Raw genomic sequence first — 113,087 nt, 5'->3', positions numbered from 1 at the left:
TGCCGGTCTGTCCGGTGGGGATGGAGTTCATGCTGCCGATGGCCTGGTTCAGGCCGTCGAGCGTCGCCTGCTGGCCGGTGGTGAGCGCCATGCCGGTGTCGCCTTTGGCCGGCTGCTTGGCGACCGTGTCGAAGTCCTGGCTGTAATTCCCCATGACCAGCTGCATGGCGTAATTCTTCGGATCCTTGTCCGACTGGCCCTTGTCGCGGCTCACGCGCACGGTGTAGTCGCCCTTGTCGACCGTCAGGTTGCCGGCCTGCAACTGCTTGAAGGCCTTGTAGTCGTCGCCGGCCTTCGGGTCGCTGTCGGCCACCACGCGGCCGAGCTTGTTCATCAGCTGGACGCGCAGGCCGTCGTCGCCGACCTGCCCCATGGTCATCTCGCCCTTCTGGGTGACCTTGAACTTGTAGAAATCGACCTTGTCGTTCGCCGCCAGGGTGCTGGCGACGTTCAGGCGGGTGGTGTTCTTCGCAAGCACGCCGATGTCGGTGGCGCCGCTTGTGGTGGTCAGCGCCGACTTCTTGACCGTCTTGGAATATTCCTTGACGTCGCCGACAGCCTGATTGCTCTGCGACTTCTTGATGGCCTCCACCGCGTTGTTGATCGACGCGTTGAGGCTGGAGACCATAGAGTTGACGCCTGAGAGAGCATCATCCGCCATGATTCGTCATCCTTCTTCCGATCCGACCATCGCGCCCGTCCCAACCCGGACGTCGGCGAGGAACTGCCAACAAGAGTGCGGCCGGCTGAGCCGCCACCCGGACACGTCTGCCCAAAGGGAGTATACGACAACAGCCGGCCGAACATAGGCAGGATTCGTGATTTTTTTGGTCGAAAGCTGGGATGCGGCCCCTGCACGCCACCGTTGGCGGCCCGATCCGCATCAGGATCGCGGCTTTTCTCCTTTTGCCGTATGCGGCTCGGCCAGGGCGGCGGCGGCAGTACCGATCAGCTTGGCCGGCGGCAGGGCCGACTCGGAGCCTGCCGGGACGGCGGCTTCGTCGGCGAGATGGCAGTGGGGCGGCTGGGTGGGACCGGTGACGACATCGAAATCGAACATGACAACCTCTCTCGGCTGGTGATGAAGCCGCCCGGGTCGCCCGTGTTCGGATTTTTCAGTATGTGCAGCCCATCGAGGGCCGGGGATCACAAACACGAAAGCCGCCGCGGATCGGTCCGGGCGGCTTCGGGAGTGAGCGACAGATGCGCGTTCCTAGGCCGCCGAACGAAACCAGCGGCCAAAATATCGGGAGCGTCCGCAGGACGCGATGGCGAGCATCTGTTGCATGACAGCGACCTTAGCGCGCGGCCGCCGGCTTGCCAAGAGTCATTTGGGCAGAAAACGCCTTCGCGGCTAGAGTGCGATCGGTTCAAGCGGAATCGCTTGAAGCGTGAATCGCACGGAAAATCAAAAGCTTAGAGTGTGTCCGGTGCTTCAATAAGCATCGGACACACTCTAGCTCGCCTTGCGCTCTCCCACCGTGTCGGCGACATAGGCGTCGCGCTGGCCCAGCGGCCGGGCCGGACGGCCGTCGCGGTCGGTGGTGTCGCGGGCGGTCTGGTGCTCGATCTCCGCGTTCAGTTCCGCCCCCAGCAGCACGACGTAGGAGGTCAGGTTGAACCACAGCAGCAGGACCACGACGGCGCCGACCGACCCGTAGGTCTCGTTGTAGCTGCCGAAATTCGACACATAGACGGAGAAGCCGAGCGAGCCCAGCAGCCAGACGACGGTCGCCATGCCTGAGCCCCAGGTGACCCAGCGCCATTGCGGCTCCCGCCGGTCGGGGGCGTAGCGATAGAAGACGGCCAGCGCCAGCATGATGGTCACCGCCAGGATCGGCCAGCGCGCAAGGCTGGCGATCCAGCCGATGGGCGTGTCCTGGAGCCCGATGATGGCGATGGCGGCCGGGACGGCGATGATCAGCGCCATGGCGAGGATGACGAACAGCAGCCCGGCCACCGTCAGCCCCATCGACAGCACCGCCAGCATGACGAAGCCGCGCGTCTCCTTCTCGCCATAGGCGATGTTCAGCGCGGACACCAGCGAATTGGTCCCGCGCGAGGCGCTCCACAGCGTCAGCAGCAGGCCGAAGATCAGGCCGAAGCCCAGCCCCTGCGACGGGGTGGTCGCCACCTTGCGCGCCTGGTCGCTGACGATGCTGAGGGCTTCCGGCGGCAGCAGGCTGCCCAGTTGGTTCAGCTGCCCCTCGATCGTCGACGGATCGGCGACGAGGCCATAGATCGACACCAGCGCCGCGATGGCCGGGAAGATGGCGAGCAGGGCGTAATAGGCGACGCCGGCGGCCAGCATCGACACATTGTCCTTGCTCTGCTCGTCCCACACCCGCAGCAGGATGTCCTTCCAGCCCTGCTTGGGGATCTCCGACGGGCTGTCCGCCGACCGGCCCCGGCTGTCGCCGCCTTTGACGGCGTGCCCGCCACCATGCTGCGCGCCGTGCTGCCGGTTCACGCGGTTGCGGTGCTCGTAATAGTGTCGGCGGCTCAGCCCCAGCATCCCCCGCCCTCCTCAGACCACGGCTTCGCGGAGCGCACCGACGCGGTGCCGTGCCGTTTCCAGCGCGTGGAACTGGGCGCCGATGGCGACCTGGAGATGGTCGTCCGGGGCATCGCGCAGGGCGTCGCGGAACAGCGCCAGCGTGCCGTCCAGCCCGCCTTCCAGCCGGGCCAGCAGGTCGCCGCGGGCAACCGGCCCGCCGGCCCCGGCCATCACGCTGCGGGCGCTGGCCTCAGCCAGCCCATGCATCGGCGACCAGACGCGCGCGCCGTCGCCGGCGGTCTCGATCCAGCCGCCGCCCTGGCGCAGTTCGGCGTCGAGCGCCACGGCGCTGCGGTCGAGCTGGTCGGCCAGCTCCTGCAGGCGGCCGGACAGCGACGGGTCGGCGATGGTCATGTCGGCGCGGCGGAAGGCCTCGGCCCCGTCGCGGCAGGCGCCGGTCAGGTCGGTCAGCAGATGCCGGCTGCGCGGGTCGAGCTGCCGGCCGTCGGGGGCGTAATCGTCGAACTCGGTGGTGGACTCCGGCGTGCGGGCGACCGCCACGGCGAGCCAGAGGGCGCCGACGCCCATCAGCGCCACCGGGATCGGGTTGGCGCGCACGGCGCGGGCGATGCGGCCGGACAGCCCGTCGCCGCCGCCCTGGATCACGTCGCGCACCACCTGCACCACGCCGCCGGACATCTGGCCGGGCGAGAGGCGGAACTCGATCTCGTCGATCACCGAATCCATGCGGGCGCGGATCGACTGGATCTCGTGCTCGATGTCTTCCGGCCGGCGGCCCTGGGCGGCTGTCGTGTCGGGAGGAGCGTCGGACGGAATGGCGTCGTTCTGATGGGTCATGCCGGGCGTCTCCTGTGGGGCTGCCGGCTTGCAACACCACCACAGGCCGATTGTTCCGGCCCCCGCCCCCATCGGCGCCCCCATCGACGCCACTGACGGCAGAAGCCCGATGGCCAGCACCCGAGCAACATCGCCACCCGGCCACGGTGGAAAATGTCGCGGAGCCCGGAACGCCGAAGGGCCGGACGGTTTCCCGCCCGGCCCCTCCTCAGTGGCAAGCCATCCGGGGCAAGCCACCCCGGGGCGAACCGATGGCGGCGCTCAGGCCAGGGCCACCAGGGCCACGCCGCTCAGGCCGATGGCCGCACCCAGCCCGCGCAGGGCCAGCGCGCCCGTGCCGCCGCGGACGACGCCGCGCAGCGACAGGGCAGCGCCGACGCCGGCGCCATGCAGGAGTGCCGTGGCGAGCGCGAAGCCCAGGCCATAGAGCAGCGGCTGTGCCGCCTCCGGCATCTCGGCGCCATGGGCATGGCCGTGGAACAGGGCGAAGGCGGAGACCACGACCAGCGAGACCGGCAGCGACAGGCGCGACTGCGCGGCGATCAGGGCGCCCAGCGCGATCACCGACCCGGCGATCCCCAGTTCCACCGCCGGCAGTTCGATGCCGGTCATGCCCAGCAGCCCGCCGCCGATCATGGCGGTGACGAAGGCCGCCGGCAGCGCCCACAGGGCGGCCCCGCCGCGCTGCGCCGCCCACAGCCCGACCGCCACCATCGCCAGCAGATGGTCCCAGCCGCCGATCGGATGCAGGAAGCCGTGGGCGAAACCGGCATCATGGGCGCCGAAGGTGTGGGCGTCGGCGACCGCGGGCAGCACCAGCCCGGCCAGCAGGACGGCCGAGGCGAGAGGGAAACGTTTCATGGACCAGCATCCTCTGATGTCGTGTCGCGCCCATCGGGTTGTGCCGTCCCGGCTTTCCCGCCCGACGCAGGGGAAACCGGACGGTGTGGCGCGGTTGGGGCGAAGTGTAGCAGAAAGCGCCAGCCCGGCCATGGCCGAGACAGCGTTCCCACCCCGCCGGATCTACGTATTTTGACGCAGGTCAATGAGTTGCACCCCCGATCCGTCAGGATGCAATCCGTTAACGTCCCCGGGAAACTCCACTCCAGGAAACCCTAATGTCCACCGCCACGCTTCCCGGAGAAGGTTCGGTGTCCGTCCGGCTGTGGCTGGACAACGGTCCGGATGGCATGGCCATCCGCCGGGCCGAGGTCGCCGCGCGCCGCCCGCGCGCCGTCGCCGCCCTGGTCGGCCGCAAGGCGGAGGAGGCGGCGCGGCTGGCGCCCCTGCTGTTCAGCCTGTGCGGCAGCGCCCAGGGGCTGGCCGTCTCCCGCGCCTGCGAGACGGCATTGGGACTCGACGCGGGCGCCCATGACGCGGCGCGCAGCCTGCTGACCGATGCGGAGGCGCTGGACAGCCATGGCTGGCAGGCGGTGGTCGAATGGCCGGCGCGCCTGGGGGCCCCGCCGCGGCCGGCGGCCCTGCGCGAGCTTCGGAGCGCGGTGTCCGCCATCCTGCCGTCGCTCTATCCGGCCAAGGACGGGATGCGCCCCGGCGGCGGCGTCCTGCGGCCGGACAGCGCGGCCCTGCGCAACGCGCTGGACCGGATGGCCGGCTGGCTGGAGGCGGCGGTCTTCGCCGGTCCGCCGCCGCGCGATGCCGATGAGCTGGCCGGCTGGGCTGCGCGCGGCGGCACGGACGCGGCGCTGCTGGCCGCCCGGCTGCTGTCGCCAACTCTGTCCGGATGGGGGGCCTGCGGAGCGCCGCTGCTCGGCGAGCGGTCGCCCGGCTGGTTCGCGGCGGCGCTGGCCGGCGATCCGGGTTTCGCCGCCGCCCCCCGCCGCAACGGTGCCCCGGCCCTGACCGGCCCGCTGGAGCGGCAGGCGGAGAACCCGCTGGTCGTCTCGGTGACGGAATGCTTCGGCGACGGGCTGGCCCGGCTGTTCGCGGCGCGGCTCGCCGATCTGGCAGAGTTGCCGCGCCGGATGGAGACGGCCATCGCCGCTCTTCGGCCGGCCGATCCGGTTGCCGCCGCTCCCGCGAACTCCGCTCCGGGCGAAGGCTGCGGCGTGGCGGAGACGGCGCGCGGGCGGTTGGCCCACTGGCTGCGGCTGGACGGGGACGGCCGGCTGGCCGATGCCCGGATGGTGGCGCCGACCGACTGGAACTTCGCCGCCGACGGCCCGCTGGCGCGCGGCCTCGCCGGTGCGGCGGTGCGCGACCGCGACGATGCGGAGGAGCGGGTGCGGCTGCTGGTCGCGATGCTGGATCCCTGCGTCGCCTGCGGCATAGACGTACACGAATGACGAGCGCTTGCCGAAGCCCGCGGGCAAGTCGATGATGGCGGGCGTCTTGCGGATGGAAGAGTGGGAGAGCGCGTAATGTGCACGGTTTGCGGATGCGGCGAAGGCGAGACCCGGATTGACGGCAAGGCCACCGATGCCGATCATGAGCACGTCGGCCCCGATGGCAAAATCTACCGCCACCGCCACGGCGAAGCGCATCCCCATGCCCACCATCGCCATGACGACACCCACGAGCATGTCGCACCCGACGGCACGGTGTTCCGCCACAGCCACAACGGCCATGATGCCCATGATCATGACCATCATGGTCACGGGCACGATCATGATCATGACCATGGCCACGATCACAGCCATGACCATGGCCACCATCATCAAGCCGCCCACGAACACGACCACCACCACCGCCCCGACCGGCCGGACGCCATCGACGGCGGCGCCGCGCTGAACCAGCCGCGGCTGATCACCATCGAGCGCGACATCCTGGCGAAGAACGACGGGCTGGCCGCCGTCAACCGCCGCCGCTTCGCCGACCGCGGCGTGTTCGTGCTGAACCTGATGTCCAGCCCCGGTTCGGGCAAGACGACCCTGCTGACCCGCAGCCTGACCGACCTGAAGGGCCGCTTCCCCGTCGCGGTGATCGAGGGCGACCAGCAGACCAGCTTCGACGCCGACCGCATCCGCGCCACCGGCACGCCTGCGGTGCAGGTCAACACCGGCAAGGGCTGCCATCTCGACGCCTCGATGGTGGCGCAGGCCGCCGACAAGCTGGCGGCCGACGGCCAGTTCGCCGGGGACGGCGTGCTGTTCGTCGAGAATGTCGGCAATCTGGTCTGCCCCGCCGGCTTCGACCTGGGCGAGACCCACCGCGTCGTCGTGCTGTCGGTGACGGAGGGCGAGGACAAGCCGCTGAAATACCCGGACATGTTCGTCCGCGCCGACCTGCTGGTCGTCAACAAGATCGACCTGCTGCCCCATCTGACCTTCGATGTGGAGCGGATGATCGGCTACGCCCAGCGCCTGAACCCGTCGCTGGCGGTGATCCAGTTGTCGGCCACCACCGGCCAGGGGCTGGAGGACTGGTACGACTGGATCGCCGACGGGCTGGCCGAGGCCCGCGCGTCCCACGCCGCCACCGCAGCAGTCTGACCGGAGGATCGCCGCCATGTGCCTTGCCGTCCCCGCCCTGGTCACCGCCCTGCTGCCCGACGACCGCGCCACCGTCAGCCTGGGCGGCGTCACCTCCACCTGCTCGCTGGAGCTGGTGGAGGACGTCGCCGTCGGCGATTACGTGATCGTCCATGTCGGCTACGCCCTGTCCCGCCTGGATGCGGAGGAAGCCGAGCGAACGCTCGCTCTCCTGGCCGAGGTCGCCCAGGTCGGAACTGAAGCCGCCGAAGCCGCGGCCTGACGCTCCCTCCCCTTCCACACGCCCGCCGACCATCCGGACCCCCGCCATGACCGACCGCCGCCTCTTCACCCGCAAGCTCGACATCGCCCGCGGGGCGGTGGACATGACCCACGGGTCGGGCGGCAAGGCGATGGCGCAGCTGGTGCGCGAACTGTTCGCCGCCGCCTTCGCCAACCCCTGGCTCGACCAGGGCAACGATCAGGCCGCCTTCGACGTGCCGGGCGGGCGCATGGTGATGACGACCGACGGCTTCGTCGTCTCGCCGCTGTTCTTCCCCGGCGGCGACATCGGCTCGCTGGCCGTCCACGGCACGGTGAACGACGTCGCCATGGCGGGGGCGGTGCCGCTGCACCTGACCGCCGGCTTCATCATCGAAGAGGGCTTCCCGCTCGCCGACCTGAAGCGGGTGGTCGACAGCATGGCCGCCGCGGCGCGCGAGGCCGGGGTCGCCATCGTGTCGGGCGACACCAAGGTGGTGGAGCGCGGCAAGGGCGACGGTATCTTCATCACCACCACCGGCATCGGCATGGTGCCGCCCGGCGTCGCCCCGTCGGGCGACCGGGCGCGGCCCGGCGACGCGATCCTGGTCAGCGGCACCATGGGCGACCATGGCGTCGCCATCATGTCGACCCGCGACAATCTGGGCTTCGAGACGGCGATCCTGTCCGACAGCGCCGCGCTGAACGGGCTGGTCGCGGCGATGGTGGCAGCGGTGCCCGACGTGCATGTGCTGCGCGATCCCACCCGCGGCGGGTTGGCGACGACGCTCAACGAGATCGCCCACCAGTCCGGCGTCGGCATGCGGCTGCGCGAATCCGACATTCCGGTGCGGGCGCAGGTGACGGCGGCCTGCGAATTGCTGGGGCTCGACCCGCTTTACGCCGCCAACGAAGGTAAGCTGATCGCGATCTGCGCCGAAGAGGAGTGCGACCGCCTGCTCTCCGTCATGCGCGACCATCCGCTGGGACGGGATGCCGCCTGCATCGGACGTGTGGTGGAAGACCCCCATCGATTCGTTCAGATGGAGACCCGCTTCGGCGGCCGCCGGATCGTGGATTGGCTGACCGGAGAACAGCTTCCCCGTATCTGCTGATACGTACCGGCGGGCTAACCCGCTGTTTCCAAAGAAGCGGTCCCATTGGCGGGACCCCTTTCGCGCGCTGGCCGTTGCCTCTCTCGGATGGTCCTATGCTCTGACCAGAGACGATCAGCGACGAGAGATACAATGGCGTTGTCCAACATCGCTCTTTTGGGCGCTCCCCGTCTGGACCCCGGCCGGATGGCCGGGACCCGGTCGGCGATGCAGGCGATGGACCGGCTTCCCGGTTGCCCCCCTCTGCACAGGCACCGTATCAAGCGCGCCTTCGACATCGTCGGCGCGCTGGGGCTGCTTGCCGTTTTCGGACCGTTGATGCTGGTGCTGGCCTGGATGGTGGCGCGCGACGGCGGCCCGGCGGTGTTCGGCCACCGGCGCGTCGGCGCCGACGGGCGTTCCTTCACCTGCCTGAAGTTCCGCTCCATGGTGGTCAATTCCGCCGAGGTGCTGGAACGGCTGCTCGCCACCGACGAGGAGGCGCGCACCGAATGGCTGGCGACGCGCAAGCTGCGCAACGACCCGCGCATCACCCCGGTCGGCCGTTTCCTGCGCAAATCGAGCCTGGACGAGCTGCCGCAGCTGGTCAACGTGCTGCGCGGCGACATGAGCCTGGTCGGCCCCCGTCCGATCATCGACGACGAGGTGTCCTACTATCACGCCTGCTTCCCCTTCTACACCCGCTGCCGCCCCGGCCTGACCGGGCTGTGGCAGGTCAGCGGCCGCAGCGACGTCGATTACGTGCGCCGCGTCCAGCTCGACACCGCCTATGTCGTCGGCTGGAACTTCTGGGCCGACATCGGCATCATGCTGCGCACCGTGCGCGTCGTGGTGAAGGGCAGCGGCGCCTACTGAGCGCTTATCCTCAGGTCCTCAGCGCCCACACACCCTCCGAAAGCATTCATCCGTTCGCGCCGCTCGCGCGTCCCATCGGGGCGCGCGACATCGCTGTTCGTGCACCCTATGTCAGGACTCCGCCCCATCGCGCGGTTCGGCCGTTCCGCTCCCGGCATGCCCTCTTGCCGAAATCGGGTGGACTTTGAGAATGGGCGGACGACGTGCTAGGGTCGGGGCAACCGGCGAAACCCTGGTATAGTGAACGATGCGTGCAAGACCGCCGGCCGGATCGGCCAGTCAAGAGGGTCCAAGGATGGCGAAGCTGCTGGCTGCCCTGCTGCTGATGATGGTGGCGATCGGGCCCGCCTGCGCCGTGGCGCCCACCAGCCGTGCCGACACCGTCGCGGCGCTCGACCGCTACCGTACGGATTTCGCGAAAATCCGCGGCTACGGGTCGCTGTCCACCGCCGACCGCAACTACGTCCTCTTCTCCGACGCCATGCGCCGTGTCCTGACGGAGCATGTGAAGCCCTTCGACCCGCAGGTGCTGATCGACAAGGCGGAAGACGGGCTGAAGAAGAAGAAGGCGGAGAATCCGAAGGCCAGCGACCGGCTGCTGACCGAAGCGGCGCTGGACAGCATGCTGGGCTCGCTCGATCCCTATTCAAGCTTCCTCGACGCCGAGCGCTACCGCTATCTGCGCGAACAGACGCAGGGCGAGTTCGGCGGGCTGGGCATCGAAGTGACGATGGACGAGGAAAGCGGCCTGATCAAGGTCGTCTCCCCCATCGACGGCTCGCCCGCCGCCCGCGCCGGCCTGCGCAGCGGCGACCTGATCGCCCGCATCGACGACGTGGCGGTGAAGGGGCTGAACCTGCACGACGCCGTCGCCCGCATGCGCGGACCGGTCGGCAGCTCGGTCGCCCTGTCGATCCGCCGCCCGCCGGCGACCGACGCCAACACCCGCGTGTCGCTGACCCGCGCCATCGTGAAGATCCAGCCGGTGCGCTACCGGCTGGAGGGCAACGTCGCCTATGTCCGCATCGCCACCTTCAACCAGTCGACCTCCTCGTCGCTGGACGCGGCGATCGAGGACATGCGCCGCCAGTCGAAGGGCCGGCTGACCGGCGCCGTCATCGACCTGCGCAACAACCCCGGCGGCCTGCTGGAGCAGGCGGTGCAGGTGGCCGACCGCTTCCTGGAGACGGTGGACATCGTGTCCGTCCGCGGCCGGGATCCCGAGGAATCCCGCACCTACCGCGGCACCGCCGGCGACCTGATGGCCGGGCTGCCGGTGGTGGTGCTGATCAACAGCGGCTCGGCGTCCGCGTCGGAGATCGTGGCCGGCGCCCTGCAGGACCATCACCGGGCGCTGCTGTTCGGCTCGCGCTCCTACGGCAAGGGGTCGGTGCAGACGATTTCCTCGCTCAGCGCCGACACCGGCATCCGGCTGACCACCGCCCGCTACTACCGCCCGTCGGGGGCGCTGGTGGACTGCTTCGGCGTCTCGCCGAACCTGGAGGTCAAGCCGACCCACGGCAGCACCGAGGAAACCCACCCCGACCCGGCGACCTGCGACCCCAACGCCCCGGTCCCGCCGAAGCCGCAGGTGTGGATGGCGCCGGACATGTGCCCGGACGTGATGGACAAGGCCCCCAAGCCCGACGACGACCGCCCGCTGGAATGCGCCGTCTCCGCCATCCGCAACCGCCTGACCGGGACGCTGGCCGGCGGGGAGTAATCTCCCTCTCCCGCCCCGGGAGAGGGAAGGGGCCCATGCGCAGCATGGGAAGGGTGAGGGGTGATCCAAGGATCAGGATCCATGTTCGGATAGCCCCTCACCCTCCCCGCCTTCGGCGGGTCCCCTCCCTCTCCCGGGGCGGGAGAGGGCGTTTTCCTACCGCACGAACCCCGCATCCATCACCCTAGTCTCCACCGTCCAGCCGGTGCCGTGCGCCGCGATGGCTGCGATGGTGCCGGGGAGTACCCGGCGGTCGAACAGGCTCCAGTCCGCCGGCACGCCGACATCGCCGCGCAGCCGTCCGTCGATCTCCAGCAGGGCCGGCGGCGCGTCCGGCCTCACCTCCACCGCGAACTGGTCGAGCGGCATCGACAGCCCGACGCCGGCCGCCTTGATGAAGGCCTCCTTCCGCGTCCAGGCCAGCAGGAAGCCCTCGTCCCGCCGCTCCGGCCCCAGCCCATGCAGGGCGGCGCGTTCGGTTGTATGAAAGAAGCGGTCGGCGATGCCGTCGGCGCTCTCGATGGGACGAAGCCGCTCGATGTCGACGCCGATCCGCCCCTCCGCCGCCACGGCGACGGCGAGGCTGTCCTCGCTGTCGCTGAGGTTGAAGGCGGGTCCGCCGGACAGCGACGGCTTGCCGTGCGTCCCGTAATCGAACACCAGCCCCGCCGGATCGCGGCCGGTGCAGCGCCCCAGCAGCAGCCGCAGCAGCCCGCGGCGCAGGATGAAGCGCTCGGTCAGCCGCTCCATCAGGAACCGGTCGGCGCGCTCCAGCTCGTCGGCGGACAGCAGGGCGCGCATCGCCGCCTTGTATCCGGACAGCTGGGTGAGATCGGCGAACCAGACGCGAACGACTCCGGGCGTCAGGACATAGTCGCCGGCAAGCTCAGGATCCGGCATTTCGATGGTCCCGTCATGCATCGGACAGCGATCCTCCCTCACAATTTAGCGTCCTGGCTCCGGCAGGGGTTTCGGGTATCATGCGCGCCTCTCGCATCCGCCCCTGCATCCGGACCAGGATCCCATGGTTGACACCGCCCTGCTCGCCCCGCACCTGACCAACGTTCTTCGCGACGCCTTCATCCCGGAGCTGCCCAATCATTACCGCGGCAAGGTGCGTGAAAACTACGACCTTCCGGACGGGCGGCGGATCCTGATCACCACCGACCGTCTGTCGGCCTTCGACCGTGCCCTGACCGCCATCCCGTTCAAGGGGCAGGTGCTGACCCAGACCGCCCGCTTCTGGTTCGAGGCGACGAAGGACATCTGCGCCAACCACGTGCTGGAATACCCGGATCCCAACGTGGTGGTGGCGAAGCGCCTGACCATCATGCCGGTCGAGGTCGTGGTCCGCGACTATATGGCCGGCACCACCGGCACCTCGATCTGGTCGATGTACAAGCAGGGCCGGCGCGAGATGTACGGCCACATCTTCCCCGACGGGCTGCGCCAGAACCAGAAGCTGGGCACCCCGATCATCACGCCGACCACCAAGGCCTTCGACGCCGGCCATGACGAGGAGCTGACCGCGACCGAGATCGTCGAGCGCAACCTGCTGACCCGCGCCCAGTGGGACGAGGTGTCGGACAAGGCGCTGGCCCTGTTCGCCCGCGGCCAGAAGATGGCGGCCGACCGCGGCCTGATCCTGGTCGACACCAAGTACGAGTTCGGCTTCGATGCCGACGGCAACATCCTGCTGGCCGACGAGATCCACACGCCCGACAGCTCGCGCTACTGGTTCGCCGGCAGCTATCAGGAGCGGTTCGAGGCCGGGGAGAAGCCGGAGAGCTTCGACAAGGACTTCGTCCGCAACTGGGTCGTCGCCCGCTGCGATCCCTACACCCAGGACGTTCCGGAAATCCCCGCCGACGTGGTTCTGGAAGCCGCGCGCGTCTACATCGAGGCCGGCGAGACCATCACCGGCCGCCCGTTCGAGGTGCCGGCGACCGCAGTTCCGGTGCTGGACCGCATCCGCGCCAATCTGGCGCCCTACTTCACCAAGTAAAGGAGAACGGGCTCCATGCGCATCGCCATCCTCGACGACTACCAGGGGGTCGCCTGCGACCTTGCCGACTGGTCGCGGCTTCCGGCGGGAAGCAGCCTGACGGTGTTCGAAAAGCCGCTTGGCGACGAGACCGCGGCGGCGGAGGCGCTGGAGCCCTTCGACGTGCTGGTGATCATGCGGGAGCGCACGCCGTTCCCGGCCTCCCTGATCGGGCGACTGCCGAACCTCAGGCTGCTGATCACCACCGGCGCCCGCAACAACGCCATCGACCTGAAGGCCTGCGCCGCCCGCGGCATCCCGGTCTGCGGCACCCGCATGGTGGGCGCGCCGACGGCGGAACTGACCTGGGGCCTGATCCTGGCACTGGCCAAGCGCATCCCGGCCGAAGAGCGGGCGCTGCGCGAGGGCCGCTGGCAGACCGGCCTGACCGGCGATCTCGGGGCCAAGCGGCTGGGTCTGGTCGGGCTGGGCAAGCTCGGCAGCAAGGTCGCCAGGGTCGGCCAGGCCTTCGGCATGGAGGTGGTGGCCTGGAGCCCCAACCTGACCGACGAGCGCGCCGCCGAGGCCGGCGTGACCCGCGTGGAGAAGCGCGAGCTGTTCGCGACCGCCGACGTGGTCAGCGTCCATCTGGTGCTGAGCGAGCGCACCCGCGGCGTGGTCGGGGCGGACGAGATCGGCGCGATGAAGCCGACCGCCCTCTTCGTCAACACCTCGCGCGCCGGGCTGGTGGACGAGGCGGCGCTCGTTCATGCGCTCCGCCACGGCCACATCGGCGGCGCCGGAATCGACGTCTTCCCCATCGAGCCTCTGCCGAAAGACAGCCTTTGGCTTGACCTTCCCAACACCGTGCTGACGCCCCATCTCGGCTACGTGACGCGGGAGAATTACGCGGTGTTCTACCGCGACGCCCTGGAGGACATCCTGGCCTGGACGGCGGGCTCACCGGTGCGGCTTCTCTCTCCCGCCTGAACGGCAACAGGGATGGAGGGTGCGGGTGAGCCGGAACGAAGCGGTCGGAGGCGGCGGTAGAAACGGGTTCTGGGCGAAGCTGAGCCGGCACCGGCTGGGGATGCTCGTCAGCCTCTCGGTGATCGCCGGCCTGCTGTTCGGCTTCGTCGAACTGGCCGGCGAGGTGATGGAGGGCGAAACCAGCGCCTTCGACAAGCGCATCCTGCTGGCGCTCCGCGATCCGCTGAACCCCGACCAGCCCGGCGGACCCTGGTGGCTGGCGCGGGTGGCGCGCGACATCACCTCGCTCGGCAGCACCACCATCCTCGCCATCCTGACCGTCGCCACGCTGGGCTTCCTGCTGCTGCTGCACAAGCGCGCGGCGGCCCTGCTGGTGCTGGTGTCGGTCGGCGGCGGCGGAATGCTCAGCACCGTTTTGAAGATGCTGTTCGACCGCGCCCGCCCCGATCTGGTGCCGCATGGCGACGAGGTGATCTCCGCCAGCTTTCCCAGCGGCCATGCCATGCAGTCGGCTGTCGTCTACCTGACGCTGGGCGCCCTGCTGACCCAGTTCGTCGAGGGCCGCCGCACCAAGGCCTATCTGCTGACCTGGGCGATGGTGCTGACGCTCATCATCGGGTCGAGCCGCGTCTATCTCGGCGTCCATTGGCCGACCGACGTTCTGGCTGGCTGGAGCGTCGGCGCCGCCTGGGCGGCCTTCTGCTGGATGATCGCCGAGTGGCTCCAGCGCCGGGGTGCGGTGGAGCAGGACCGGCCGGAAACCACCGCCGGACGCTGATCCGGGTGCGCCGCACAAAAGGGTGACAAGCGGGTTGAATAAGCTCGCTTGCCGACCGATAGTGTCGGCCCTAACCCTTTTGGATCGGGCCTCACCATGCCCCAGGGCACCCTCGACCGTGAAACCCTCGAAGCCGTCGGCGTCCTCGCCCGCGCGGTGGAGCGCGAGCGGGTGCCCGGTGTCCTGGAATGCCGCCTGCTGGCCAACGCCCTGAAGCGGACGCTGGACAGCGGGCGGGAGAACGAGTTGACCGAGGCGTCGCGCGTGTTCCGCACGCTCGACGCCGATCTGCGCGACCGCATCGTCGCCCGCGCGCGGGTGGAGGCGCAGCAGGCCCGCGCCCAGGCGAAGACGGCGGAAACGGCAGGCACCGACGCCAGCCGCGATGTGGTGACGCAGGAGATCCCGGCCTTGCCGGCCCGGCGCGGTGCCGAACCGAAGGGACGCGCCGGCACCAATTTCCTGGCGGCCCTGAACGGCCTGCGCCCGGCCGCCACCGCCGGCAGCCGCGGCGCCGCCCGCGACCGGCTGCGCGCCGCCGTCGACTCCCAACGGCGGGTGGGCAAGCGGATGGAACCGACTCTGGATTGAGGGGCGAGCGGGCGCCGTCAGCAGGCGCCCCTACCCTTACTCCGCAGCGGCCAGGGCCGCCGCGCGCTCCGCGTTCTTGGCGCGGCGGGCCTTGCGCTTCAGCCACCACATCAGCGTGCCGGTGACGGCGAACAGCGGCGGCAGGATGCCGGACAGGAAGACCGCCCATTTCCACAGCGGCCCCAGCCCCTCGCCGGCATGCAGCGGGCGCTGCCACGCGATGACCGTCTCGCCGGCGCTGTAGCCTGCCGGGTCGCGGACCTCGGCCACCTGCGCGGTCCAGGGATCGACGAACACCGTGGCGATGGGCGCGCCATGCACCTGCCCGGCCGGTGCGAGGCCGATCCGGTACGCCTGATCCGGCCGCGCCGGCGGCGAGACGGAGCGCAGGACCGCTCCCGGCATCGCATCTTGCGCCAGGGCGACCGCGCGGTCGACATCGATGGGGGTGGCGCCCTTCACCGGCTGGACCGTCACCGCGGCGCGCAGGTCGCGGGCCGGCAGAACCGACGACACGCCGGCCCCCAGCGTCTGCGGAAAGGCGAGATAGACGCCGGAGAAGCTGACGATCAGAAAGACCAGCAGCGACCAGATGCCGACCGCGCCATGCAGGTCGCGGTTCAGGCGGATGCCGCGGGCGCCGGCCTTGACGGTGAAGGCGGCCTTCCAGCGGCCCGGCCGCGGCCACCACAGGACGAGGCCGCTGACCCCCAGCACCAGCATCGCCGCGCCCAGCCAGCCGACCAGTTCGCGGCCGCTGCGGTCGCGGATCAGCAGGTTGCCGTGCAGCATGTGGACCGTGCGCAGGAAGCCGCCGGACGCCTGCGCCGGGTTGGCGCCGCCGGTCACCGCCAGCGACACCGGATCGATGCTGAGCATGCCGACCGGTCCCCCCTGCGGCGCCGGAGCAGCTTGGGGAGCGCCCTGGGGAGCAGCTTGAGGCGTCCCCTGCGGCCGTTCCCCGCCCCGTTCGCCACCCCTGTCACCGCCCCTTTCACCGTTGCGCGCGGCGACGAGGCGCACCGTGGCCGGACGGCCCGGCTCTTCAGGCAGGACCAGGAAGCCCGGCTGCGTCCCGGCCGGTGCGGCGGCGCGGGCGGCAGCCAGGATGGCGGACACCGGCTGCATCGGACCGTCGGCCGGAGCGCCGGACACCTCCCGGGCCGGCGCGTCGCCGGTCAGGCTGCGCAGCTCCTCGTCCACCACCAGGATGGACCCGGTGATGCCGAGGACGACCAGAGGCAGGCAGAGGATCAGGCCGACCCACAGGTGGATGTTCTGAAGCGTGCGATACCACAGGCGCTGGCTGCGCGGCTTGCTGGCGTTGGCCATGGGATGGGCTCTGACGGGATTGGGCGGTTGGACGGGCTGCGGGTCAGCGGATGAAGAACTGGACCGGAACCACCAGCTCGATGCGGTCCTTCGCCATCTCCTCCGGCGGGGCCGGCAGGGGGGAGGCGCGGCGGACCATCTCCACCGTCTCCTCGTCCAGCGAACTGACACCGGAACTGCGGTCGAGCTGGACCGACAGGACGTTGCCCTCGCGGTCGATGGTGAAGCGGACCTGGGCGACGCCTTCCTGCCGGCGGGCCTGGGCGGCGCGCGGGTAGCGCTTGTGCCGTTCCAGATGGCTCAGCAGCCGGCCCTGCCAGCTCGGCACCGCCCGGCTGGGCGCGGCCGACGGCGCCGGTGCCGCCGGGGCGGGCGCCTGGGCCGGTGCAGGCGGTGCTGCCACCGGGGCGGGCTGCGCCGGCTGGGCGACCGGACGCGGCGGCTTCGGCTTCTCCGGCTTGGATTTTTCCGGTTGGGGCTTGGGCGCTTCCTTCTTCACCTCGGGCTTGGGCTTCGGCGGTTCGGGCGGCGGCTTGGGCAGCACGACCTCCGGCTCGACCACAGGCGGCGGCTCGGGCGGCGGGGGCGGTTCCTCGACGACCGGCTCGGGCTCCGGTTCGGGCGGCGGCGGTTCGATCACCGGCTCCGGCATCGGTTCCGGCAAGGGGATGTCGATGGCCGGCGTCGGTTCCGGCGGAGCCACCGGCAGCGGGGCGAGTTCCAGCAGAACGGCCGGCGGCTCCGCGTCGGACGGCATGATCGGCACATGCCAGGCGACCATCGCGACACCGGCCGCGGCATGGACGCCCAGCGCCACCATCAGGCTGCCGCCCCAGCGGAAGGCTCCCCGCCCCGGCCGGTCCTCATCGCCAGCGGACCAGTCGGCGGGACCATGGTCGAAGGCGGCACTCATGGGGCGGGCGCCGATTCCAGCCCGACGAGGCCGATCTTCAGATAGCCGGCGCCGCGCAGGCTGTTCATCACCTCGGTCAGGGCGCCGTAATCGACGGTCTTGTCGGCGCGCAGGAAGACGCGCTGCGTCTTGTCGCCGTTGGTGGCAGCGTCCAGCGCCGCACCCAGCGCTTCCTTCGTCGTCGCGGTTTCGCCCAGCGACAGCGTCTTGTCGGCCTGGATGGTCAGGAACAGCGGCTTGTCCGGCCGCGGCGTCGGCGTCGCGGTGGAGGCCGGCAGATCGACCGGCACATCCACCGTCGCCAGCGGTGCCGCGACCATGAAGATGATCAGCAGGACGAGGACGACGTCGATGAAGGGCGTGACGTTGATCTCATGGGTTTCGGTCAGATCGTCTTCGTTGCCGGAGCCGAGGCGCGCACCCATCGCCCTTACTCCGCCGCACGGGAATTGCCGTGAGCCTGCGCGGCATGGCCCTGAACACCATGGCCGGGCACCGCATGGGGGCGCGGCAGGGCATGGCGGTCGATATCACGGCTCAGCAGGCGCAGCACGGCGGCCGACGCGTCGGTCAGCTGCGCCTTGTGCCCGCCGATGGCGCGGCTGCAGGCGTTGTAGACCACCACCGCCGGGATGGCGGCGACGAGGCCGATGGCGGTCGCCAGCAGCGCCTCGGCGATGCCCGGCGCGACGACGGCAAGGTTGGTGGTCTGCGCCTTGGAGATGCCGATGAAGCTGGTCATGATGCCCCACACCGTGCCGAACAGGCCGATGAAGGGGCCGGTCGAGCCGATGGTGGCGAGGATGCCGGTACCGCGCGCCATGCGCCGGCCGGCCGCCGCCTCGATCCGCTCCAGCCGCGAGGCGGCGCGGTCCATCAGCCCGTCACGCGACGGCGCATCGGCCGACATGTGGGTTTCGGCCAGCACCGCGCGGACCAGCGCGCCGGCCGTGCCCTGGCTGAAGCCGACCCGCTCCGCCGCCTGCGACAGCGACCGTGCCTCCTCCAGCATCTCCAGCGCCGCCCGCGCCTTGCGCTTGGCCGAGGTGACTTCCGCCGTCTTGGCGATGGCGATGGTCCAGGTGACGACCGAGGCGAGCGCCAGACCGATCATCACCGCCTGCACCACCGGGCTGGCGGTGACGAACATGCCCCAGGGCGACAGGTCGTGCGGCAGCGACGCCAACGCCGCCGCCGCTTCCGGCACGCCGTGCGTCGCTCCCTGGGCCGCACCCTGAGTTACCGCCGATGCCGCTCCTTGCGCCACACCCTGAGCCACTCCCGGCACGGCGGCGGCGGGCGCGGCAGCCTCCTGCGCCTGGACGGCGCCGGCCATCAGCGCCCCGGCGCCGACAAGGACGGCGGCCAGGACAGGACGGTGGCGAAACGATGTCGGCATGGCGGTCCAACTCCCCCTCGGCGCGTGCCCAGCACGCGCACTGCAAAAAACCCGATGGCGCTCGGGAGCAACCCCCGAAACGGATACCCCACCGCGGTTATAATGCGAATGAGTCGCACTCGCACTGAAAATCGACCGCGCCCGGCGCGGATTCAGTCGTTTTTTGTGGGAATTCGACCCCGTCAGACCGCCGTTTTGTTGGCGGTGCGAACAATCGAAGATCGAGAAACGGTGGCTGCAGCCAAGTGCGAATAAGTCTCACTACCATCCTTCCGGCCGGTTGTCGCGAAGAATCTTGACGCACCGCAACCTTCCGGCACTCCCGCCGGTTGAACCGGCCATGGAACAATGCCAGGGAGACGGCCGATGACCCAGCTTTCGGTGGTGGAGGAAAAAGGCAGCTTCCGTCTGGTGGCCAGCGACGGCCGCTTCGCGGTGGTGGAGGTGCGGGCGGGACAGGTGTTCGGCATGCCGGACGACTCCGGCGGCGGGCGCGACGGTGCCGAGGACACTCCCGACGGCATGGCGTCCATCGCCCATTGGACCGGAGAGGACGAGGCCCGCGCCCTGATGCGCGACCTGTCGGAGCGCGGCGACCAGCTGGCCCGCCGGCTCCGGTGATCCGGTGGAGCCTTGGCCACGTACCGCGACGGCGAAACTGCGCGGAGCGCACACCATGGATGGCGCGGGTGGTGACATGGGCAAGGGCTCGGACGGCGGTTCGCAGGGCGTCACCTGGATCACCGGGGCCGGCAGCGGCATCGGCCGGGCGCTGGCGATCCACCTCGCCAATGCCGGAGCGCGGGTGGCGCTTTCCGCCCGCACCGTCGAGGATCTGACCGCCGCCGTCCAGATGGTGCCCGACCGGATGCGCATGTTCCCGCTCGATGTAACCGACCGCAAGGCGACCGCGGCCACCGTCGCCGCCATCGAAAGCTGGCTGGGCCCCATCGACCGGGCGGTGCTGAACGCCGGCACCCACAGCCCGATGTCGCTGGAGGATTTCTCCGCCGACACCGCCCGCCGGCTGATGGAGGTCAACTATATGGGCGTCGTCCATGGGCTGGAGGCGCTGCTGCCGCGGATGCGGGCGCGGGGAGGCGGACAGCTGGCGGTGGTGGCCTCGGTCGCCGGCTACCGCGGCCTGCCGACGGCGGCGGCCTACGGCCCGACCAAGGCGGCGCTGATCAACCTGTGCGAATCGCTGAAGCCCGACTGCGACCGCGCCGGGATCAGACTTCAGCTGGTCTGCCCCGGCTTCATCGACACGCCGCTGACCGCCCGCAACAGTTTCCACATGCCGGACCTGATGCCGGCGGAGGATGCGGCCCGCGAACTGGCCGACGGGCTGAACAGCGACGGGTTCGAGATCGCCTTTCCGCGGCGCTTCACCCGCAAGCTGAAACTGGCGCGCTGCCTGCCCTATAGGCTTTACTTCCCCCTGGTGCGCAAGGCGACGGGAACATGACGGACGACGCCAGGAGCCGGGGGCTGGACGCCTGGGCCGACTTCTTCGAACATCTGAGCCTCGACACGCTCGACCGGCTTGCCGCGCTGACGGTGCCGGAGGTCCGGTTCCGCGACCCCTTCAACGACGCCCATGGGCGGGACGCGGTGCGCGCGGTGCTGGTCCACACGCTGAACGGCTGCCGCGACCTGCGCTTCACCGTCACCCACCGGCTGTTCGCCCCCGATCTGGCGATCCTGCGCTGGCGGTTCGAGGCGACGGTGACCGGCATCGGCCGCATGGACGTCATCGGCACCAGCGAGGTGCGGCAGGCCGCCGACGGGCGGGTGGCCGAACACATCGACCATTGGGATTCCGGCGAGCATGTCTATCTGCGCCTGCCGCTGCTGGGCGCGCCGCTGCGCCTCATTCGGCAGCGGCTGGGCGCATATCCGCCGCGTTGACGGCATCGGGCCGTGCCAGCCGGCCTTCGGGCAGGAAGAACAGGCTGACCGTGCCGATCCACAGGCCCCAGCGATAGACGTTGGCACGGTTGATCAGCGCATCGCCCGGCTGCAGCCACATCCAGTCGTCGAAGCGCACGCGCCAGCGGTCGCCGCCCACCTTCAGCGCCATCTCGTAGGTCCAGTTCAGCGCGTTGCCGGCCGCCCGCCCGACCGCCGTGCCGATCACGTCGTCGGCCCGCCCCTCATAGCGGCCCTCCGCCGTCCTGGCGATGCGCCAGACCCGGCGCTCGGTCTCGCCGTCGGCATAGAGGAAGCGTTCGTCCAGCACCAGCTCCTGCCCGTCCCACCGCCCGTCGATGGTAACGGTGAAGCTGCGGCGCAGCGTGCCGAAGCGGTCCTCGAACACCCCCCAGGCATGGGTGCGCCCGGCGAAATACCGCTCGATCCGCAGCTCGGGCGTGTTGGCGGCGAAATCCTCGATCTTCATCGCAAGGGTCCCCCCGCTCACGGCTTGCGGAAACGCCAGAGCCCGACATCGATGGTCCCGGCGCGGAACCCGGCCTCGCAATAGGCGAGGTAATAGTCCCACAGCCGGCGGAACCGCCCGTCGAAGCCCAGCGCCGCCACCTGCGGCCCGGCCTCCAGGAAGCGCCGCCGCCACTCGGCGCAGGTCCGGGCATAGGACTCGCCGAAGGTCTCGACATGCTCCACCACCAGCCCGGCCCGCTCCGCCTCGGCGCGCAAGGCCGACGGGCAAGGCAGCAGGCCGCCGGGGAAGATGTGGCGCTGGATGAAGTCGCAGCGGCGGCGATATGAGGGAAAACGTGCGTCGTCGATGGTGATCGCCTGCACCACCGCCGCTCCGCCCGGCAGCAGCCGGTCGCGCAGGGTGGCGAAATAGCGCGGCCAATGCTCCTCCCCCACCGCCTCGATCATCTCGATGGAGACGATGCGGTCGAAGCTGCCGCCGGCATCCCGGTAATCCGTCAGCCGCAGATCGACCCGGTCCGCCAGCCCGGCGCCATCCACGCGGCGGCGGGCGAAGGCGAGCTGCTCCGCCGACAGGGTCAGGCCGGTGACCGAGGCGCCGAAGCGGCCGGCCAGATGCTCCGCCATGCCGCCCCAGCCGCAGCCGACCTCCAGCACCCGGTCGCCGGGCCGGAGCTGCAGCAGCTCGGCGACGCGGGCGACCTTGGCGTCCTGCGCATCCTCCAGGCTCTGGCCCTCCCGCTCGTAGAGGGCGGAGGAATAGGTCATGCCGGGGTCGAGCCACAGGCGGTAGAAGTCGTTGCCCAAATCGTAATGGAAGGCGATGTTGCGGCGGCTGCCGCGGCGGGAATTGGCATGGCTGCGGTGGAAGAGCCGGTTGGCGAGCGCCGCCGCCAGGGTGCCCTTCAGTACGTTTCTCTTCGACGCGCCGCCCAACTCCCCCTCGTTGCGGATCGCCAGTTCGATCAGCGCCGGCAGGTCGCCGGTGTGCCACAGCCCGTCGCCATAGGCCTCCGCCATGCCGATGCCGCCGCCCAGCAGCAGACGCCGCGCCGCCGTCCCGTCCAGCAGGGTCAGGTCGGCCTGCGGCCCCCGGGCGGGATCGCCGATGCACATCGTCCGCCCGTCGGGCAGGCGCAGGGTCAGCTCGCCCCGGCGGATGCGGCCGGCCATCCTCGCCAGGGCGCCGGTCCACAAATCCCCTCCGGTCAGCAGCCGCAGCCATCGGGGCTGCCGTCGGAGCGTGCTCGCGGCGATGTCGGTGGCCATGTCGGTAACAGCGTCGGTCATGGACGGAAAGCCTTCTCGGAAACGGGCAGGATGGCGCTTTTCACGACGGTGACGGGATGGGCGGGGGCCGGCGGGCGCGGACGGATCGCCAGCCCCTTGCGCCAGAGATGCAGCGCCTCCCAATGGATGCCGGCCACCACCTTGGCGGTCATCAGCGGGTGGCGGGCCCAGGCGCCCAGGATGGCGGCGTCGGTCAGTTCCACCCGCCGGGCGGTCAGCGCGGCGTGCAGCACCGGCCCCTCGGCATCGGTCTGGCGGATCGACACCGCCAGCGGCTCCCCCGCCAACCCGCCGGGCGGGCGGATGCGGAAGTGATAGGCGGTCTCCATGTCCATGAAGGGCGAGACGTAGAAGCCCTTGTCGCAGCGCTGGCGCACCAGCCCGTCCGGTCCGGCCGCCGCCGGGATCAGATAGGCGTGGCGCTGCCCGAAGGTGTTGGACACCTCGTGGATGACGGCGGCGAGCGTCCCGTCGCGGCGGTGGCAGAACCAGACGCAGAGCGGATTGAAGACGAAGCCCAGCACCCGCGGGAAGCAGAGCAGCCGGACCGGCCCTCCCCCCTCGATCCCGGCGGCGGCGAGCTGGCCCTCGGCCCAGCCCTTGAGGTCAATCCCCATACCGCCCAACCCCATCCCGCCCAACGGCCCGAAATCGCGGTCGCGGAAGCCGAGCAGTCCGAAACGATTGTGGGCGAACAGCCGCAACTCGCGGTCAAGCAGGGGAAGCTCGTCCAGATCAGCCAGCAGGCTGAACACCCGGTAGGACAGCCGGTGGCGCACCGGTTTCACCCGGTGGTGCATCACGCTGCCGACATAGAGGCCGGAGGCGAAGGGCCGCCCCTCCATCACACCGCCTCCAGCGCGGCGGCACGGGCGCCCGGCACCGGCGCCGGTCCGACATGGATGCGGCCGGACGGGTTCGGCACCGTCCAGGGCCGGGACAGGCCGCCCAGCGCCTCCGCCACCGCAAGCCCGGCCTGCGCGCCGTCCTCGTGGAAGCCGGCGCCGAAATAGGAGCCGGCGAACCAGGTCCGCCGCTGCCCTTGCAGGCTCCACAGCTGTTTCTGCGCCGCCAGCGCCTCCATCCCGAAGATCGGATGGTCGTAAAGGACGCTGCGCAGGATGCTGCCCTCGCGCGGCGGCCGCACCGGGTTCAGCGTGACGAACAGGTCGCGCTCCCGGGGCAGGAAGCCTTGCAGGCGGTTCATCCAGTAGCTGACGCACACGGCGTCCTGCCCCTGGCCGTCGTCCCGCCGCTCGGCCAGATAGTTCCAGCTCGACCACACCGCCCGGCGCTTCGGCATCAGGGAGGCGTCACTGTGCAGGATGGCAAGGTTGCGTTCATAGCCGAAGGCACCCAGCAGCCGGCGCTCGTCCTCACCGGCATCCTCCAGCAGGGCCAGCGCCTGATCGGCATGGGTGGCGATCACCGCATGGTCGTGGGCGCGCACCGCACCGCGGCGGTCGCGCACCAGCACACGGTCCCCCTCGCGGACGATGCCCTCCACCGCACGGTTCAGACGCAGGGCGCCGGGCATGTCGGCCAGGATGCGGTCCACATAGCTGCGGCTGCCGCCCTCCACCGTGCGCCAGACGGGCCGGCCCTTGATCTTCAGCAGGCCGTGGTTGTCGCAGAAGCGGAGGAAGGCGGCGGCGGGATGGTCGCGCATCGCAGCGGCCGGCGTCGACCAGATCGCGGCGGCCATGGGCAGCAGATGGTCGCGGACGAAGGCGTCGGAATAGCCGCCGCGGTCCAGCACCTCGCCCAGCGTCAGCGTCTCCGCCGCCGAACCCTGCTGCAACCCGGCCAGCAGCCCCGGCGCCTCGCGGTAGAAGCGCAGCAGGTCGGCCAGCATCCGCCAGAAGCGCGGCCGCAGCAGGTTGCGCTTCTGCGCGAACAGGGTGGCGAGCGAGCTGCCGGCATATTCCACCCGCCCGCCGTCCAGCGAAGCGGAAAAGCTCATGTCCGTCGCCCGCGTCGCCACGCCCAGATGGTCGAACAGCGCCACCAGATTGGGATAGCAGGGCTCGTTGTAGACGATGAAGCCGGTGTCGACCGGGCCGGCGCCGTCCGCCTCCACCGTGTTGGCGTGGCCGCCCGGCCGGTCCTCCTTCTCGTACAGGGTGACGCGGTGCGACTTCGACAGCAGCCACGCCGCCGACAGTCCGGCGATGCCGGCGCCGATGACGGCGATGTCGAGCGGGGCCGGCGGGCTGGTCTCGGGCGGTGATTGCGGCATGGGGCTGCCCTCTTTGGGGGACTTGGCGGTGATCGGGGGGTCTCGACGATGTCCCGGGCCGCACTCTATCCGAATTGGGTAGGCTCGGCGTGTGATCGGGATACGGAGGCGGATCGCGGTTGGATCATCGCCACGCCCGCGCTTTCCCGCCACCCGGGCGAATGGACAAAAAGACCAGGGGCGGCAGTGATCCGAAGCGCAGGCGTCGGCGTACCTCCAGCATGATCGCCCCACTCGCCACTCTTCTGACGCACGCCGCCGGAGCGGACCGGGCCAAGCCGGACCGGCCAAGAGCCGGGCTGGCGGCGCGCGGCTGCGACGATCCGGCGGCAGCCCGGCTGTCCGCCGATCTGGTCGCGGTGGCGGCGGGGGACCGTCAGGCCTTCGCCCGGCTGTTCGCCCATTTCGCCCCGCGGGTGAAGGCGTACATGCTGAAGCTGGGCATGCCGGCGCAGCGGGCGGAGGATCTGGCGCAGGACACCATGCTGTCGGTATGGCGCAAGGCCCAGCTCTACGATCCGGCGAAGGCTGAGGCGGCCACCTGGGTCTTCACCATCGCGCGCAACCTGCGCATCGATGTGCTGCGCCGTGAACGGCATCCGGAGGTGTCCGACGACGAGCTGCTGGAGCATGAGGACGACCGCCCGCCCGCCGACGAGCTGCTGGACGGCGACCGCCGTGCCCGCCGCCTGCGCGGTGCGCTGGCGGCGCTGACGCCGGAACAGGCGGAGGTGGTTCGGCTGTCCTTCTTCGCCGACCTTGCCCATCCGGCCATCGCCGAACGGCTGGACGTGCCGCTGGGCACAGTGAAATCGCGCCTGCGCCTGGCGATGGCCAAGATCCGCAAAGCGTTGGGAGACGACGACCGATGACCGCCCACCACCCCGCTGCCGCCATGGCCCTGCTGCCGAATCACCATCCCAGCGATGCGTTGCTGGTGGCCTATGGCGCCGGCAGCCTGGGAGAGGGGCTGTCGCTGGCCGTGGCGGTCCATCTCGCCCATTGCCCCGACTGCCGCGCCACCCTGGCGGAGGTGGAGGCGCTGGGCGGCGCCCTGCTGGAGGATCTGCCGCCGGCCCCGCTGGAGAGCCTGTCGCTGGCCGCCACCCTGGACCGGCTCGACCGGGAGGAGGCGCCGGCCAATCCCTGCAAGGCCCTGCGCCTCAAGCCGCTGTGGAGCAAGCCGAAAGCCGCCTCCGCGCCGCAACCGGCGACGGGTTTGCCCCGCCCGCTGCGCGCCTATGTCCCATCCCTGGACAGCCTGTCCTGGCAGCGTCTGGCCCCCGGCGTGCGGCGGGTGGAACTGCTGCCGCGCACGGCATCCGGCGGCGCGGCCCAGCTTCTGCGCATCGCGCCCGGCACCGCCCTGCCCCACCACGGCCATGGCGGGCTGGAGCTGACCGTGGTGCTGAGCGGCCATTTCGCCGATGAACTCGGCCGCTACGGCCCCGGCGATCTGGCGGAGGTCGATGGCGACACCAACCACCAGCCCATCGCCGACAGCCACCGCGACTGTATCTGCCTGATCGCGACCGAAGCGCCGCTGCGCTTCACCGGCCTGATGGGCCGGCTGATGCAGCCCTTCATCGGGCTGTAGCGGCAGCTCACCCAGCGTCACGCAACGGCGGCCATCGGCGTCAGGCCGTGGGTCAGGCGCTCCAGCTCGCGCTCGAACACCTCCCGGTCGGCGTCGGACAGATCGAACTTCACGTGCAGCCGGCCGCGCTCGCTGGACTTGACCCGCGCCGCGAGCGGCCGGGACACCCCGTCGATCCGCAGGGTCACCATCCCGCCGATAGCATGCCCGCCGGTAACCTGGTCGGGAGCGCCGGTCAGCATGGCGCCGCCCGCCGACAGGTTGGCGACGACGGCACGCACCGGGCCGGCACCCGCGACCTCCAGACCGCAGCCCATCGACACGGCGAAACGCGGGCGTTTGCGGCGGTCGACGTCACTGGTGGCGGTTCGGACCACGTGGACCAGCACGTTGCGCAGGGCGTCGATGCCGCCGGCGACGTCGTCCGCCACCGTCCGCATCTCGCCGGCCCGGTTCTGCGTTGAGTCGGCCTCGGCGGAAACGCGGCCGATGCGCAGCGACACCTCCTTCGCCGCGTCGCTGGTCTGGCTGACCGAGCGGGCGATCTCCTGGGTCGCCGCCGCCTGCTCCTCCACCGCGGCGGCGATGGAAGAGGAAATCCCGGCCACCTCGTCGATGGTTTCCGCCACCTCGCCGACGACGCCGACGGCCGATGCGGTCACCGACTCCACCTCCGCGATCAGCGAGCCGATCTCCTCGGTGGACCGCGCGGTCTGGCTGGCGAGGTTCTTCACCTCGTTCGCCACCACGGCGAAGCCCCGCCCGGCATCGCCGGCCCGCGCCGCCTCGATGGTGGCGTTCAGCGCCAGCAGGTTGGTCTGGCTGGCGATGTCGCCGATCAGCCGGGCGACGGCGCCGATGCGCTCGACCGATGCCGACAGCCGCTCGATGGTGGAGCGGGCCAGCCCCGCCCGCTCCACCGCGCGGCCGGTGACCCGGGTGGCGGTCGACACCTGCATGCCGATGTCGCCGATGGAGGCCGACAGCTCCTCCGTCGCGGCGGCGACGGTCTCGGCGTTGCTCAGCGCCTGCTGGGCGGCGGCGGCGACGTTCTGGGCGTTGTCGCTGACCTGCACCGCCGATTCCGCCATGGCGCCGGCATTGCCGCTCATGCGGCTGGTCCGCTCGGCGACATGATCGACGGCGACGCGGGTCTCGCGCTCCACCTTCTCGGCCATCGCCTCCAGCGCCTGGCGCCGCTCCTCCTCGCCCCGGCGGCGGGTCTCCTCCTGGGCAAGGCGCAGCCGGGCATTCTCCCGCGCGCCCTGCTGGAACACGCGGACGGTGTCGGCCATGTGGCCGATCTCGTCCCGGCGCTCGCTCAGGCCGACCTCGACGTCCAGGCTGCCGCCGGCCAGCGCCACCATGGCGCGGCGCAGCCGCTCCAGCGGACGGATCATCGCCGCCTCCAGGAAGACGACGCAGGCCGAGGCCATCAGCAGGATGACCAGCCCGGCGCCGATCAGGGTCCAGCGCAGCCCGTCGGCCGCCTCCCGCACCGCCCCGATGCCGCCGGTCAGCTCCTTCAGCCGGTCGGCGCTGAGGGCGACGACGCTGGCGCCCAGCGCCTCCATGCTGTCGCCCATGGCGTCGGCGACGCTGTCGAACTCGCCCATGATCCGGTTGCCGGCTTCCGGCCCGCCGTCGATATAGGCCTGCGCCATGCGCCGCCCCATCTCGTAATAGGGACCGAAGGCCTTGCGGGCGCGCCCGATCTCGTCGACCACCTGGGGCAGGGCCAGCGCCCGCGCCAGTTCGGTGGCCTTGGCGGCGTGCTCCTCGAACCGGCGGGCATAGTCGGCGGCCTTTTCCGGCCCGTCGTTCATGCCGTCCAGCCCGCGGGTGGCGGAAACGTCGGTCAGCCACTGCTGTGTCTGCACCACGTCGAACCGGATTTCCCCGACCAGGGAAACCAGGGGAATGACGCTGCCGACGAGGTCATGCGTGTCGTGCTGCACCTCCGACAGATGGTCGGTCTGCCGGCTCATGTCGCGCATGGTGAGGACCGAGGACAGGCCGACCGCGGCGAAGACGAACACCGCGACCGCCACGACCTTCGCCCGGATCGAGATGACGTGGAGAATGCTTCCGGCAGCCTTCATGATGAGGAACTTTACTGGTTAAGAGTACGAATGATCGGCACGGGCCGAGACTGCGCACCCTAGACCTTACACATCATTCGGTCACCGAAAATACTTCTTTACGGATGCATATGCGACGCGACGTCGCTGTTCTTCTTGAGAAACTCTATGAAATCTCTTCGGAAACAAAGTAACAGCCGGTGAAGCATTCGTTGCGTCAGGCCGTCTCCTGCTCCAGCGCGGCATCGTCCGTCGGCTGGAACCGGGACGCCAGGGCGTCCAGCGTGGCCTCGGCGACGCCCTCCAGCGCTTCGCAGTGCGGGTCTCCGGCCGTCCAGCCGCCATGGTCGAGCGCCCGCTGTTCCAGCAGCGAAGCCAGGCGGCTCAAGCGCACGGCGCCGATGTTGGCGGCCGTTCCCTTCAGGGTGTGGGCGATGCGGACCGGCGGCACGGCGCCCCCCTCCCGCCCGGCCGCGGCGCGGACGGCGGCCACGCTGTCGCCCACCGTCCGCCGGAAGGCGACCAGCGTCTGCGCCCAGGCCTCCTCGCCGATCACCGCACGCAGCGACGAGGCCTGCCCGTCGTCCAGCAGCGGCGCGGCGCGCCAGGCCTCCGCCTCGGACGGGGCGGGCGACGGGGCTGCCGGGGAAACGGATGCCATGGGCGCCCGCGGCGGCAGGCCGGAGTCCCCCCATGTCCCGCCGGCCGCCCGCGACGTGGCCACCGAGGCCAGCACGTCGAACAGGTCGGCCGACACGATGGGCTTGGTCAGATAGGCGGTCATACCGGCGGCGAGATACTCGGCGCGGTGGCCGGGCATGACGTTGCCGGTCAGCGCCACGATGGGGAGGCGGGCGGCCTCGCCCGGCATGGTGCGGATGTGCCGGGTCGCGGTGACCCCGTCCATCACCGGCATCTGCACGTCCATCAGGATGAGGTCGAAACCGCCCTCCTCCACCAGACGCACCGCCTGCAAGCCATCCTCCACCGCGGTCACGCGATGGCCGGCGCGGCGCAGCATGGTGACGACGATGTCGCGGTTGATCTCGTTGTCCTCGGCGACCAGGACATGCAGGCTGGCCGGCTGCGCGGTTCCGTCCGCCGCCCCGCCCGCCGCCCCGCCCCATGCCCCACCCCCTACCGCCGGCACCGGTTCCGGATCGCAGGACACGGTCAGCACCCCCGCCGACGGATCGGCGGCGGGTTCGCAGCGGACGGTGAACCAGAAGGTGCTGCCCTTGCCCTCGGTGCTGACCACGCCGATGCGCCCGCCCATCAGCGTCACCAGCTCCCGGCTGATCGCCAGCCCCAGCCCGGTGCCGCCGAAGCGCCGGGTGGTGGAGCTGTCGGCCTGGGTGAAGCGGCGGAACAGGGTCTGCTGCACATTCTCCGGAATGCCGATTCCGGTGTCGGCCACCTCGAACCGCAGGAAGAAGCCGCCATCTGCCGCCAGCGTCGCCGCTCCCGCCGCCGCTCCCGTTCCGGCCCCCTCCAGCCCGACCCGCACGGACACGCCGCCCCGGTTGGTGAATTTCAGCGCGTTGCCGACCAGATTGACCAGCACCTGCCGGATGCGGCGCAGGTCGGCCCGCACCCGGTCGGGCACGGCGGGCGCCACCTCCCGCGTCAGGATCAGGCCGCGGCCGCAGGCGGCCGGCTCCAGCAGGTCGATGCTGTCGCCCAGCACGGCACGCAACTCGAAGTCCACCGGCTCGACCTCCGCCTTGCCGGCCTCCAGCTTGGACAGGTCGAGGATGTCGTCGATGATCTGCAACAGCGCGTTGCCCGACCGGTTGGCGACGTCCAGAAGCTGGCGCTGCTCCTCGTTCAGGTTCGGCCCCTCGACCAGGGCCAGCGCCCCCAGCACCCCGTTCATCGGCGTGCGGATCTCGTGGCTCATGGTCGCCAGGAACTCGCCCTTGGCGCGGTTGGCCTGATCGGCGGCCTCCTTGGCGCGGCGCAGGCTGGCCTCGATCTCGCGCTGGGCGGTGACGTCGCGGAGCGCGCCGGTGACGTACCGGCGGTCGCCCTCGCGCCAGCCGGCCAGGGTCACCTCCAGCGGGAACTCGCTGCCGTCCTTGCGGCGGCCGGTCAGCTCCCGGATCTCCGAGCGCGGCGCGGAGGCATCGCTCCCGCGGTAGGTGGCAAGCAGCCCGTCATGGACGGCGCCGATCGCGCTAGGCATCAGCCGGGTCATCGGCCCGCCGACCATGTCGGCCGCGCGGTAGCCGAACAGCCGCTCCGCCGCGCGGTTGAAGGCGTCGATGGTGCCATGCTCGTCGATGGTGACGATCGGCTGGCCGACCGCCTCGAACATGGCGCGGTAGCGCGCCTCGCTGGAGGCCAGCCGGTTGGCGGCCAGCTCCCGCTCGGTGATGTCGGTGGCCGAGCCGCGATAGCCGCGGAATTCCCCGCTCTCCTCGAAGACCGGACGGCCGCTGACGCTGAAATAGCGCAGCCCCGCCGCCGTCATCACCCGGTAGCGGAAGTTCCGGAACGGCTCCCGCCGCTCCATCGCCTGACGGTGTCGCTCCCACTTGGGCGTATCGCCCGGTTCGCGCAGCGCGACATCCTCGCGCCTGAGGCCGATGGGCAGCGTGCCGTTGACGACATGCGGGACCAGCGGCCCGGCCAGATTGGAGAAGCGCAGGTCGGCGTCCATCTCCCAGAACCAGTCGGACGCCGTTTCCGCCTGATCGCGGAACCGCTCCTCGCTCTGGGCCAGTTGGCGGGCCAGGGCGGCGAGCCGCGCCGTCTGCCGCGTCGCCAGCAGGGCCAGCCCGATCAGCCCGGCGCTGCATGCCGCCGCCGCCAGCAGATAGACCCGCTGCCGCCGCCGCGTGTCGGCCAGGAAGGAGGCCTCGTCGAACGCCGTGGTGACGATCAGCGGATAGGAGGCCAGGGTGCGGAAGGATTGCAGGCGCGGAATCCCGTCGATCACGCTGGCGCTGCGCACGAAGCCGGTGGGCCGGAGGCGCGCCATCTGCAGGGTCGGCGATTCGCCGACGTCGCGCCCGACGATGCGGTCGTTCATCAGCGAGCGGGCGCGCAGGATGCCGTCGGTGCCGATGATCGCCACCGCCCCGTTGGGGCCGACGTCCAGCTCCTCCAGCGAGCGGCTGAAATAGAAGGGGTCCATCGACGCGACCAGCACCCCGGCGAAGCTGCCGTCGCTGTTGCTGATGCGCCGCGTCAGCTGGATCGACCATTTGCCGGACGCGCGGCCGAACACCGGCTTCCCGATGAACAGGCCGGCGGCCGGGTTGTTGACATGGACACGGAAATGCTCGCGGTCGGCCAGATGGATGCGGACCGGCGCATCCTCCACGCTGGTGTGGATGAGGTCGCCATGCTCGTCGATCACCGCCAGCTGGACCAGGATGCTCGAGCGCTCCACCGCCTGCCGCAGCATCTGGGTGATGCCGTGGGTCCAGTTGTCGCCATGCTCGTGGTAATCGTCGATCAGGAACAGCAGGATCTGGTCGGCCTCGGCGATGGTCCGGGTCGCCTGTTCGGCGACGACGCGGGCAAGGTTGCCGCTGTCGCGCTCGGCCCGCGCCATCGCCTCGGCATCGTCGTAATGGGCGAGCGTCAGGGCCGCCGCCCACAGTCCGGCGGCGATCACCAGGGTCGCGGTCCAGATGGCGACGATGAAGCCTTGCAGATGAAGGCGTCCACGCATCAGCGCCGCCCTCCGGCCATCCCGTCCCCGCTTTCCTCCCCGCTCTCCCTCCGGCTGCCGCCGGCGGCGAGCGCCGCCACCCCGCGCGCCAGCCGCGGCATGTCGACCGGCAGCGGCAGCAGCAGATCGGCCGGACCGCCGGCCTCGACATGAAGCGGGACGGCGCCAGCCCCCGGAAACTCGGCGCCGGCCGCGCCGTAGAGCACGCAGAGCAGGTCCGGCCGCAGCGCCTTCAGGCGGCCGGCCAGCGCAAGGCCGGCGGGAAGCGCGCTCAGCCCCGGACCGATGACCACCGCATCGAAGAAGCCCGGCTCGTCGGCGACGACGTCCAGCGCATCGCGAAGGTCGTCGCAGACCGACACCTCGAATCCCTGCCGTTCCAGCCCGGTCTGGAACCGGTCGCCGGACGCCGGGTCGGCATCGACGACGAGAACCTTGCAGGCCGGCTGGGAACTGCGCGTCGCCGGACCCGGCACCTGCCGGGGCAGCGGCGCCGCCTGCTGCGGCGGCTGTGGCGTCGCGTTCTCCGGTTGCGGGGTCGCCGCCCTGGCGGTGCGGAGCGGCGCCGGAACGGCGGGAATGTGCAGCCGCACCGCCGTCCCTTCCACCGGGTGGGTCAGCAGGCTGAGCCCGCCGTCGTGGAGCCGCGCGGTCAGCAGGGCTGCCGGCCAGGAGGCGCCCTCCTCCCGCTCCGACCGGCCGCGGCGGTAGCAGGCACGGGCGGACAGCAGCGGGTCGACCAGCATGGACAGCACGTCGTCGGCCAGCGGCGGGCCGTCGACCCGCAGCTCGAACAGGATGTGCGGTCCGCGGCGCGGCGTCAGGAGGGGCCGGACGGTCCAGCCGGCGGCGTCCCGATCCGGATCGTCCTGATCCGCAAGCAGTTCCGATCCCAACCCCGCCCCTGGCCCAGCCCCCAGCCCTGCCCCCGACCGGGCCCCCAACTGCGCCGGAACCGAGGCGCGCAGGCAAAGCCGGGCATCGCCGGCCCGGCCGGAGGCGGCGAGGATCTCCGCTGCCAGACCCGCCAGGGTCCGCGCCAGCAGGCCGGCGTTGCAGACCGGATCGGGCACGCCGGGGTCGTGGCGGACGGCCAGACTGCCCGGCTGCACCGGAACGGTCCGCAGCAGTGCGGCCGCCTCGTCCAGAATGCCGGCGGCCCGCTCGGGCTTCAGCGGGACCGGCTCCATCCTTGCGGCCGACACCAGCCTGCGCAGGCCGGGACCGACGCGGGTCACCGCCGTCAGGACACGGCTGGCATAGTCGGCCTGCGGCGAGTCCGCGGGCAGGTCGCTGACCAGGAAGTCGGCATAGCCCGAGACCGCGCCCAGCGCATTGTTCATGTCGTGGACAATGGCGCAGGCAAGCTCGGCACGGACATCCATCGCGGCCAGTTGCAGGTTGCGCAGCCTCTCCGCAGCCTGCCTGTCCCTTTGGTGCAACGCCTCTTCCAGCGCGGCGATGCGGACGGTGGCCCCGGCGGCCATGTCGGGGGCCGGCGGCGGCGTCGCCGGGACGGGAAGCGGCGTGAATTCCGCGGTCTTGCCGCGCGCGGCTCTCCAGACCGACAGCAGCGTCAGCCCGGCCGCCGCACAGCAGCCGGCGGCCATCAGGGGAAGCGCCAGGGGTGCGGCCTCACGCAACGGGCCGAGTGCCGACAGCAGGAAAACCGCCACGCCGCATAGCGCCGCGACCGCGGGCGCCGCGATGGAGGGCGCACCGGCGGCAGGCGCGGCGGCGGAGGCGGCGGAGGCGGCGCGGACCGTTTGCGGGGCGGGCAGGGAATGGTCGGATGGGCTCATCGGCGACTCGGACTGCGGCCCCATTTGCGGCCCTGTTGCGGTTACGCCCATCTCTGCCGCACTGGACAAAGGCGTGTGACCAGTGGAGGCAACCATACCAGAACGGCCGGCCTCCCGCTGCTGGGACCAGCCCTATGCGGCAAGCGGTCTTCCCGGCACGCCGGCCGCAGTCAGGACGACGCTTCGTCCAGGCTGCGGGACAAGAGGCCGGCCTGCTGGGCGCGGCGCACGGCGTCGGTGCGGTTGCGGGCGCCCAGCTTGCGCAGGATGCGGCGGGTGTGCAGCTTGACCGTCACCTCCTGAAGGCTGAGGTGCCGGCCGATCTCCTTGTTGGTCGCCCCGGTGGCGAGCATCGACAGCACCTGCTGCTCCCGGTCGGTCAGGGGCGAGGACGGTGCCCCCTCCCCCTCCAGCGGCGCTCCGTCGGCCTCCTCCGCCTCGTCGATGTCGAGCGACAGGTCGGTCATGTGCAACAGGTCGAGCGCCACGCATTTCGGCACGAAGCTGCCGCCTTCGGCCACCAGGCGCAGGGCCTGGGCCAGGATGCGGCGCGGCGTCGTCTTCGGCAGGAAGGCTTCGGCGCCGCAGCGCAGCACCTCCAGGGCGGTCAGCGCATCCTCCGCCCCCGTCACCACGGCGACCGGCCCCTGGACCCCCGCCTGACGCAGCACGGCGATCGGATTGCTTCCCTCCGCACCCGGCATCCGCCAGTCGAGCACGATCAGGTCATAGCGGAAAAGCATGGCGGGGCTGCCGTCGGCCGATGCCGGCGCCGGCGGCAATTCCAGAAGCGAGCCGATGCAGCCGATTTCCGCATCCGGCCAAGCCTGACGGACCGACAGCTCCAAGGCGTCCCTGAACAAGGGATGGTCGTCCGCCACCAGGATCTTCATCAACCAGCCTCCGCCGCCCTCGGCAACCATTCATCCCATAGTATCAAGATTTTCTGTTATACTGGTCGAAATCTTAAGTTTTCGTGGCTTCCGTACATTTCACGCCAGTCATAATTGCATGACGGTCATACTTCCCTGCTTCCGTCCGGTGCCGCATCTTCATGGGCGCGGGATAATATCCCCACTATCCCATTTCCCGTCCCCGCTATCCCAGACACAGCGGGTGCGCGCGCCGGTAGCCGGTTATGGTGACGCTTAGAGATTTCTCTCCAGCGCGGCCCGACGGCCGCACGGCGGATCACGGAAGCGGCAACCATGGAAATGTCCCTTTTCGAGCTGCGGGGCCTGCCCACCTCCTCCCCCACCACCGAATCCGCCGCGTCCATCCTGCTGGTCGACGACGACCCCGACTTCCGCGGGATGGTCCGCATCGCCTTCCAGCGGGCCGGCTACACCGTGCACGAGGCCGAGAACGGAAACGCCGCCCTGGCCGTCATGGAGCGGCATGCGGTGGATCTGGTGGTGACGGACATCATCATGCCGGAGGCCGACGGGTACGAGATCATCCTGCGGCTGAAGGCACAACAGTCGCGCCCGCCCCTGATCGCGGTGACCGGCGGCAGCGTGCGCCTGCGGATGGAGCTGCCGGGGATGGCCCGCCTGCTGGGGGCTGAGGCGGCCTTCGAAAAGCCGGTCGACCTGAAGGCCCTGCTGGCCGAGGTCGGCCGGCTGCTCGCCGCCCGCAAGGACAGCGACCGGGAAGGCGGCGCCGCAAGATGAACATCCTCATCGTCGACGACGACCGCACCAATCTGTTCATCATGGCCGCCATCGTCCGCCGCCTGGACGATGCCGAGCCGGTGACCATGGAAAGCCCGCTGGACGCCGTCGAATGGCTGCGCGGGAACGAGCCGGACCTGATCCTTCTGGACCAGATGATGCCGGACATGGACGGCATCGAGCTGCTGCGCCACATCCGCGACGATGCGCGGCTGGACACCGTGCCGGTGGTGATGATCACCGCCAACACGGCGGTCGACATCCGCGTGCGGGCGCTCGACGAGGGCTGCAGCGATTTCCTGACCAAGCCGGTGGTCGTGCCGGAGGTGCAGGCGCGCCTGCGCAACCTGCTGGCCCTGCGCCACAGCCGCGCCCTGCTGCGCGACCGCGCCGCACTGCTGGCTGCCGAGGTCGAACGGGTGACCGCCGCCCTCCAGCGCCAGGGGGAGGAGCTGGTCAACCGCCTGTCGCGCGCCGCCGAATACCGCGATCCGGAGACCGGCGCCCACATCGAGCGGATGGCGCTCTATTCGAAGCTGGTCGCCGAAGCGGCCGGCTGCGGCGGCGCCTTCGCCCAGGAGCTGATGAAGGCGGCGCCTATGCACGACATCGGCAAGATCGCCATCCCGGACATGATCCTGCTGAAGCCGGGGCGCCTGTCGCCGGAAGAGATGACGGTGATGCGGCAGCACGCCGCCATCGGCCACCGCATCCTGGCGGACAGCCCCATCCCGCTGCTGCGGCTGGCGGCGGAGATCGCGCTCAGCCATCACGAGAAGTTCGACGGCAGCGGCTATCCCAACGGTCTGGCCGGGTCGGACATCCCGCTCTCCGGCCGCATCGTCGCCATCGCCGACGTGTTCGACGCCCTGACCTCCACCCGCCCCTACAAGCGGTCCTGGAAGCTGGAGGAGGCGCGCGCCTATATGGTCGAGCACCGCGGCCGCCACTTCGACCCGGCGCTGCTGGACGCCTTCCTGTCGCGCTGGGAGGACGTGTGCAGGATTCACCACGAGAACGCCGAAGAGCTGTCCGAACTCGCTCCCGAAGCGGTTCATCACTGAAAAGGCGCGGCTGAAAGGGCGTTCCGGAACAGGCGCGAGGGCCGGGGAGGCCCTCGTTTCAAGACCGGCCCTTAAGTCAAGCTGCCCTCAGTTCACGATCCGCCAGGTCCCGTCGGACTGGAGGCAGGCGGTGCCGTAGACCGGCTGCGGCCGGCCGCCGACCATGGCGCTGCTCTGGTATTCGCGGCATTGCTGGCCGCTTCGCGAATAATAGACCGGCCCGGCCGGATCGGCACTGACCGTGCCCGGAGGCGGTGCATAATATTGCACCGGCGGCGGCGCGTAGACGACCGGCGGCGGCGCGTAATACTGCACCACCGGCGGGGGCGGCGCGTAGTAGCGGTACGGATGGTAATAGCCATAGGCCGGGAAAATCGGTCCGACGCCGATGCCGACCGATACCGACGTGCGCGCCTGTGCCGCACCCGGAACGGACATCACGGCAGCTGCGGCCGCAACCGCCAGCATCGCAGCACCCAGGGCGACCGCCCTCCGCACCGTCTTCATCTTCTGTCTCCCGGCCTCTATCTCCTGGCAGCGGTCCGCGGAAACCGTCCCGCCGGCCGCCTGAGATATGGTGCCATCATACACCGGTCCCGCGGCGCATCACAGGGGCTGCGCGCGGGGGCCGTATGCAGGGGCCGTCAGATGTCGAGCGGCAGATTGTCCGGGTCGAAGCCCAGCTGCTCCACGATGGCGCGGGCGAGCGGAATGCTGGTCTCGAACCGCCATTCGGCCATGCCGGGACGGTATTCCGACACGTTGGGGCGGCCATTGGCGAAGCGGCGCGGATGCAGCTCGTACCAATAAATGTCGTTGAGGCCGACACCCTGTTCCTTCGCATAGGCCTCGGCGATGCGGGGCCAATCGTTCACGGCCGGCTGCGGCACCCCGGCCGCTTTGGCGATGTCGGTCTGTTCCAGGAAAGCGACGATGCGCTTCCCCTCGCGCTCGAAATCGGCGACCCGGATGGTGACGGGCTGCTTTCCTTCACGCTGATAGGTCCACTCGCGGTTCTTTTCGACCAAGGCCTTGTCCACGGCAAATGCTCCGGTTCACTCCTGCAAAGGCTAACCGACAGGCCCGCCTTAATCCAACTGTTCCGTTGCCTTTCCCGAACGGGCACGAGCCTTCGGCCCCTGCGCCGCCGGTCATGGCGGATCAAAGGTTACCAAAGCACGCCGCTTTTTCTTTGTATACGGGAATTGTGACGTCCGGCCGTCGCCGGGCGCCCCTCTTCCCGTCCAGTCACTGCCCTCCGGCCCAATCCCCTCCCCGGTTGCTCCCCTCAATATCCCAGCGTCATGCCGTCGGGATTGCGCGGATCGGAAAAACCATAGAGACCGTCCTCGCGCAGCTGGATGGTCTGGGTGCGGCCCATCGTCGGCTTCACCGCCACCTTGTGGCCCATCTGCTCCAGCAGGCGGACGGTGTCGGGGCTGAGGCCCTTCTCCACCCGCAGCTCGTCGGGGGTCCACTGGTGATGGACGCGCGGCAGGGCGGCGGCCTCGGCCGGGTTCATGCCGAAGTCGATGTGGTCGATCACCGTCTCCATGGTGGTGGTGATGATGCGGCTGCCGCCGGGGCTGCCGGTGACCAGCCAGGGCTTGCCGTCCTTCAGCACGATGGTCGGCGACATCGAGCTGAGCGGCCGCTTGTAGGGCTGGACGGCGTTGGCGTCGCCGCCGACCAGGCCGAAGGCGTTGGGCACGCCCGGCTTGGCCGAGAAGTCGTCCATCTCGTTGTTCAGCAGGATGCCGGTGCCCTCGGCGACGATGCCGCTGCCGAAATTGAGGTTCAGCGTGTAGGTGGTGCTGACGACGTTGCCCTGGTTGTCGGCCACCGAGAAATGGGTGGTCTGGTCGCTCTCGTAGGGCGCCGGCTTGCCGGGCTTGATGCTGCCGGCCGGGGTCGCCTTCTCGGGATCGATCTTGGCCGCCAGCTCGTCGGCGTATTTGCGCGAGGTCAGGCCCTTCACCGGCACCTTGGTGAAGTCGGGATCGCCCAGATATTCGGAGCGGTCGGCATAGGCCAGCTTCATCGCCTCCGCCATCAGGTGGATCGACCGGGCGCTGTCGGGGCCGTACTCCTTCAACGGCCAGCGTTCCAGGATGTTCAGCATCTGGATGATGTGCGTCCCGCCGGAGCTGGGCGGCGGCATCGACTTGACGGTGTAGCCGCGGTAGCTGCCGCTGACCGGCTCGCGCTCCACCACCTTGTAGGCCTTCAGATCGTCCTTGGTGATATAGCCGCCATGCTTCGCCATCTCCGCCGCGATCCTGTCGGCGATGGCGCCCTCGTAGAAGGCCTTCGGCCCCTGCTGGGCGATCGTCTCCAGCGACTTGGCGAGGTCGGCGTTGGCCAGCGTCTCGCCGGCGGTCAGCGGCCGGCCGTCCTTGAAGAAGATGGCCTTGGTAGCGTCCCAGGCGGCCAGATGGTCGCGCTCGACCTCCAGCAGGCCGGCGAGCTGCGGCGTGACGGTATGCCCCTCGCGCGCCAGCCTGATCGCCGGGGCCAGCACGTCGGCCAGCGTCATCGTGCCGTATTTTTCCAGCGCATGGGCCAGCCCGGCGACGGTGCCGGGGATGCCGACCGCCAGATGGGTGTAGAGCGAGCGGTCGGGGACCACCTTGCCCTGCTGGTCGAGATACATGTCGCGGAAGGCCTTGGCCGGCGCCATCTCGCGGAAGTCGATGGCGACGTCCCTGCCGCTCTTGGCGTCATGGACGACCATGAAGCCGCCGCCGCCGATGTTGCCGGCATTGGGCAGCACCACCGCCAGGGCGAAGCCGACGGCCACCGCCGCGTCGACCGCGTTGCCGCCGCGCTTGAGGATATCGACGCCGATCTCGGTCGCCAGCCGGTGCTCGGAGGCCACCATCCCGTTCCGGCTGCGGACGGGATAGAAGATGTTGTAGCCGAGGTCGTAGCGGACCGAAGCCGATGCCGGGGCCGGGGCCGATACTGGGGCCGAGGTCGCGGCAGTCTGGGATAGCGCCGGCACCGGCAGCACCAGGGCGGAGCCGACGCAGAGCGCCGCCACCGCCGCACTGGTGGACCGGGATCGGAAAGCGGGGAACCACATGCGGTGAAACTCCTGAGCGGGACGTCAGGTCGGGGGCTGCTGCCCGGGCCCCGCAGGATGTCACACCCGCGGTCCCCGGTCTTCACCCCGTCGCTGGCCTGCCCAACAATTCACCATCAGGGTTAACGGCTTCGCGCAATCCCTTCACCGAACTGCTTCATCCGGTGAAGGGATGGACCCGCCGCGGCGCGGATCAGTAGGTTTCCGCCATGCGCGAATGGTCGACGGCCTGCGACTCGCCATAGGAGCCGCCATGGCCCAGCCGGTCGTGGTGGTCGCCGGACAGGCGGTCCTTGAGCGGGCAATGGCCGCTCATGCCGCGGGCGACCAGTGCGGCACCGACCAGCCCCATGATGGCGCCGGGAATGCTGGCGCCCTTGCGCAGGCCGCCCGCCGCGACGGCAAGGCCGAGGCCGGTCGAGACGATGCGCTCGCCCATGCCGAGGTTGGTGTGGCCTTCGAAGACGCTGTCATAGGCGTTGCGGATGGTGGATTCGGCGTTCATGGCTTCTCCGGGGTCTGGAATGGGGTGGGATCGCCCTTCCAACGCCGCCACTCCCCCGATGTTCCCCTAGAGGCCTTCCCGAAGCGCCGCCCTGCCCTCACCCCTCGACCGACGCCATGTCGCGGATGGAGCGGACCAGCCGCGACGGTTCTATCGGTTTGGACAGCACGGTCAGCGACACGTCGCGCGCCGCGGCGGTGGAGGTCAGATCCTCGGCATAGCCGGTGACCATCAGGATCGGCGTCTCGTCCTGGCGGGCGCGCAGGGTGCGGGCCATCTCCAGCCCGGTCATCCCCGGCATCATGTGGTCGGTGACGATCACGTCGGGCCGGAACCCATGGTCGAGCAGCGACAGCGCCGCCGCCGCATCGGCCGCCTCGCGCACCGCGAAGCCGGCCTGCGCCAGATAGCCGGCGGTGGCGGAGCGCACCAGTTCCTCGTCGTCCACCAGCAGGATGGCGCAGCCGGCGCCCACCGGCGCCGTTTCCGCCACCCTCGCCCTCGCCGGCGGAGGAGGAGGAGGCGCTGTGGGCACGTCCGCCGCCTGCTCGGCGCGCGGCAGATAGAGCGTCACCGTGGTGCCCAGCCCCGGCCGGCTGTCCAGTTCCACCCCGCCGCCGGACTGGGTCGCCAGCCCGTGCACCATGCTGAGGCCGAGCCCGGTGCCGCGCCCGACCTCCTTGGTGGTGAAGAAGGGCTCGAAGGCGCGGGCGGCGACCTCGGCGGCCATGCCGGTGCCGGTGTCGCGCACCCGCAGAACCACATAGTCGCCGGCCGCCAGCCCCTCCACCTGCACCGGCAGCGGACCGGCGCCCGGCAACCGGCCGCCAATCGCCAGATCGCCGGCCGCCGGGCCGGCCACCGTCCGGTTGCCGGCGAGGATCCACAGCGTGCCGCCGCCGGGCATGGCGTCGCGGGCGTTCAGCGCCAGGTTCAGCACCGCCATTTCCAGCTGGGTCGGGTCGATCATCGCCGGCCACAGGCCGGGCGCCACCTCCGTCTCGACCCGCACCGACTGGCCCAGCGTGCGGCCGAGCAGGCGGCTGGTCCGCTCCACCAGCGTCGCGACATCGACCGGGACCGGGCGAAGCTGCTGCCGGCGCGAGAAGGCCAGCAGATGCTGGGTCAGGGTGGCGCCCCGCTCCACCGCCTGCAAGGCCAGCCGGGCCGGGCCGGCGATGCGCTCGTCCTCGGTGCGGCTGTCGATGACGTGCAGGTTGATGCCGATGGCCTGGAGCAGGTTGTTGAAATCGTGGGCGACGCCGCCGGTCAGTTGGCCGATGGCCTCCATCTTCTGGCTCTGGCGCAGCGCATGTTCGGCCTGTTCCCGTCCCTCCACGGCGCGGCGGGCGGCGTCCATCGCCCGCGTCGCCGCCTCGTAGGCGCTGAACTGGCGGGCCAGCGCCCACAGCGACAGCAGCAGCGCCGCGATGCCGACGGCGCTCGCCGCACCGATGGTCCAGGCCTGGATCCGCCATTTGTCCAGCACGGCGTCCAGCTTGCGCGTCACGTTGACCACCAGCGGATAGTCCGCCAGCGCCCGCGTCGCCACCAGACGGGCGCCGTCGTTGAGCCCGCCGGACGAGAAATAGACGCCGGAGTTGGCGCTCTCCAGCACCTTCAGGAAGTGGCGCTGGCCCAGCGGCCGGCCGATGTCCGGCAGCACCGGATGGCGGGCCAGCAGGATGCCGTCGCGGCGCCACAGGCTGATGCTGCCGTCGCCATCGGGCTGCAACGCCTTGTAGATCCTCTGGAAATAGCTCAGTTCGATGGCGCCCAGCACCAGCCCGACGAAGCTGCCGTCGGGGCCGCTGATGCGGCGGGCCAGATAGACCGTCCAGCTGCCGTTGCCGCGGTTCTGCACCGGCTCGCCGATGAAGGGGGCGGTGGTGTCATGGTCGCGCAGATAGGCGAAGTAATCCCGGTCGGACACGTTGACCGGCGGGATCGGGTAATAGCGCGAGAAGTTGATCAGGTGCCCGTCGGCCGCGATCATCGTCACCGCATCCAGCTGCGGCAGGCCGGTGATGCGTGCCCGCAGCATCTGGTAGGTGTCGCGCCCGCCCATCCGGCGGACATACTCCTCCGGCGTGTCGATCCCGTCCGACTTCAGCTGCTCGATGATGGTGGTCAGCACCAGATCGACGCTCTGGGTCGCGCTGGCCGTCTGCTCCGACAGCGACAGGTTCAGGGTGGACAGTTCGCGCTCCGCCCCTTCCATCTCGCGGTCGCGCATGCTGTCGATGTACTGGACCGTCGCCGCCAGCAGCACGGCGACCGACAGCCCGCCGATCAGCAGCAGAATGCGCAGGGGCCGGCTGGCGCGCAGATGGGCCTGCCAATGCCTGATCGGCGGGATCGGCATTCCACCCTTCGGTTGCGCGGTCCTATCGGAAGAGATCAAGGCTGGCCTATGGTTTAGGGACGCAACTATCGACCGGAATGATCCGGACGCCATAGCGCCGCGTCAAGCTCATCGAGTTCAATAGGACTCTAATGCGCCTGGCTCCTCCTGCCAGCCCCAATCGGCCCCCAATAGGCCCCCAATCGGCCTATGATCGGGCCTGCGCCCGCACCCGCGCCGGCAGTTTCAGCACCGACAGGGCCAACCCGGCGAACACCAGCAGCCCACCGGCCAGCTTCGCCGTGGTGAAGGTCTCGCCCAGCAGTACGGCACTGGAACTCATGCCGAAAATGGGGACGAGCAGCGAGAAGGGTGCGACGAGGCTGGCCGGATAATGCCGCATCAGGAAGCCCCAGGCGGCGAAACCGAACAAGGTCGCCCCCGCCGCGATGTAGATCAGCGAGCCGACTCCGACCAGTGTCAGGGTGGTGAAGGCATGCATGATGCGGTCAGGCCCCTCCAGCGCCAGCGACATCGCCAGCAGCGGCAGCGGCGGGATCAGGCTGACCCAGACCATCAGGCTGAACAGGTCGGGGGCCTTTGCCTGCTTCATCACGATGTTCGACACGCCCCAGGCCGCCGCCGCCGCCAGCGTCAGCCCAAGGCCGAGCAGCGAGTCGCCGGCCGGCATCTCCAGCGCGATCAGCCCGACGCCGGCGAAGGCGACGGCCATGCCGCCGACCTGACGCGGCCCCGGCCGGTCGCCGAGCGCGAAGGCGGCGAAGATGGCGGTGAAGAAGGCCTGCGCCTGCAACACCAGCGAGGCCAGCCCCGCCGGCATGCCGACATCCATGCCCAGGAACAGCAGCGGGAACTTGACCACGCCCAGCATCACGCCGATGCCGATGACATAGCGCCAGGGCACCGGCGGTCCCTTGCCCCAGCCCACAACCACCACCGGCAGCGCCGCCAGCGCGAAGCGCAGGCAGGAGAAGAGCAGAGGCGGGAAATCGCGCAATCCGACCTTGATCGCGACGAAGTTCAGGCCCCAGACGGCGGCGACCGCCACGGCAAGCAGGATGTGGGAAGCGCGCATGACCCGAAGGCTAAATGGGCCCCGCCAAGCCGGTCAATCGGCGGCGGAGCGCGCGGCCTGCGTGGCTGACCTGCGCGTCAACCCCGCGGGTGGAACCGGCCTCACGACTCCGCGTGCAGAATCCGGCATTCGTCCGATGCGTTGATCGCCCAGGACGATCCCGACAGCAGCATCGTGCCGATGTCCCCCAGCCCGCTGCTGCGGAAGCTGACGCGGTGGGAACGGGCGAGCGGTTCCATCTCCTCCAGGAACCCCTTGGTCGGCACGGCGACATAGAGGCTGCCGTTGGGCAGGCCGCGGGCGCTCAAGGACAGGCGCGGCCCCAGGTCGGACATCACCGCCAGGTCGTAGCGTTCACCGGCCTTCACCGTCGCCCCGCTGTCCGACGGGGTGAAGCCCGACAGGATGAAGCCCGATTCGGCGGCGGAGGTGCGGAAGCTCAGGCGCGGGGCGGCGTTCTGGCCGACCGGGATGCCGCGCTCCGCAACGCAGAAGGGCTTGCCGCCGGGGGGCATGTGGATGGTGACGGTCCAGCCCTTGCCCGAGCTGAAGGGTTTGGACGGTCCGTCCGGCAGCCCGGCCGCGGGCGGGGCCGCTGCCGGCGGCGGCGGTACGGTCTCGCAGGCGGACAGCCCCAGCGCCAACCCGGTCAGCAGCGCCCCGGTCAGCAGGGCCGAAGGCGTCGCCGCCCGGACGGCACGGCGGTCCCGCAGGGCCAGCCGCAGTCGGACGACGGGTGAAAGGTGCTGCCGATCCATCGCGGCGTCCTCCCCATCCCTGAACGTGTTGCGGCGACTTCCATACCACGTTCGCATGCCCCCGCGCGACCGTCGCGGGAACCGTCCGGGCTGTGCTAGAACCAGGGGCCCTGTAGCAAGCAAGCCCCCGGTTGCCATGCCCCACGCCGACTTCATCCACCTGCGCGTCCATTCCGCCTATTCGCTGTCGGAAGGTGCGATCAAGGTGAAGGAGCTGGTCAAGCTCTGCCTGAAACAGCAGATGCCGGCCGTCGCGGTCACCGACACCGGGAACCTGTTCGGCGCGCTGGAATTCGCGCTGGCCGCCTCCGATGCCGGCGTGCAGCCGATCATCGGCACCGTGCTGGGCATCACCCGCGTCGGTCCCGCCCAGACGAAGCCCGGCCTGCCCGGCAAGGCGGCGGCCACCCCCGACCAGCTCGTCCTGCTCTGCCAGAACGAGGAGGGCTACCGCAACCTCGCGGCGCTGGTGTCCAAGGCCTTCCTGGAGTCGGACCCGCTGGCCGGCCCGCAGGTGACGCTGGACGCGCTGGACGGCCATTCGGCCGGGCTGATCGCGCTGACCGGCGGCCCCGGCGGCTCGGTCGGCCGGCTGCTGCACGAGGGACAGAAGGATCTGGCGCTCGACGTTCTGGAGCGGCTGAAGCGGCTGTTCCCCGGCCGCCTCTATGTCGAGTTGCAGCGGCACGAGGGCGGGCGCGGCCATTTCGCCGCGGCGGAGAACGCCATCGAACCGGCGCTGATCGACCTCGCCTATGCCCACAACCTGCCGCTGGTCGCCACCAACGACTGCTATTTCGCCACCGCCGACATGTACGAGGCGCACGATGCGCTGATGTGCATCGCCGAGGGCGCCTATCTCAGCCAGGAGGACCGCCGCCGCCTGACCCCCGACCACCGCTTCAAGTCGGCCGACGAGATGCGGCAGCTGTTCGCCGACCTGCCGGAGGCACTGGACAACACCGTCGCCATCGCCCGGCGCTGCTCCTTCCTGCTGAAGCCGATCAAGCCGATCCTGCCGCCGTTTGCCTGCGAAGGCGGCCGCACCGAGGACGACGAGCTGCGCGCCCAGTCGCGCGCCGGCCTGGAGATGCGGCTGGAGAAGGTGGTCTACACCCCCGACATGACGCCGGAGCAGCGGGAGGAGACCCGCAGGACCTATTTCGAGCGGCTGGAGTTCGAGCTGGACGTCATCGTCAAGATGAAGTTCCCCGGCTACTTCCTGATCGTGTCGGACTTCATCAAATGGGCGAAGAACCAGGACATCCCCGTCGGGCCGGGCCGCGGTTCGGGCGCCGGCTCCGTCGTCGCCTGGGCGCTGACCATCACCGATCTCGACCCGCTGCGCTTCGGCCTGCTGTTCGAGCGCTTCCTGAACCCCGAACGCGTGTCGATGCCCGACTTCGACATCGACTTCTGCCAGGACCGCCGCGAAGAGGTCATCCGCTACGTCCAGAACAAGTACGGCTACGACCGCGTCGCCCAGATCATCACCTTCGGTAAGCTCCAGGCCCGCGCCGTTCTGCGCGACGTCGGCCGCGTCCTGCAGATGCCCTACGGTCAGGTCGACAAGATCTGCAAGATGGTGCCGAACAACCCGGCCAACCCGGTGACGCTCCAACAGGCGCTGGACAGCGAGGAGATGCTGCGACAGGCGCGCGACGGCGACGACACCGTGCGCCACCTGATCGACATCGCGCTGAAGCTGGAGGGTCTCTACCGCCACGCCTCGACCCACGCCGCCGGCGTGGTGATCGCCGACCGCCCCTTGCAGGAGCTGGTGCCGCTCTACCGCGATCCGCGCTCCGACATGCCGGTCACCCAGTTCAACATGAAATATGTCGAACAGGCCGGTCTGGTGAAGTTCGACTTCCTGGGATTGAAGACGCTGACCGTGCTGAAGACCGCGGTGGATCTGATCCCCGAGAAGCCGGATCTGACCACCGTCCCGCTGGACGACGAGAAGAGCTACCAGCTGCTCAGCCGCGCCGAGGCGACCGGCGTGTTCCAGCTGGAAAGTTCGGGCATGCGCGACGTGCTGCGCCGGCTGAAGCCGAACCGGCTGGAGGACATCATCGCGCTGGTGTCGCTCTACCGCCCCGGCCCGATGGACAACATCCCGAAATACATCCGGGTGAAGAACGGCGAGGAAAAAGCCGACTACATGCATGACAGCCTGGAAGGCATCCTGAAGGAGACCTTCGGGATCATGATCTACCAGGAACAGGTCATGCAGATCGCCCAGGTGCTGTCCGGCTATTCGCTGGGCGGCGCCGATCTTCTGCGCCGCGCCATGGGCAAGAAGATCAAGGAGGAGATGGACAACCAGCGCAAGATCTTCTGCGACGGTGCCGAGTCCCGCGGCGTGAAGGCCGATCTGGCCAGCATGATCTTCGACCAGGTCATGAAGTTCGCCGGCTACGGCTTCAACAAGTCCCACGCCGCCGCCTACGCGCTCGTCGCCTACCACACCGCCTATCTCAAGGCGAACCACCCGGTGGAGTTCATGGCGGCGTCGATGACGCTCGACCTCGGCAACACCGACAAGCTGAACGTCTTCCGCCAGGAACTCGCCCGCCTGCGCGTCAAGCTGCTGACCCCGGACATCAACAGATCCGATGCGATCTTCGGGGTGGAGCAGCTGGCCGACGGCACCAAGGCGGTGCGCTACGCGCTGGCCGCCGTCAAGGGGGTCGGCCAGCCTGCCATGAAGGCGGTGGTGGAGGAGCGGCGGAAGAACGGCCCGTTCAAGAGCCTGTTCGACTTCGCCCGCCGGCTGGATCTGAAGACCATCAACAAGCGCCAGCTTGAGAATCTCGCCTGCGCCGGCGCCTTCGACGGGCTGAACCCCAACCGCGCCCAGGTCCATGCCGCGCTGGAGACCATCATCCGCTACGCCCAGGCCGAGGCGGCGGAGCGCGACAGCGGCATCGGCAACCTCTTCGGCGGCGGCGGAGGCGGCCTGCCCGAACCGGAGATGCCCAAGGTCAAGGACTGGGAGCCGCTGGAGAAGCTGAAGCACGAATTCGGCGCCATCGGCTTCTACCTGTCGGCCCACCCGCTCGACGCCTATTCCGGTCCGCTCGGCCGCATGAAGGTGGTGCGCTCGGCCGATCTGGCGAACGTCGCCAAGGCCGGCGGCATGACCCGCCGCGCGATGGCCGGCATCATCGTGTCGAAGAAGGAGAAGACCTCCAAGTCCGGCAACCGCTTCGCGTTCGTCGAGCTGTCGGACGCCGCCGGCGGCTACGAGGTCACCCTGTTCTCGGAAATCCTGGCGGCCAACCGTGCCCTGCTGGAGCCGGGCAACGCGGTTCTGCTGACCGTCGACGTCCAGCTGAACGGCGAAGAGATCCGCCTGACCTGCCAGGAGATCAAGCCGCTGGAGGAGGCCGTCGCCTCGGTCAGCGCCGGCCTGCGCGTCGTTCTGCGCGATCCCGGCCCGATCGAGCATCTGCGCGCCACGCTCGACCGGCTGTCGCGCGGCAAGAGCCGCATCAATGTGCTGGTCGAGGTCGACCCGCTGAAGGAGATCGAGATCGAGCTGCCCGGCAGCTACACCATCACCGCGCAGAGCCGCTCGGCCCTGAAGGCGGTGCCGGGCGTGGTGGAGGTGGCGGAGCTTTGACCGGAGCCGGATTGTGACCGGGACGGCGGCGCCCGCCTTCGGGCGCTTCATCGCCATCGACTGGTCCGGCGCGCTGGCCAAGCGCTACGCCGGCATCGCGGTGGCGGAGTGTGCCGCGGGCGATGCCGCTCCCCGGCTGGTCGAGGGCCCCGGCGGCTGGTGGTCGCGGACGGCGGTGTTCGACTGGCTGCGTGCGGAACTGCCGAAGGAGCCCGCTTTTGTCGGGATCGACTGCGCCTTCTCGCTGCCCTTCGCGGTGGCGGCGCGCGGCTTTCCAGGGCGCGAGGCCACCGTCTTCGACCTGTGGGATGCGGTGGAGGAGGTCTGCGCGGCGGAGCCCGACTTCGCCGGCGGTCCCTTCGCCAGCCATCCGCTGCACGGGGTCGGCTTCTGGCATGGCGGGCCACAGCCGGACTGGTACCAGGACCCGCACCGCGCCACCGAATGGGCCTGCCGCGCCGATGGGCTGGGCCACCCGCAGAGCCCCTACAAGCTGATCGGCTCGCGTCAGGTCGGCAAGGGCGCATTGGCCGGCATGCGGGTGCTGCGTGCCCTGCGCCGCGCCCTGCCCGGCCGGCTGGCGGTCTGGCCCTTCGAGGATCCGGCACCGGGCGCCAGCGTGATGGTGGAGATCTACCCGCGCCTGTTCCTGAAACACACCGGCTTCGGCCAGCGCAAGATCCGCGACGGTGCCGAGATGGACGAGGCGCTGCGCCGGCTGGGCTCGCATCCGCTGGAGCGGACGGGGACGGTCAGCGACCATGACAGCGATGCGCTGGTGTCTGCCGCCGGCTTGCGCTGGCTCGCCGGCATCCCGCGCGCCTGGACGCCGCCGGGGCTGGACGACACCGCAAGGCGGCAGGAAGGCTGGATTTTCGGGGTGGGGATGGCCGGATCATGAGCGCAATCGGCGTCACGCCGGCGCAGAACCTCGCAAAACGGCCCTCGCGCCGCCCGGCAATAGACGTGGCGCGCGGGCTGGCGCTGCTGGCGATGGCGGCCTATCACGGCAGCTGGGACGCCACCTATTTCGGCCTCGCCGGCTTCGATTTGCTGGGCGATCCGCTGTGGCTGGCGGCCCGCACCGCGATCCTGTCGAGCTTCCTGCTGCTGGCCGGCATCGGGCTGGTGCTGGCGAGCCGCGACGGGATCGATGCCGGGCGCTTCCTGCGCCGGCTGGGGCGGGTGGCGGCCGGGGCCGCGGCGGTGTCGGCGGCGTCCTATGCCCTCTTCCCCGACAGCCCGATCTTCTTTGGCGTCCTGCACCACATCGTGGTGGCGAGCGTCATCGGCCTCGCCTTCGCCCGCCTGCCCGCCATTGTAACGCTGGCGGTGGCGGCAGCGGCGGTGCTGGTCGGGACGACCCAGGGCTTCCCGCTGTTCGACAGCCCCTGGCTGCGCTGGATCGGGCTGACCAGCGTGGCGCCGGATTCCAACGATTACGTGCCGCTTCTGCCCTGGATCGGCGGCGTGCTGGCCGGGATCGGGCTCGGCCGGCTGTGGCCGCGACTGGGCGAGGGGGTAGCGGTGACAGGCCGCGCCGCACGGCTGCTCGCCTTCGGCGGCCGGCACAGCCTTGCCGTCTATCTGCTGCACCAGCCGCTGCTGTTCGGGATCGCCTGGGCCGCGGCGCAGCTGATGCCGGTGGAGACGCCCGCCGTGCGCGAGTTCCAGGCGTCCTGCGTGGCGAGCTGCGAAGGCGCCGGTGTGGCGAGGGCCACCTGCGCCGCCAATTGCGGCTGCGTGCAGTCGGAACTGGCGCGCAACGGATTGTGGGAGGGCTTCGTCGCCAACCGCCTCGACGAGCGCGACCGGCGCGGGTTGCAGGCGGCGGTCGCCGCTTGCAGCAAGCCCTGACGGCTGCCGGCAGTCAGGGCGAAGGTGTCAGGGCGAAGGTGTCAGGGCGAACGAGGTCAGACGGACTGGCGCTTTTCCAGCAGGCCGCGCAGCAGGCTGGTCAGCGTTTCGGCCAGCTTGTACTGGTCCTCGCCCGGCAGCGCGGCGATGATGCCGGCGAAGTCGTTCAGCGGATCGTGGCGCAGCAGCTCCAGCGCCTTCGGCGTCGGGTGCAGCTGGGTGACGCGGCGGTCCTCAGGAACCGGGATGCGGACCAGCAGGTCCTTGCCCACCAGCACCTCGACCATCTGCGAGGCGGCCCCGCGGGTCGTGGCGTGGAAATCGGCGAAGGCCGACACGGTGCGCTGGCTGTTGTTGGCCCCGGCAAAATAGCGGAGCGCCGTCCACTGCGACGGCTTCAGGCCATGGGTATAGCCAAGGCTGTCGGCAATGTGGGAGATCTGCAGCATCACGTCGGCGATGGCCTGCGGCGAGGCGGCCCCCGCAAGATCCGGTTCGGCGAAGTCCATGGTGGCTCCGATGGCTCCGGCTCCGATCGGCGTCCGGTCCAGCGTCCCGTTGTTCCGGACCGACATCCGGCCCGCAGCAACACCGCGCACTTTTGCGAAGTCCATTTTTTCCACTCTATAAGGTTTAGTGGCTATACGATGGGCGCATCACAAGGCTGGCGGCTATCGCTGTAAGGCGGCAGCCACATCGATCATAAGATCGTCATACATACTAGCGTGGTTGAACACAAAACGGAACATCGAACACTTCATCCTTTTGTTGCAAATTGTCGCATAGGTCTGGGCCCGGCGAAGGAGGGGCGAAGGGATGGACAAGGCGCCGAAAGACCTCGAAGGCCCGGAAGGTCCAGGCGAAACGGGTATGGCGGCCATGCCCGCGGGCTTTTTCGCCATGTTTCACTGGCGTAATCTTTGAATCGGCTGTATACGCGCGCGATGACCACATCCCCCGTTCCGAAGTCCGCATCGCCGGCCGCCGCCCAGACCATGGGCGCCCCGAAGGTCGGCATCGTCAGCCTCGGCTGCCCGAAGGCGCTCGTCGATTCAGAGCGTATCCTCACCCGCCTGCGCGCGGAGGGGTACGAGATCTCCCCCAGCTACGACGGCGCGGACGTCGTGCTGGTCAACACCTGCGGCTTCCTCGACAGCGCCAAGAAGGAATCGCTGGACGCCATCGGCGAGGCGATCAAGGAAAACGGGCGGGTGATCGTCACCGGCTGCATGGGCGTGGAATCGGACATGATCCGGCAAGTCCACCCCGGCGTGCTGGCCGTCACCGGTCCGCACCAGTACGAGCAGGTGGTCAACGCGGTGCATGACGCCGTGCCGCCGACGCACAACCCCTTCACCGATCTGGTGCCGCCGGAAGGGCTGCGGCTGACCCCGCGCCACTATGCCTATCTGAAGATTTCCGAGGGCTGCAACAACCGCTGCAGCTTCTGCATCATTCCGTCCCTGCGCGGCGATCTGGTCAGCCGGCCGATCCATTCGGTCCTGCGCGAGGCGGAGAAGCTGGCGGTCGCCGGCGTCAAGGAACTGCTGGTCATCTCGCAGGACACCAGCGCCTACGGCGTCGACGTGAAGTACAAGACGGAGAAATGGTACGACCGCGAGGTCCGCACCCGCTTCTTCGACCTGTGCAACGAGCTGGCGAACTTCGACCTGTGGGTCCGCCTGCATTACGTCTACCCCTATCCGCATGTGGACGAGGTCATCCCGCTGATGGCGGAGGGCAAGATCCTCCCCTATCTCGACATCCCGTTCCAGCATGCGTCGCCCACCGTCCTGAAGGCGATGCGCCGCCCGGCCGCCCAGGAAAAGCAGCTGGACCGCATCCGCAAGTGGCGCGACGAGTGCCCGCACCTGGTGCTGCGCTCCACCTTCATCACCGGCTTCCCCGGCGAGACGGAGGAGGACTTCCAGTTCATGCTGGACTGGCTGAAGGAGGCCCAGCTCGACCGCGTCGGCTGCTTCAAGTACGAGCCGGTGGAGGGTGCGACCGCCAACGACCTGCCCGGCGCCGTCCCGGAAGAGGTCAAGCAGGAGCGCTGGGAGCGCTTCATGGAAACGCAGAAGGCGATCAGCGCCGAGCGGCTCCAGCAGAAGGTCGGCTATACGCTGGGCGTCCTGATCGACGAGGTCGACGAGGACGGCGCCATCGGCCGCTCCTACGCCGACGCGCCGGAGATCGACGGCAACGTCTTCCTGAATGGCGAGACCGGCCTGAAGCCGGGCGACATGGTCGACGTCACCATCGAGCATGCCGACGAGTACGACCTGTGGGGCAGCGTCGAGCGCGATCTCTGAACCCTGTCTATCGACCGACTGGAGAGCGCCATGCCCGTCACGCCGGACGATGCCAGACTGATGGACGTCCAGCAGGGCGGGCGCTGCTTCTTCTGCGACGGGCCGGTGGGGGCGAAGTCCACCTTCGACCATCTGATCCCCCAGGCCTATGGCGGAATCGACGACCCGGCCAACGTCGTGCTGGCGCACCGCCGCTGCAACCAGCGCAAGGAAGACCGCCTGCCGACCGACGAGGAACTCGACCGGTTCTTCGCGCTGCGCCGCTCCAGCCGGCTCGGCGTCTGGCCGCCCCTGCGCGTGCTGCGCGACGAGGGGGAGGGAGCGGACGAGGAGGAGCGCTGGATCGCCGTGGCCCAGGCCATTTCCCAGACCATCGCCCAGCAGATCGCACGGCAACGGTGAGGCCGCCCGAAACCAAAGCGGCCCGATCCGGTTAACGGAAGACACCTTATATATAGAAGGAGCGTCGCCGATGACCGGCCAGGAGAACAAGCAGCCCCACACCGAAGAGACCGTCCGCCATACCGGGGGCGAGCAGAACACCGGCAACCACAAGAAGCCGGACGCCCCCGACGCCAAGGGCGCCGACCGCTTCGGCGGCACCCGCACCGGCGCCGAGAATGTCGAGCCGAAGAAGTAGGCTGCCGGAATAAGGCTTTTTCAGGCTGGCATCGCACCGCCGGCCTGTGCGAGATCCGGGGGACGGCATCCGCAGGCTTCATGCCGGGGGGCCGCCCCCACGTCGCACCCATGACCCGGCTTCCGTGACCAGAATGGCCCCCTCGATCTTCAAGCGCTACAAGCTGCACTTCACCCGCCCGCTGCCGGGCCTGCGTCCGGGACGGCCGGAACGCGACGCCATGGTGGAACGGGTGCGGCGGCTGGCCAGCGAGAACGGCATGGCCGGCGACCTCCACACCATCGCCCCCAACGCCGGATTCGGCATCCTGGAGGTGCGCTGCACCGACCGGCTGGCCCGCCGCCTGTCGGACCTGTCGGAGATCGAGACCGTCCAGGAGGCGTGAGGCGCGGAGGTGGTATATGGCTGGCCGCGGCGCTCCCCTGCCCTAGGTCAGGCCCGACCGGTCCCGCAATGACAGCAACCCCGATCGCGGCCGGCCGGACCAACCACGACCGTCAAAGGGAGACATCAGCATGGCGATGCGGCAATCGGACGCCGAATGGCGTGGCGACCTCAAATCGGGCAGCGGCAAGATGCGGCTGGGCAGCGGCGCCTTCGAAGGCAGCTATTCCTTCCCGTCGCGCTTCGAGAACGGCCAGGGCACCAATCCGGAGGAGCTGATCGCGGCGGCGCATGCCGGCTGCTTCTCCATGGCGCTGTCGGCCGGGCTCTCCCAGGCCGGCCACACGCCGACCCGCGTCCACACCACCGCCAGGGTGCATCTTGAGAAGGCCGGCGCCGGCTTCGCCATCAGCCGGATCGAGCTGGAGTGCGAGGCGGAAATCCCGGGGATCGACGAGGCCGCCTTCCAGGAACAGGCCAACGGCGCCAAGGCCAACTGCCCGGTGTCGAAGGCGCTGGCCGGCACCCAGATCAGCCTGACCGCCAGGCTTCTCTGACCCGTCCCGCAGGAAAGGCGCCGTCCAACGCCGGGCGGCGCCTTTCCCCGCCGGCGTCCCGCGGCAGCAAGCGTACCGGTGCAGATAATGCAGCGAGCCACCGCCGGCAAAGCTGCTGCGACGCTTCATGTCTTCCAAACCTTCCGCTCTGCCGAAGGGCAGATTGACCCCGCCGCTTCCGCCCACCCATAGTGCGGCCTTGCGTGTGCGGGAGCCCATCTTCCGTCCGCCGATCCCATCGAACGACGGTCAATGTTCATCGCAGTCCTTCGCCTTTGCCGGTCGATATTTCTCCTGCTCGCGCTGCCGCTTGGGGCGCTGGCGACGGCTGCCGCCGCCCAGACCGCGGGAGAGTTGGGCAGGGAGTTGGGCAGGGAGCTGGGCCGCGAGCCGGTGATCCTGGCGCTGGACGGCGAGTTCGGGCTGACCAACAGCACCTCGGCCGAGGCCATCGAACGCGGCATCCTGACCGCCATCGACGACATCAACCGCCAGGGCGGCGTGCTGGGCGGCCGGCCGCTGGAGCTGATCACGCGCGAACACCGGTCGATCTCCGCCCGCGGCATCAAGAACATCCGGGAACTGGCCACCATTCCCGATCTGATCGCCGTGTTCGGCGGCCGGTTCAGCCCGGTGGTGATCGAACAGCTGCCGATCCTGGAACAGACCCGCACCCTGTTCCTGGCGCCCTGGTCGTCGGCCGACGCCATCGTCGACAACGGCATGGAGCCCAACTACATCTTCCGCCTGTCGCTGCGCGACAGCCTGGCGATGCCCTTCCTGCTGAAGCGCGCCGCCGACCGCGGACTGACCCGCGTCGGGCTCCTGCTGACCAACACCGCCTGGGGCCGCTCCAACCTGGAGGCCGCCAACCGCTATCTCGCCGGCCACAAGGTCCCCGACCTGGCCGGCACCGCCTGGTACAACTGGCGCGACCGCTCGCTGCTCGACAAGTATCAGGCGCTGGTCGAGGACGGCGCCCAGGCGATCCTGCTGGTCGCCAACGACGACGAGGCCGCCGTGCTGGTGCGCGAGGTGGCCGCCCTGCCGGCACAGCAGCGGCTGCCGATCCTCAGCCATTGGGGCGTCACCGGCGGCGACTTCGTCGGACAGGCCGGACCGGCGCTCAGCGAGGTCGACTTCACCGTGATCCAGACGGTCAGCCCCCTCCGCATCCCGCCTGACCGGCTGGCCCCGGTGCTGGAGACCGCAGGGCGGCTGTTCGGCATCCGCCGGCCGGAGGACATCGTGTCGCCGGTGGGCTTCCTGCATGCCTACGATCTGACCCGCATCCTGGCGCTGGCCATCGACCGTGCCGGCACCACCGACCGCGCCGCCATACGCGACGCGCTGGAGCAGCTCGGTCCCTATCGCGGCGCGATCCGCGACTTCGACCGCCCCTTCGCCCCCGGCCGGCACGAGGCGCTTGGGCCCGACGACCTGCTGATGGCACAGTTCCGCACCGACGGCGTGCTGGTCCCGGTGGATTGAGAAGACGGATGACCGATCCCACCCCCCTCGATCCGCCAGCCTACGGCAGCGTCCCGCGCACCGCGCAGCGGATGCTGACCTCCGGCCGTCTGGCGCGCCGCTTCGCGCTGGTGTCGCTGATGCTGGGCGTGCTGATCGCCATCCTGATCGGCGCCAGCCTGTATGTGGTGTCCAGCCGCCATCTGGCCCGCCAGCACCATGCCAATGTGGAGGCGAACGCCAGCCTCGCCGCCCGCCAGACCGAAGGGCTGCTGAACACGCTGGTGACCACGGTGCGCGAGCTGGCGAGCAACAGCATGCTTGCCACCGCGCTCGTCGATTCCGCCGGCAAGGAAACCTACCTGATCCCCTTCCTGGGCAGCTTCAACCACATCGCCAGCGTTCCGGTCGCCCTGGTCTTCACCGATTTCGAAGGGGAGCCGATCGCCGACAACGGCCGCCATGCCGATCCGCTGGCGATTGCGCCGGCCGACATGGCCTGGCTGCGCGCCGCCATCGCCGCCGGCAAGCCGGCCGCCCGCGTGGTCCAGCAGGGCGACACGCAGTTCCTGCTGGCGGCGGAGATGCTGATCTATTCCCGCACCCTGTCGCCGGAAGGGGCGCTGCTCTACAAGGTGCCGCTCGACTTCCTGGTGCTGCATCCGGAGGCGGAGCTTCTCTACGCCGGCGATGCGCCGAAGCCGCCGCCGCCCGACATGATGGCGGTGACGGTGCCGCTGACCGTGCCGGAACGGCTGGCCTCGCTGGGGCTGACCCTGCGGCTGGAGGCGCCAGAAACGCCGCCCTCGGCGCTGCTGTCCTGGATGCTGCCCGCCTACGGCATGGTTGGGCTGGCCGCCCTGTTGGCGATCTATGTCGGCAGCCGCGCCGTCGGCAACCACATGACCCGCTCCCTGCGCGACCTGGAGCGGCTGGCCGGCGCCATCGCCACCGACGGCTTCACCGGCCAGCGCGCCGAAGTGCGCGGCAACGACGAGGTGTCCGCCCTGGCGCGCGGCTTCAACGCCATGCTGGACCACATCGCCGGCATCCAGCGCGACCGCGAGATGCGCGCGGCGGAGGAGATCACCATCCAGCGCACGCTGGCCGAGCGCGCCGAGCAGGCCCGTGCCGAGGCGGAAAGCGCACGCAACGAGACGGAGCGCTCGCGCCAGGAAGCGGTGATGGCGCTGATGGTGGCGGAGCGCGCCAACGCCGCCAAGACGCATTTCCTGGCCGCGGCCAGCCACGACCTGCGCCAGCCGGTGCAGTCGCTGGTCCTGCTGACCTCGGCGCTGGCGATCCGGCTGGGCGACCATCCCGCCGCTTCCCTGGTCGGCAGCATCGAGGCGTCGATGGACGCGCTGTGCCGCCTGCTCGACGCCATCCTCGACATCTCCAAGCTGGATGCCGGCACGGTGTCGCCCAATGTGCAGGCGGTGTCGCTCGGCACCATCTTCGCCCGGCTGGAGGGCGAATACCGCCTGCGCGCCGCGGAGAAGGGGGTGGCCTTCCGCAGCGTCCCCACCGGCATGACGCTGACCGCCGACGCAGCACTGCTGGAGCGGATCATCCGCAATCTGGTGGAGAACGCGCTGCGCTACACCGACCATGGCCGCATCCTGCTGGGCTGCCGCCATGCCCGCGGGGTTCTGCGCATCCAGGTCTACGACACCGGCATCGGCATCCCGCCCGAACATCTGGAGCGGATCTTCCACGAGTTCTATCAGATCTCAAACCCCACCCGCGACCGCGGCAAGGGGCTGGGGCTGGGGCTTGCCATCGTCGACCGGCTGGCGCGGCTGCTCGGTTACCGCGTCCATGTCGCTTCCCGGCCGAACAAGGGGTCCTGCTTCACGCTGGAGATCCCCACCCCGGCACAAGCGGCCATCGAGGCGCCGTCCGCCCCCGCACCGGCCGAACAGGCACCGGAACCGGGGCGCGGCACCGCCCTGGTCATCGATGACGACCCGCTGGTCCGCGAAGGCTTGACCCTGCTGATCGAGGATTTCGGCTGGAGGGTGACCGCGGCCGACAGCGCCGGCCATGCGCTGCGCCTGCTGAGCGGCCAGGACCGTCCGCCCGATCTGGTGATCGCCGATTACCGGCTGGAGGCGGGGGCCACCGGCCTGCAGGCCATCAAGGCGGTCGAGGTCGCCCTGCGCGGCCGGGGCTTCGCAGTTCCGACCAGTGTGGTCCTGACCGGCGACACCGCACCGCAGCGCATCGCCGACGCGGAAGCCAGCGGCTACCGCATCCTGCACAAGCCCATCGCCGCCAAGGAAGTCGCGCAACTGCTGAGCGACGCCGTTCTGGAGAGGAGCGCAACCGAGGGCGGGCGGAAGACCGGCAGCCGGCGCAATCCGGTCATCCTGCCGGGCTGATCGCGCCGGGCCCACTCGAACCGGGCCCACTCGAACCAGTTAAAACCGATTGGACCGGTTCGAGTGCGCCGACGTGCCGCTTCAGGTCATCTTCGTCCGGATTGCCCGGCCGCGTCCACCTGCAGGACGAGCCGTTCTATCGCCCGTACCGCACTTTCCTGATACCCGTCCGCCAATCCGGCAGTCTCCTGCCGCAGATGAGCCGCCGCCGCGTCCTCAAGCACGCCCCGGGCCTCCTCCGCCGTAAGAAGGCCCTTTTCGACCATGGCGATCACCAACGATTCACAAATCGAGAGAGCGGCCATCCCCGCCGCTCCATCCTCCGCCGTCATCATGCCCCCCGTGTGCTTGGATGTGCTTACCGTCCGGCCATGCTGCCGGTAGGTCCAATTGCATAGGGAACAACACCACGGTCGGCCGCGCGTCACAGACCGTTCGAGAAAAATATTTCGCTGATTAACCTATGTTGTGGCCGCCTTTGCCGAAAACCCTAAACGTTCGAGTTCACGCGGAACCGGGTCAACTGCACGTCCGTTTATCAGAGCGCCAATATTAGGACAAAGAAGGCAAAGACGACCATGACTCGCGCACCGGCGAGCCGCGCCCTGGAACCCACTCCATTGTGGCTTAAATTGAGCAGCTATCTCATCCTGTCGGATGAGGAGAAGTTGTACCTTACCGATTTGGAAAGGACAATTGCCCGCGTGTCACCGCGAACCGATCTACTCCAACAGGGTGAAAGATATCGGGATGTGCGGATCATGCGGGACGGCTGGGCGATCCGCCACAAGGCCTTGCCCGACGGCCGGCGCCAGGTCGTGAACTTCGTCCTGCCGGGCGACATCATCGGCATGTATTGCACGTTGTTCGAATCCGCCGACCACAGCGTCACCACCCTGACCCAGGTCGAGGTGGCGAGCTTTCCGCCGGAGCGGATCGGCGAGATGTTCCGCTCCTTCCCGCGCCTCGCCGCGGCGCTCGCCTGGTCCGGCGCACGGGAGGAGGCGATCCTGGCCGAACGGCTGCTCAGCCTGGGCCGGCGGACGGCGCTGGAACGTACCGCCCATCTGCTGGTCGAGCTTCTGCGCCGCCTCAGCATCGTCAACATGGTGACCGACGGACATTTCGTCCTGCCGGTGACGCAGGAGATCCTGGCCGACGCGCTGGGCTTGAGCATCGTCCACATCAACCGGACCCTGCGCCGGCTGCGCGACAGCGGCCTGATCGAAGTGAACGGCCAGCGCATCACCGTCAACGACGTGCGCCAGCTTGCCTCCGTCGGACAGTTCGACGAGCTGTACCTCCATTTGATCCGTGCGCCCCGTCGGCTGGAGCGCACCTTTTCCGGCGCCGGCGCGTAAAGCGCTGGCTTCGGCCGTTCACATCCCCCCGAAGCCGCAGCTTCGCTCCCCGATCCGCTAGCGTCGCAATTCGCCGTCCGCAGAGCCCTCCCCCGCCCGGCGGAGCGGCTCCTGGCGGGACGCCTGCGCCCGACCGATGCGTGCCGCCGCGCCCAATCCGCAGCGCCGGGGTCGGCTATTGGCCCGGCAGCCGTCCTCCCTGCCCTCCCAGTCTTTCCTGCACTGCACAAAATTCGCAAAACTTCGGCTCCGGTGTATCGGTGGCGGGATTCATGCGCCCATTCTCCCTGCGGACCATCCCGGCACACGCTCGGAATTTTCAAATCAATTCGTTGTTATAAAACGCTTTTCCGCGATCCCAACACCCTGCCCCTAAAGCGACACACAATCCCTCTTTACAGTCGTTGATCTGTATCATATTTTTCCTTCAGAAATTGTTCGCTTGACGCGCAATCCATCTCGGGGATGCCGATGTACACGCAAGGTTTGGATGCCAAGACCGAGCAAGGCGCTCAACCGTCTCCCCGGCTGGTGACGGAGCAGGAGGCCGCTCTCCAGGGCCGCTTCCAGGAGCGCGTCGACGCCGAGGAGAAGATCGAGCCGCGCGACTGGATGCCGGAAGGCTACCGCCGCACGCTGGTCCGCCAGATCTCGCAGCACGCCCATTCGGAAATCGTCGGCATGCTGCCGGAAGGGAACTGGATCACCCGCGCGCCGTCCCTGCGCCGCAAGGTGGCGCTGCTGGCCAAGGTGCAGGACGAGGGCGGGCACGGCCTCTACCTCTACAGCGCCGCCGAGACGCTGGGCGTGTCGCGCGACGAGCTGGTCGGCCAGCTGCTGTCGGGCAAGGCCAAATATTCCAGCATCTTCAACTACCCGACCCCGACCTGGGCCGACATCGGCGCCATCGGCTGGCTGGTCGATGGTGCTGCGATCATGAACCAGGTGCCGCTCTGCCGCTGCTCCTACGGCCCCTATGCCCGCGCCATGGTCCGCATCTGCCGCGAGGAGAGCTTCCACCAGCGCCAGGGCTACGAGCTGATGCTGGCGCTGGCCCAGGGCACGGCGGAGCAGAAGCGGATGGCGCAGGATGCGCTGAACCGCTGGTGGTGGCCGTCGCTGATGATGTTCGGCCCGTCGGACGACCAGTCCGCCCACTCCGCCCAGAACATGGCCTGGAAGATCAAGCGCTTCTCCAACGACGAGCTGCGCCAGCGCTTCGTCGACGCCACGGTGCCGCAGGCGGAGTTCCTGGGATTGACCATCCCGGACCCGGAGCTGCGCTTCAACGCCGAGACCGGCCATTACGAGTTCGGCGCCATCGACTGGACCGAGTTCAACGAGATCCTGAAGGGCAACGGCCCCTGCAACCGCGAGCGCATCGAGGCCCGCCGCAAGGCGTGGGACGACGGCGCCTGGGTCCGCGAGGCCGCCGTCGCCCATGCCGCCAAACGCCAGCAGCGCGCCCTGAAGAAGGCCGGCTGAACCAAGAATCCCGAGGGGAAGAGACATGAAGGATCCGGCTATGGACCGTAAAGACTGGCCGCTGTTCGAGATCTTCATCCGGCCGAAGAACGGGTTGTCGCACAAGCATGTCGGCAGCCTGCACGCCGCCGACGCCCACATGGCGCTGGACAATGCCCGCGACGTCTACACCCGCCGCGGCGAGGGCGTCAGCATCTGGGCGGTCCCAGCATCCAGCATCGCGGCGTCCGATCCGACCGACAAGGCCAGCCTGTTCGATCCGGCCGACGACAAGGTCTATCGCCACCCGACCTTCTACGACATCCCCCCCGACGTCAAAAACATCTAGCGTGAAGAATATCTGATGAGCACGGATCTCAAGGAGGCCCTGTTCGGCTACACGCTGCGGCTGGGCGACACGTCGCTGGTGCTCGGGCACCGGCTGTCGGAATGGTGCGGCCATGCGCCGGAGCTGGAAGAGGACATCGCGCTGACCAACGTCGCGCTCGACCTCGTCGGCCATGCCCGCATGCTGCTGACCTATGCCGGCGAGCTGGAGGGCAAGGGCCGCGACGAGGACCGCCTCGCCTACCGGCGCGACGTCTTCGACTACCGCAACCATCTGCTGGTCGAGCAGCCGAACCGCGACTTCGGCCACACCATCGTCCGCCAGTTCCTGCACGATGCCTGGGCGGTGGAGCTGTACGAACGGCTCTGCGGCTCGACGGACGCCACGTTGGCCGGCATCGCCGCCAAGGCGGTGAAGGAGGCGCGCTACCATGTCCGCCACAGCGGCGACTGGCTGGTGCGGCTGGGCGACGGCACCGACGTCAGCCATGCCAAGGTGGCCGACGCGCTGGGCCGGCTCTGGCCCTACACCGGCGAGATGGTCGAGCGCGACGAGGCCGAACAGGCGCTGGTCGCCGCCGGCATCGCCCCCGACCCGGCCGAACTGAAGGCCGCCTGGACCGCCCGCGTCGAGGCGGTGCTGGAGGAGGCGACACTCGACCGCCCGGCCGACGGCTGGATGCAGAAGGGCGGCCGCCGCGGCGAGCACAGCGAGCATCTGGGCTATCTTCTGGCCGAGATGCAGTTCCTGCCGCGCGCCTATCCCGACGCGAACTGGTGAGGGCGAGATGCCGGATGCAGCGGGCTGCTGGGGACCGGAACCGGGCGCCGATGCGGTCGTGAGGGCCGCCTGGGACGCGCTGGCCGGGGTGATGGATCCGGAGATCCCGGTGTTGAGCATCGTCGATCTCGGCATCGTCCGCGCCGTCTCGGCCGATGCGGACGGACGGCTGTCGGTGGCCCTGACGCCCACATATTCCGGCTGCCCCGCCACCAACGTCATCGTGCTGGAGACGGAAACCGCGCTGGCCCGCGCCAAGCTGGACGCCCGCGTCTCGGTGGTGATCGCCCCGCCCTGGACGACCGACTGGATCAGCGACGCCGGCCGGGACAAGCTGGCCGAGGTCGGCATCGTCCCGCCGCCGCACTCCGGCAAGCGCGCCCTGACCGCGCCGGACGAGGTGATCGCCTGCCCGCGCTGCGGATCCGAGGACACCCGCCAGATCAGCCGCTTCGGCTCCACCGCCTGCAAGGCGCTGCACGCCTGCAACGCCTGCCTCGAACCGTTCGACGTGTTCAAATGCCATTGAGTGGCAGCACCGCAACCACTCCGCCGGCCCGACCAAGGACCACCCCATGACCAGCCCCAGCTTCCACCCGCTGACCATCCGCGAGTGCCGGCGGGAAACCGCGGACACCGTGTCGATCGCCTTCGACGTGCCGGCCGATCTCGCCGACCGCTTCCGTTTCGTCCAGGGCCAGTACCTGACCCTCAAGGCCCGCATCGGCGACGAGGAGGTTCGGCGCTCCTACTCCATCTGCTCCGGCGTGGATGAGGGCGAACTGCGCGTGGCGGTGAAGAAGGTGGACGGCGGCCTGTTCTCCACCCACGCCAACCAGTCGCTGGCACCCGGTGGCGTGCTGGAGGTCATGACGCCGATGGGGCGCTTCCACACCCCCGTCGATCCGGACGCCGCCCGCACCTACGTCGCCTTCGCCGCCGGCAGCGGCATCACCCCGGTAATGTCGATCCTGAAGACCGTGCTGGCGCAGGAGCCGAAGAGCCGCTTCGTGCTGGTCTACGGCAACCGCACCGTCTCCTCCATCATCTTCCGGGAAGAGCTGGAGGACCTGAAGAACCGCTATATCGGCCGGCTGGTCATCCATCATGTGCTGAGCCGCGAGCCGGAAGAGGCCGGGCTGCTGGGCGGGCGCATCGGCGCCGGGCTGGTGCGCGAGCTGTGCGCTGGCCCGCTCAGGGCTGAGGACATCGACGCCGCCTTCCTCTGCGGCCCCCAGCCGATGGTGGAGGAGGTGCGCGACGCGCTGGCCGATTGCGGCACGCCCGCCGCCAACATCCATGTCGAGCTGTTCGGCACCACGACCGCCGCGCGGCCCATGGTGAAGAAGACGGCAACCGACACCCCGACCGATGCCGCCACCATCGCCGTCCTTCAGGACGGCAAGCGCAAGGAATTCACGCTGCCTTACGACGGCGAGAGCATCCTCGAGGCTGCCCACCGGCACGGCGCCGACCTGCCCTATTCCTGCAAGTCCGGCGTCTGCTGCACCTGCCGCGCCAAGGTCCGCGAAGGCAAGGTCGAAATGGCCGAGAACTACTCGCTGGAACCGTGGGAGGTCGAGGCCGGCTATGTCCTGACCTGCCAGTCGCGCCCGCTGACCGAGCGGGTCGTCATCGACTTCGACGCCGCCTGACAAACGCCGACCAGCCTACAACGAGAAAAAGGAAACGCCCCGCCATGACCACCACCCCGCAAGCGCTGTTCGAGACGCACGAAGCGACGTTGCAGAAGGCCGTCGAGGCCTGCCGCAGCCGCGCCTACTGGTCGGCCTTCCCCGAAATGCCGAGCCCGCGCGCCTATGGCGAGACGGCGGCGGCCGATGGCGAGGCGGCCTTCGCGGCCTACCGCGACAAGCCCTTCGAACTGGACCAGCCGGGCGTGACCGGCAGGGTGGGGGGCGAGCGCTCGCCCTTCGGCTTCGACCTCGGCATCGCCTATCCGGTGTCGGACGTCGAGGCGCTGGTGACTGCCGCCAAGGCGGCGATGCCGGGCTGGCGCAAGGCGGGTCCGAACGGCCGGGCCGGCGTCTGCCTGGAAATCCTGAAAAGGCTGAACGCCCGCAGCTTCGAGATCGCCAACGCGGTGATGCACACCACCGGGCAGGCCTTCATGATGGCCTTCCAGGCCGGCGCCCCGCACGCCCAGGACCGCGGGCTTGAGGCCGTCGCCTATGGCTGGAAGGCGATGACCGACCAGGCCCCGGCGGCGCGCTGGGAGAAGCCGCAGGGCAAGAACCCGCCGTTGGTGATGGACAAGCGGTTCGAGGTGGTCGGCCGCGGCGTCGGGCTGGTCATCGGCTGCGCCACCTTCCCGACCTGGAACGGCTATCCCGGCCTGTTCGCCAGCCTCGTCACCGGCAACGCGGTGATCGTGAAGCCCGGCCCGACCGCCATCCTGCCGCTCGCCATCACCGTCAGGATCGCGCGCGAGGTGCTGGCCGAATGCGGGCTCGACCCCAACCTCGTCACGCTCGCCATCGGCGACACCATCGCCAAGGATCTGGCGTTGCGTCCGGAAGTGGCGGTGATCGACTACACCGGCTCCACCGGTTTCGGCGACTGGCTGGAGCAGAACGCCCGTCAGGCCCAGGTCTACACCGAGAAGGCCGGCGTCAATACCGTGGTCATCGACGGCACCGACGACCCCAAGGGCATGGTGCGCAACCTCGCCTTCACGCTCAGCCTCTACGCGGGCCAGATGTGCACGACGACCCAGGTCATCTTCGTGCCCAAGGACGGCATCCAGGCCGGCGGTGAGCACATGACTTTTGATCACGTGGTTTCCGCGCTGGCCGGCGGCGTCGACAAGTTCCTGTCCGACCCGGAACGCGCGGTCGAGGTGCTGGGCGCCATCCAGTCCGACGCCACGCTCGCCCGCATCGACGAAGCCGCCAAGCTCGGCACCGTCGTGCTGCCGTCGCGCGCCATCGCCCATCCGAAATTCGGGCAAGCCCGCGTCCGCACGCCGCTGATCCTGACCATGGATGCGGCGGATGAGGACAAGTACGGCCATGAGCTGTTCGGCCCGATCTCCATCATCGTGAAGACCGACAGCACCGCCGACAGCCTTGAGCGCGCCGCCCGCCTGACCCGCACCAAGGGCGCGCTGACCACCGGCCTCTACAGCACCGATCCCCAACTGATCGAGCAGGCGACCGACCTGTTCGTCGAGGCCGGCGTCGCCCTGTCGGTCAATCTGACCGGCGGCGTCTTCGTCAACCAGTCGGCCGCCTTCAGCGACTTCCACGGCACCGGCGCCAACCCGGCGGCCAACGCCGCGCTGTGCGACCTCGCCTTCGTCGCCAACCGCTTCCGCGTGGTGCAGAGCCGCGTTCCGGTGCTGGAGGCCGCCCAATGACTGCCGACAAGACCATCCTCCTCGACATTGCCGACGGCGTCGCCACCGTCACGCTGAACCGGCCCGACCGGCTGAACAGCTTCACCGCGGCGATGCATGAGGAGCTGCGCGGGGCGCTGGCCGCCGTGCGCGAGGACAGCTCCGTCCGCTGCCTGCTGCTGACCGGCGCCGGCCGCGGCTTCTGCGCCGGGCAGGATCTGTCCGACCGCGCCGTCGCGCCGGGGCAGGAGGCGCCGGACCTCGGCGCCTCCATCGAGACCAACTACAACCCGCTGGTCCGCACGCTGCGCGAGCTGCCGATGCCGGTGGTCTGCGCGGTCAACGGCGTCGCCGCCGGGGCCGGCGCCAACATCGCGCTCGCCTGCGACATCGTGCTGGCGGCGCGCTCGGCCAGCTTCATCCAGGCCTTCTGCAAGATTGGGCTGATCCCCGACAGCGGCGGCACCTGGACCCTGCCGCGTCTGGTCGGCCATGCCCGCGCCATGGGCCTCGCCATGCTGGGCGACAAGGTGCCGGCGGAGCAGGCGGAAGCCTGGGGCATGATCTGGAAGGCGGTCGACGACGACAAGCTGGCGGAGGAGGCCGCAGCGCTGGCCCGCCAGCTCGCCACCCAGCCGACGCGGGGCCTCGCACTGATCAAGCGGGCGCTGAGCGTCTCGCTGGACAACGACCTCGACAGCCAGCTCGACCTTGAACGCGACCTCCAGCGCGAGGCCGGCCGCACCCAGGACTACCGCGAGGGCGTCGCCGCCTTCGTCGGCAAGCGCGCGCCGACGTTCGAGGGGCGGTGATGGCGGCGCTCGATCCCTCCGTCACCGTCGCGGTGGTCGGGGCCGGCGCCATGGGCCAGGGCATCGCCCAGGTCGCGGCGCAGGCCGGCCACCCGGTCCTGCTGGTCGACACCCGCCCCGGCGCAGCGCAAGCCGCCGTCGGCTCCATCGCCAAGGCGCTGACCGCGCAGGTCGAGAAGGGCAAGCGCACGGCGGCGGAACGCGATGCCACGATGGACCGGCTGCGTGCGGTGGACGGCCTGCCCGACCTCGCCCCCGCCGGGCTGGTGGTGGAGGCCATCGTCGAGGACCTCAACGTCAAGCGCCGCCTGTTCGCCGAGCTTGAGGACATCGTCGGCGAAAGCGCCATCCTCGCCACCAACACCTCGTCGCTGTCGGTCACCGCCATCGGCGCCGGGGTGCAGCGGCCGGAACGGCTGGCCGGGCTGCATTTCTTCAACCCCGCCCCCTTGATGGCGCTGGTGGAGATCGTCAGCGGCCTCGCCACCGATGCGGCGGTGCTCGACACGCTGTTCGATACGGCGAAGGCGTGGGGCAAAAGCCCGGTGCGCTGCCGCTCCACCCCCGGCTTCATCGTCAACCGGGTCGCCCGCCCCTTCTACGCCGAGGGGCTGCGGCTGGTGCAGGAGCAGGCGGCCGATCCGGCCACCATCGACGCCATCGCCCGCGAGGCCGGCGGCTTCCGCATGGGGCCGTTCGAGCTGATGGATCTGATCGGCCACGACGTGAACTTCGCCGTCACCCGCTCGGTCCACGCCGCCTATTTCGGCGACCCGCGCTTCCAGCCTTCGCTGATCCAGCAGGAGCTGGTCGAGGCCGGCCGTCTCGGCCGCAAGACCGGCCGCGGCTTCTACAACCACGGCCCCGGCGCCGCCAAGCCGGTGCCGCAAAACGCCGAGCCGGCGGCGAAACCTGACCGCGTGCTGGTGCAGGGCGACCTCGGCCCCGCCGCTTCGCTGGTCGGGCTGCTGCGCGAGGCCGGTATTGCCGTCGACGAGGCCCCCGGCCCCGGCGTCCTGCTGGTGGATGGCATCACACTGGCGCTCACCGACGGCCGCACCGCTACCGCGCGGGCGGCGGAGGACGGCATCGCGCCCTTGGTGCTGCTCGACCTCGCGTTGAACTACGCCAAGGCCACCCGCGTGGCTCTGGCCCCCGCCGACGGCACGCCGTCCGAAGCGGTCGCCGTCGCCGCCGGGCTGTTCCAGGCGCTGGGCAAGGCGGTGTCGGTGATCGACGACGCCCCCGGCCTGGTGGTGATGCGCACCGTCGCCATGCTCGCCAGCGAGGCGGCGGACGCGGCGATGCAGGGGGTTGCCAGCGCCGCCGACATCGACATCGCGATGACCAAGGGCGTGAACTACCCGCTGGGTCCGCTGGCCTGGGCCGACCGCATCGGCCTGCCCCATGTGCTGGCCGTGCTCGACGCGCTGGCCCGCACCTACGGCGAGGACCGCTACCGCGCCTCGGCCCTGCTGCGCCGGAAGATTTCCGCATCCCAAATCGCTCAAATCCCCTCTCCCCCCCGGGGAGAGGGTCAGGGTGAGGGGGGCGCACCGCATGAATTCGCAAGCAGCGGAAACCCCGGCGCCACCACCGACTCCACGCCGCGCATCCCCCTCACCCCAACCCTCTCCCCGGGGGGGAGAGGGGGTAAGGAGCTTTCCGCATGACCACCGCCCTCGACACCCCCCAATCCCTCGCCGAAGCGGTCGGCCGCGGCATGTACGAGCGCGACCATTGCGCCCAGGCCCATGGCATCGAACTGCTGGAGATCGCCCCCGGCTATTCCCGCATGAGCATGACCGTGCGCAAGGACATGGTGAACGGCCACGACATCGGCCATGGCGGCATGACCTTCACGCTGGCCGACACCGCCTTCGCCTATGCCTGCAACGCGGCCAATGAAGTGACCGTGGCGGCCGGCTGCTCCATCACCTTCCCGGCCCCGGCCAGGCTGGGCGACCTGCTGACCGCCGAATGCCGCGAGGTGCACAAGCGCGGCCGCTCCGGCGTCTACGACGTCACCGTCACCAACCAGGACGGCACCGTCGTCGGCCTGTTCCGCGGCCAGTCGGCGCGCCTTGCCGGCAGCGTGATCCCCGTTCCCGGAGCCTCCCATGCGTGAAGCCTATATCTGCGACGCCGTCCGCACCCCCTTCGGCCGTTACGGCGGCGGGCTGGCCCCGGTGCGCCCGGACGACCTCGCCGCGGTGCCGCTGAAGGCCCTGATGGAGCGCAATCCCGGCGTCGAATGGTCCGCCGTCGACGACGTGATCCTCGGCTGCGCCAATCAGGCCGGCGAGGACAACCGCAACGTCGCCCACATGGCCGCTCTGCTGGCGGGATTGCCCGAGGCGGTGCCCGGCACCACAGTCAACCGCCTCTGCGGCTCCGGCATGGACAGCATCGGCATGGCCGCCCGTGCCATCAAGGCGGGCGAAGCCGAGCTGGTCGTCGCCGGCGGCGTCGAGAGCATGACCCGCGCGCCCTTCGTCATGGGCAAGTCCGACAGCGCCTTCTCCCGGCAGGCCGAGATCTTCGACACCACCATCGGCTGGCGCTTCGTCAATCCGCTGATGAAGGCAAGGTTCGGCATCGACAGCATGCCGGAGACGGCGGAGAACGTCGCCGCCGACTATAATATCTCCCGCGCCGACCAGGACGCCTTCGCCGTCCGCAGCCAGCAGCGCGCCGGCCGCGCCCAGGAGTCGGGCCGCCTCGCCCGCGAGATCGTCCCGGTCGCCATCCCGCGCCGCAAGGGCGAGCCGACGATCATCTCCGCCGACGAGCATCTGCGCCCCGACACCACGCTGGAGGCGCTGGCCAAGCTCTCCACCCCCTTCCGCAAGGAGGGCGGCAGCGTCACCGCCGGCAACGCGTCGGGCGTCAATGACGGCGCCGCCGCGGTGATCGTCGCCTCGGCCGAGGCTGTGAAGCGCTACGGCCTGACCCCGCGCGCCCGCGTCGTCGGCACCGCGGTGGCCGGCGTGGCGCCGCGCGTGATGGGCATCGGCCCGGCCCCGGCAACGCAGAAGCTGCTGGGCCGCCTCGGCCTGTCTATCGGCGACATCGACGTGATCGAGCTGAACGAGGCCTTCGCCGCGCAGGGCCTCGCCGTGCTGCGCCTGCTGGGCCTGCCCGACGATGCCGAGCATGTGAACCCCAACGGCGGCGCCATCGCGCTCGGCCATCCGCTGGGCGCCAGCGGCACCCGGCTGGTCGCCAGCGCGGTGATGGAGCTGGAGGACCGCAAGGCGACCCGCGCGCTCTGCACCATGTGCATCGGCGTCGGCCAGGGCATCGCCATGATGGTGGAGCGGGTCTGAACGGATAGGGCCAACACCGGCCGTCAAGCGCCGGGCATCAGCACGAAGGGAGAAGCGCACCATGTCCATCATGACCGAGACCGGCGTTAACCAGGGCGCGAAAGCCGGCATGGACCGCTACGAGTTCGCCAGCCGCGACGAAATCGTGGCGATGCAGACGGAGCGGCTGGCATGGTCGCTCCGCCACTCTTACGCCAACGTCGCCTCCTTCCGCGCCAAATGCGAGGCGAAGGGCGTCCATCCCGACGACTTCAAGGACTTGAAGGATCTGGCGCTGTTCCCCTTCACCGTGAAGGACGATCTGCGCCGCGCCTACCCCTACGGCATGTTCGCCGTGCCGATGGAGGACATCGTGCGCGTCCATGCCTCCAGCGGCACCACCGGGCGGCCGACGGTGGTCGGCTACACCAAGGGCGACATCGACGTGTGGTCGGAGGTCGTCGCCCGCTCCATCCGCGCGGCGGGCGGCACGCGCAACGACATCGTGCACATCGCCTATGGCTACGGCCTGTTCACCGGCGGCCTCGGCGCCCATTACGGGGCGGAGCGGCTGGGCTGCGCCGTGGTGCCGATGTCGGGCGGCCAGACCGAGAAGCAGGTCCAGCTGATCCAGGACTTCAAGCCGACCATCATCATGGTCACGCCGTCCTACATGCTGAACATCGCCGACGAGATGCGCCGCCAGGGCATCGACCCGCGCAGCACCAGCCTGCGCGTCGGCATCTTCGGCGCCGAGCCCTGGACCGGTGCCTTGCGCGAGGAGATCGAGCGTACCTTCAACATCCACGCGGTGGACATCTACGGCCTGTCGGAGGTGATGGGGCCGGGTGTCGCGTCCGAATGCGTCGAGACCAAGGACGGCCCGGTGATCTGGGAGGACCATTTCTATCCCGAGATCATCGACCCCGACTCAGGCGAAGTGCTGCCCGACGGCTCCTATGGCGAGCTGGTCTTCACCACGCTCACCAAGCAGGGCATGCCGGTCATCCGCTACCGCACCCGCGACCTGACCCGGCTGCTGCCGCCGACTTCGCGCGGCATGCGGCGGATGGACAAGATCACCGGCCGCTCCGACGACATGCTCATCATCCGCGGCGTGAACGTCTTCCCGACCCAGGTCGAGGAGCTGATCTGCAAGATCCCGGCGCTCGCCCCCCACTATGAACTGGTGGTCAGCCGCGACGGCCATATGGACAACCTCGCCGTCCGGGTGGAGATGCATGACGGCGTCCATCCGTCGGACTGGGACGGCCACGCCAGGCATCTCCAGCACTCGATCAAGTCGCTGATCGGCATCAGCACCCGCGTCGAGGTGGTCGAGCCCGGCGGCATCGCGCGCTCCATCGGCAAGGCCAAGCGCGTGCAGGACCTCCGTCCGAAAAGCTGACCTCAGCCCTTCTGCGACAGCAGCGGGAAGGCGTCCAGAACACCGGTCAGCAGGATCTGGACGCCGACGCAGAACAGCAGGAAGGCGAACAGCCGCGTCAGCACCCGCACCCGCGTCGGCCCCAGGAAGGCGACGATGCGGTCGGCGGAGCGGTAGGACAGCCAGATCAGCGCGGCAATCGCCAGTGCCGCTCCCGACATGCCCAGGAAGAACTCCATCAGCCCGCCGGCCCCGCGCGTCGGGCGGGTGGAGCCCAACGCGATGGCGACCGAGATGGTGCCCGGCCCGGTGGTGAAGGGGATCGTCATCGGGAAGAAGGCCGATTCCGCCAGCCGGTCGTTGTCGCCAGTCGGCGCCGCCTGCTCCTGCTTGCGCGCCTCGTGCCGTTCCGGCGCGGTCAGCAGCGCCCAGGCCCGTTCGGCCACCACGAAGCCGCCGGCAATCCGCAGCGCCGCCATCGACACGCCGAAGAAGTTCAGCACATAGGCACCCGCCCACAGCGCGGTCAGCATGACGATGGCCGAATAGAGGCTGACCAGCCCGGCCAGCTTCGCCCGGTCGCGCGGACTGCTGTCCGCCGTCACCTGACTGAAGATCAACGCCATCGCCAGCGGATTGACGATGGAGAACAAGGCGGTGAAGGCGAGCAGGAAACTGTCGAGCATGGCATCCGCAGGTTTGTCGGCCGTTTGAACAGTTAGCGGGGACGGGGCAGAACTGGCAAGGGGGGCGTTGTGTACCCTCTCCCGCCCCGGGAGAGGGAAGGGGCCCATGGCATCGCCATGGGAAGGGTGAGGGGTGACCCAAGAATATGAGATCCATGTCCGGATCGCCCCTCACCCTCCCGCCTTCGGCGGGTCCCTCCCTCTCCCGGGGCGGGAGAGGGCATTCCTCCCTGCCCGAAAATTCACCACCCAATCAGTCTCAGCCCGAAAATTGTGCGCTTGACGAAAAACACACCTGCCCGGACGCTGTCCACCTCGTCAGTTCCTGTCTTGATGGACAAGTTTTCTCTTCGTGAAAACAAAGCCCTACCCACTGAATACTGAACCTCCATCCCGTCTGGCTCGCTTCTTGCTGTCCCTCCCGCCGAGAGACGACAACGCGAAGGGACGAACGCCGTGCCAGCCGCCCAGCCCGCACCGCTCACTCTGGTTCCGCCGGCCGCAGACGCGGCGCCGCGCACCATCGTCGATGTCCGCAACCTGACCCTGACTTATCAGGCCGCCGATCATCCGGTCTACGCGCTGAGCGACGTCAGCCTGTCCATTGCCAAAGGCGACTTCATCTCGCTGATCGGCCCCAGCGGCTGCGGCAAGACGACCCTGATGCGGGTGATCGCCGACCTCGAACAGCCGACCTCGGGCGAGGTGACGGTCAACGGCATGACGCCGGAACAGGCACGGCTGAAGCGCGCCTACGGCTATGTCTTCCAGGCCCCGGCGCTCTACCCGTGGCGGACCGTGGACCGCAACGTCATGCTGCCGCTGGAGATCATGGGGCTCCCCAAGGCCGAACGGCAGCAGCGCGCCCGCGAGCAGCTCGACCTCGTCGGCCTGTCCGGCTTCGAGCGCAAATTCCCCTGGCAGCTGTCGGGCGGCATGCAGCAGCGGGTGTCCATCGCCCGCGCGCTGGCCTTCGACCCCGACCTGCTTTTGATGGACGAGCCGTTCGGCGCGCTCGACGAGATCACCCGCGACCATCTGAATTTGCAGCTCACCCGCCTGTGGCTCGGCACCCGCAAGACCTGCATCTTCGTCACCCACTCCATCGCCGAGGCGGTGTTCCTGTCCACCCGCATCGTGGTGATGAGCCCGCGCCCCGGCCGCATCCTCGACGTCATCGACTGCGACCGCGACCTGCCGCGCGAGCGCACGCTCGACATCCGCGAAAGCCCGGAGTTCCAGCGCATCGCCCACCGCGTCCGCGAAGGGCTGATGGAGGGCCACAGCTATGACGACTAGGAAGACGCTGCCGGTGGTCGTCATGACGCTGGCGGTGCTGGTGCTGTGGTACGTGGGGGCGGTCTGGCTGAACGCGCCGACGGCGACGGACGCGCTGAACCGCGCCGGCCAAAGCTGGACCACCGCCGACCTGATCCGCGCCACCCTGGCGATGAAGCGCCCGATCCTGCCGACGCCGGATCAGGTGGCGCTCGACCTCTACAACTCCCTGACCGGCTATCCGGTGACCAGCATCCGCAACCTGCTCTACCACACCGGCGTCACCGCCGGGGCGGCGCTGGCCGGCTTCGGCATGGGGGTGGTGCTGGGGGTGGCGCTGGCGGCGGGGATCGTCCAGGCGCGCACGCTGGAATCGAGCCTGCTGCCCTGGGTCATCGCCTCGCAGACCGTGCCGATCCTGGCGATTGCGCCGATGATCGTGGTGATCCTCGGCAATCTGGGTTTCACCGGCCTGCTGCCCAAGGCGATCATCGCCATGTATCTGTGCTTCTTCCCGATCACCATCGGCATGGTGAAGGGGCTGCGCTCCGCCGATCCGCTGACGCTGGACCTGATGCGGACCTACAGCGCCGGCACCGCCCAGACCTTCCGCCTGCTGCGCCTGCCGGCCTCCCTGCCCTATTTGTTCACCAGCCTCAAGATCGCGGTCGCCGCCAGCGTCGTCGGCGCCATCGTCGCCGAGCTGCCGACCGGTGGGCAGGCGGGATTGGGCGCCCGGCTGCTGTCCGGCTCCTATTACGGCCAGACCGTGCAGATCTGGAGCGCGCTGGTGATGGCGGCAGTGCTGAGCGTCACGCTGGTCGCCGCCGTCGGCCTCGCCGAGCGGGCGCTGGTGCCGGGCGGGCGGGGAGGTGCGCGATGAGCCGCCCCACCATGGCACGCCCCTCCATGGCGCCCTGGCCGCTGGTGATGCTGGCCGCCCCGCTGCTGCCCTTCGCCACGCTCGATGGCACCGCCCTCTATCTGCCGCAGACATCGGCTGCCCTCGCCCTCTTCGCCCTGACCGTCGCGACGATCCTCGCCCGCCGTCTGCCCGGCTCGGCGTTGGGCGAGGCCCTGCTCCTGCTGGCCGGGGTCGCCGCCGCCTATGCCGCCCCGCTGGTGCTGCTCCGCCAAGGCCACGCCCTCTCCCAGGCCGGCGGGCTCTGGCTCTATCTGGCCGGCGCCACGCTGCTGCTGTGGCGGGTGCTGGCCCTGCTGGCGGGCATCGCCGGTCCGGTGCGGCTGGCCGGCCCCGCCCTGTTCGGGCTGGCGCTGGTCATGCTGTGGGAGATCCTGACCCGCGGCTTCCAGGTGCCGACCATCCTGCTGCCGCCGCCAAGTCTCGTGGCAACCGCCTTCGCCGCCAATGCCGCCGATTTGTGGGACGATTTCCGCCAGACGGTGCTGATTTCGGTCCTGCGCGGCTATCTGATCGGCTGCGGCGCCGGACTCATTGTGGCGATCCTGGCCGACCGGCTGCCCTTCCTGGCGCGCGGGCTGCTGCCGCTCGGCAATCTCGCCAGCGCCGTGCCGGTGGTGGGCATCGCGCCGATCATGGTGATGTGGTTCGGCTTCGACTGGCAGTCCAAGGCTGCCGTCATCGTGGTGATGACCTTTTTCCCCATGCTGATCAACACGCTGGCCGGCTTGCAGAGTGCCGAGCGCATCCAGCTCGACCTGATGCGCTCCTATGGCGCGGGCTATTGGCGCACGCTGGCGATGCTGCGGCTTCCCTGCGCCTTGCCCTTTTTGTTCAACGGACTGAAGATCAACTCAACCCTGGCTCTGATCGGGGCCATCGTCGCCGAGTTCTTCGGCACGCCGGTGGTGGGGATGGGCTTCCGCATCTCCACCCAGGTCGCCCGGATGAATTTGGACGTGGTCTGGGCGACGATCGCCGTCGCCGCCCTGACCGGATCGCTGCTCTACGGTGCGCTGGCACTGGCGGAGCGGCATGTCACCGCCTGGCACCCGTCTTTCCGCAAACGCTGACCGACTTCCTGTCCTTCAAGCCAAACAAAACCCAGCCAGAAGAGGATCGAACGCGATGAAGACCCTTGCCTCCGCCGTCCTGCTCGCCGCCACCGCGCTCACCGGCCTCGCCGGCTGGGGCGCGCCGGCCGCCGCCGCCGATGCGCTGACGCTCCAGCTGAAATGGGTCACCCAGGCCCAGTTCGCCGGCTATTACGTCGCCGCGGCCAAAGGCTTCTACAAGGACGCCGGGCTGGACGTCACCATCAAGGCCGGCGGCCCCGACATCAACCCGACCCAGGTCATCGCCGCCGGCGGCGCCGACGTGATCGTCGACTGGATGCCGTCGGCGCTCGCCAGCCGCGAGAAGGGCGTGCCCCTGGTCAACATCGCCCAGATGTTCCAGAAGTCGGGCATGATGCTGACCTGCCGCAAGGACGCCAACATCAAGGATCCCAAGGATTTCAAGGGCAACACGCTGGGCGTCTGGTTCTCCGGCAACGAATATCCGTTCCTGGCCTGGATGAGCAAGCTGGGCTACTCCACCTCCGGCTCCAGCCCGGACGTGAAGGTGCTGAAGCAGGGCTTCAACGTCGATCCGCTGCTGCAGAAGCAGGCGGCCTGCATCTCCACCATGACCTACAATGAATATTGGCAGTTGATCGAGGCCGGCATGAAGCCCGACGAGCTGACGATCTTCAAGTATCAGGACCAGGGCGTCGCCACGCTGGAGGACGGCCTCTACGCCAGCGAGAAGTCGCTGTCCGATCCGAAGATCGTCGAGAAGCTGGCGAAGTTCGTCAAGGCCTCGGCCAAGGGCTGGGAATACGCCGCCAAGAACCAGGCCGAGGCGGTGAAGATCGTGCTGGAGAACGACACCACCGGCGCCCAGACCGAGGAACACCAGACCACCATGATGCAGGAGGTCGCCAAGCTGATCGACGGCGGCGCCAAGGGCACCGGCTATCTCGACCCGGCCGATTTCGACCGCACCGTCGGCATCCTGATGTCGGGCGCGTCAGCCCCGGTGATCTCCAAGAAGCCGGAAGGCGCCTACAGCCACGCGGTGTTCGACGCGGCGGCGAAGCTGTAAGGGGTCCGGTTCCGGGGGGTGGGCGCTTCGCCGTGCCCGCTCCCCATCCCATGAATTTCACGCGGCAAAAGACTTTCCGCCTGCGGACGCGCAGCGATATATTAGTAAGCGCGGCCTCTTGGCATCGAGCGCCGATGAATTGAATGGGACGAGCATGGATTCCAACGCGGGCGATACGAACATGGTGGCCGTGGCCGCACCGGTGCGCCGCCGCCGCCGCCGGCCCGCCAGCGCCACCGCAAGGCCCGCCCATCGCGGCGCCACGGTCTCGGGCACCATCTACCGCGACCTGCGCGACGACATCGTCTCCCTGCGGCGCAAGCCGGGCGAGCCGGTGATCGAGAAGGAGGTCGCGGAAACCTATGGCGTCAGCCGCACGCCGGTGCGCGAGGCGATGCTGAAGCTCGCCGACGAAGGGCTGGTGGAGGTGTTCCCACAATCCGGAACATTCGTCGCCCGCATCCCGATCAGCGGCCTGCCGGAGGCCATCGCCATCCGCCGCGCGCTGGAGGAGGCCACCGTGCGCTACGCCGCCGAACAGGCGAGCGGCAGCCAGGTGGCGCGGCTGCGCGCCAATCTGGAACTCCAACGCGAGATGAAGGAGTCCGGCAATTTCGACGGCTTCCACGAGGCCGACGAGGCGTTCCACGCCCTGCTGGCGGAGATCTCCGGCTATCCCGGCTTCTGGGCGGTGACCCAGCAGGTGAAGCGGCAGGTCGACCGCTACCGCCACCTGACCCTGCCGGCGGCCGGCCGGATGGACAAGGCGCTGGCCGAACATGGCGCCATCGTCGAGGCCGTCGCCGCCCGCGACCCCGACCGCGCGGTGGGCGAACTGCGCCACCATCTGACCGACCTTCAGCTGGGCATCGCCGAGGTCCGGCGGAGCTATCCGCAATATTTCACGGAATGAGCGGGCAGGCCCACGCTCACACCTTGCGCGTCTCGTAATCCGTGAAGCTGGCGGCGCGCGGGGCGTAGCCGCTGGCGAAATGGGCGGAGGAGACGATCATGTCGGCCGTCGCCTCGTTGCAGGCCATCGGGATGTTGTAGAGCGTCGCCAGCCGGGTCAGCGCCTTTACATCGACATCGTGCGGCTGGGCGGTCATCGGATCGACGAAGAAGACCAGCAGGTCGATCCGCCCCTCCGCGATCATCGCGCCGATCTGCTGGTCGCCGCCCAGCGGGCCGCTTTTCAACGGGGTGATGTCCAGGCCGGGATGGGCGGCGCGCACCTTCTGCCCGGTGGTACCGGTCGCCCAGAAGGCGTGGCCGTCCAGTGCTTCGATGTTGGCGCCGATCCAGGCGATGAGGTCCGCCTTGCGGGCGTCATGGGCGACGAGGGCGATGCGCTTGCGGGGCTGCTGACTGGACATGACTGGACACTCCGAGCGAAGACCGTTCACTAATATATTACCTTTGAGGCCGACGCAACGCGGCCCCTCCGACCCTACCGCACTCCCCTTTCGGACCAGCGACTTTGTCGCACCCTCCGCCGCCTGAAATGTCCGGCACTCCATCATTAGAGCTTGCCCGGCTTACTAGTATATTAGTATGATGGCGCCAGACCTGCCGGGACGCCGGCTGCACAGATTTTAAAAGGACCCTTCCCATGAAAATCTCCGTCCGGCATGCCTCCCATCCCGACGCGGTCCGCGGCTTCGACACCGAGACGCTGCGCGACCATTTCCTCGTCCCGACCCTGTTCGAGGCTGACGAGACCGTCTTCACCTACAGCCACATCGACCGCTTCGTGGTCGGCGGCGCCATGCCGGTCGCCGGCCCGGTGAAGCTGGAGTCCTCCAAGGAGATCGGCTCGCCCAACTTCCTCGACCGGCGCGAGCTGGGCGTGGTCAATGTCGGCGGCGCCGGCCGCGTCACCGTCGACGGTGCCGTGTATGAGCTGGCGCCGCGCGACGCGCTCTATGTCGCGATGGGCAGCCAGGACGTCGTCTTCGAAAGCCTGGACCGCCGCGAGCCGGCCAAGTTCTACCTGAACAGCACCCCCGCCCATGCCCGGTTCGAGACGATGAAGATCTCGATCGGCCAGGCCAAGGCCGTGCATCTCGGCGATCCGGCCCAGTCGAACGAGCGCACCATCTACCAGATGATCCACCCGGACGTGGTCCGCACCGCGCAGCTGGTGCTGGGCATGACGGTGCTGAAGCCGAACAACATGTGGAACACGATGCCGTGCCACACCCATGACCGGCGCTGCGAGGTCTATTTCTACTTCGACCTGCCGGAAGAGGCGCGCGTCGTCCACCTGATGGGCGAGCCGGAGCAGACCCGCCACATCGTGGTCGCCAACGAGCAGGCGGTGATCTCGCCGCCCTGGTCGATCCATTCCGGCGTCGGCACCCGCAACTACACCTTCATCTGGGCGATGGGCGGCGACAACCAGGACTTCACGGACATGGACTTCGTCGCCATGGACCGCCTGCGCTGACGCGCCCCCCGATTTGAAACCAACCGATAAGAACGGGAACCGACCATGAGCATTTCGTTCGACCTGACCGGCAAGGTGGCGCTGGTCACCGGCGCCAACACCGGCATCGGCCAGGGCATCGCCGTGGCGATGGCCGAGGCCGGCGCCGACATCGCCGCCGTCGACGTGGTGTCGCTGGACGAGACCAAGGGTCTGGTCGAGGCGACCGGCCGCAAGTTCCTCGGCATCCATGCCGACCTGACCTCCATAGCCCCGGTCCAGGGGTTGGTGGAGCAGACGGTCGCCACGCTCGGCGGGCTGGACATCCTGGTCAACAACGCCGGGATGATCCGCCGCGCCGACGCCGTCGACTTCAGCGAGGCCGACTGGGACGCCGTGATGAACCTCAACATCAAGACGGTGTTCTTCCTCTGCCAGGCCTTCGGCCGCTACGCCATCGGCGCGGGCCGCAAGGGCAAGATCATCAACATCGCCTCGATGCTGTCCTTCCAGGGCGGCATCCGCGTGCCGTCCTACACCGCTTCCAAGAGCGGCGTCGCCGGCATCACCAAGCTTCTGGCCTGCGAATGGGCCGGCAAGGGCATCAACGTGAATGCCATCGCGCCGGGCTATGTCGCCACCAACAACACCGCGGCGCTCCGCGCCGACGAGAACCGCAGCGCCGAGATCCTCGGCCGCATCCCGGCCGGCCGCTGGAGCATGCCGTCCGACATCGGCGGCCCGGCGGTGTTCCTGGCGTCGGATGCCGCCGACTACATCCACGGCACCATCCTGCCGGTCGACGGCGGCTGGCTGGCGCGCTGAGGCAAAACGGCCCTCCCCGCCCGTTACGGGCGGAGGAGGGCTTTTCATTGGGGGAGGAAACCGGACGATGACCACCGCAACGGCGACCGATGTGTTCCTGACCGCGGACGACATCCCGTGGCAGGATCTGGGCGACGGCGTGCGCCGCAAGATCCTCGGCTACAACGACACGATGATGATGGTGCGGGTGGAGTTCGAGGCCGGCGCCATCGGCGCGCAGCATCGCCATCCCCATGTCCAGTGCGCCGTGGTGGAGAAGGGGTCCTTCGACGTCACCATCGACGGCCGCACCAAGCGGCTGAACACCGGCGACGGCTATATGGTGCCGTCCAACGTCCTGCATGGCGTGGTGGCCCTGGAGCCGGGCGTGCTGCTCGACATCTTCACGCCGATCCGCGAGGATTTCCTGGGCGAGCCGGTGGCCTACGCCGCCGAAGCCGACGCGAAATAACCCCCCCGGTCGCGGTGGAGGCCGGTTTTCGGACCGGCCCGGCGCCCCGGCCTTTTCAGATCGGCCCCCTCAGATCGGGTCGCCCGGCGCCGTGAAATAGCGCGGGTAGTCGCGGCGGATGTCGGCGACCGAGATCTGCAAATCGTCCAGATGGTCGTCCAGCGCCTTGATGGCGGCGGCGGGGTCGTTCGCCGCCATCGCGTCGAGGATGGCCGTGTGCTCGGCGATCACCTCCGCGATGCGGCCGCGCACCGGCAGGGTCAGCAGGCGGTAGCGGTCGATCTGCACCTTTGTCTGCTGGATCAGCGTCCAGAAGCCGGGATAGCCGGCGATCTCCGCGATCAGCGCATGGAAGGCCTCGTCGGCCTGATGGAAACCTTCATAGTTGGCGGTTTCCTGCATCTCGCGCTGCAATTCCAGATTGGCGCGCAGCGCCGCGATCTGGCTGCGGCTGGCGCGTGCCGCCGCATAGCGCACCGTCGCCTCCTCCAGCGCCTTGCGGATGGCGAAGGCTTCCGGCAGGGCGTCCAGCGGGATGCGCGACACGAAGGTGCCGGACTGCGGGAAAATCTCGATCAGCCCCTCGTCGGCCAGCTTCAGCACCGCCTCGCGCACCGGCGTGCGGCTGACGCCATAGGTCTCGGCGATCTGCTTCTCGGCGATGGCGTCACCGGGCTTGCGCTTCAGCGAGACGATCTCGCCGCGCAGGTCGCGGTAGATGCGCGATGCGACGGTGGCGGCACGGCGCGGCGGGCGCACTGCGGCGGCCGGGGCCGCGTTGCGGCGCACGGCTGCGGAGGTCAGGCCGCCTTCATCCTCTGTCGTCGCGACCTTCTTCACCGATGGCTCCATTGCGGCAAACATACAGATGTCGTGGGGCGGCGGTCCGCCACCCGCGAGATGTTCCTCATCCCCAGCAATCTAGCCGCCCCTCTTCGTCAACGTCAAACCCATCGCCGGTTTTCCTTGTGGCCAGCTTTCCTTGTGAGCCGGGTGCGGCGACTGGGCGCAGCCTTCACCGGCCCGAATGCCCCTCCGGCGGAACGATTGGGCTTGCAATCAGATCTGATATATTAATATTATACGGCCAGCCGGTAGGGACGGTCCCCCGCACGGACCCCGCCTTTTCCCCACCCTGCTTTTGCCCTTCTCTTGCAGCGTAGAGGCTTCCGATGCTTCACCCCGACCGTCTTTTCCCGAGCGACCCGACGCAACGTGCCATCGCGCGCCGCCTGTACGGCGAAGTCGCCGCCCTGCCGATCGTCAGCCCGCACGGCCACACCGATCCGTCCTGGTTCGCACAGAATGAGGCGTTCCCCGATCCGGCGAGCCTGTTCGTCAAGCCCGACCATTATGCATTCCGCATGCTCTACAGCCAGGGAATTCCGCTGGAGCAGCTGGGCGTTCCGCGCAAGGACGGCGGGGAGACCTCGACCGATTCGCGCGCCATCTGGCGCCTGCTGGCCTCGAACTGGCACCTGTTCCGCGGCACCCCGACCTCGATGTGGCTGACCCATGCCTTCGAGACGGTGTTCGGCGTCACCGAGCGCCTGAGCGCCGCCAGCGCCGACCGCATCTACGACCAGATCGAAGAGTGCCTGCGCAAGCCGGAATACCGTCCGCGCGCCCTGTTCGAGCGCTTCAACCTCGAAGTGCTGGCGACCACCGAATCGCCGCTCGACCCGCTGGTGCACCACAAGGCGATCCGCGAGAGCGGCTGGAAGGGCCGGGTCATCACCGCCTTCCGTCCGGACCCGGTCGTCGATCCGGAGTTCGAGGGCTTCCGCGACAACCTCGCCGAGCTGGCCCGCATCACCGGCAAGGACACCGCGACCTGGGACGGCTATCTCGCCGCGCTGGCCGACCGCCGTCTCTATTTCAAGAGCTATGGCGCCACCTCGACCGACCACGGCCACCCGACGGCGGCCACCGCCGATCTGGCCCGCCCTGAAGCCGAGAAGCTGTTCGACATCGTGCGCCGCGGCGGCGCGACGGCCGAGGAATCCGAGCTGTTCCGCGCCCAGATGCTGACCGAAATGGCGCGGATGAGCCTGGAGGACGGTCTGGTCATGCAGATCCACCCCGGCAGCTTCCGCAACCACAACGACGTGGTGTTCCAGCGCTTCGGCCGCGACAAGGGCGCCGACATCCCGAGCGGCACCGAGTATGTGCGGGCGCTGAAGCCGCTGCTCGACCGCTTCGGCAACGAGCGCGACCTGACCATCATCCTGTTCACGCTGGATGAGGACAGCTATTCCCGCGAGCTGGCGCCGCTGGCCGGCCATTACCCGGCGCTGCGCGTCGGCCCGGCCTGGTGGTTCCACGACAGCCCCGAGGGCATGCGCCGCTACCGCGAGATGATCACGGAGACGGCCGGCTTCTACAACACGGTCGGCTTCAACGACGACACCCGCGCCTTCTGCTCGATCCCGGCCCGCCACGACGTGTCGCGCCGCGTCGATTGCAGCTTCCTCGCCCGTCTGGTCTCCGAGCACCGGATGGAAGAGGACGAGGCCGCGGACCTGGCCGTCGACCTCGCCTACCGCCTCGCCAAGAACGCCTACAAGCTGTGATTGGCTGAACCTCCCTCTCCCGTCCCGGGAGAGGGAAGGGGCCCATGCGGAGCATGGGAAGGGTGAGGGGTGATCCAAGGATCGAAGATCCATGTTCGGATAGCCCCTCACCCTCCCCACTTCGTGGGTCCCCTCCCTCTCCCGGGGCGGGAGAGGGAACATCACGTCTCCTCAAGGACATCTTCCCATGGCATCGCTGACCATCCGCCTGCACCCCGCCGACAACGTCGTCGTCGCCGGCGCCGACCTGGAGCCCGGCACCGCCCTGCCCGGCCCCACTGAGGTTTCTGGCGTCGCGACCACCGGGCCGGTGCCGGCCGGGCACAAGGTCGCGGTGCGCGCCATCGCGCTGGGCGAACCGGTGCGCAAATACAATCAGGTCATCGGCTTCGCCACCGCGGCGATCCAGCCGGGCGACCATGTCCACGTCCACAACATGGGCATGGGCAGCGATTTCGAGCGCGACTACGCCTTCGGCGCCGACGTCCAGCCGGTTGAGCCGATCCCGGAGGCCGAGCGCGCCACCTTCCAGGGCATCGTTCGCCCGGACGGCCGCGTCGCCACCCGCAACTACATCGGCGTGCTGACCTCGGTGAACTGCTCCGCCACCGCGGCGCGGATGATCGCCGACCATTTCCGCGGGTCGGCACTCGCCGCCTATCCCAACATCGACGGCGTCGTGGCACTCACCCACGGCTACGGCTGCGGCATGGCCGGCAGCGGCGAGGTGATGGACACGCTGCGCCGGACCATCGCCGGCTATGCCCGCCACCCGAATTTCGCCGCGGTGATCCTGCTGGGTCTCGGCTGCGAGGTGAACCAGATCGACAAGCTGATGGAGGCCACCGGCCTTGAGGAAGGCGCCCGCGTCATCCCCATCGGCATCCAGGACATGGGCGGCACCGCCGCGGCGGCCCGCGAGGGCATCCGCCGGATCGAGGCGCTGCTGCCGGCGATCAACGACGTCACCCGCCAGACCCTGCCGGCCAGCCACCTGACGCTGGCGCTGCAATGCGGCGGCTCCGACGGCTATTCGGGCATCACCGCCAACCCGGCGCTGGGCTATGCCGTCGACCTGCTGGTCCGCAACGGCGGCACCGCCGTGCTGAGCGAGACGCCGGAGGTCTATGGCGCCGAGCATCTGCTGACCCGCCGCGCCGTCCGCCGCGAGGTGGGCGAGGCGCTGGTCGAGCGCATCGGCTGGTGGGAGGAATACACCAGCCGCACCGGCGGCGAGATGAACAACAACCCGTCGCCCGGCAACAAGAAGGGCGGCCTGACCACCATCCTGGAGAAGTCGCTGGGCGCGGTCGCCAAGGGCGGCACCACCCCGATGACCGCCGTCTACCGCTATGCCGAGCCGATCACCGACAAGGGCTTCGTCTTCATGGACACGCCCGGCTACGATCCCGTCTCGGCGACCGGTCAGGTGGCGGGCGGCGCCAACGTGCTGTGCTTCACCACCGGCCGCGGCTCGGTCTTCGGCTGCAAGCCGACGCCGAGCCTGAAGCTGGCGACCAACAGCACCTTGTTCCGCCGGATGCCGGACGACATGGACATCGATTGCGGCGCCATCGCCACCGGCGACGCCTCCATCGAGGAAATCGGCCGCGCGATCTTCCAGTTGGTGCTCGACACCGCGTCGGGCCGCAAGACCAAGAGCGAGGAACTCGGCGTCGGCGCCGACGAATTTGCTCCTTGGCAGATGGGAGCGGTTATGTAAGGGGTCCGCCCCCTTAACCATGACCGATGACGAGCCGGCGCCATGCCCGACAGTTCCACCCCGCCCACCAGTGTCGACTCCGGCCCCTCGCCGGTGAACGCGCCCCAGACACCGATCCAGCCGACGGTCAATCCGCAGACCGGATCCGGGTCCAAGGGCACGGAGCCGATGCGGGCGATCCTGCTGGTGGTGCTGGGGGTGGCCTGCCTGTCCTGCTCCGACGCCACGGCGAAATATCTCGGCCGGACCCTGCCGCCGGCCGAGATCGCCTGGATGCGCTATGTCGTCTTCACAGCATTGGTGATGCCGCTGGCTCTGCGCGGCGGCTCGCTGAGCGTGCTGAAGACGACGCGGCCGGGACTTCAGGTGGTGCGCGGCCTCGGCATGCTGGGCTCGGCGCTGTTCTTCATCATGGCGATGCAGCATCTGCCGCTGGCCGAGGCCGCGGCGATCAGCTTCGTCTCTCCCGTCTTCGTCACCGTGCTGTCGATCCTGCTGCTGGCCGAGAAGGTCGGCGTCCGCCGCTGGGCGGCGCTGCTGGTCGGGCTGGCCGGCGTCATCATCGTCATCCGGCCGGGGGCCGACGGCTTCCAGCCGGCCTCGCTGCTGCCGATCCTGACCGCCTTCAGCTGGGCCCTGGGGCTGGTGGCGACGCGCAAGATGACGGTGCAGGAGAACCCGCTGACCACCATGGTGTGGAGCGCGCTCACCGGCCTGATCGCCCTGACGGCCCTGCTGCCGCTGCATGCGGCATGGCCGACCCCGTGGGAGATGCTGCTGGGGGCCTTCATCGGGCTGGTCTACACGGCGGCGCAATGGCTGCTGATCCTGGCCTACCGCCAGGGCGAGGCCTCGGTGCTGGCGCCCTTCACCTACGTCCAGCTGATCTGGTCCACGGCGCTGGGGTTCCTCGTCTTCGGCGCGGTGCCCGACCATTGGACCTTCGTCGGCACCGGCGTGATCATCGCCAGCGGACTCTACACCGCGCACCGCGAGCGGATGCGGGCGCGGGAACGCCGTTCTATTGCCTGAATTGGGATTTGCCGGGGCCATCCCCGGCTTGTGGAGAAGAAGCATGACCGACACGCCCAACCGCGTCGCCGCGCTCGGCGAATGCATGATCGAGATGTTCCGGCGGCCGGACGGGTCGCTGACCATGGGGTTCGGCGGCGACACGCTGAACACCGCGGTCTATCTGGCGCGTCTGGGCACGCCGGTCGACTATGTCACCGCGCTCGGCGACGACAGCATCAGCGACGACATGGTGGCGGCCTGGGCGGCGGAAGGCGTCGGCACCGGGCATGTCCTGCGCGTGCCGAACCGCCTGCCCGGCCTCTACCTGATCGAAACCGATGCCAGCGGCGAGCGCCGCTTCCTCTACTGGCGCGACAATGCTCCGGCGCGCGAGCTGTTCGCCCTGCCCCAGACGCCGGAGCTGTCCAAGGCGCTGGAGGGCTACGGCATCGTCTACCTGTCCGGCATCAGCATCGCCATCCTGGGCGAACAGGGCCGCGAGCGCCTGTTCGAGGTGCTGGAGCGGGTGCGGGCGCGCGGCGGCAAGGTCGCCTTCGACACCAACTGGCGTCCGCGCCTGTGGCCGGACCTCGACACCGCGCGGGCCGCCTTCGACCGCATGCTGGCGCTGACCGACATCGCCCTGCCCGGCGTCACCGACCTGCGCGACCTCTATGGCGACGCCGATGCCGACGCCGTGCTGGCCCGCGTCCGCAAGGCCGGCGTTGCCGAGATCGTCCTGAAGCTGGAACAGCCCGGCTGCGTGGTGATCGAGAATGGCGAGGCGGTCGAGGTGCCGGCGCAGAAGGTCGCCACGGTGGTCGACACCACGGCGGCCGGCGACAGCTTCAGCGCCGGCTACCTCGCTGCCCGCCTGCGCGGCGAGGGTCCGGCCGATGCCGCCCGTGCCGCCCACAAGCTGGCCGCCGCCGTCATCCAGCACCGCGGCGCCATCATCCCGCGCGACGCCATGCCGGCCTGAATCGACGCTTTTCCTTCGGTTCGAACGCCTGACATTACCCTTCCGCCGCCAGTTCGCGGCGGAAGGCGCGGCCCGCCATCCGGGCGACGACGGTAAGCGCCTCCTCGCCCATGCCGTCGCGCGCCGCCGCCGACATTCCCTTCATCGTGATTGCAACGAAGTCCGCCAGCGCGTCGGCCCGTTCCGGCTGCTCCGTGGCGATGAAGTCGCGGATCGCCGACACGCCGGCCTTGCTCATCGTCCGGGCCAGTGCGCTCGCCTCCGGGTCGGCGCTGTTGCGCGCCCCGTCGAGCACCAGACAGCCCGCCACCCCATCGCGCTCCGGATAGAGCCGCGCCGCCAGCAGCAGCGTGCGCTCGATCACCTCGGCCATGCCGCCGCCCTCGGCCTGCGCGCGGGCGAAGATGTTGGCTTCCCCCGCCGCATAGCGCTTGAGCGCCCGCTCGAACAGCCCGGCCTTGCTGCCGAAGGCGGCATAGAAGCTCGGCGGCTTGATCCCCAGCTCCGCCCCCAGCTCGGCGACGCCCACCGCGTCGTAGCCGCGCGCATGGAACAGCCTCATCGCGGTCTCGACGGCCTCGTCCACATCGAAGGACCGCCGCCGTCCGCGAGCCCCGGAATTTTCTGTAGCGGTCACTATATTTTCTCCTTGCGCAAATCCCTTGCCTGTATTTATATAGCGATCACTACATTTTATCAAGGAGCACATCATGGGTGAGTTCACCGGCCGCAAGATCCTGGTCCTCGGCGGCAGCCGCGGCATCGGCAAGGCCATCGTCCGCCGCTTCGCCAAGGCCGGCGGCACGGTCGCCTTCACCTATGCGGGGTCGAAGGACGCCGCCGAGGCGCTGGCCGCCGAAACCGGCGCGGAAGCCATCCGCACCGACAGCGCCGACCGCGACGCCCTGATCGCGACGGTGGCCGACCGCGGCGCGCTGGACGTGCTGGTCGTCAATGCCGGCACGGCGATCCTCGGCGATCCGCTGACCTTCGATCCCGACGCGGTCGACCGGATGATCGACATCAACGTCCGCGCGCCCTACCACGCGGCGGTCGAGGCGGCCCGGCGCATGAACGACGGCGGGCGCATCATCGTCATCGGCTCGGTCAACGGCGACCGCATGCCGTTTGCCGGCGGGGCCGCCTACGCCCTGACCAAGGCGGCGGTCCAGGGCATGGTGCGCGGCCTCGCCCGCGATTTCGGCGACCGCGGCATCACCGTGAACGCCATCCAGCCCGGTCCGACCCACAGCGACATGAACCCGGCCGACGGGCCGATGGCGCCCGCCATGCACAGCTTCATGGCGATCAAGCGCCACATCGACGCCGACGAGGTCGCCGAACTGACCGCCTACGTCGCCGGCCCGCATGCCGGGATGATCACCGGCTCGTTCCAGACCATCGACGGCGGCTTCGGCGCCTGACCGGCGGGTTCGATTCCCGCCGAAGCCAGGCCGGCCCCGTCCCGGCCGTCGTTCCCCGCCTTCGCGGAAGATGACGGCCGGGACGTTCCTTTCGGCGCTCACGCTCCGCTCCCCACCGTCTCACAGCCATGTTGCCCCACAGCCATGACGGGAATGGGGGCTCCTTTGTCACACCCGGATCCGAACGGGGGATGAGCGAAATTGCTTGCCGCGCTAGCTGATATATTAGTATTCTGAGGCATGTGCTTCTGAGGAGGCTGGACGCCATGCCATCGGGCAACCCGCCGGCCAAAACCGGTTCCATCGCGGCGCCATCGACACCGCCATCGCCCACGCCGATCATGCCGGCCAAGGCCGCCCCGCTGCTGGTCCGCCCGCCGGCGCGCCGGGACATGCGGCGCGGTCCGACCGCCGCCGACGCCATCCACCGCGACCTGCGGGCGGAGATCGTGTCGCTGAAACGCAAGCCGGGCGAGCCCATCGCCGAAAAGCAGATCGCCGAGGCCTATGGCGTCAGCCGCACGCCGGTGCGCGAGGCGGTGCTGCGGCTGGCCGACGAGGGGCTGATCGAGATCTTCCCGCAATCCGGCACCTTCGTCGCCCGCATCCCGCTGGGCGCCCTGCCGGAAGCCGGCGTGATCCGCAAGGTGCTGGAGCGGGCGACCGTGCGCTTCGCCGCCGAACGCGCCAGCCGCAGCCAGATCGCAGCATTGCGCGCCTGCCTGGAGCACCAGCGCGAGGTCGATGCGGTGGGCGACGCCGACGGATTCCATCAGGCCGACGAGGCCTTCCACGCCCAGATCACCGAGATGGCGGGATATCCCGGCTTCTGGGGCATCATCCAGCAGGCCAAGGTCCAGCTCGACCGCTGCCGCCGCCTGACCCTGCCGGTCCCCGGCCGCATGCGCACGGTCATCGCCGAGCATGAGGCCATCGTCGAGGCCATCGCCGGCCACGACCCCGACCGGGCCGAACAGAGCCTGGTGCGCCATCTGGACAATCTGCAGATCACGGTGGACGACGTGCGCAACGCCGCCCCGCTCTATTTCTCCGGCAGCCTGACCGCCGACATGGCCGCCCTGGACGGAGCCTCCTGATGAGCACTCAACGCCGCCGCATCGGTGTCGTCGGCCTCGGCATGGCGTCGGCGCCGCACGCGCAGAGCCTGATCGATCTGGCCGGCAGGGTGGAGGTGGCGGGCTGCTTCAGCCCGTCGGCCGACCGCCGCGCCGCCTTCGCCGCCCGCCACGGCCTGCCGGTGGTCGACCGGCTGGAAAGCCTGCTGGAGGACCCGGCGCTGTCGGCCGTCCTGCTGCTGACCCCGCCCGACAGCCATGCCGGTCTGGTGGCGCGCTGTGCCGCCGCCGGCAAGCATGTGCTGCTGGAAAAGCCGCTGGACGCGACGCCGGAGGGCGCGCGGGCGGTGGTCTCGGCGATGGAGGATGCAGGGCTGACGCTGGGCGTGGTGTTGCAGCACCGTTTCCGCGACTCGGTCGAGCGGCTGGCGGCGCTGATGCGCGACGGCGCGCTGGGCCGGCCGCTGACCGCGGCGGTGTCGGTGCGCTGGTGGCGCGACAATGCCTATTACGCCCAGCCCGGCCGCGGCATGAAGGCGCGCGACGGCGGCGGCGTGCTGCTGACCCAGGCGATCCACACGCTGGACGCCTTCGTCGGCCTCGTCGGCCTGCCGGAAAGGATCGCCGGATTCGCCGCCACCAGCGTCCTGCGCACGTCGGACCCGGCTGTGGGCATGGACACGGAGGATGTGGTCGCCACGGCCCTGCGCTACGGCAACGGCATGCTGGCGACCGTGAACGCCACCACCGCCGTCCATCCGGGCTATCCGGAGCGGATCGAGATCGCCGGGACCGGGGGCTCCGCCGTTCTGGCCGGCGACCGGCTGGAAGTGCAGCTGGTCAATGGCGAGCGCATGACCGCGGGGGCGGACGGCGCCACGCTGGGCGGCGGCGCCGACCCGATGGCCTTCTCCCACCAGCATCACCGCGCCGTGCTGTCCGACTTCCTCGACGCGCTGGACGAAGGACGCCGGCCGCGGGTGGACGGGCGCGAGGCGCTGAAGGTCCACCGGCTGATCGAGGCCATGCTTGAAGCATCTGGGCTGGAGGCGTCGGGCCGCGGCGCGAGCGTGGAGGTCGGCACGCCCTGATCGGCAGTCCAACCGGAACTCCCACCGGCCGCAAGCGCGGCCTTGCGCAATCCACAGCTTTGGCGTAAAGCGCCAGAACCAGGCCGGGCCCCTCTGGCAACCTTCACCGGTTGCGATGTCGGACTGGGAACATCAGGAGCGGCCCGCGCCTTTTGCCTTTGACCGGCGCTTCCCGTCCGACGCCATCGGCGCGGCCCGGCCGGTCATCGGAAGACCCCGTGCGGCCTCTCCTCCCACACTGATCGTGATGCGAGGACTCGTGCCCAAATGACGGAACTCTTCACCACCGACGCGCTGTTCGCGCTGCTCCAGGTCATCATGATCGATCTGGTGCTGGCCGGCGACAACGCCATCGTCATCGGTCTGGCCGCCGCCGGCCTGCCGAAGGACCAGCGCGGCAAGGCGATCCTGATCGGCATCCTGGCCGCCACGGTGCTGCGCATCGCCTTCGCCGCCGTCACCACCCAGCTTCTCCAGATCATCGGGCTGCTGCTGGCCGGCGGCGTACTGCTGTTGTGGGTCTGCTGGAAGATGTGGCGCGAGCTGCGCCAGTCCCAGGACGAGGACGAGGCGGTCGAGTCGCTGGAGAACGATGACGCCGCGGCGTCCGGCCCGCGCAAGACGCTGGGTCAGGCGGTCTGGCAGATCGTCGTCGCCGACGTGTCGATGTCGCTCGACAATGTGCTGGCCGTCGCCGGGGCGGCGCGCGAGCATCTGGGGGTGCTGGTCGTCGGCCTGACCCTGTCGATCGCCCTGATGGGCCTCGCCGCCAGCTTCATCGCCCGCATCCTGCACAAGCACCGCTGGCTGGCCTATGTCGGCCTCGCCATCATCCTCTATGTCGCCCTGCACATGATCTATCGCGGCGCGCTGGAGGTGTGGCCCCTGGTGAACGGGCACGCCTGACCGGCCCGCTTTTAAAGGACCGGCGGCGTCCGGCGCCGCATCCGAATGACTGGGGGGCTGGCTGCGGCGGACGCTGGGGCCGAATGTCGCACCCGCCCCCCTGCGGCGATCCGTGGTCTGGCCGAAACCCGCGCCGGCAGTCACTTTGTCCCTCTCCCCCGCAATCCTGATCGCAATAAAGTCCGAACGGTTGTTGCCGCTTTGAACTTTCAGGGTTGCGCGCAGATTGATATACTAATATCCTAAGTACAGTGAACAGGGGGCGGCGCAAGGTTAGCCGGGGGGCTGAAGGAGGATGGGGGCAGGGCCGGTGTCGGCCATGCATGGTGCCCGGTCGCGCGCCGCGCTGTCGCAGCGCTGCGAAATCCGGCCGCCGCAAGTCCCACCTTCCACGCTTCGTCTGTCACCCGTCCACGGTACGTGCAGTCGAGTGTGCAGGGCGGCCCGTCGCCTTCAGGCCAACGGGCAACGCCAGAACAAGAAAGGACGGGCCGCAACAGGCTTCGTCCCCACCATCAGGAGGAGAACCTATGAAGTTTTCGCTGACTTCGGTCCGCACCGCGCTGCTGGCCGCCTGTGCCGTCTGCGGCATCCTGGCCACCCCGATGCTGTCTGCGCCGGCCGACGCGCGCGACTTCCGGTCCGCCGACATCCACCCGACCGACTATCCGACCGTCGAGGCGGTCCGCTATGTCGGCAAGCTGGTGGCTGAGCGCAGCAACGGCAAGCTCGGCATCAAGGTGTTCCCGAACGGCGCGCTCGGCACCGAAAAGGACACCATCGAGCAGCTGAAGATCGGTGCGCTGGAGATGATGCGCATCAACGTGGCGCCGCTGAACAACGTGGTGCCGGAGACGATGGTCACCGCGCTGCCCTTCATCTTCCGCGACACCGGCCACATGCGCCGCGTGCTGGACGGCCCGATCGGCGACGAGATCCTGGCGGCGATGGAAAGCCAGGGCATGATCGGCCTGGCCTTCTACGACAGCGGCTCGCGCAGCATGTATTCGGCCGCCAAGCCCTACAAGACGCTGGCCGACATGAAGGGCGCCAAGATCCGCGTCCAGCAGTCCGACCTGTTCGTCGCCATGATCCAGGCGCTGGGCGCCAATGCCACGCCGATGCCCTTCGGCGAGGTCTACACCGCGCTGAAGACCGGCATCGTCGATGCCGCCGAGAACAACTACCCGTCCTACGAATCCTCCCGCCACTTCGAGGCGGCCAAGTACTTCACCCTGACCGAACACGCGATGGCCCCGGAAGTGCTGGTCTTCTCCAAGGTCGCCTGGGACCGCCTGTCGAAGGACGACCAGGCCACGGTCCGCAAGGCCGCCAAGGACTCCGTGCCCTACATGCGCAAGCTGTGGGACGAGCGCGAGCTGAAGTCCAAGGAGATCGTGACCCAGGCCGGCGCCCAGATCGTCGAGGTTCCGAACAAGCAGGAATTCATCGACGCCATGAAGCCGGTCTACACCCAGTTCGCGAACACGCCGAAGCTGCAGAGCCTCGTCCAGCGCGTCCAGGAAACCAAGTAACGACCTTTCTGTAACGCCAAGAACAAGGCGGCGCGCGGCCTCGTCCCGTCCGGGACGGACCGCGCACCGCCGGGGTCTCAGGAGTGGGGAGCCGCAGCATGGATATCGAGCTGCAAGCAATGGACGTCAGCCCGCCGCATGCGGCCGGCTGGTTGACCCGCATGAACGCGGCGCTGGCCAAAACCGGCATGTATGCCGCCATCATCGGCCTGATGATGATCGTGTGCGTCGTCTTCTATCAGGTGTTCGGCCGCTATGTGCTGAACAGCTCGCCGACCTGGGCGGAAAGCCTGGCCATCGTGCTGGTGCTCTACGTCACGCTGATCGGCGCCGCCGTCGGCGTCCGCGATGCCGGCCATATCGGGCTGGAATCGCTGCTGGTGATGCTGTCGGACAGCGCGCGCCGCAAGATGGACGTGCTGATCTACGCCCTGGTCGGCATCTTCGGCGCCTGCATGGCCTACAATGGCTGGATCCTGGGCAGCTCGGTCGCCTCCTACACCATCCCGAACCTTCATGTCTCCGAAGCCGTGCGCTATGTGCCGCTGGTGCTGTCGGGCGTGCTGATCGTTTCGTTCTCCATCGAGCATATCGTCGCCATCGTGCGCGGCGAGGAGGTCAAGCCGTCATGGAACTGACCATCCTTTCAATCACCTTCTTCGGCTTCCTCATCCTCGGCATTCCGGTCGCCTTCGCCATCGGCCTGTCGGCGCTCTGCACCATCCTCTATGAAGGCCTGCCGGTCGCGGTGGTCTTCCAGCAGATGATGTCGGGGATGAACGTCTTCTCGTTCCTCGCCATTCCCTTCTTCGTCTTCTCCGGCGAGCTGATGCTGCATGGCGGCGTCGCCGACAAGATCGTCACCGCGGCCAAGAGCATGGTCGGCCACATCCGCGGCGGGCTCGGCATGTCCAACGTCGTGGCCTGCACGCTGTTCGGCGGCGTCGCCGGATCGCCGGTCGCCGACGTGTCGGCCATGGGCGCCGTGATGATCCCGATGATGAAGCGGGAAGGCTACCACGCCGACTACGCGGTCAACGTCACCACCCACGCCGCACTCGTCGGCGCGCTGATGCCGACCAGCCACAACATGATCATCTATGCGCTGGCCGCCGGCGGAAAGGCGTCCATCGGCGCGCTGATCGCCGCGGGCCTGATGCCGGCGCTGCTGCTGATGGTCTGCAACCTGGGTGCCGCCTATTACGTCGCGGTGAAGCGCGGCTATCCCAAGGGGACCTTCCCCGGCTGGGACATCCTGGGGCATTCCTTCGCCGCCGCGGCTCCGGGCCTGCTGATCGTCGTCATCATCCTGGCCGGCATCACCACCGGCGTGTTCACCGCGACCGAGTCGGCCTCGGTAGCCGTGATCTACGCGCTGCTGCTGACCACCTTCGTCTACCGCACGCTGAGCTGGGAGAAGTTCCTGGCCGCCGCCGCCAAGACGGTGAAGACCACCGGCGTGGTGCTGCTGCTGATCGGCGTGTCGACCATGTTCCAGTACCTCATGGGTCTCTATGAGGTGGCGGACATGACCGGCGAGCTGCTGGCCGGGGTGTCGACCAACCCGCTGATGATCTTCCTGCTGATCAACATCATCCTGTTCCTGCTGGGCACCTTCATGGACATGGCCAGCACGATCCTGATCTGCACGCCGATCTTCCTGCCGATCGCCATGCAATACGGCATGGACCCGGTGCAGTTCGGCATCGTCATGCTGATCAACTGCGCGCTCGGCCTGAACACCCCGCCGGTCGGCACCACCCAGTTCATCGGCTGCGCCATCGGCGGCGTGTCGGTGGGCGAGGTGATGCGCTCCATCACGCCCTTCTACGGGGCGCTGTTCGTGGCGCTTCTGCTGGTCACCTATGTCCCGGCCTTCTCGCTGTGGCTGCCGCGCATGCTGATGCACTGAGGCGGACCGGGAAACAGGCGGCGCTCCCGCACCCCTGAACGACTTCTCTCCTGGACTGGGCCATCGGGATCTTCCCGATGGCCCTGTTTTTTTGTGCGCTTTCCGCCCGGCCGCGCCGGCCCGCCCCCCGAATTGGTGGTAGCTGCCGAGCAACGCACCCCAATCCGGAAAAAGAGTAGCAAGCCGCCGCAACAAACCCGACCGGCCGGATGGCGTCCAAATCGAAAGAGACCGCACCGCTTTCGCTATGACGGAGAAAACAGATCGCCCGGCCGGAGTGGATGCTTCCCAAGGAATGATGGGCTTATTGGATGTTGTTTGCTGGACCCGATCCCGTACATCACGGAATGCGCAAACGACTTCCAACAATTCCCCAGAAAGGGGTTTTCATGCACGGGATCATTCTTGCCGACGCCGCTCTGGCCGACATCGATGCGCTGATCGGCCGGCACGCGCCGGACGTGACGGTGGTCCGGGTCGCCGCGGACGAGGACGCGCTGGGCCTGCTGGCCGACGCCCTGGAGGCCGCCCGCGAGGCAGGCCCGGCGGCGGTCCACCTGATCGCCCATGGCGCGCCCGGTGTGGTGAAGCTGGGGGCGACGCCGCTCGACACCAGCGCCCTGTTCGACCGCCGCTGGCCCGATGCGACCGGCTGCGAGATCCTGATCCATGCCTGCGACGTCGGCGCCGGAGGCAACGGCCGCCGCTTCGTGGAGCGTCTGGCCGCCGTCACCGGTGCCCGCGTCGCCGCCGCCAGCCATCCGGTCGGTCACGCTGACCAGGGCGCGTCCTGGGACCTCGACGTGGTGACCGGCCCGATCCTGGCGGCCCGCCCGTTCGCGGGCGCCGAGGCCTGGCCGCATCGGCTCGGCTACAGCGGCACCGCCACCAGCGGCAACGACACGCTGATCGGCGACAACGGCGGCAACACCATCAACGGGCTGGCCGGCAACGACAGCATCGTCGGCGGCACCGGCAACGACAGCCTGATCGGCGGCATCGGCAACGACACGCTGGTCGGCGGCGGCAACAGCGGACAGTCGGCCGGCGACACCATGAATGGCGGGCTGGGCGCCGACCATTATGTCGGCGGCAGCGGCTTCAACATCGTCACCTACGAGAACGCCACCAGCGGCCTGACGCTGGACCTGACCAACGGCGCCAACAACACCGGCGAGGCCGCCGGCGACACCTTCGTCAACATCCAGCGCTGGATCGGCTCCGAATATGCCGACAGCCTGACCGCCGGCGACACCGCCGTCTGGTTCTGGGGCCATGGCGGCAACGACGTCGAGCATGGCGGCGCCGGCAACGACACGCTGGAGGCCGGCGACGGCAACGACAGCGTCTTCGGCGGTGGCGGCAACGACCTGATGTACGGCCGTGCCGACAACGACCAGCTGCATGGCGAACTGGGCAACGACACGGTGGCCGGCGGCGGCGGTGCCGACCTGATCTACGGCGATGCCGGCAACGACCTGCTGAAGGGCGACTGGGAGCGCGACACCGTCTATGGCGGCGACGGCGACGACACCATCCTGGCCGGCATCGTCAGCTCCGGCAGCTATGCCCAGACCCAGAACGACCTGATCTATGGCGATGCCGGCAACGACCGCTACATCGTCGTCAGCCAGTACGATGCCGGGACCGTCAGCTTCGACGGCGGAGCCGGGACCGACACGCTGGAGCTGCGGTCGGACAATCTGACCAGCTACAACGGCTACAATCTCGAATATTACAACGACGTCGCCTCGCCGAAGATCGACATCAGCGGCATGACGCTGACCAGCGTCGAGACGCTGGCCCTGACCGGCAGCCAGCGCCACACCGTGACGATGACCGCGGCCCAGGGCAACGGCTTCGGCAGCATCACCGGCGCCGTCACCGGCGACGCCTTCGCCATCGTCGGGGCCTCGCTGTCCGGCACGGTCGGCAGCGGCAACGGCAGCACGCTGACCGCCGGCAAGGTCCAGGCGGAGACGGTGAACGGCGTCACCCTGGTCCATGTCGGGCTCGACGGCACCGCCGGCTCCGACCTGACGCTCCGCATCGCCGGCAGCTTCGCCGCGTCCAACATCAGTCTGTCCGGCAACACCATCACGCTGGGCCAGGGCAGCGGTTCGACCGGCGGCGGCGATACGGGGGGCGGCAACACCGGCGGCGGCACGGGCGGTACTGGCGGCCAGACGCTGACCGGCACCGACGGCCGCGACTATCTGGCCGGCGGCAGCGGCAACGACACCATCATCAGCAACGCCGGCGACGACTACATGACCGGCGGGGCCGGTAGCGACACCTTCATCTTCAAGCCGGGCGACGGCTGGGACTATGTCGGCGACTTCCAGGCCGGCAGCGGCGGCGACGTGCTGAACGTCGCGGGCTGGAGCGGCTTCAAGGACTTCGCGTCGGTGATGGCCGTCACCGTGCAGGACGGCGCCAACACCGTCGTCAACTTCGACAACAACAACAGCGCCATCCTCGCCAACGTCACCCGCGGCAGCCTGACCGCCGCAAACTTCTCCTTCACCGCCATTGGCGGTAGCGCGGGCGGCGGCAGCACCGGCGGTTCGACGGGCGGCGGCTCCACCGGCGGCACGCCGGGCCAGACCATCACCGGCACCTCGGCCGGCGAGTATCTGGCCGGCGGCAGCGGCAACGACACGATCACCGGCAATGCCGGCAACGACTACATGATCGGCGGCGCCGGGCGCGACACCTTCGTCCAGCATGCCAGCGACGGCTGGGACGTCATCGGCGACTTCCAGGCCGGCACCGGCGGCGACGTGATCGACATCCGCAGCATCAGCGGCTTCACCAGCCTGAACAGCGTGCTGACCCACTCGACGCAGGACGGCGCCGACCTGTCCATCGACCTGGGTGCGTTCAACTCGATCAAGCTGATGGGCGTCGACCGCAACAGCCTCACCGCGGAGAACTTCCTGTTCGCCAGCTCGGTGGGGTGAACAGGGTAAAGCTCCCTCTCCCGTCCCGGGAGAGGGAAGGGGCCCGCCGCAAAGCGGTGGGAAGGGTGAGGGGCGATCCGAACATGGATCCTTGATCCTTGGAACCCCCTCACCCTCCCCACTTCGTGGGGCCCCTCCCTCTCCCGGGGCGGGAGAGGGCATTGGATTTCCTACCGCTCCACCGCGACCGGGACGTTCAGGGCGTTGCGCTTCGACACTGCCTCGTAGACCGGCGGGAAGGCGGGACGGTTGATGTAGCGGCCGGCACCGCGCACCGCGCGGCTCTCGCCCAGCGCGTGGACGATGCGGCCCTGGCTCAGCGTGTAGGCCGGGGTGCCGGTGACGGTCATGCCTTCGAAGATGTTCAGGCCGACCTTCTGCATCTGGGTCTTGGCCGAGATGGTCTTGGTCGCCTTCGGGTCCCACACCACCAGATCGGCGTCGGCCCCGACGCTGACCGAGCCCTTGCGCGGGTAGAGGTTGAAGATCTTCGCCGCGTTGGCGGAGGTCACCGCGACGAACTCGTTCATCGTCAGCCGGCCGGTGTTGACGCCGTGGGTCCACAGCGCGGTCATGCGGTCCTCGATGCCGGCGGTGCCGTTCGGGATCTTGGTGAAGTCATTGCGGCCCATCGCCTTCTGCTCGGCGCAGAAACAGCAATGGTCGGTGGCGGTGGTGTGCAGATGCCCGGCCTGGAGACCGCGCCACAGCGCGTCCTGATGCTCCTTGGGACGGAAGGGCGGGCTCATGACATGGCCGGCGGCGAAGTCCCAGTCGGGGTTGCGGTAGACGCTATCGTCGATCAGCAGATGGCCGGCCAGCACCTCGCCGAACACGCGCTGGCCGTCATTCTGGCCGCGCTCGATGGCGGCCAACGCCTCCTTGGCCGAGACATGGACGATGTAGACCGGCACGCCGAACACCTTCGCCACCTGGATGGCGCGGTTGGCGGCCTCGCCCTCCACCTCCGGGGGGCGGGAGAGCGGGTGCGCCTCCGGTCCGGTCAGGCCCTGGGCCAGCAGCTTCTTCTGGAGCTGGAAGACCAGCTCGCCATTCTCGGCATGGACGGTGGGGATGGCGCCCAGCTCCAGGCAGCGCTGGAAGCTGTTCACCAGCGTCTCGTCGTCGGCCATGATGGCGTTCTTGTAGGCCATGAAGTGCTTGAAGCTGTTCACGCCATGGTCGGCGACCAGCGTGCCCATGTCCCTATGCACGCTCTCGTCCCACCAGGTCACGGCGACGTGGAAGCTGTAGTCGCCGGCCGCCTTCTCCGCCCAGCCGCGCCAGGTGTGGTAGGCCTCCATCAGGCTCTGCTTCGGGTTGGGGATGACGAAGTCGATGATCGTCGTCGTCCCCCCGGCGAAGCCGGCGGCGGTGCCGCTGAAGAAATCCTCCGTCGTCACCGTGCCCATGAAGGGCAGTTCCATATGGGTGTGCGGGTCGATGCCACCGGGCATGACGTAGCAGCCGCCGGCATCCACCACCTCCGCCCCCGCCGGCACGTCGAGAGCGTCGCCCACCGCGGTGATGATGCCGTCCTGGCAGAGGACGTCGGCACGGCGGGTTTGCTCGGCGGTGACGACGGTGCCGCCGCGGATCAGGATGGTGGACATGCTCGGGCGCTCCCTCAAAGGTTCGATAGGACGGAGTCGGTGGGCGTTTCGGAGTCGGCGATTTGCGGCTCCGGTATCTGTGCTTCCGGCAGGCCGGCGGCGCGCAGGACCAGCCGCAGCACCTCCGCCGTCATGGCGGCGAAGTCCTGGCGGGTCAGGGTGCGGCGGCCCAGAACCTTGCGGATCTGGACGTCGAAGTCGGCGTAATGCTGGGTCACCGCCCAGATCATGAACAGGAACTGGCGGGCATCGACCGGAGCCATGCGGCCGGCGGCGACCCAGCCGTCGATCACCGCCGCCTTGGCGTCGACCAGCGCTTTCAGGTCTTCGGCCAGGAAGCGTTCGACCTGGGTGCCGCCATGCAGGATCTCGTTGGCGAAGACCTTGGAGGCGTGCGGACGGGTGCGCGACGCCTCCATCTTGGCGGTGACGTAGGCGGTCAGCGTCGCCGCCGGGTCGGCGTCGGGGGTGAAGGAGCCGATGGGGGCCAGCCACATCTGCAGGATGTTGTCGAGCACCGCGCGGTAGAGATCGTCCTTGGTGCCGAAATAGTAATGCAGGTTGGCCTTGGGCAGCCCGGCCCGCTCGGCGATGTCGGCCATGGTGGCGCCGGCGAAGCCGGCCTCGGCGAAGACGCGCTCGGCCGCCTTCAGGATGCGCTCGACGTTTTCACGCCGGATGCGCCCCTGGGGCTGTGTGGTGTCCGTGGTGTCGGCAGCCGTTCGCGCCATCGCTTTTATAACCACTCGTTCATTGCCGGGGCTGATCCCCTCTCCCCCCCGGGGAGAGGGTCAGGGTGAGGGGGATGCACGGCGTGGATCAACAAGGAATGGAAAGTTCCGCTCGCTCACTGGCTCCACGCTGTGCGTCCCCCTCACCCAACCCTCTCCCCGGGGGGGAGAGGGGCAGTTTGCTCCGCCATCGCATTCGCGCGGTCGAGCACGGCGTGCAGCAGCACCTCGCAGCCGGCGGTCGACCATTCCGGGGTCGTCTCCTCGACCTCGTTGTGGCTGATGCCGTCGATGCAGGGGATGAAGACCATGGCCGTGGGCGCGACCTTGGACAGGTAGCAGGCGTCGTGGCCGGCGCCCGAGACGATGTCGCGGAAGCTGTGGCCGGTGCGCTCCACCCCCTTGCGGACGGCGGCGACGCAGGCGGCGTCGAAGGCGATGGGGGCGTAGTACCAGATCTGCTGGAAGTCGCTCTCCAGCCCGATCTCGCCGGCGATGCGCTCCACCTCGGCGCGCAGTTCGCCGTCCATGGCTTTGAGGATGCCGTCGTCCGGGTGGCGGAAATCGACGGTGAAGAAGACGCGGCCGGGAATGACGTTGCGGCTGTTGGGATGGATCTGCATCAGCCCGACCGTGGCGCAGGCGAGCGGGCCGTACTTCATGCCGATCCGGTTCACCGCATCCACCACGCGGGCGGCGCCGAGCAGCGCGTCCTTGCGGCGGACCATCGGGGTCGGGCCGGCATGGGCCTCCTGGCCGGTGAAGGTGATCTCGTACCAGCGCTGGCCCTGGCAGTCGGTGACGACGCCAATGGTCTTGCCTTCGGCCTCCAGGATCGGACCCTGCTCGATGTGGGCCTCGAAATAGGCGCCGACCTTGCGGCCGCCGACTTCCCGGTCGCCGGCATAACCGATGCGGGCCAGTTCCTCGCCCATCGTCTTGCCGTCGAGATCGGCGCGCGACAGGCCGTACTCCAGATCGAACACCCCGGCGAAGACGCCGGACGACACCATGGCCGGGGCGAAGCGCGAGCCCTCCTCGTTGGTCCAGACCGCGACCTCCACCGGCGCCTCGGTGACGTAATTCATGTCGTTCAGGCTGCGCACCACCTCCAGCCCGGCGAGCACGCCATAGACGCCGTCATACTTGCCGCCGGTCGGCTGGCTGTCGAGATGGCTGCCCATGATGACCGGGGGCAGGCTGTCGTCGCGGCCGGGGCGGCGGGCGAAGATGTTGCCCATCCTGTCGACCGAGACCGTGCAGCCGGCCTCCTCGCACCAGCGCACGAACAGGTCGCGGCCCTGTTTGTCGAGGTCGGTCAGCGCCAGCCGGCACACGCCGCCCTTGGGCGTGCCGCCGATCTGCGCCATGTCCATCAGGCTCTGCCACAGGCGCGAGCCGTTCACGGCGACATTCTGCGGGGTGGACATGTTGCTCTCTCCTGAACGTCGTTCGTTGTTCGGCGGCTGATTATTGGGCGGCTTGTTATTCGGCGGCTTCGGGGACGCGCATCGGGTTGCGGGCGTCGTTGGGCCAGGTGACGTAGGGCAGGTCGGTCTGCTCCGGCACCATGGTGATGCAGTCCGGCACCGGGCAGACATGGCTGCACAGGTTGCAGCCGACACACTCCTCGTTGACCACGGTGAAGACGCGGCGGCCTTCGCCTTGGTCGATGCGGATCGCCTGGTGCGAGGTGTCCTCGCAGACGATGTGGCAGCGCCCGCAATCGATGCACAAGGCGGGGTCGATCACCGCCTTGGTCGAGAAGTTCATGTTCAGGTCGTTCCAGTTGACGACGTTTCGCACGGCACGGCCGCTCAACTCGTCCAGCGTCCGGTATCCCTTCTCGTCCATCCAGTTGGACAGGCCGCCGATCATGTCCTCGACGATCTTGAAGCCGTAGGTCATCGCCGCGGTGCAGACCTGGACGTTGGTGGCGCCCAGCGCCAGGAACTCCGCTGCGTCGCGCCACGTCGTGACGCCGCCGATGCCGCTGACCGGCAGGTGCCTTGTGTCGGGGTTGCGGGCGATCTCCGCCACCATGTTCAGCGCGATGGGCTTCACCGCCGGGCCGCAATAGCCGCCATGGCTGCCCTTGCCGTCGACCACCGGGGTCGGCGCCATGGCGTCGAGATCGACCGCGACGATGGAGTTCACCGTGTTGATCAGCGACACCGCGTCGGCGCCGCCGCGCCTGGCCGCTTCCGCCGACCACAGGATGTTGGTGATGTTGGGGGTCAGCTTGACGATCACCGGCAGATTGACGGCGTTCTTCACCCAGCGGGTGACCTGCTCCACCATCTCCGGCACCTGCCCGATGGCGGAGCCCATGCCGCGCTCGCACATGCCGTGCGGGCAGCCGAGGTTGAGTTCCAGCCCGTCGGCGGCCCCCGTCTCGGCGATGCGGCGGGCGAGGTTGGCCCAGGCCTCCTCCTCGATGCGGGCCATCAGCGAGACGACCATGGCGCGGTCGGGCCAGTCGCGCTTGACCTCGATGATCTCCTGAAGGTTGACCTCCAGCGGCCGGTCGGAGATCAGCTCGATGTTGTTGAAGCCGATCATCCGGCGGTCGGTGTCGAGATGCGCGCCGTAGCGGCTGGAGACATTGACCACCGGCGGGTCCTCGCCCAGCGTCTTCCAGACGACACCGCCCCAGCCCGCCTTGAAGGCGCGGACGACGTTGTAGGCCTTGTCGGTCGGCGGGGCCGAGGCCAGCCAGAAGGGGTTGGGGGAGCGGATGCCGGCGATGGTGCTGCGAAGATCGGCCATGATGTGGCTCCCTTTCCTCAGGCGGTCAGGTGGCTGTGGATGGCGAGGGCGGCGAGCTTGCCGTCCTGCACGGACTGGACCGTCAGATCCTCGCCCGTGGCGACGCAGTCGCCGCCGGCCCAGACCTCGGGCAGCGTCGTGCGGTAGGACCCGTCGACGGCGATCTTGCCGCCGGTGACCTCAAGCCCGCCGAGCGCCTCGGCCGACAGTTTCTGCCCGACCGCCTTCAGCACCATGTCGGCCTGGAGGGTGAAGGTCTCGCCGGTGCCGGACAGCTTGCCGTCGCTGAGGCGCGTGCGTTCGAAGGTGATGCCGGTCTCGCCGATCTCTTTGGGCGCGGCGAAGGTCTTCAGCACGACGCCCTCGGTCTGGGCCAGCTCCTGCTCCCAGGCGGTGGCGCCCATCTGGGCCCGGCCGCGGCGGTAGACCAGGGTGACGTCCTCCGCGCCCAGGCGCTTGGCCTGGATGGCGGCATCCACCGCGGTGTTGCCGCCGCCGATCACCACGACGCTGCGCCCCACCGTCGGCGGCTGGCCGGGAAGGGCCTGGCGCACCCGCTCGATGAAGGCGGTGGCGTCCTCGACGCCCGCACGCTCCTCGCCGGGGATGCCGAGGCGGTTGTTGGCCCCCAGGCCGACGCCGAGGAACACGGCGTCGAAGTCGGCGCGCAGGCTGTCGAGCGACAGGTCGGCGCCCAGCCTGCGGCCATGCTCCACCACGATGCCGCCGACGCCGAGGATGAAGGCGACCTCGCGCTGGGCGAAGTCGTCGGCCATCTTGTAGGGGGCGAGGCCGTATTCGTTGAGGCCGCCGGACTTGGCCTTGGCTTCGAACACCGTCACCTCATGGCCGAGCGTGGCGAGGCGGTGGGCGCAGGACAGCCCGGCCGGGCCGGCACCGACCACGGCGACGCGCTTGCCGGTCGCGGCGGCGCGGGCGAAGGGGTGGGCCGGCTCGCCATCGATCAGGCGGTCGGTGGCGTGGCGTTGCAGCCGGCCGATGGCGACGGGGCGGTCCTCCGCCCGGTTGCGGACGCAGGATTGTTCGCACAGCGTCTCGGTCGGGCAGACACGGCCGCAGGTGCCGCCCATGATGTTCTCCGACAGGATCGTCGTCGCGGCGCCCTTCAGGTTGCCGGTGGCGATGGAGCGGATGAAAGCCGGAATGTCGATCCCGGTCGGGCAGGCCTTGATGCAGGGCGCGTCGTAGCAGAACAGGCAGCGGTTCGATTCGGCCAGCGCCTGCACCGGCGTCATCGCCGGGGTCAGGTCGGTGTAGGGCGAAGCCGAATTGTCTCCGGTGGTGGCAAGCGTAGCGATCAGGGTCATGGCGGATGGCTTCCCTTCGGTCGCAGAGCGGCGTGTCTACCGAAGCATCAGCAACCCGCGTGCCAAGAGAACCAACCAGCACTGCCAACGGAGACGGGCGGCGGAAAAGCTGACTGTTCGGTCAAAAACTGACGGTATGGACAGGCATGGCTTCATCATGCCAGCCATGCGGATTGCACGCAACTCAGCCTTTTGGCGCCTCTTTTGGCGGCGATACGCAAGAAACGCATGGGAATTCGCAAATGCGGAATCAGGAAATTACGCTGTATCAAAGGGTTGCATCGCCGGGGCTCTGCCTTCAATTTCGGCAGCGCACCTATTCAAGCGAGATAGGGGATGCCGCCATGTCCGCCTTCTCAAGCCTGCTGATCGACCGCACCGCGACGCCCATCGGCGAGTTGATCGTGGTGGCGGACGGGGACGGCACCCTGCGCGCCATCGACTGGACCGACCATGAGGACCGGCTGCACCGGCTGCTGCGCCTGCATCATCCCGGCGGCTACGAACTGCGGCCGGCCGGCGATCCGGGCGGGCTGACGCGGGCGATGGATGCCTATTTCGCGGGCGAGCTTGCCGTCATCGACCAATTGCCGGTGCGCACCGGCGGCACGCCGTTCCAGCGCGCGGTGTGGGCGGCGCTGCGCGGGATTCCCTGCGGCAGGACCATAACCTACCGCGATCTGGCGGCGCTGGCCGGGCGTCCGGCGGCGGTGCGGGCGGCGGGACATGCCAACGGCGCCAACCCGGTCGGCATCGTGGTGCCCTGCCACCGGGTGATCGGATCGGACGGAACGCTGACCGGCTATGGCGGCGGGGTGGAGCGCAAGCGCTGGCTGCTGACGCATGAGAGGGCGGCGGCAAATCCCCCCTCGCGGGGATGACGGTCGAACAGGTTCGAGCCGCCCTCCTACAGCTCCGCCGCCAGCTTCGTCCCCTGGGCGATGGCGCGCTTGGCGTCCAGCTCGGCCGCGACGTCGGCGCCGCCGATCAGGTGGACGGCGATGCCGGCGGCTTCCAGCGGGGCGTGCAGCTCGCGCAGCGGCTCCTGCCCGGTGCACAGGACGATGCTGTCCACCGCCAGCGTCTGCACCCGCTCGCGCTTCTCGCCGAAGCTGACGGTCAGCCCCTCGTCGTCGATGCGCTCGTAATTGACGCCGGACAGCGCCTGGATGTTCTTCATCTTCAGCTGCGCCCGGTGGATCCAGCCGGTGGTCTTGCCCAGCCCAGCACCGGGCTTGCTCGCCTTGCGCTGGAGCAGCACGACCTCGCGGGCGGGCGGCGTCAAATGCGGGCGGATGCCGGCGACACCGCCGCGCGCCTCGGCCGGGTCGGCGACCCCCCATTCCGCCCGCCACAATGCCGGCTCCAGGCTGGGCGAAGCACCGTCATGAACCAGGAACTCGCTGACGTCGAAGCCGATGCCGCCGGCCCCCACCACGGCGACGCGCCGGCCGACCGGCTTGGCGCCGCGCAGCACGTCGATGTAGGTCAGCACCTTGGAATGGTCCTGGCCGGGGATCTTCGGGTCGCGCGGCACCACCCCGGTCGCCAGCACCACGGCGTCGAAGCCGGCGCCGGTCAGCTCATCGGCCCCCACCCGCCGCCCCAGATGCAGCGCCACACCGGTCTCCGCCAGCCGATGGCGGAAATAGCGCAGCGTCTCGTGGAACTCCTCCTTGCCGGGGATCAGCTTGGCCATGTTGAACTGGCCGCCGACCTCGTCCGCCGCGTCGAACAGGTGCACCTCATGCCCGCGCTCCGCCGCCGTGGTGGCGCAGGCGAGACCCGCCGGGCCGGCGCCGACCACGGCGACGCGCTTGCGCTTGGCCGCCGCGGTGATCACCAGCTCCGTCTCGTGGCAGGCGCGCGGGTTGACCAGACAGCTCGCCGTCTTGCCGGAGAAGATGTGGTCCAGGCAGGCCTGGTTGCAGGCGATGCAGCTGTTGATCGCCTCCGCCTTCCCCGCCGCCGCCTTGGCGACGAAGTCCGGGTCGGCCAGGAAGGGCCGCGCCATCGACACCATGTCGGCCAGCCCGTCGCCGATCACCGCGTCGCCGACCTCCGGCGTGTTGATGCGGTTGGTGGTGCAGAGCGGGATCGACACCGCGCCCTTCAGCTTCCCTGTCACCCAGGCGAAGTTGGCGCGCGGCACGCTGGTGGCGATGGTCGGCACCCGCGCCTCGTGCCAGCCGATGCCGGTGTTGATGATGGTGGCCCCCGCCCGCTCGATGGCCTGGGCCAGTTGCACCACCTCTTCCCACGTGCTGCCGTCGGGGATCAGGTCCAGCATCGACAGGCGGTAGATGATGATGAAGTCGCGCCCGACCGCCTCGCGCATGCGCGACACGATCTCCACCGGGAAGCGCATGCGGTTCTCGTAAGAGCCGCCCCACTTGTCGGTGCGCTGGTTGGTATGGGTCACCAGGAACTGGTTGATCAGGTAGCCTTCCGACCCCATCACCTCCACCCCGTCATAGCCGGCCTCGCGCGCCAGCTCGGCGCAGCGGACATAGGCGCGGATCTGGCGCTCGACACCTCTTGCGGTCAGGGCGCGCGGGGTGAACGGAGTGATCGGCGACTTGATGCGCGACGGCGCCACCGACAGCGGGCTGTAGGCATAGCGGCCGGCATGCAGGATCTGCAGCGCGATCTTGCCGTCTTCGGCATGCACCGCGTCGGTGATGACCCGGTGCGCCCGCGCAGCACCTTGCCGCGCCAGGGTGGAGCCGAAGGGCGACAGCCAGCCCTCCACATTGGGCGAAAAGCCGCCGGTCACCATCAGCCCGACCCCGCCGCGCGCCCGCTCGGCGAAATAGGCGGCCAGCCGCGGGAAATGGCGGCGCCGGTCCTCCAGCCCGGTGTGCATCGACCCCATCAGCACCCGGTTCTTCAGCACCGTGAAGCCGAGGTCGAGCGGGGCCAGCAGATGCGGGTAGGGCTGGGAGCCGGGCATGGTCACAGGCACACTTCCTCCGGTTATAGACCCCGCGCTTCTGGCGGCGCTGGGCAGGCTGATGATTGGTGATGCGAATCCTAATTCAGGGTGACGTATGCGTCAATCAGGTTCCGCGGCATCCGTTAGCGCCCCTGGAAGGCCGATCGAGCCCCGATCGTTCGCGCACCCCGCTTTCCGCTGTGTGAAAAAGCCGTTCGGCGAACTGGCTCAAGGGCCTGCGCGGCGGTCAAGCTCCCAACCCAAGGGCCGCCCCTCCATCCTCGGCGGCCGATTTGCGTAACCGGGAGTTCGGTCATGGTGCAGTTCGCCGCCAACCTGACGATGCTCTACAACGAGCATCCCTTCCTCGACCGATTCGCCGCGGCGGCCGATGCCGGCTTCCGTGGGGTCGAATACCTGTTTCCCTATGATTTCGCCGCCGACGCGCTGGCCGAGAAGCTGCGCCGGCATGGGCTGACCCAGGTCCTGCACAATCTGCCGGCCGGCAACTGGGGCGGCGGCGAGCGCGGCATCGCCATCCTGCCCGACCGCGTGCAGGAGTTCCGCGACGGTGTCGCCCGTGCCATCGACTATGCCGGCACGCTGGGCTGCCGCCAAGTCAACTGCCTCGTCGGCATCCTGCCGCAAGGCGCCGACGCCGCCACCGCCGAAAGCACGCTGACCGCCAACCTCGCCTATGCCGCCGACGCGCTGGCCGGCGCCGGGATCAAACTGCTGGTCGAGCCGATCAACACCCGCGACATCCCCGGCTTCTACCTGACCCGCACGAAACAGGCGCTGGACCTGATCGCCAAGGTCGGCTCCGACAATCTCTTCGTGCAGTACGACATCTACCACATGCAGATCATGGAAGGCGATCTGGCCCGCACCATCGAGGCCAACCTCGCCCGCATCGCCCATGTCCAGCTGGCCGACAACCCCGGCCGCTTCGAACCGGGCACCGGCGAGATCAATTATCCCTTCCTGTTCAAGCATCTGGACGCCATCGGCTACAGCGGCTGGGTCGGCTGCGAATACAAGCCGAAGACGACGACGGACGAGGGGCTCGGCTGGTTCGCCCCCTACAGGACCGAACCGGCGCACGCCTGAGACGCCCCCATCCATTCAAAGAGAAGGACTATTGTCATGAAGGTCGGTTTCATCGGTCTCGGCATCATGGGCACCCCGATGGCGGGGCATCTGCTGGACGCCGGTCACACCCTCTACGTCCACGACATCAAGCCGGTCCCGGCCGAGCTGACCGATAAGGGCGCCATCCCCTGCCCGAGCGGCGCCGAGGTCGCGGCGGCGGCCGAGGTCATCATCACCATGGTGCCGGACACCCCCCATGTCGGCGCCGCGCTGTTCAGCGAGAACGGCGTCGCCGCCGGCCTGTCGGCGGGCAAGATCGTGGTCGACATGTCCTCGATCTCCCCCATCGAGACCAAGGAATACGCCAAGCGCATCAACGACCTCGGCTGCTCCTACCTCGACGCGCCGGTGTCGGGCGGCGAGGTCGGGGCCAAGGCCGCTTCGCTGACCATCATGGTCGGCGGCCCGCAGGAGGCCTTCGACACGGTCAAGCCGCTGTTCGAGAAGATGGGCAAGAACATCACGCTGGTCGGCGGCAACGGCGACGGCCAGACCACCAAGGTCGCCAACCAGATCATCGTCGCCCTGACCATCGAGGCGGTGGCCGAGGCCCTGCTGTTCGCCTCCAAGGCCGGCGCCGACCCGGCCAAGGTCCGTCAGGCGCTGATGGGCGGCTTCGCCTCCTCGCGCATCCTGGAGGTCCATGGCGAGCGGATGATCAACCGCAACTTCGCCCCCGGCTTCCGCATCGAGCTGCACCAGAAGGATCTGAACCTGGCGCTGAGCGGCGCCAAGGCGCTGAACCTGTCGCTGCCGCACACCGCCAGCTGCCAGCAGCTGTTCAACGCCTGCGCCGCGCAGGGCGGGGCGGCCTGGGACCATTCCGGCATGCTCCGCGCGCTGGAACTGCTCGCCGGGCACGAAGTCGGGTCGAAGTAAGGGGCTGGGGCGCCCCCAGCGGACCATGCTGCGGATGGCGCCCCACCCAAACCATTGGCCTGCCAACCATTCGCGTGCATTCTAAGCGCCCCGCCCTCCACGACGCCCGAGCGACCATGACCGCCACCGCCCCCACTGCCGCCCCCGCTGCCGACGCCCTGCTCCACGACCTGTTCCAGGCGGCGCTCACCGCGGTGACCGCCGAGACCCGGCTGCCGGCGGCCCTGCCGCAGCCGCCGAAGGGCCGCACGGTGGTCATCGGCGCCGGCAAGGCGGCGGCGGCGATGGCGAAGACGGTGGAAGATCACTGGCCGGGGCCGCTGACCGGGCTGGTCGTCACCCGCTACGACCATGATCTGCCGACCGAGCGGATCGAGGTGGTGCAGGCCAGCCACCCGGTGCCCGACGCCGCGGGGCAGGAGGCGGCACAGCGCATCGTCGACATGGTGCAGGGGCTGACCGCCGACGACCTCGTGCTCTGCCTGATTTCCGGCGGCGGCTCCGCCCTGCTGGCGCTGCCGGCGCCCGGCATCACGTTGGAGGACAAGCGCGCCGTCGCCAAGGCGCTGCTGAAGAGCGGCGCCGACATCGGCGAGATGAACTGCGTGCGCAAGCACCTGTCGGCGGTGAAGGGCGGCCGGCTCGCCGCCATGGCGCACCCGGCGCGCGTCGTCTCGCTGCTGGTCTCCGACGTGCCGGGCGACGATCCGTCGGTGATCGCCAGCGGCCCGACCGTGCCCGACCCGACCAGCTTCGCCGACGCCCGCGCCATCCTGGCGAAATACGGCATCACCCCGCCGCCCGCCGTCGCCGCCTTCCTGGAGGCTGCGGAGGACGAGACGCCGAAGCCCGGCGACCCGCGGCTGAGCGGCGCCGAGACCACCATCATCGCCACCCCGCAGGACGCGCTGGAGGCGGCGGCGGCGCTGGCCCGCGACCGCGGCTACACCCCGGTCATCCTGGGTGACGCCATCGAGGGCGAATCGCGCGAGGTCGCCAAGGTCCATGCCGGCATCGCCCGGCAGGCCGCCCGCCATGGCCAGCCGGCCCCCGTTCCCGCCGTGATCCTGTCCGGCGGCGAGACCACGGTGACGGTGCGCGGCCAGGGCCGCGGCGGCCGCAACGTCGAATTCCTGCTGGCGCTGGCGGTGGCGCTCGACGGTCATCCCGGCATCCGGGCCGCCGCCTTCGACACCGACGGCATCGACGGGACGGAGGACAATGCCGGCGCCATCCTGCGCCCCGACACGCTGAAACGGGCCGAGGCGATGGGGTTGGACGCCAAGGCCTTCCTCGCCAACAACGACGGCTACAGCTTCTTCAAGGCTCTCGGCGATCTGGTCGTCACCGGCCCGACGCGGACCAACGTCAACGACTTCCGGGTGATCGTGATCGATCCGGCCTGACGCTTGACAGCGAGAAAAAACAATCTTAATTGGAAGACAGCATCTGGGCCTCGTTTCGGACGTCAATCTGGAGGGGTTTCGTACTGCATGACGCTTTGCCCAAGCGCCTGACGTACGAGGCAGCATCTCAGGTCCCCAGGTGCTTTCCTTTTTAAGCAGATTTTTGCCGTCGCTTCATCATCGTTTTGAATGCAAGCTGACGTATGTTTGGGCGAACATCGGCAACGACCGTGTATTCGATGCCATTGATCAACTTAATGAACAATACTGTCGACACACCGCGTTTTGAGCCATCTCCTTTTGAAGGACTTCCATCCTGAATGATTTCCGGGATCAGGCAAAAGTCGTCTTCAGTTATAGCGGCCTGACCTCTCCTAGCCTCTTGGGAAGCATTACCGTGCTGCTTTAGCGCGTGCTTCAAAGCGGTGTTTTCTACAACGACGCAAAACTGCCGCAATTCCAAACCAGTGGCAGCCCGAACGCGCGGTGCATTTTGAAGCAGGCCAATTTCGTGTGTCTCAATACGCTCCAGTGATTTTAAATGCTGATTGACGAATCTCTTCATCTGATGGGATTCATTCTTGAAATGTCTTGATGGGCCCGAGCTGCCTGATTCTCCGTCAGGCGCAAATGCAACGTTGGGCATCACCGATTCAATCCCATCCTCACAACCAGATTCCGCACGCTGAAGCGCTATGCCGCCCCAACATAGAGCGAGAATGGGAATTGTTCAATTTTTCGGACAGGTCAGAGACAGTTTCTTTTATCGTCGCTCCACAGGAGTGACCGCAAAATCAACCTCGCCCCTACCCCACCTTTGCCTTGGTCAGCTGCGCGATGTAGATCCGCGTCAGCGATTTCAGGATCGGCGGCATCGCCATCACCGCGTCCTCGAAGCTGCGCTTGTCGATCACCTCGCAGATGCCGCCGCTCACCGCCACGGCGGTGACGTCGGGCGGGCGGCCGGTCAGCAGATAGATCTCGCCGAACAGGCTGCCCGGCCCGAAGCTGGCGATCTCCTCGCCCAGCGTGCCGCGGCCGGGGCGCAAAGCCACGCGGCCGGACTGGATCAGGTAGGCGGCGTTCACCGGGTCGTTGGGGCTGAAGAAGACGTGCCCCTCGCGGATCATCCGGCGGTCGACCACCTTCTGGAACGAGTTGGTGGAACGGAAATCCACCGCGTTGCCGACCCGCTCGGTCGGCGGCAGGCCATAGTCGCGGCGGATGGCGGCGATCAGGCTCTGCAACAGGTAGGAGGCCAGCGGCGGGCTGCGCTTCAGCAGGCTGCGGAAGGCGTCCCGCGTCACCTCGACGCACGTCACCTCGGTCAGTGCCCGCACCGTGGCGCTGCGCTCACCATCGTCGATCAGCGCCATCTCGCCGACCACCGCCCCCTTGCCGACCACCCCCAGCCGCCGGATGCTGCCGTCCGCCGCGGTCAGCAGCACCTCCAGCTCCCCGGATTCGATCAGCCATGCCCGGTCGCCGCGCTCGCCCTGCCGCATCATCACGATGCCGGGCTCGATGGTGGTGCGCTTGGGACCGGAAGAGGCGGATTGCGTCATTGCATGGCTCAAAACAGACGGAAAGTTATCTCCCCACTCTACCCCATGGCCGCCGCATCGTCAGCCTCGGGTCTTCATCACGCCGCGGTCGCGGGCCGGCTCGCTGCCGTTGCCGCCGCCGCGGCCGAGAAACTGGCGCAGGAAGGCGACGACCTCCGGCGAATCCCACTCCACCGCCCCTTCGACCCGGCCAAGCTCACGGCCCTCGGGATCGACGAGGATGGTGGTCGGCAGGCCGCGCAAGGACAGCGCCTTCATCGACTCCGACGCTGGATCGAGGAAGACCGTCAGGTTCTGCACCCCCGTCTTCTTGTAGAAGGGCTCCACCGCCGTCCGCCCGCCGCGGTCCAGCGACAGTGCCACCACCTGGAAGGCGTCGCCGCCCAGCTGGGCCTGGAGCCGGTCGAGCGACGGCATCTCCTTCACGCACGGCCCGCACCAGGTCGCCCACAGGTTCAGCAGGATCACCCGGTCCTTGAAATCGGCCAGATCGATCCGCCGCCCTTCGGCATCGACGAAGGACAGGGGCGGCATCGGCTTGGGCTCCGCCCCCTTGAACTTCTCCAGCTTGTCGGCACCGGTGGAGGCGACGGGGGTGACCACGTCGGGCGCGCCCAGCCGCACCACCTCCGGCGTGCCGGCAGCGGGGTTGGGCGCCGCACCGGCGCTCCACCACAGGCCGGCCCCGGCCATGCACACACAAACCGTTGCGACAGCCGTCAAAGTCCGCATACTCACGCTTCCTCGCTCCCCTTCACCCGAATGCCCCGGTATCCGTCCCCATGAGCGCCGATCAGACCACGCCGACTTCCGCCGCCCCGACCGGTGCCCCCACGGGCTCTGCCGCACCCGCCGCCAGCCAGATGTGGGGCGGGCGATTCGCGCGCGGTCCCGCCGCCATCATGGAGAAGATCAACGCCTCCATCGGCTTCGACAAGCGGCTCGCCGACCAGGACATCGCCGGGTCGAAGGCCCATGCCGCGATGCTGGCCAAGCAGGGCATCATAACCCAGGCCGACGCCGACGCCATCATCGACGGGCTCGACCGCGTAAAGGCAGAGATTGACGCCGGCAGCTTCACCTTCAAGGTGGAGCTGGAGGACATCCACATGAATGTGGAGGCCCGGCTGGCCGAGCTGATCGGCGAACCGGCCAAGCGCCTGCACACCGGCCGCTCGCGCAACGACCAGGTGGCGACCGATTTCAAGCTGTGGGTGCGCGACGCCATCGACCGGACCATCGCCGGCCTGACCGCGCTGCAGACCGCGCTGATCGATCTGGCGGAGCAGCACACCGGCACGGTGATGCCGGGCTTCACCCATCTGCAGGCGGCGCAGCCGATCAGCTTCGCCCATCACCTGCTGGCCTATGTCGAGATGTTCGGGCGCGACCGCAGCCGCTTCCGCGACGCCCGCTGCCGGCTGAACGAATGCCCGCTGGGCTCGGCGGCGCTGGCCGGCACGCCCTACCCCATCGACCGCTTCATGACGGCGGAGGCGCTGGGCTTCAACCGGCCGACCGCCAATTCGCTGGACGCGGTGTCCGACCGCGACTTCGCGCTGGAATATCTGTCGGCGGCGTCGATCTGCGGCATGCACCTGTCGCGCTTCGCCGAGGAGATCGTGATCTGGTGCTCGGCGCAGTTCCGCTTCATCAAGCTGTCGGACGCCTTCACCACCGGCTCGTCGATCATGCCGCAGAAGAAGAACCCCGACGCGGCGGAGCTGGTGCGCGCCAAGGCCGGCCGCGTCATCGGTTCGCTGAACAGCCTGCTGATCGCCATGAAGGGCCTGCCGCTGGCCTATTCCAAGGACATGCAGGAGGACAAGGAGCCGGTGTTCGAGGCCGACGACACGCTGGCGCTGTGCATCGCCGCCATGGAAGGCATGGTGCGCGACATGCAGCCCAACGTCCCGGCGATGCGCGAGGCGGCCGACCGCGGCTTCCTGAACGCCACCGACCTCGCCGACTGGCTGGTGCGCGAGCTGGACATGCCCTTCCGCGAGGCGCACCACGTCACCGGCCGCGCCGTGAAGGCGGCGGAGGACCGCCGCGTCGGCCTGACCGACCTGACGCTGGCCGAACTCCAGGCCATCGAGCCGCGCATCACCGAAGCCGTCTATCCGGCGCTGAGCATCGAGGCGTCGCTGAACAGCCGCACCAGCTTCGGCGGCCCGGCCCCCGTCCGCGTGCAGGAGGCGGTGAAGGCCGCCCGGGAGCGTTTCCTGTGACCAGCCGTCTTCCCCGCTCCGTCACCCTGACCGTCCTCGCCCTGGCCGGCGCCCTGGCGCTGGCCGGCTGCGGCAAGAAGCCGAAGGCCGTCGACAGCCCGGTTCCCGAAGGGCAGGTCGATCCCTTCCCCCGCACCTATCCCA

At 69.2% G+C, this 113,087-nt stretch carries 105 protein-coding genes (2 of these 105 only partly in view); 65 read left to right on the top strand and 40 right to left on the bottom strand.

Annotation, left to right across the window (positions count from 1 at the left end; translation table 11 throughout):
- From CRT60_RS08635 to CRT60_RS08615, 5 genes are all read right to left on the bottom strand, one after another.
- Positions 1–661, bottom strand: the 5' portion of a protein-coding gene (locus CRT60_RS08635; protein ID WP_098735999.1) for a hypothetical protein. It extends 38 nt beyond the left edge of the window; 661 of the gene's 699 nt are visible here — the first part of the coding sequence; its start codon is at positions 659–661; its stop codon lies off the left edge, out of view.
- Between the two features lie 222 nt (positions 662–883).
- Positions 884–1,060 (bottom strand): hypothetical protein, encoded by a 177-nt coding sequence (locus tag CRT60_RS36130; RefSeq protein ID WP_161958000.1) that lies wholly within the window; start codon positions 1,058–1,060, stop codon positions 884–886.
- Between the two features lie 396 nt (positions 1,061–1,456).
- Positions 1,457–2,515 carry a YihY/virulence factor BrkB family protein gene (locus CRT60_RS08625; protein ID WP_098735997.1) on the bottom strand — a complete coding sequence of 353 codons (1,059 nt, stop codon included), beginning with the start codon at positions 2,513–2,515 and terminating at the stop codon, positions 1,457–1,459.
- A 12-nt stretch (positions 2,516–2,527) separates the two neighbouring features.
- Positions 2,528–3,355 (bottom strand): DUF3618 domain-containing protein, encoded by an 828-nt coding sequence (locus CRT60_RS08620; protein ID WP_098735996.1) that lies wholly within the window; start codon positions 3,353–3,355, stop codon positions 2,528–2,530.
- Between the two features lie 261 nt (positions 3,356–3,616).
- Positions 3,617–4,216 carry a HupE/UreJ family protein gene (locus CRT60_RS08615; protein ID WP_098735995.1) on the bottom strand — a complete coding sequence of 200 codons (600 nt, stop codon included), beginning with the start codon at positions 4,214–4,216 and terminating at the stop codon, positions 3,617–3,619.
- Between the two features lie 257 nt (positions 4,217–4,473).
- On the opposite strand from CRT60_RS08615, the gene CRT60_RS08610 reads away from it, so the two are divergent.
- From CRT60_RS08610 to CRT60_RS08585, 6 genes are all read left to right on the top strand, one after another.
- Positions 4,474–5,661 (top strand): nickel-dependent hydrogenase large subunit, encoded by a 1,188-nt coding sequence (locus tag CRT60_RS08610; RefSeq protein ID WP_098735994.1) that lies wholly within the window; start codon positions 4,474–4,476, stop codon positions 5,659–5,661.
- Between the two features lie 75 nt (positions 5,662–5,736).
- Complete coding sequence (gene hypB, locus CRT60_RS08605; RefSeq protein WP_098735993.1) at positions 5,737–6,807, top strand: hydrogenase nickel incorporation protein HypB; 1,071 nt, start codon at positions 5,737–5,739, stop codon at positions 6,805–6,807.
- Between the two features lie 16 nt (positions 6,808–6,823).
- Positions 6,824–7,069: a HypC/HybG/HupF family hydrogenase formation chaperone gene (locus CRT60_RS08600; protein WP_098735992.1), complete on the top strand. Its 246-nt coding sequence runs from the start codon at positions 6,824–6,826 to the stop codon at positions 7,067–7,069.
- A gap of 46 nt (positions 7,070–7,115) precedes the next feature.
- A complete protein-coding gene (gene hypE / locus CRT60_RS08595; RefSeq protein WP_098735991.1) occupies positions 7,116–8,162 on the top strand; it encodes a hydrogenase expression/formation protein HypE in 1,047 nt (348 codons plus the stop codon).
- A 132-nt stretch (positions 8,163–8,294) separates the two neighbouring features.
- Entirely contained in the window at positions 8,295–9,017 is a 723-nt protein-coding gene (locus tag CRT60_RS08590; protein ID WP_244592364.1) for a sugar transferase, read from the top strand.
- A gap of 295 nt (positions 9,018–9,312) precedes the next feature.
- Positions 9,313–10,740, top strand: coding sequence for a S41 family peptidase (locus tag CRT60_RS08585; RefSeq protein WP_098735990.1), 1,428 nt, complete (start codon positions 9,313–9,315; stop codon positions 10,738–10,740).
- Between the two features lie 156 nt (positions 10,741–10,896).
- Here CRT60_RS08585 and CRT60_RS08580 read toward each other — a convergent pair whose 3' ends face one another.
- On the bottom strand, positions 10,897–11,661 hold the full coding sequence (locus tag CRT60_RS08580; protein ID WP_098735989.1) for a 4'-phosphopantetheinyl transferase family protein: 765 nt from the start codon (positions 11,659–11,661) through the stop codon (positions 10,897–10,899).
- 103 nt (positions 11,662–11,764) lie between these two features.
- Between CRT60_RS08580 and CRT60_RS08575 the strand changes: the two genes are divergently transcribed.
- The 4 genes from CRT60_RS08575 (at position 11,765) to CRT60_RS08560 (ending at position 15,083) form a co-directional block, all read left to right on the top strand.
- Complete coding sequence (locus CRT60_RS08575) at positions 11,765–12,745, top strand: phosphoribosylaminoimidazolesuccinocarboxamide synthase (RefSeq protein ID WP_098735988.1); 981 nt, start codon at positions 11,765–11,767, stop codon at positions 12,743–12,745.
- A 15-nt stretch (positions 12,746–12,760) separates the two neighbouring features.
- Positions 12,761–13,714, top strand: coding sequence for a D-2-hydroxyacid dehydrogenase family protein (locus CRT60_RS08570; protein WP_098735987.1), 954 nt, complete (start codon positions 12,761–12,763; stop codon positions 13,712–13,714).
- Positions 13,715–13,739: 25 nt separating this feature from the next.
- Positions 13,740–14,492 (top strand): phosphatase PAP2 family protein, encoded by a 753-nt coding sequence (locus CRT60_RS08565; protein WP_244592363.1) that lies wholly within the window; start codon positions 13,740–13,742, stop codon positions 14,490–14,492.
- Positions 14,493–14,588: 96 nt separating this feature from the next.
- The gene (locus tag CRT60_RS08560) at positions 14,589–15,083 is read left to right on the top strand and encodes a hypothetical protein (RefSeq protein ID WP_098735985.1); all 495 of its coding nucleotides are present in this window, start codon (positions 14,589–14,591) and stop codon (positions 15,081–15,083) included.
- A 36-nt stretch (positions 15,084–15,119) separates the two neighbouring features.
- Here CRT60_RS08560 and CRT60_RS08555 read toward each other — a convergent pair whose 3' ends face one another.
- From CRT60_RS08555 to exbB, 4 genes are read right to left on the bottom strand one after another with little or no spacing between them, the layout of a single operon-like run.
- Positions 15,120–16,415 carry a PepSY-associated TM helix domain-containing protein gene (locus tag CRT60_RS08555; RefSeq protein ID WP_098735984.1) on the bottom strand — a complete coding sequence of 432 codons (1,296 nt, stop codon included), beginning with the start codon at positions 16,413–16,415 and terminating at the stop codon, positions 15,120–15,122.
- A gap of 43 nt (positions 16,416–16,458) precedes the next feature.
- Positions 16,459–17,328, bottom strand: a complete 870-nt coding sequence (locus CRT60_RS08550) for an energy transducer TonB (protein WP_098735983.1) — start codon at positions 17,326–17,328, stop codon at positions 16,459–16,461.
- Positions 17,325–17,753, bottom strand: coding sequence for a TonB system transport protein ExbD (gene exbD, locus CRT60_RS08545; RefSeq protein ID WP_098735982.1), 429 nt, complete (start codon positions 17,751–17,753; stop codon positions 17,325–17,327). The genes CRT60_RS08550 and exbD overlap by 4 nt, the downstream gene beginning before the upstream one ends.
- Before the next feature lie 5 nt (positions 17,754–17,758).
- Positions 17,759–18,727: a tonB-system energizer ExbB gene (gene exbB / locus CRT60_RS08540; RefSeq protein ID WP_244592362.1), complete on the bottom strand. Its 969-nt coding sequence runs from the start codon at positions 18,725–18,727 to the stop codon at positions 17,759–17,761.
- 366 nt (positions 18,728–19,093) lie between these two features.
- Here exbB and CRT60_RS08535 point away from each other — a divergent pair, with 366 nt between their 5' ends.
- Genes CRT60_RS08535 through CRT60_RS08525 form a run of 3 tightly spaced genes read left to right on the top strand, consistent with a single transcriptional unit; the run spans position 19,094 to position 20,638 of the window.
- Positions 19,094–19,348: a hypothetical protein gene (locus CRT60_RS08535; protein WP_098735981.1), complete on the top strand. Its 255-nt coding sequence runs from the start codon at positions 19,094–19,096 to the stop codon at positions 19,346–19,348.
- 55 nt (positions 19,349–19,403) lie between these two features.
- Positions 19,404–20,195 carry an SDR family NAD(P)-dependent oxidoreductase gene (locus tag CRT60_RS08530; protein WP_244592361.1) on the top strand — a complete coding sequence of 264 codons (792 nt, stop codon included), beginning with the start codon at positions 19,404–19,406 and terminating at the stop codon, positions 20,193–20,195.
- Positions 20,192–20,638 carry a nuclear transport factor 2 family protein gene (locus CRT60_RS08525; protein WP_098735979.1) on the top strand — a complete coding sequence of 149 codons (447 nt, stop codon included), beginning with the start codon at positions 20,192–20,194 and terminating at the stop codon, positions 20,636–20,638. Before CRT60_RS08530 ends, CRT60_RS08525 begins: the two co-directional genes overlap by 4 nt.
- On the opposite strand, the gene CRT60_RS08520 is transcribed toward CRT60_RS08525, so the two are convergent.
- The 4 genes from CRT60_RS08520 to CRT60_RS08505 are packed head-to-tail and all read right to left on the bottom strand — an operon-like array spanning position 20,601 to position 24,659.
- The gene (locus CRT60_RS08520) at positions 20,601–21,128 is read right to left on the bottom strand and encodes a DUF3833 domain-containing protein (protein WP_098735978.1); all 528 of its coding nucleotides are present in this window, start codon (positions 21,126–21,128) and stop codon (positions 20,601–20,603) included. The two genes, CRT60_RS08525 and CRT60_RS08520, sit on opposite strands and share 38 nt — an antisense overlap.
- 17 nt (positions 21,129–21,145) lie before the next feature.
- Positions 21,146–22,420, bottom strand: coding sequence for an SAM-dependent methyltransferase (locus CRT60_RS08515; RefSeq protein WP_098735977.1), 1,275 nt, complete (start codon positions 22,418–22,420; stop codon positions 21,146–21,148).
- A complete protein-coding gene (locus CRT60_RS08510) occupies positions 22,417–23,265 on the bottom strand; it encodes a DUF1365 domain-containing protein (RefSeq protein WP_098735976.1) in 849 nt (282 codons plus the stop codon). Before CRT60_RS08510 ends, CRT60_RS08515 begins: the two co-directional genes overlap by 4 nt.
- On the bottom strand, positions 23,265–24,659 hold the full coding sequence (locus tag CRT60_RS08505; RefSeq protein WP_098735975.1) for an NAD(P)/FAD-dependent oxidoreductase: 1,395 nt from the start codon (positions 24,657–24,659) through the stop codon (positions 23,265–23,267). The genes CRT60_RS08510 and CRT60_RS08505 overlap by 1 nt, the downstream gene beginning before the upstream one ends.
- Positions 24,660–24,880: 221 nt before the next feature.
- Between CRT60_RS08505 and CRT60_RS08500 the strand changes: the two genes are divergently transcribed.
- Together CRT60_RS08500 and CRT60_RS08495 are read left to right on the top strand one after the other, a co-directional pair.
- Positions 24,881–25,531, top strand: a complete 651-nt coding sequence (locus CRT60_RS08500; RefSeq protein WP_098735974.1) for a sigma-70 family RNA polymerase sigma factor — start codon at positions 24,881–24,883, stop codon at positions 25,529–25,531.
- Positions 25,528–26,256, top strand: a complete 729-nt coding sequence (locus CRT60_RS08495; RefSeq protein WP_098735973.1) for a ChrR family anti-sigma-E factor — start codon at positions 25,528–25,530, stop codon at positions 26,254–26,256. Before CRT60_RS08500 ends, CRT60_RS08495 begins: the two co-directional genes overlap by 4 nt.
- Before the next feature lie 17 nt (positions 26,257–26,273).
- On the opposite strand, the gene CRT60_RS08490 is transcribed toward CRT60_RS08495, so the two are convergent.
- From CRT60_RS08490 to CRT60_RS08475, 4 genes are all read right to left on the bottom strand, one after another.
- Entirely contained in the window at positions 26,274–28,358 is a 2,085-nt protein-coding gene (locus CRT60_RS08490; protein WP_244592360.1) for a methyl-accepting chemotaxis protein, read from the bottom strand.
- Between the two features lie 196 nt (positions 28,359–28,554).
- Positions 28,555–32,019: a PAS domain S-box protein gene (locus CRT60_RS08485; RefSeq protein ID WP_098735972.1), complete on the bottom strand. Its 3,465-nt coding sequence runs from the start codon at positions 32,017–32,019 to the stop codon at positions 28,555–28,557.
- Positions 32,019–33,821, bottom strand: coding sequence for a hypothetical protein (locus CRT60_RS08480; protein WP_098736267.1), 1,803 nt, complete (start codon positions 33,819–33,821; stop codon positions 32,019–32,021). Before CRT60_RS08480 ends, CRT60_RS08485 begins: the two co-directional genes overlap by 1 nt.
- Positions 33,822–33,991: 170 nt before the next feature.
- Complete coding sequence (locus tag CRT60_RS08475) at positions 33,992–34,714, bottom strand: LuxR C-terminal-related transcriptional regulator (RefSeq protein ID WP_098736266.1); 723 nt, start codon at positions 34,712–34,714, stop codon at positions 33,992–33,994.
- A gap of 315 nt (positions 34,715–35,029) precedes the next feature.
- Here CRT60_RS08475 and CRT60_RS08470 point away from each other — a divergent pair, with 315 nt between their 5' ends.
- Positions 35,030–35,494 (top strand): response regulator, encoded by a 465-nt coding sequence (locus tag CRT60_RS08470; protein ID WP_098735971.1) that lies wholly within the window; start codon positions 35,030–35,032, stop codon positions 35,492–35,494.
- Positions 35,491–36,558, top strand: coding sequence for an HD domain-containing phosphohydrolase (locus tag CRT60_RS08465; RefSeq protein ID WP_098735970.1), 1,068 nt, complete (start codon positions 35,491–35,493; stop codon positions 36,556–36,558). Before CRT60_RS08470 ends, CRT60_RS08465 begins: the two co-directional genes overlap by 4 nt.
- Before the next feature lie 87 nt (positions 36,559–36,645).
- On the opposite strand, the gene CRT60_RS08460 is transcribed toward CRT60_RS08465, so the two are convergent.
- From CRT60_RS08460 to CRT60_RS08430, 7 genes are all read right to left on the bottom strand, one after another.
- A complete protein-coding gene (locus CRT60_RS08460) occupies positions 36,646–37,065 on the bottom strand; it encodes a hypothetical protein (protein WP_098735969.1) in 420 nt (139 codons plus the stop codon).
- Positions 37,066–37,202: 137 nt separating this feature from the next.
- Positions 37,203–37,598 carry a hypothetical protein gene (locus CRT60_RS08455; RefSeq protein ID WP_098735968.1) on the bottom strand — a complete coding sequence of 132 codons (396 nt, stop codon included), beginning with the start codon at positions 37,596–37,598 and terminating at the stop codon, positions 37,203–37,205.
- A 248-nt stretch (positions 37,599–37,846) separates the two neighbouring features.
- On the bottom strand, positions 37,847–39,643 hold the full coding sequence (ggt, locus tag CRT60_RS08450; protein WP_098735967.1) for a gamma-glutamyltransferase: 1,797 nt from the start codon (positions 39,641–39,643) through the stop codon (positions 37,847–37,849).
- Positions 39,644–39,836: 193 nt separating this feature from the next.
- The gene (locus CRT60_RS08445) at positions 39,837–40,148 is read right to left on the bottom strand and encodes a YgaP family membrane protein (RefSeq protein ID WP_098735966.1); all 312 of its coding nucleotides are present in this window, start codon (positions 40,146–40,148) and stop codon (positions 39,837–39,839) included.
- 97 nt (positions 40,149–40,245) lie between these two features.
- On the bottom strand, positions 40,246–42,513 hold the full coding sequence (locus CRT60_RS08440; protein ID WP_161957999.1) for a hybrid sensor histidine kinase/response regulator: 2,268 nt from the start codon (positions 42,511–42,513) through the stop codon (positions 40,246–40,248).
- 187 nt (positions 42,514–42,700) lie between these two features.
- Entirely contained in the window at positions 42,701–43,588 is an 888-nt protein-coding gene (locus CRT60_RS08435) for an EamA family transporter (protein ID WP_098735964.1), read from the bottom strand.
- Between the two features lie 101 nt (positions 43,589–43,689).
- Positions 43,690–44,346: a hypothetical protein gene (locus CRT60_RS08430; protein WP_098735963.1), complete on the bottom strand. Its 657-nt coding sequence runs from the start codon at positions 44,344–44,346 to the stop codon at positions 43,690–43,692.
- 136 nt (positions 44,347–44,482) lie between these two features.
- Here CRT60_RS08430 and dnaE point away from each other — a divergent pair, with 136 nt between their 5' ends.
- The 3 genes from dnaE to CRT60_RS08415 are packed head-to-tail and all read left to right on the top strand — an operon-like array spanning position 44,483 to position 49,831.
- Positions 44,483–47,974 (top strand): DNA polymerase III subunit alpha, encoded by a 3,492-nt coding sequence (gene dnaE / locus CRT60_RS08425; RefSeq protein WP_098735962.1) that lies wholly within the window; start codon positions 44,483–44,485, stop codon positions 47,972–47,974.
- Positions 47,975–47,987: 13 nt separating this feature from the next.
- Positions 47,988–48,875, top strand: a complete 888-nt coding sequence (locus CRT60_RS08420; RefSeq protein ID WP_098735961.1) for a hypothetical protein — start codon at positions 47,988–47,990, stop codon at positions 48,873–48,875.
- Complete coding sequence (locus CRT60_RS08415) at positions 48,872–49,831, top strand: acetyltransferase domain-containing protein (protein WP_098735960.1); 960 nt, start codon at positions 48,872–48,874, stop codon at positions 49,829–49,831. Before CRT60_RS08420 ends, CRT60_RS08415 begins: the two co-directional genes overlap by 4 nt.
- Positions 49,832–49,887: 56 nt before the next feature.
- Here the strand turns inward: CRT60_RS08415 and CRT60_RS08410 are convergent, their stop codons facing one another.
- Positions 49,888–50,340, bottom strand: coding sequence for a MarR family winged helix-turn-helix transcriptional regulator (locus CRT60_RS08410; RefSeq protein ID WP_098736265.1), 453 nt, complete (start codon positions 50,338–50,340; stop codon positions 49,888–49,890).
- Positions 50,341–50,826: 486 nt separating this feature from the next.
- Here CRT60_RS08410 and rimO point away from each other — a divergent pair, with 486 nt between their 5' ends.
- From rimO to CRT60_RS08380, 7 genes are all read left to right on the top strand, one after another.
- The gene (gene rimO, locus CRT60_RS08405) at positions 50,827–52,146 is read left to right on the top strand and encodes a 30S ribosomal protein S12 methylthiotransferase RimO (protein ID WP_098736264.1); all 1,320 of its coding nucleotides are present in this window, start codon (positions 50,827–50,829) and stop codon (positions 52,144–52,146) included.
- A gap of 30 nt (positions 52,147–52,176) precedes the next feature.
- Entirely contained in the window at positions 52,177–52,548 is a 372-nt protein-coding gene (locus CRT60_RS08400) for an HNH endonuclease (protein ID WP_098735959.1), read from the top strand.
- Between the two features lie 70 nt (positions 52,549–52,618).
- Positions 52,619–52,786, top strand: a complete 168-nt coding sequence (locus tag CRT60_RS36415) for a hypothetical protein (RefSeq protein WP_167421650.1) — start codon at positions 52,619–52,621, stop codon at positions 52,784–52,786.
- Positions 52,787–52,919: 133 nt separating this feature from the next.
- Positions 52,920–53,171 carry a hypothetical protein gene (locus tag CRT60_RS08395; protein WP_098735958.1) on the top strand — a complete coding sequence of 84 codons (252 nt, stop codon included), beginning with the start codon at positions 52,920–52,922 and terminating at the stop codon, positions 53,169–53,171.
- Positions 53,172–53,301: 130 nt separating this feature from the next.
- Positions 53,302–53,727, top strand: coding sequence for an OsmC family protein (locus tag CRT60_RS08390; RefSeq protein WP_098735957.1), 426 nt, complete (start codon positions 53,302–53,304; stop codon positions 53,725–53,727).
- A 252-nt stretch (positions 53,728–53,979) separates the two neighbouring features.
- The gene (locus CRT60_RS08385; RefSeq protein WP_098735956.1) at positions 53,980–55,218 is read left to right on the top strand and encodes an ABC transporter substrate-binding protein; all 1,239 of its coding nucleotides are present in this window, start codon (positions 53,980–53,982) and stop codon (positions 55,216–55,218) included.
- A gap of 8 nt (positions 55,219–55,226) precedes the next feature.
- Entirely contained in the window at positions 55,227–57,581 is a 2,355-nt protein-coding gene (locus CRT60_RS08380; RefSeq protein WP_098735955.1) for a hybrid sensor histidine kinase/response regulator, read from the top strand.
- Between the two features lie 86 nt (positions 57,582–57,667).
- Here CRT60_RS08380 and CRT60_RS36895 read toward each other — a convergent pair whose 3' ends face one another.
- Positions 57,668–57,886 carry a hypothetical protein gene (locus CRT60_RS36895; protein WP_244592359.1) on the bottom strand — a complete coding sequence of 73 codons (219 nt, stop codon included), beginning with the start codon at positions 57,884–57,886 and terminating at the stop codon, positions 57,668–57,670.
- Between the two features lie 456 nt (positions 57,887–58,342).
- Between CRT60_RS36895 and CRT60_RS08370 the strand changes: the two genes are divergently transcribed.
- The 12 genes from CRT60_RS08370 to paaK all read left to right on the top strand — a co-directional run bounded on the left by CRT60_RS08370 (position 58,343) and on the right by paaK (position 70,421).
- The gene (locus CRT60_RS08370; RefSeq protein WP_161957998.1) at positions 58,343–58,942 is read left to right on the top strand and encodes a Crp/Fnr family transcriptional regulator; all 600 of its coding nucleotides are present in this window, start codon (positions 58,343–58,345) and stop codon (positions 58,940–58,942) included.
- 471 nt (positions 58,943–59,413) lie between these two features.
- The gene (gene paaA / locus CRT60_RS08365; protein ID WP_098735952.1) at positions 59,414–60,427 is read left to right on the top strand and encodes a 1,2-phenylacetyl-CoA epoxidase subunit PaaA; all 1,014 of its coding nucleotides are present in this window, start codon (positions 59,414–59,416) and stop codon (positions 60,425–60,427) included.
- A 25-nt stretch (positions 60,428–60,452) separates the two neighbouring features.
- Complete coding sequence (paaB, locus tag CRT60_RS08360; protein ID WP_425290398.1) at positions 60,453–60,755, top strand: 1,2-phenylacetyl-CoA epoxidase subunit PaaB; 303 nt, start codon at positions 60,453–60,455, stop codon at positions 60,753–60,755.
- Between the two features lie 15 nt (positions 60,756–60,770).
- On the top strand, positions 60,771–61,535 hold the full coding sequence (gene paaC, locus CRT60_RS08355) for a 1,2-phenylacetyl-CoA epoxidase subunit PaaC (protein WP_098735951.1): 765 nt from the start codon (positions 60,771–60,773) through the stop codon (positions 61,533–61,535).
- A gap of 7 nt (positions 61,536–61,542) precedes the next feature.
- Positions 61,543–62,064 carry a 1,2-phenylacetyl-CoA epoxidase subunit PaaD gene (paaD, locus tag CRT60_RS08350; protein ID WP_098735950.1) on the top strand — a complete coding sequence of 174 codons (522 nt, stop codon included), beginning with the start codon at positions 61,543–61,545 and terminating at the stop codon, positions 62,062–62,064.
- A 46-nt stretch (positions 62,065–62,110) separates the two neighbouring features.
- A complete protein-coding gene (paaE, locus tag CRT60_RS08345; protein ID WP_098735949.1) occupies positions 62,111–63,190 on the top strand; it encodes a 1,2-phenylacetyl-CoA epoxidase subunit PaaE in 1,080 nt (359 codons plus the stop codon).
- A gap of 44 nt (positions 63,191–63,234) precedes the next feature.
- Positions 63,235–64,914: a phenylacetic acid degradation protein PaaN gene (paaN, locus tag CRT60_RS08340; protein ID WP_098735948.1), complete on the top strand. Its 1,680-nt coding sequence runs from the start codon at positions 63,235–63,237 to the stop codon at positions 64,912–64,914.
- Positions 64,911–65,705, top strand: a complete 795-nt coding sequence (paaG, locus tag CRT60_RS08335) for a 2-(1,2-epoxy-1,2-dihydrophenyl)acetyl-CoA isomerase PaaG (protein ID WP_098735947.1) — start codon at positions 64,911–64,913, stop codon at positions 65,703–65,705. Before paaN ends, paaG begins: the two co-directional genes overlap by 4 nt.
- A complete protein-coding gene (gene paaH, locus CRT60_RS08330; protein ID WP_098735946.1) occupies positions 65,705–67,378 on the top strand; it encodes a 3-hydroxyacyl-CoA dehydrogenase PaaH in 1,674 nt (557 codons plus the stop codon). The genes paaG and paaH overlap by 1 nt, the downstream gene beginning before the upstream one ends.
- Positions 67,375–67,833 carry a hydroxyphenylacetyl-CoA thioesterase PaaI gene (gene paaI / locus CRT60_RS08325; protein WP_098735945.1) on the top strand — a complete coding sequence of 153 codons (459 nt, stop codon included), beginning with the start codon at positions 67,375–67,377 and terminating at the stop codon, positions 67,831–67,833. The genes paaH and paaI overlap by 4 nt, the downstream gene beginning before the upstream one ends.
- Positions 67,826–69,034 carry a 3-oxoadipyl-CoA thiolase gene (pcaF, locus tag CRT60_RS08320; RefSeq protein ID WP_098735944.1) on the top strand — a complete coding sequence of 403 codons (1,209 nt, stop codon included), beginning with the start codon at positions 67,826–67,828 and terminating at the stop codon, positions 69,032–69,034. Before paaI ends, pcaF begins: the two co-directional genes overlap by 8 nt.
- Positions 69,035–69,095: 61 nt before the next feature.
- On the top strand, positions 69,096–70,421 hold the full coding sequence (gene paaK / locus CRT60_RS08315) for a phenylacetate--CoA ligase PaaK (RefSeq protein ID WP_193548416.1): 1,326 nt from the start codon (positions 69,096–69,098) through the stop codon (positions 70,419–70,421).
- Between the two features lie 2 nt (positions 70,422–70,423).
- Here the strand turns inward: paaK and CRT60_RS08310 are convergent, their stop codons facing one another.
- Positions 70,424–71,086, bottom strand: coding sequence for a MarC family protein (locus CRT60_RS08310; RefSeq protein ID WP_098735943.1), 663 nt, complete (start codon positions 71,084–71,086; stop codon positions 70,424–70,426).
- Between the two features lie 456 nt (positions 71,087–71,542).
- On the opposite strand from CRT60_RS08310, the gene CRT60_RS08305 reads away from it, so the two are divergent.
- The 5 genes from CRT60_RS08305 (at position 71,543) to CRT60_RS08285 (ending at position 76,344) form a co-directional block, all read left to right on the top strand.
- Positions 71,543–72,385: an ABC transporter ATP-binding protein gene (locus CRT60_RS08305; protein WP_098735942.1), complete on the top strand. Its 843-nt coding sequence runs from the start codon at positions 71,543–71,545 to the stop codon at positions 72,383–72,385.
- Complete coding sequence (locus CRT60_RS08300) at positions 72,375–73,247, top strand: ABC transporter permease (RefSeq protein ID WP_098735941.1); 873 nt, start codon at positions 72,375–72,377, stop codon at positions 73,245–73,247. Before CRT60_RS08305 ends, CRT60_RS08300 begins: the two co-directional genes overlap by 11 nt.
- Entirely contained in the window at positions 73,244–74,359 is a 1,116-nt protein-coding gene (locus tag CRT60_RS08295) for an ABC transporter permease (protein ID WP_098735940.1), read from the top strand. The genes CRT60_RS08300 and CRT60_RS08295 overlap by 4 nt, the downstream gene beginning before the upstream one ends.
- A gap of 55 nt (positions 74,360–74,414) precedes the next feature.
- A complete protein-coding gene (locus CRT60_RS08290) occupies positions 74,415–75,431 on the top strand; it encodes an ABC transporter substrate-binding protein (RefSeq protein WP_098735939.1) in 1,017 nt (338 codons plus the stop codon).
- A 154-nt stretch (positions 75,432–75,585) separates the two neighbouring features.
- Positions 75,586–76,344: a GntR family transcriptional regulator gene (locus CRT60_RS08285; RefSeq protein WP_109452420.1), complete on the top strand. Its 759-nt coding sequence runs from the start codon at positions 75,586–75,588 to the stop codon at positions 76,342–76,344.
- 16 nt (positions 76,345–76,360) lie between these two features.
- On the opposite strand, the gene CRT60_RS08280 is transcribed toward CRT60_RS08285, so the two are convergent.
- The gene (locus tag CRT60_RS08280; protein ID WP_098735937.1) at positions 76,361–76,807 is read right to left on the bottom strand and encodes a methylglyoxal synthase; all 447 of its coding nucleotides are present in this window, start codon (positions 76,805–76,807) and stop codon (positions 76,361–76,363) included.
- A gap of 236 nt (positions 76,808–77,043) precedes the next feature.
- Between CRT60_RS08280 and kduI the strand changes: the two genes are divergently transcribed.
- From kduI to CRT60_RS08265, 3 genes are all read left to right on the top strand, one after another.
- The gene (gene kduI, locus CRT60_RS08275) at positions 77,044–77,880 is read left to right on the top strand and encodes a 5-dehydro-4-deoxy-D-glucuronate isomerase (RefSeq protein ID WP_098735936.1); all 837 of its coding nucleotides are present in this window, start codon (positions 77,044–77,046) and stop codon (positions 77,878–77,880) included.
- A 45-nt stretch (positions 77,881–77,925) separates the two neighbouring features.
- Positions 77,926–78,684, top strand: coding sequence for a 2-dehydro-3-deoxy-D-gluconate 5-dehydrogenase KduD (kduD, locus tag CRT60_RS08270; RefSeq protein ID WP_098735935.1), 759 nt, complete (start codon positions 77,926–77,928; stop codon positions 78,682–78,684).
- Between the two features lie 67 nt (positions 78,685–78,751).
- Complete coding sequence (locus CRT60_RS08265; protein ID WP_098735934.1) at positions 78,752–79,135, top strand: cupin domain-containing protein; 384 nt, start codon at positions 78,752–78,754, stop codon at positions 79,133–79,135.
- A gap of 69 nt (positions 79,136–79,204) precedes the next feature.
- Here CRT60_RS08265 and CRT60_RS08260 read toward each other — a convergent pair whose 3' ends face one another.
- On the bottom strand, positions 79,205–79,987 hold the full coding sequence (locus tag CRT60_RS08260) for a GntR family transcriptional regulator (RefSeq protein WP_098735933.1): 783 nt from the start codon (positions 79,985–79,987) through the stop codon (positions 79,205–79,207).
- Positions 79,988–80,307: 320 nt separating this feature from the next.
- On the opposite strand from CRT60_RS08260, the gene uxaC reads away from it, so the two are divergent.
- The 4 genes from uxaC to CRT60_RS08240 all read left to right on the top strand — a co-directional run bounded on the left by uxaC (position 80,308) and on the right by CRT60_RS08240 (position 85,427).
- A complete protein-coding gene (gene uxaC, locus CRT60_RS08255) occupies positions 80,308–81,708 on the top strand; it encodes a glucuronate isomerase (RefSeq protein WP_098735932.1) in 1,401 nt (466 codons plus the stop codon).
- Positions 81,709–81,895: 187 nt separating this feature from the next.
- Positions 81,896–83,431, top strand: coding sequence for a UxaA family hydrolase (locus CRT60_RS08250; RefSeq protein ID WP_098735931.1), 1,536 nt, complete (start codon positions 81,896–81,898; stop codon positions 83,429–83,431).
- Between the two features lie 42 nt (positions 83,432–83,473).
- On the top strand, positions 83,474–84,463 hold the full coding sequence (locus tag CRT60_RS08245; protein ID WP_098735930.1) for a DMT family transporter: 990 nt from the start codon (positions 83,474–83,476) through the stop codon (positions 84,461–84,463).
- A 43-nt stretch (positions 84,464–84,506) separates the two neighbouring features.
- Positions 84,507–85,427: a sugar kinase gene (locus CRT60_RS08240; protein ID WP_098735929.1), complete on the top strand. Its 921-nt coding sequence runs from the start codon at positions 84,507–84,509 to the stop codon at positions 85,425–85,427.
- A gap of 34 nt (positions 85,428–85,461) precedes the next feature.
- Here CRT60_RS08240 and CRT60_RS08235 read toward each other — a convergent pair whose 3' ends face one another.
- Positions 85,462–86,064 (bottom strand): TetR/AcrR family transcriptional regulator, encoded by a 603-nt coding sequence (locus tag CRT60_RS08235; RefSeq protein ID WP_098735928.1) that lies wholly within the window; start codon positions 86,062–86,064, stop codon positions 85,462–85,464.
- Between the two features lie 73 nt (positions 86,065–86,137).
- Between CRT60_RS08235 and bdcA the strand changes: the two genes are divergently transcribed.
- From bdcA to CRT60_RS08195, 8 genes are all read left to right on the top strand, one after another.
- Positions 86,138–86,851: an SDR family oxidoreductase gene (gene bdcA, locus CRT60_RS08230; RefSeq protein ID WP_098735927.1), complete on the top strand. Its 714-nt coding sequence runs from the start codon at positions 86,138–86,140 to the stop codon at positions 86,849–86,851.
- Between the two features lie 266 nt (positions 86,852–87,117).
- Positions 87,118–87,948 (top strand): GntR family transcriptional regulator, encoded by an 831-nt coding sequence (locus CRT60_RS08225; RefSeq protein WP_098735926.1) that lies wholly within the window; start codon positions 87,118–87,120, stop codon positions 87,946–87,948.
- Positions 87,948–89,018 (top strand): Gfo/Idh/MocA family protein, encoded by a 1,071-nt coding sequence (locus CRT60_RS08220; protein ID WP_098735925.1) that lies wholly within the window; start codon positions 87,948–87,950, stop codon positions 89,016–89,018. The genes CRT60_RS08225 and CRT60_RS08220 overlap by 1 nt, the downstream gene beginning before the upstream one ends.
- A gap of 267 nt (positions 89,019–89,285) precedes the next feature.
- Positions 89,286–89,924 carry a TerC family protein gene (locus tag CRT60_RS08215; protein WP_098735924.1) on the top strand — a complete coding sequence of 213 codons (639 nt, stop codon included), beginning with the start codon at positions 89,286–89,288 and terminating at the stop codon, positions 89,922–89,924.
- 530 nt (positions 89,925–90,454) lie between these two features.
- Positions 90,455–91,459 carry a TRAP transporter substrate-binding protein gene (locus CRT60_RS08210; RefSeq protein WP_098735923.1) on the top strand — a complete coding sequence of 335 codons (1,005 nt, stop codon included), beginning with the start codon at positions 90,455–90,457 and terminating at the stop codon, positions 91,457–91,459.
- 98 nt (positions 91,460–91,557) lie between these two features.
- Positions 91,558–92,097, top strand: coding sequence for a TRAP transporter small permease (locus CRT60_RS08205; protein ID WP_098735922.1), 540 nt, complete (start codon positions 91,558–91,560; stop codon positions 92,095–92,097).
- Positions 92,088–93,371, top strand: coding sequence for a TRAP transporter large permease (locus CRT60_RS08200; protein ID WP_098735921.1), 1,284 nt, complete (start codon positions 92,088–92,090; stop codon positions 93,369–93,371). The genes CRT60_RS08205 and CRT60_RS08200 overlap by 10 nt, the downstream gene beginning before the upstream one ends.
- Positions 93,372–93,760: 389 nt before the next feature.
- A complete protein-coding gene (locus tag CRT60_RS08195; protein WP_098735920.1) occupies positions 93,761–96,334 on the top strand; it encodes a DUF4347 domain-containing protein in 2,574 nt (857 codons plus the stop codon).
- 170 nt (positions 96,335–96,504) lie between these two features.
- On the opposite strand, the gene hydA is transcribed toward CRT60_RS08195, so the two are convergent.
- From hydA to CRT60_RS08170, 5 genes are all read right to left on the bottom strand, one after another.
- Complete coding sequence (gene hydA / locus CRT60_RS08190) at positions 96,505–97,947, bottom strand: dihydropyrimidinase (RefSeq protein ID WP_098735919.1); 1,443 nt, start codon at positions 97,945–97,947, stop codon at positions 96,505–96,507.
- A gap of 14 nt (positions 97,948–97,961) precedes the next feature.
- On the bottom strand, positions 97,962–98,678 hold the full coding sequence (locus CRT60_RS08185; RefSeq protein WP_098735918.1) for a TetR/AcrR family transcriptional regulator: 717 nt from the start codon (positions 98,676–98,678) through the stop codon (positions 97,962–97,964).
- A 143-nt stretch (positions 98,679–98,821) separates the two neighbouring features.
- Positions 98,822–100,108: a Zn-dependent hydrolase gene (locus CRT60_RS08180; protein WP_098735917.1), complete on the bottom strand. Its 1,287-nt coding sequence runs from the start codon at positions 100,106–100,108 to the stop codon at positions 98,822–98,824.
- A 55-nt stretch (positions 100,109–100,163) separates the two neighbouring features.
- On the bottom strand, positions 100,164–101,447 hold the full coding sequence (gene preA, locus CRT60_RS08175) for an NAD-dependent dihydropyrimidine dehydrogenase subunit PreA (protein WP_098735916.1): 1,284 nt from the start codon (positions 101,445–101,447) through the stop codon (positions 100,164–100,166).
- A 17-nt stretch (positions 101,448–101,464) separates the two neighbouring features.
- Positions 101,465–102,775 (bottom strand): NAD(P)-dependent oxidoreductase, encoded by a 1,311-nt coding sequence (locus CRT60_RS08170; RefSeq protein WP_098735915.1) that lies wholly within the window; start codon positions 102,773–102,775, stop codon positions 101,465–101,467.
- Positions 102,776–103,119: 344 nt separating this feature from the next.
- Here CRT60_RS08170 and ogt point away from each other — a divergent pair, with 344 nt between their 5' ends.
- Positions 103,120–103,656, top strand: a complete 537-nt coding sequence (gene ogt / locus CRT60_RS08165; protein WP_098735914.1) for a methylated-DNA--[protein]-cysteine S-methyltransferase — start codon at positions 103,120–103,122, stop codon at positions 103,654–103,656.
- Between the two features lie 26 nt (positions 103,657–103,682).
- Here the strand turns inward: ogt and CRT60_RS08160 are convergent, their stop codons facing one another.
- Positions 103,683–105,728: an NADPH-dependent 2,4-dienoyl-CoA reductase gene (locus tag CRT60_RS08160; protein ID WP_098736261.1), complete on the bottom strand. Its 2,046-nt coding sequence runs from the start codon at positions 105,726–105,728 to the stop codon at positions 103,683–103,685.
- A 297-nt stretch (positions 105,729–106,025) separates the two neighbouring features.
- Here CRT60_RS08160 and hyi point away from each other — a divergent pair, with 297 nt between their 5' ends.
- The 3 genes from hyi (at position 106,026) to CRT60_RS08145 (ending at position 109,147) form a co-directional block, all read left to right on the top strand.
- Positions 106,026–106,820 carry a hydroxypyruvate isomerase gene (gene hyi, locus CRT60_RS08155; protein ID WP_098735913.1) on the top strand — a complete coding sequence of 265 codons (795 nt, stop codon included), beginning with the start codon at positions 106,026–106,028 and terminating at the stop codon, positions 106,818–106,820.
- 36 nt (positions 106,821–106,856) lie between these two features.
- Positions 106,857–107,741 carry a 2-hydroxy-3-oxopropionate reductase gene (glxR, locus tag CRT60_RS08150; RefSeq protein WP_098735912.1) on the top strand — a complete coding sequence of 295 codons (885 nt, stop codon included), beginning with the start codon at positions 106,857–106,859 and terminating at the stop codon, positions 107,739–107,741.
- Between the two features lie 116 nt (positions 107,742–107,857).
- The gene (locus CRT60_RS08145) at positions 107,858–109,147 is read left to right on the top strand and encodes a glycerate kinase type-2 family protein (RefSeq protein ID WP_098735911.1); all 1,290 of its coding nucleotides are present in this window, start codon (positions 107,858–107,860) and stop codon (positions 109,145–109,147) included.
- Between the two features lie 151 nt (positions 109,148–109,298).
- Here the strand turns inward: CRT60_RS08145 and CRT60_RS08140 are convergent, their stop codons facing one another.
- From CRT60_RS08140 to CRT60_RS08130, 3 genes are all read right to left on the bottom strand, one after another.
- The gene (locus tag CRT60_RS08140; protein WP_244592358.1) at positions 109,299–109,712 is read right to left on the bottom strand and encodes a PBECR3 domain-containing polyvalent protein; all 414 of its coding nucleotides are present in this window, start codon (positions 109,710–109,712) and stop codon (positions 109,299–109,301) included.
- Between the two features lie 241 nt (positions 109,713–109,953).
- Entirely contained in the window at positions 109,954–110,712 is a 759-nt protein-coding gene (locus tag CRT60_RS08135) for a cyclic nucleotide-binding domain-containing protein (protein WP_098735909.1), read from the bottom strand.
- Positions 110,713–110,772: 60 nt separating this feature from the next.
- Positions 110,773–111,405, bottom strand: coding sequence for a TlpA family protein disulfide reductase (locus CRT60_RS08130; protein WP_244592357.1), 633 nt, complete (start codon positions 111,403–111,405; stop codon positions 110,773–110,775).
- An 89-nt stretch (positions 111,406–111,494) separates the two neighbouring features.
- On the opposite strand from CRT60_RS08130, the gene argH reads away from it, so the two are divergent.
- Positions 111,495–112,943, top strand: a complete 1,449-nt coding sequence (gene argH / locus CRT60_RS08125; protein WP_193548415.1) for an argininosuccinate lyase — start codon at positions 111,495–111,497, stop codon at positions 112,941–112,943.
- Positions 112,940–113,087, top strand: the 5' portion of a protein-coding gene (locus tag CRT60_RS08120; protein WP_098735907.1) for a hypothetical protein. Its footprint extends 59 nt past the window's final position; 148 of the gene's 207 nt are visible here — the first part of the coding sequence; it begins with the start codon at positions 112,940–112,942; the stop codon falls past the right edge of the window. The genes argH and CRT60_RS08120 overlap by 4 nt, the downstream gene beginning before the upstream one ends.

The sequence above is a fragment of the Azospirillum palustre genome (genome assembly GCF_002573965.1).
Lineage (GTDB): Bacteria > Pseudomonadota > Alphaproteobacteria > Azospirillales > Azospirillaceae > Azospirillum > Azospirillum palustre.
The sequence above is the reverse complement of the archived record's forward strand: the minus strand, read 5'-3'. Positions and strand labels throughout refer to the sequence as shown.

Coding starts and splice junctions, on each gene's coding strand:
- paaI (WP_098735945.1), top strand. CDS start 67,375: ATGACCACCGCCCTCGACACCCCCCAATCCCTCGCCGAAGCGGTCGGC.
- exbD (WP_098735982.1), bottom strand. CDS start 17,753: ATGGGTGCGCGCCTCGGCTCCGGCAACGAAGACGATCTGACCGAAACC.
- CRT60_RS08620 (WP_098735996.1), bottom strand. CDS start 3,355: ATGACCCATCAGAACGACGCCATTCCGTCCGACGCTCCTCCCGACACG.
- CRT60_RS08480 (WP_098736267.1), bottom strand. CDS start 33,821: ATGAGCCCATCCGACCATTCCCTGCCCGCCCCGCAAACGGTCCGCGCC.
- CRT60_RS08445 (WP_098735966.1), bottom strand. CDS start 40,148: ATGAACGCCGAATCCACCATCCGCAACGCCTATGACAGCGTCTTCGAA.
- CRT60_RS08530 (WP_244592361.1), top strand. CDS start 19,404: ATGGATGGCGCGGGTGGTGACATGGGCAAGGGCTCGGACGGCGGTTCG.
- CRT60_RS08615 (WP_098735995.1), bottom strand. CDS start 4,216: ATGAAACGTTTCCCTCTCGCCTCGGCCGTCCTGCTGGCCGGGCTGGTG.
- ogt (WP_098735914.1), top strand. CDS start 103,120: ATGTCCGCCTTCTCAAGCCTGCTGATCGACCGCACCGCGACGCCCATC.
- CRT60_RS08260 (WP_098735933.1), bottom strand. CDS start 79,987: ATGGAGCCATCGGTGAAGAAGGTCGCGACGACAGAGGATGAAGGCGGC.
- CRT60_RS08400 (WP_098735959.1), top strand. CDS start 52,177: ATGCCCGTCACGCCGGACGATGCCAGACTGATGGACGTCCAGCAGGGC.
- CRT60_RS08170 (WP_098735915.1), bottom strand. CDS start 102,775: ATGACCCTGATCGCTACGCTTGCCACCACCGGAGACAATTCGGCTTCG.
- CRT60_RS08600 (WP_098735992.1), top strand. CDS start 6,824: ATGTGCCTTGCCGTCCCCGCCCTGGTCACCGCCCTGCTGCCCGACGAC.
- hyi (WP_098735913.1), top strand. CDS start 106,026: ATGGTGCAGTTCGCCGCCAACCTGACGATGCTCTACAACGAGCATCCC.
- paaD (WP_098735950.1), top strand. CDS start 61,543: ATGCCGGATGCAGCGGGCTGCTGGGGACCGGAACCGGGCGCCGATGCG.
- CRT60_RS08205 (WP_098735922.1), top strand. CDS start 91,558: ATGGATATCGAGCTGCAAGCAATGGACGTCAGCCCGCCGCATGCGGCC.
- CRT60_RS08465 (WP_098735970.1), top strand. CDS start 35,491: ATGAACATCCTCATCGTCGACGACGACCGCACCAATCTGTTCATCATG.
- CRT60_RS08285 (WP_109452420.1), top strand. CDS start 75,586: ATGGATTCCAACGCGGGCGATACGAACATGGTGGCCGTGGCCGCACCG.
- CRT60_RS08250 (WP_098735931.1), top strand. CDS start 81,896: ATGGCATCGCTGACCATCCGCCTGCACCCCGCCGACAACGTCGTCGTC.
- paaC (WP_098735951.1), top strand. CDS start 60,771: ATGAGCACGGATCTCAAGGAGGCCCTGTTCGGCTACACGCTGCGGCTG.
- pcaF (WP_098735944.1), top strand. CDS start 67,826: ATGCGTGAAGCCTATATCTGCGACGCCGTCCGCACCCCCTTCGGCCGT.
- paaN (WP_098735948.1), top strand. CDS start 63,235: ATGACCACCACCCCGCAAGCGCTGTTCGAGACGCACGAAGCGACGTTG.
- CRT60_RS08590 (WP_244592364.1), top strand. CDS start 8,295: ATGGCGTTGTCCAACATCGCTCTTTTGGGCGCTCCCCGTCTGGACCCC.
- ggt (WP_098735967.1), bottom strand. CDS start 39,643: ATGTGGTTCCCCGCTTTCCGATCCCGGTCCACCAGTGCGGCGGTGGCG.
- CRT60_RS08430 (WP_098735963.1), bottom strand. CDS start 44,346: ATGGATCGGCAGCACCTTTCACCCGTCGTCCGACTGCGGCTGGCCCTG.
- CRT60_RS08130 (WP_244592357.1), bottom strand. CDS start 111,405: ATGGCCGGGGCCGGCCTGTGGTGGAGCGCCGGTGCGGCGCCCAACCCC.
- CRT60_RS08390 (WP_098735957.1), top strand. CDS start 53,302: ATGGCGATGCGGCAATCGGACGCCGAATGGCGTGGCGACCTCAAATCG.
- CRT60_RS08160 (WP_098736261.1), bottom strand. CDS start 105,728: ATGCCCGGCTCCCAGCCCTACCCGCATCTGCTGGCCCCGCTCGACCTC.
- exbB (WP_244592362.1), bottom strand. CDS start 18,727: ATGCCGACATCGTTTCGCCACCGTCCTGTCCTGGCCGCCGTCCTTGTC.
- CRT60_RS08245 (WP_098735930.1), top strand. CDS start 83,474: ATGCCCGACAGTTCCACCCCGCCCACCAGTGTCGACTCCGGCCCCTCG.
- CRT60_RS08535 (WP_098735981.1), top strand. CDS start 19,094: ATGACCCAGCTTTCGGTGGTGGAGGAAAAAGGCAGCTTCCGTCTGGTG.
- CRT60_RS08185 (WP_098735918.1), bottom strand. CDS start 98,678: ATGGCGCGAACGGCTGCCGACACCACGGACACCACACAGCCCCAGGGG.
- CRT60_RS08240 (WP_098735929.1), top strand. CDS start 84,507: ATGACCGACACGCCCAACCGCGTCGCCGCGCTCGGCGAATGCATGATC.
- CRT60_RS08145 (WP_098735911.1), top strand. CDS start 107,858: ATGACCGCCACCGCCCCCACTGCCGCCCCCGCTGCCGACGCCCTGCTC.
- glxR (WP_098735912.1), top strand. CDS start 106,857: ATGAAGGTCGGTTTCATCGGTCTCGGCATCATGGGCACCCCGATGGCG.
- argH (WP_193548415.1), top strand. CDS start 111,495: ATGAGCGCCGATCAGACCACGCCGACTTCCGCCGCCCCGACCGGTGCC.
- CRT60_RS08280 (WP_098735937.1), bottom strand. CDS start 76,807: ATGTCCAGTCAGCAGCCCCGCAAGCGCATCGCCCTCGTCGCCCATGAC.
- CRT60_RS08555 (WP_098735984.1), bottom strand. CDS start 16,415: ATGGCCAACGCCAGCAAGCCGCGCAGCCAGCGCCTGTGGTATCGCACG.
- CRT60_RS08410 (WP_098736265.1), bottom strand. CDS start 50,340: ATGGACTTCGCCGAACCGGATCTTGCGGGGGCCGCCTCGCCGCAGGCC.
- CRT60_RS08140 (WP_244592358.1), bottom strand. CDS start 109,712: ATGAAGAGATTCGTCAATCAGCATTTAAAATCACTGGAGCGTATTGAG.
- CRT60_RS08475 (WP_098736266.1), bottom strand. CDS start 34,714: ATGAAGATCCTGGTGGCGGACGACCATCCCTTGTTCAGGGACGCCTTG.
- CRT60_RS08370 (WP_161957998.1), top strand. CDS start 58,343: ATGCGGGACGGCTGGGCGATCCGCCACAAGGCCTTGCCCGACGGCCGG.
- CRT60_RS08290 (WP_098735939.1), top strand. CDS start 74,415: ATGAAGACCCTTGCCTCCGCCGTCCTGCTCGCCGCCACCGCGCTCACC.
- CRT60_RS08505 (WP_098735975.1), bottom strand. CDS start 24,659: ATGCCGCAATCACCGCCCGAGACCAGCCCGCCGGCCCCGCTCGACATC.
- CRT60_RS08610 (WP_098735994.1), top strand. CDS start 4,474: ATGTCCACCGCCACGCTTCCCGGAGAAGGTTCGGTGTCCGTCCGGCTG.
- kduD (WP_098735935.1), top strand. CDS start 77,926: ATGAGCATTTCGTTCGACCTGACCGGCAAGGTGGCGCTGGTCACCGGC.
- CRT60_RS08215 (WP_098735924.1), top strand. CDS start 89,286: ATGACGGAACTCTTCACCACCGACGCGCTGTTCGCGCTGCTCCAGGTC.
- CRT60_RS08470 (WP_098735971.1), top strand. CDS start 35,030: ATGGAAATGTCCCTTTTCGAGCTGCGGGGCCTGCCCACCTCCTCCCCC.
- CRT60_RS36415 (WP_167421650.1), top strand. CDS start 52,619: ATGACCGGCCAGGAGAACAAGCAGCCCCACACCGAAGAGACCGTCCGC.
- CRT60_RS08310 (WP_098735943.1), bottom strand. CDS start 71,086: ATGCTCGACAGTTTCCTGCTCGCCTTCACCGCCTTGTTCTCCATCGTC.
- dnaE (WP_098735962.1), top strand. CDS start 44,483: ATGCCCCACGCCGACTTCATCCACCTGCGCGTCCATTCCGCCTATTCG.
- hypB (WP_098735993.1), top strand. CDS start 5,737: ATGTGCACGGTTTGCGGATGCGGCGAAGGCGAGACCCGGATTGACGGC.
- CRT60_RS08520 (WP_098735978.1), bottom strand. CDS start 21,128: ATGAAGATCGAGGATTTCGCCGCCAACACGCCCGAGCTGCGGATCGAG.
- CRT60_RS08300 (WP_098735941.1), top strand. CDS start 72,375: ATGACGACTAGGAAGACGCTGCCGGTGGTCGTCATGACGCTGGCGGTG.
- paaH (WP_098735946.1), top strand. CDS start 65,705: ATGGCGGCGCTCGATCCCTCCGTCACCGTCGCGGTGGTCGGGGCCGGC.
- CRT60_RS08580 (WP_098735989.1), bottom strand. CDS start 11,661: ATGCATGACGGGACCATCGAAATGCCGGATCCTGAGCTTGCCGGCGAC.
- preA (WP_098735916.1), bottom strand. CDS start 101,447: ATGGCCGATCTTCGCAGCACCATCGCCGGCATCCGCTCCCCCAACCCC.
- CRT60_RS08490 (WP_244592360.1), bottom strand. CDS start 28,358: ATGAAGGCTGCCGGAAGCATTCTCCACGTCATCTCGATCCGGGCGAAG.
- CRT60_RS08570 (WP_098735987.1), top strand. CDS start 12,761: ATGCGCATCGCCATCCTCGACGACTACCAGGGGGTCGCCTGCGACCTT.
- bdcA (WP_098735927.1), top strand. CDS start 86,138: ATGGGTGAGTTCACCGGCCGCAAGATCCTGGTCCTCGGCGGCAGCCGC.
- CRT60_RS08220 (WP_098735925.1), top strand. CDS start 87,948: ATGAGCACTCAACGCCGCCGCATCGGTGTCGTCGGCCTCGGCATGGCG.
- CRT60_RS08510 (WP_098735976.1), bottom strand. CDS start 23,265: ATGGAGGGGCGGCCCTTCGCCTCCGGCCTCTATGTCGGCAGCGTGATG.
- CRT60_RS08415 (WP_098735960.1), top strand. CDS start 48,872: ATGAGCGCAATCGGCGTCACGCCGGCGCAGAACCTCGCAAAACGGCCC.
- CRT60_RS08585 (WP_098735990.1), top strand. CDS start 9,313: ATGGCGAAGCTGCTGGCTGCCCTGCTGCTGATGATGGTGGCGATCGGG.
- hypE (WP_098735991.1), top strand. CDS start 7,116: ATGACCGACCGCCGCCTCTTCACCCGCAAGCTCGACATCGCCCGCGGG.
- CRT60_RS08265 (WP_098735934.1), top strand. CDS start 78,752: ATGACCACCGCAACGGCGACCGATGTGTTCCTGACCGCGGACGACATC.
- CRT60_RS08195 (WP_098735920.1), top strand. CDS start 93,761: ATGCACGGGATCATTCTTGCCGACGCCGCTCTGGCCGACATCGATGCG.
- CRT60_RS08225 (WP_098735926.1), top strand. CDS start 87,118: ATGCCATCGGGCAACCCGCCGGCCAAAACCGGTTCCATCGCGGCGCCA.
- CRT60_RS08525 (WP_098735979.1), top strand. CDS start 20,192: ATGACGGACGACGCCAGGAGCCGGGGGCTGGACGCCTGGGCCGACTTC.
- paaA (WP_098735952.1), top strand. CDS start 59,414: ATGTACACGCAAGGTTTGGATGCCAAGACCGAGCAAGGCGCTCAACCG.
- CRT60_RS08550 (WP_098735983.1), bottom strand. CDS start 17,328: ATGAGTGCCGCCTTCGACCATGGTCCCGCCGACTGGTCCGCTGGCGAT.
- CRT60_RS08440 (WP_161957999.1), bottom strand. CDS start 42,513: ATGCCGATCCCGCCGATCAGGCATTGGCAGGCCCATCTGCGCGCCAGC.
- CRT60_RS08200 (WP_098735921.1), top strand. CDS start 92,088: ATGGAACTGACCATCCTTTCAATCACCTTCTTCGGCTTCCTCATCCTC.
- CRT60_RS08135 (WP_098735909.1), bottom strand. CDS start 110,712: ATGACGCAATCCGCCTCTTCCGGTCCCAAGCGCACCACCATCGAGCCC.
- CRT60_RS08625 (WP_098735997.1), bottom strand. CDS start 2,515: ATGCTGGGGCTGAGCCGCCGACACTATTACGAGCACCGCAACCGCGTG.
- CRT60_RS08380 (WP_098735955.1), top strand. CDS start 55,227: ATGACCGATCCCACCCCCCTCGATCCGCCAGCCTACGGCAGCGTCCCG.
- CRT60_RS08210 (WP_098735923.1), top strand. CDS start 90,455: ATGAAGTTTTCGCTGACTTCGGTCCGCACCGCGCTGCTGGCCGCCTGT.
- uxaC (WP_098735932.1), top strand. CDS start 80,308: ATGCTTCACCCCGACCGTCTTTTCCCGAGCGACCCGACGCAACGTGCC.
- CRT60_RS08560 (WP_098735985.1), top strand. CDS start 14,589: ATGCCCCAGGGCACCCTCGACCGTGAAACCCTCGAAGCCGTCGGCGTC.
- rimO (WP_098736264.1), top strand. CDS start 50,827: ATGGGCGCCCCGAAGGTCGGCATCGTCAGCCTCGGCTGCCCGAAGGCG.
- CRT60_RS36895 (WP_244592359.1), bottom strand. CDS start 57,886: ATGGCCGCTCTCTCGATTTGTGAATCGTTGGTGATCGCCATGGTCGAA.
- CRT60_RS08495 (WP_098735973.1), top strand. CDS start 25,528: ATGACCGCCCACCACCCCGCTGCCGCCATGGCCCTGCTGCCGAATCAC.
- paaB (WP_425290398.1), top strand. CDS start 60,453: ATGAAGGATCCGGCTATGGACCGTAAAGACTGGCCGCTGTTCGAGATC.
- CRT60_RS08500 (WP_098735974.1), top strand. CDS start 24,881: ATGATCGCCCCACTCGCCACTCTTCTGACGCACGCCGCCGGAGCGGAC.
- paaE (WP_098735949.1), top strand. CDS start 62,111: ATGACCAGCCCCAGCTTCCACCCGCTGACCATCCGCGAGTGCCGGCGG.
- CRT60_RS36130 (WP_161958000.1), bottom strand. CDS start 1,060: ATGTTCGATTTCGATGTCGTCACCGGTCCCACCCAGCCGCCCCACTGC.
- CRT60_RS08575 (WP_098735988.1), top strand. CDS start 11,765: ATGGTTGACACCGCCCTGCTCGCCCCGCACCTGACCAACGTTCTTCGC.
- hydA (WP_098735919.1), bottom strand. CDS start 97,947: ATGTCCACCATCCTGATCCGCGGCGGCACCGTCGTCACCGCCGAGCAA.
- CRT60_RS08460 (WP_098735969.1), bottom strand. CDS start 37,065: ATGAAGACGGTGCGGAGGGCGGTCGCCCTGGGTGCTGCGATGCTGGCG.
- CRT60_RS08515 (WP_098735977.1), bottom strand. CDS start 22,420: ATGACCGACGCTGTTACCGACATGGCCACCGACATCGCCGCGAGCACG.
- CRT60_RS08385 (WP_098735956.1), top strand. CDS start 53,980: ATGTTCATCGCAGTCCTTCGCCTTTGCCGGTCGATATTTCTCCTGCTC.
- CRT60_RS08295 (WP_098735940.1), top strand. CDS start 73,244: ATGAGCCGCCCCACCATGGCACGCCCCTCCATGGCGCCCTGGCCGCTG.
- CRT60_RS08180 (WP_098735917.1), bottom strand. CDS start 100,108: ATGTCCACCCCGCAGAATGTCGCCGTGAACGGCTCGCGCCTGTGGCAG.
- CRT60_RS08435 (WP_098735964.1), bottom strand. CDS start 43,588: ATGCGCGCTTCCCACATCCTGCTTGCCGTGGCGGTCGCCGCCGTCTGG.
- paaK (WP_193548416.1), top strand. CDS start 69,096: ATGTCCATCATGACCGAGACCGGCGTTAACCAGGGCGCGAAAGCCGGC.
- CRT60_RS08485 (WP_098735972.1), bottom strand. CDS start 32,019: ATGCGTGGACGCCTTCATCTGCAAGGCTTCATCGTCGCCATCTGGACC.
- paaG (WP_098735947.1), top strand. CDS start 64,911: ATGACTGCCGACAAGACCATCCTCCTCGACATTGCCGACGGCGTCGCC.
- CRT60_RS08395 (WP_098735958.1), top strand. CDS start 52,920: ATGGCCCCCTCGATCTTCAAGCGCTACAAGCTGCACTTCACCCGCCCG.
- kduI (WP_098735936.1), top strand. CDS start 77,044: ATGAAAATCTCCGTCCGGCATGCCTCCCATCCCGACGCGGTCCGCGGC.